The following is a 111,502-nucleotide window of genomic DNA, read 5'->3' on the forward strand; positions in this document are numbered from 1 at the left end:
CGCAATACTGGCGGCAATTCGCGCTGCTGATGGCGCAGAAGCTGCGCCTGAGCTTCCTGACCGTCGAGTCGATGAGCGTGATGCCGGCCGCGCAGCGGCTCGCCGCCCGCCTGCTGATGATCGCCGACGGCTACGGCGGGATCAGCGCCGGCCGCACCCGCATCCGGCTGTCGCAGGAAAAGCTCGCGGCGATGCTGTCGCTGACGCGGCAGACCACCAACCAGCTGCTGAAGGCGCTGCAGGCCGACGGCGTCGTGCGGCTGCACGTCGGAGAAATCGAGCTCGTCGACGTCGACGCGCTGCGGCGCGCCAGCGGGCTGCCGGGCTGAGAATCCACCGTCGCGGCGCGCCCGTCACGACCGCCCCGCCTCCCTTCTCAACGCGACGCCGTCGCCGCGCGACGCATCCCGACGCCGGCCCGCCCTCATCAACAGCACCGCGCCGACACAACCGAACAGCGCGAGCGTCAGCATGCCGGCCTGCGGATGCCCGGCGACGCGCTCCGCGACGCTCTTCAGGTTCGGCGCGACGAAGCCGCCGAGATTGCCGACCGAATTGATGAACGCGATCCCGCCCGCCGCGGCCGCGCCGCCCAGGTAGCCGGTCGGCAAGGTCCAGAACAGCGGCTGCACCGCGACGAACCCGGTCGCGGCCACGCAGAACGCCACCAGCACGACCGGCAGCGACGTGCCGAGCGCCGACGCGGCGATGCCCGCCGCCGCGAGCGCCAGCATCGCGGCCGCCCACGCACGGTGGCGGCCCGAGCGGTCCGCGCGCCGCGTGACGACGAACGTGCCGGCGATCGCCGCGCACCACGGGATCGCGGTCAGGAAACCCACCGCCGTGCCGACGTGGCCGCCCGTCAGCCCGGCGATGCGCGTCGGCAGGTAGAACACGACGCCGTACACGCTGACCTGGATCGCGAAATAGATTGCGCTGAAGAACAGCACGCGCGTGTCGCGCAGCGCCGCCGCCACCGACGCCGGGCCGTGCGCGCGCTTGTGCGCGTCCTCGTCGCCGAGCGTCGCCGCGAGCGCCGCGCGCTCGTCGGCCGACAGCCAGCGTGCGTCGGCGGGCCGGTCGGTCAGGTAGAAGAACGCGATCGCGCCGACCATCGATGCCGCGAGCCCCTCGACCGCGAACATGCCCTGCCACGGATGCAGGCCGAACGGCAGCGGCAGGTCGAGCAGCCAGCCGGACACCGGGCTGCCGAGCACGAGCGCGAGCGGCAGCCCGAAGTAGAACAGGCCCATCGCCTGCGCGCGGATCCGCGCCGGAAACCAGTTCGACAGGAACAGGATGATGCCGGGAAAGAAGCCCGCTTCCGCGATGCCGAGCAGTACGCGCAGCAGGTAGAAGCTCGCCGCGTCGTGCACGAACGCCGTGCATGCGGACACGAGGCCCCAGGTGAGCATGATGCGGCTCATCCACACGCGCGCGCCGAAGCGATGCATCAGCAGGTTGCTCGGGACTTCGAACAATGCGTAGCCGACGAAGAAGATGCCGGCGCCGAACGCGAACGCCGCGTCGCTCAGGCCGGTGTCGGCCTGCAGCACGCTCTTCGCGAACCCGACGTTCGCGCGATCGACGAACGCGAGCACGTACATCAGCACGAGGAACGGCAGCAGGCGGGCGCGGGCCTTGCGGGTGGCGGCATCCAATTCCGGCGATGCGTTGACGGTCGGCAGGTTCATCGATGTCGTCTCCCCGTTCAGTGTCCTGACGGACCGGCCATCTCGAAAGCCGCATCGTCCGCGTGCGCATGTGCATCGTCGCGCAGCGGCAGGTCGGGCCGCATGAAGAAGGTCATCACGATGCCGAGCCCGAGCAGCGCGATCGAGCCGGCGAACGGCAGCGTCCAGCTGCCGGTGCGGTCGACGACGAAGCCGAACACGATCGGCGTGAAGATGCCCGCGATCGCCGAGCCCGCGTTCACGAGGCCGCTCGCGACGCCGACGTGCCGCGGCGTGATGTCCATCGGCACCGCCCAGATCGGCCCGATCGTCATCTCGAGGAAGAAGAACGACAGGCTCATCGACGCGGCCGTCACGGTCAGCGACTTCGCGAACATCACCGGCGCGAGGAACACGAGCGCGCCGGCGAACGCGACGATGATCACGTTGCGGCGCGCGGCGACGACGTCGCCGGTGCGCTTGAGCACGCGATCGCTGAGCACGCCGCCCGCCGTGTTGCCGACCACGCCCGACAGGAACACGCCGGCCGAGAACAGCGCGGATTGCTTCAGGTCGAGGCCGCGCCCGTGCATGAAGAAGGTCGGCAGCCACGTGAAGAACAGCCAGCCGGTCCAGCCGTAGCAGAAATAGACGACCATCGTCGGCGCGATGCGGGCGAGCAGCCGCCGCCACGGCGTGCGTGCATGCGCCTGCGAGTCGGCCGCAGCGCGGGCCGGCGGCAGGTCGGCCGCTTCGGCGGCGCACATGTGGCGGTGCCGGCGCGGATCGTCGGCGAAGTACCACGCGTAGACGATCACCCACGCGGCGGTGAGCGCACCCGCCGCGACGAACGACGCGCGCCACGATGCGATCGCGACGACGAACGCGACGAGCGGCGGCGTCACCGCGTTGCCGAGCCGCGAGAAGGAATGCGTGAGTCCCTGCACGAAACCGCGCCGGCTGGCGGGAAACCAGTTGGTCAGCGCGCGGGCCTGCGCGGGCAGCGCCGCGCCCTCGCCGAGGCCGAGCAGCATGCGCGCGCAGAACAGCGACACGAGGCCGCCGGCGAGCCCGGTGGCGACGGTCGCGACGATCCAGATCGTCGCGCAGGCGATCAGCGTGCGCTTCGCGCCGTAGCGGTCGCTCGCCCAGCCGCCGAGCACCTGGCAGATCGCATACGTGTACGCGAATGCCGCGAACACGAGGCCGATGCCTGTATTGGACAGATGCAGGTCGTCGCGGATCACGCCGGCGGACGCCGACAGGTTCACGCGATCGAGGTACATGACGAACGACATCGCGCACATCAGCGCGAGGACCGACCGACTGACGCGGGGGCGTCGAAACATGGTGTCTCCTCCAGGAGCGGCGCGCAGCCCCGTGGCCGAGGTCTCGATGCGCGCGGTCATTCGTGTCACGAATTGCTGGAGAACGAGTGTCGGAGCCGGGCCGTCGAGCGTCTATTGAATTTATGGCATCGACTGATTGCCTCCGGTTATAAGGCCCGGCCGGCCTTGGGCCATGCGGCGGCCGAAAAGCAAAAAGCCCTCGTCCGTGAACGAGGGCTTTTTGCGGGGTGCCGCGCGCCCGGTGCGGGGGCGCGGCGAAGGTGTCGGTGACTTACGCGAAGTTCTTCGCTGCGAAGTCCCAGTTCACGATGTTCCAGAACGCTTCGACGAACTTCGGACGTGCGTTGCGGTAGTCGATGTAGTACGCGTGTTCCCACACGTCGATCGTCAGCAGCGCCTTGTCGGCCGTCGTCAGCGGAGTCGCTGCGTTGCTCGTCGACACGATGTCGAGCGAACCGTCAGCCTTCTTCACGAGCCATGCCCAGCCCGAACCGAACGTGCCGACCGCGGCCTTCGTGAACGCTTCCTTGAATGCGTCGTACGAACCCCACTTCGCGTTGATCGCGTCGCCCAGTGCGCCCGTCGGTGCGCCGCCGCCGTTCGGCGACAGGCTGTTCCAGAAGAACGTGTGGTTCCAGATTTGCGCGGCGTTGTTGAAGATGCCGCCCGACGACTTCTTCACGATCTCTTCCAGCGACAGGTTTTCGAATTCCGTGCCCGGGATCAGATTGTTCAGGTTCGTCACATAAGCCTGATGGTGCTTGCCGTAGTGGTACTGGATCGTCTCGAGCGAGATGGTCGGCGCGAGTGCGTCTTCAGCGTACGGGAGCGGCGGGAGCGTATGAGCCATGGCGATTCCTTCGTTGAGTATGTAGGGAGGCTGTGTTGAATGCTGCCGAGCGTCCGATTGTAGGCGAGACCGAATAACCCCGCAAACTCACGGGCCATTTATCCGCGGTATGCGGAAAAGCGATGTTCGCGCAGCACGTCGACGCAGCGAGCAGGTTGCGTTCCCGATGCCGGACGCCGCGTCAGAACGTATCCGACAGCCGCGGCTGCACGTCGGCGAGCGACACGTCGGCCGAGCCTTCGGCGAGATGCACGGTCAGGCGGCGCTGCGGCTTCAATGCGTTCGGCGTACGCACCGCGCGGCCCGTCTGCGCATCGATCAGCGCCGCATAGCCGCGCTCGAGCGTGCGCTGCGGGCTCAACACCTCGAGCCTTGCCGCACAGGCTGACACGCGAGCCGTGTCGCGTTCGTGACGGCGCTGCAATGCGAGCGCAAGACGTTGCGACAGCCCCGCGAGCGCCTGGCGCGCCTGCGACGGATCGGGGCGCGCGCGCTGCCAGCGCAATTGCGCGAGCGCGAACCGCGCACGCGCGTCGCGCACCGGCCGCGACGCCGCCGACGCCAGCCGCACGGCGAGCTGCTCGACGTGCGTGCGCTGCCGCTGCAGCCGCTCGGCCGGGCTCACCAGCCGGCGCGCGAGCCAGTCGAGCTGCTGCGCGCGCTGCTCCAGCCGACGCGCCATGCCGCGTGCGAGCGCGCGCTGGCGCTCGCCGACCTCGCGCAGCAGCAGCGCGCGCTGCGGGCTCGCGAGCTCGGCGGCGCCGGTGGGCGTCGGCGCGCGCAGGTCGGCCGCGAAGTCCGCGATCGTGAAATCGGTTTCGTGCCCGACGCCGCTCACGACCGGCAGCTCGCTCGCCGCGATCGCGCGCGCCAGCGCCTCGTCGTTGAACGACCACAGATCCTCGATCGAGCCGCCGCCGCGACAGACCAGCAGCACGTCGACCTCGCGGCGCGCATTCGCGGTCTCGACGGCCGCAACGAGCTTTTCCGCCGAACCGGCACCCTGCACAGGCGCCGGATAGACGATCACCGGAATGTGCGGCGCGCGACGCGCGAGCGTGGTCAGCACGTCGCGCAGTGCGGCCGCCTGCAGCGACGTGACGATGCCGATCGCGCGCGGGTGGGCCGGCAGCGGCCGCTTGCGCTCGGGCGCGAAGAGCCCCTCGCCCTCGAGCTGCGCCTTCAGTCGCAGGAATGCCTCGTACAGGCGCCCCTGCCCGGTGCGCCGCACGGCCTCGACGTTGAGCTGCACTTCGCCGCGCGGCTCGTACATCGTGACGACCGCGCGTACCTCGATCCGGTCGCCTTCGCGCGGCGTGAACTCCGCGTATTGCGCGCGGCCGCGGAACATCACGCAGCGCATCTGCGCCTGCTGGTCCTTGATCGAGAAATACCAGTGGCCGCTCGCGGCGCGCGTGAAATTCGACACTTCGCCCGAAATCCACAGCAGCGGAAACGAGCGCTCGAGCATCGTCGAAATCGCGCGGTTGAGCGCCGAAACGGGTATCACTTCGTCGCCGCCGCGGGTGGCGCCCGGCGCGGCAAATGGGGAGTCGGAAGGCATGGACGGTCGGATGAATGCTGGCGGCGACACGATAGTCCGACATCCGCCCGGCGTCTAGCGGCGCTGAGTGCATTGCACAAAGTGGAAAGTGTCCACACCTCGGCAATCGACTGCAAAAAACCCCGCAAAACTCCCCAAAACCCCTGACAATTTGTGGCAACACGTTGATTTTTATATATTTTTAAACCTTTCGAAACGATTCTCATCCGATTCGAAGTCCGCCGGACGGGCATGTGCGGCGATCGCCCGCCGGGTTCTTCACAGAGTTATCCACAGACACGGGCGATCCGGCCCCGCCTGCGTCGTGACGGCGCGGCGCTTGCCGGGCCGGCGCGGCGCGCGCTAGAGTGCCGCCTTCCGCAGACCCCGCGGCATGCGCCGCCCAACGGAGAATCCGCCTTGACGAATCCGTCCCACGCCACGCGGCGCCACACGCCGCGCGCTGACCGATGAGCGCGCCCGACGGCCCGCTCGCCCGGCTCGAAGCGCGCCTGACGCGCGAATGGCAGCGCCGCGGCGCGCTCGCGTGGGCACTCACGCCGTTCGCGTGCGTGTTCGGCCTGTGCGCGGCGCTGCGGCGCACCGCCTACGCGCAGGGCTGGAAGCAGCCGGTCGACGTCGGCGTGCCCGTCGTCGTGGTCGGCAACGTGACCGTCGGCGGCACCGGCAAGACGCCGACCGTGATCGCGCTCGTCGACGCGTTGCGGGCGGCCGGCTTCACGCCCGGCATCGTGTCGCGCGGCTACGGCGCGAACGTGCGCACGCCGACCGCGGTGACGCCGGGCTCGCGCGCGAGCGAGGCCGGCGACGAGCCGCTCCTGATCGCACGCCGCACCGGCGCGCCCGTCTGGGTCTGCCCGGATCGCGTCGCGGCCGCGCAGGCGCTGCGCGCCGCGCATCCGGACGTCGACGTGATCGTCAGCGACGACGGCCTGCAGCACTACCGTCTCGCGCGCACGGTCGAGCTCGTCGTGTTCGACCATCGGCTCGGCGGCAACGGCTTCCTGCTGCCGGCCGGGCCGTTGCGCGAGCCGCTGTCGCGGCACCGCGACGCGACGCTCGTCAACGATCCGTACAGCGGCGCGCTGCCGCCGTGGCCCGACACCTATTCGCTCGCGCTCACGCCGGGCGCCGCGTGGCACCTCGACCAGCCGGCGCTGCGCCGCCCGCTGTCGCAATTCGCGAACGAGCGCGTCCTCGCCGCGGCCGGCATCGGCGCGCCGGAACGCTTCTTCGCGACGCTGCGCGCGGCCGGTCTCGCGCCCGCGACGCGCGCGCTGCCCGACCACTATGCGTTCGCCGACAATCCGTTCGTCGACGACGCCGTCGACGCGATCCTGATCACCGAGAAGGATGCAGTAAAATTGGGCGCTTCCTGGCGCGACGCTCGACTGTGGGTCGTCCCCGTCGAAGCCGCGCTCGACCCTCGCCTCATTGCCCTCGTTGTGGAGAAACTCCGTGGACGCTCGCCTGCTTGAAATCATTGTGTGCCCTATCTGCAAAGGCCCGCTCCACTACGACCGTGCCGCGCAGGAGCTGATCTGCAACGCGGACAAGCTCGCCTACCCGATCCGCGACGGCATCCCCGTCATGCTGGTCGACGAAGCGCGCCAGACCGTCGAAGGCACGCCGGTCGACCCGGCCGGCCGCTGAATCCAGCCGCTGAACCCGGCCGCTCATCCCGGCCCCGGCGCGCTTTGCCGCTCCGCGGGCGCCGCGCACGCGCCGCCCGCCGCTTCCGTCACCCGCTTCCGATCCGTCCGATGACCCACCCGCAACCCTTCATCGCCGTCATTCCCGCCCGGCTCGCGTCGACGCGGCTCCCGAACAAGCCGCTCGCCGATCTCGGCGGCAAGCCGATGGTCGTGCGTGTCGCCGAGCGTGCGCGTGAAGCGGGCGCGCAGCAGGTGCTGGTCGCGTCCGATGCGCAGAGCGTGCTCGATGCCGCGCGCGATCACGGCTTCGAAGCAGTGCTGACGCGCGCCGACCATCCGTCCGGCACCGACCGGCTCGCGGAAGTCGCGGCGACGTTCGGATGGAGCGACGACACCGTCGTCGTCAACGTTCAGGGCGACGAGCCGCTGATCGACCCCGTTCTCGTGCGCGACGTAGCGTCGCACCTCGCCGCGCATCCGGCCTGCGCGATCGCGACGGCCGCGCACCCGATCCACGACGCGGCCGACGTGTTCAACCCGAACGTCGTGAAGGTCGCGCTCGATGCGCAGAGCGTCGCGCTGTACTTCTCGCGCGCGCCGATTCCCTGGAGCCGGGACGCGTACCAACCGCACTGGCCCGACGTCGCAGCCATGCCTGCGCCTGCTTTCCCGGTCTACCGGCACATCGGCCTCTATGCGTATCGCGCGCGTTTCCTGCGCACGTATCCGACGCTTGCGCAGGCGCCGATCGAACAGGCCGAGCAGCTCGAACAGCTGCGCGCGCTCTGGCACGGCGAGCGCATCGCAGTGCTGATCACCGAGTCCGCACCCGAAGCCGGCATCGACACGCCGGCCGATCTCGCACGCGTGCAGGCCCTTTTTCAGCCGGGATCAAAATAACCCGTGGCATAATCAGGCGATTGTGCGAGCCGTCCGCGACCAGCGCGTCCTCGCTTGACCCCGCCCGCGGCCCTGCCGGCAGCCGCGCGTCGCCCCAACCCGACGCGCCGCATCAGACCGGCCCGCCGCGCGCCAGGCAAGCGCCGCGCACACCGTCGCCGGCGCTTTTTTGCGTCTCGCCATACGAATCTACATACTGGAGATATCACCATGCGTTTGATCCTGTTGGGCGCGCCCGGCGCGGGAAAGGGCACCCAGGCAAACTTCATCAAGGAAAAATTCGGCATCCCGCAAATCTCGACGGGCGACATGCTGCGCGCGGCCGTGAAGGCCGGCACGCCGCTCGGCGTCGAGGCGAAGGGCTACATGGACGCCGGCAAGCTCGTGCCGGACGCGCTGATCATCGGCCTCGTCAAGGAGCGCCTGAAGGAATCCGACTGCGCGAACGGTTATCTGTTCGACGGTTTTCCGCGCACGATCGCGCAGGCTGACGCCATGAAGGAAGCGGGCGTCGCGATCGACTACGTGCTCGAGATCGACGTGCCGTTCTCGGAAATCATCGAGCGCATGAGCGGCCGCCGCACGCACCCGGCATCGGGTCGCACGTACCACGTCAAGTTCAACCCGCCGAAGGTCGAAGGCCACGACGACGTGACGGGCGAGCCGCTGATCCAGCGCGACGACGACAAGGAAGAAACCGTCAAGAAGCGTCTCGAAGTGTACGAAGCGCAGACCAAGCCGCTGATCACGTACTACGGCGACTGGGCGCAGCGCGGCGAGGAAAACGGGCTGAAGGCGCCGCAGTATCGCAAGATCTCGGGCCTGGGCGCCGTCGAGGAAATCCGCGAGCGCGCGTTTGACGCACTGAAGTAAGCACCGCGTCCCGCATCTCGAAGCCGCCTGACCCAGGCGGCTTTTTTTCGCGCCGGCGTTACCCGCACGATCGTGCGCTTTTCTCCGGCCGACGGCGGCGCCTCGTACAATCGACCGGATCGATCGTATCCGGCCGCCCGCATGCAGGCGGGCCGGCCGGCGCTTACACCAGCAAGGAGACAGTCATGGAAATTCGCGGCAACGTATTTCTGATCACGGGCGGCGCATCCGGCCTCGGCGCCGGCACCGCGCGGATGCTCGCGCAGGCGGGCGGCACGGTCGTACTCGCCGACCTCAACCAGGACGCGGGCGAGGCACTCGCGCAGGAGCTGGGCGGCGTGTTCGTCCGGTGCGACGTGTCGAGCGAGACCGACGCGCAGGCGGCCGTCGACGCGGCGACGCGCGCGGGCACGCTGCGCGGCCTCGTGAACTGCGCCGGCATCGCGCCCGCCGCGAAGACCGTCGGCAAGGACGGCGCGCATCCGCTCGACGTGTTCGCGAAGACGATCAACGTGAACCTCGTCGGCACGTTCAACATGATCCGGCTCGCGGCCGCCGCGATGGCCGCCACCGCGCCGACCGCGGAAGGCGAGCGCGGCGTGATCGTCAGCACCGCGTCGGTCGCCGCATTCGACGGGCAGATCGGCCAGGCCGCGTACGCGGCGTCGAAAGCCGGCGTCGCGGGCATGACGCTGCCGATCGCGCGCGACCTGTCGCGCAACGGCATCCGCGTGATGACGATCGCGCCCGGCCTGTTCGAGACGCCGATGCTGCTCGGCATGCCGCAGGACGTCCAGGACGCGCTCGGCGCGATGGTGCCGTTCCCGCCACGGCTCGGCAAACCGGCCGAATACGCGCTGCTGGTGCGCCAGATCGTCGAGAATCCGATGCTCAACGGCGAAGTGATCCGCCTCGACGGCGCGATCCGGATGCAGCCGAAATAAGCACGAAAAAAACGCCCGCGATGCGGACGTCTTGTCGTTCACGGTTCCGGCAGGCAGCGCGGCGGCGGCTCAGTCCTCGCCGTCGCGCTGCATCCGCTGCCGCAATTCGGTCACCTGCGATTCGACGACGGTCGCGTCGTCCGCGTCCGGCCGCTCGCCGAGATACTGCTCGAGATCCTCGAGCGCGGGGCGCAGGTAGTCGAGCCGCGCATACGCGAAACCGCGGTCGCGAACTTCGTCGAGATGCTCGGGCAACAGGATCACGAGCCGCTGCTGCACCGCGAGCAGCCGCTGCCAGCGCTCCGTCTGAAGATAGATCGTCTTCAGGTTGCGCAGCATCCGCGCGATGATCTCGCGGCTCGTCGCCGGCTGCAGCAGCGCGCGCAACGCGCTGTCGACCGCACCGGCCGCACGCGCGACGTACGGCTCGAGCATCTCGACCATCTCGGCTTCGGACAGCGAATGGCCGTTGGCCGGGTCGATGATCAGGTCGCCGTCCGGCAGCGTGACACGCAGCAGGAAATGACCGGGGAACGATACGCCGCGCGCCGGCACGCCGACCTGCTCGGCTAGCTCCAGGTACAGCACCGACAGCGAGATCGGAATCCCGCGCCGCCGCTTCAGCACGGCGTTCAGGTGGCTGTTATCGGGGTCGTAGTAATCGTTGTGATTGCACGCGAAGCCGAGCTCGCGGAAGAAGAAGTCGTTCAGCGCGGCGACGCGGCCCTTCAGGTCCGTGTCGTCGGCGAGCCGCCGGCGCAGCCGCGCCGCCAGCATGTCGAGTTCGGCCAGCGTGCCCTGCAGGTCGAGGTCGGGATAGGCGTCCTGTGCCAGCGACAGCGCCGCTTCCGTGACGGGCAGGCTGTCGTCGTCTGCCACGAGCGTGCTGAAGTAGTCGAGGACGCGGGTCATTGCGGTCGTCACTTGGCGCGCCTTCTGAAATAAGCGTATTTGAAGCCCATCACCCACAACATACCGAAATATAGTGCAGCGAACAGCACGAGGCACGCGGCCATCAGCGCGATGCGATCGAGCGGCTGCGTACGCATCCCGGTCCAGTCGAAGCTGATCGACAGCCAGTGCATCAGGCCCGCGAGCACGAGCGCCGCGCCGATCAGCTGCACGAAGAAGCGCAGCCAGCCCGGCGACGGCTGGTAGATGCCGCGCTTGCGCAGCCCGAGGAACAGCAGCAGCGAATTCAGGCACGCGCCGACGCCGATGCTCAGCGTCAGACCCGCGTGACCGATCAGCGGCACGAACACGTAGTTCGAGATCTGCGTGACGACCAGCACGCCGATCGCGATCTTCACGGGCGTCTTGATGTCCTGCTTCGCATAGAAGCCCGGCGCGAGGATCTTGATCAGGATGATGCCGACGAGGCCGATCCCGTAGGTCGCGAGCGCACGCGCGACCATCGTGACCGTGTGCGCGTCGAACTTGCCGTAATTGAATAGGGTCGCCGTGAGCGGCGTCGCGAAGAAGAACAGCGCGAGCGCGCTCGGTGCCGCGAGCAGGAACGTGACGCGCAGCCCCCAGTCGAGCAGCGCGGAATACTCGTGCGAATCGGCGTCGACGTGCGCCTTCGACAGGCTCGGCAGCAGGATCGTGCCGAGCGCGACGCCGAGCAGCGCCGTCGGGAATTCCATCAGGCGGTCGGCGTAGTTGATCCACGACACGGCGCCCTGCCCGAGCCGCGACGCGATGTTGGTGTTGATGATCAGCGACAGTTGCGCGACCGACACCGCGAACGTCGCAGGCACCATCTTCGCGAGCACGCGCTTCACGCCCGGGTGGCGCAGCGCGCGCAGCGGGTTGAGGCCGATCAGCGGCACCATGTCGATCTTCTTCAGGCCCGGCAGCTGCACGAGGAACTGCAGCACGCCGCCGACGATGACGGCCCATGCCAGCGCGAACACCGGTACCTTCAGATGCGGCGCGACGAACACGGCCGCGGCGATGAACGCGACGTTGAGCAGCACGGGCGCGAACGCGGGCAGCGAGAAGCTCTTGTACGTGTTCAGCACGCCGGATGCGAGCGTCGTCAGCGAGATGAACACGATGTACGGGAACATGATCCGCGTCATCGTGACCGCGAGCGGGAACGCCTGCCCGTCGGTGTGCAGGCCGGATGCGACCGCGAACACGACCCACGATGCGCCGGCGATCCCGAAGACCGACAGCACGGCAAGCGCCCACGCCAGCACCGTCGACATCGCGTCGACGAGCGCTTTCGTCGCATCGTGCCCCTGCTGGTTCTTGAACTCGGCGAGGATCGGCACGAACGCCTGCGAGAACGCGCCTTCGGCGGACAGGCGGCGCAGCAGGTTCGGGATACGGAAGGCGACGTAGAACGCGTCGGTGTATTGACTGGCGCCGAACGCACGGGCGATCAGCGTCTCGCGGGCCAGTCCGGTCACGCGCGACAGCAGCGTGAAGCCGCTGACCGTCAGCAGGGCTCGGAATAGATTCATGGGGCGCTTATTATACGGACGTTGCGTGGCCCGGCGACGGCGCAGGCCGAAAAGGACATCCGTTGCGCCCCCGCCCCGCGGCAACCGACGCCAAACTTGCCACTCGCTTGATTTTGTTGCTATAATCCGCCGTTTCTGAGCCTGTTGCATGCACGGCAACTGCCGTTTTCATGTCCCGGCCTCGGTTAAAATCACCGTTTTTTTATGCGCCCCTGGGCAATCGTTCTCAGGGGACGGATCGAAAAGCAGCGCTTGGCCGTCAGGCTCCAAGCTCTGGAAACAGGACAGGATAAGGAACCGTCATGGCTAACTCCGCACAAGCACGCAAGCGCGCCCGCCAGGCCGCGAAGGCAAACTCGCACAACTCGGCGCTGCGCTCGAAATTCCGTACCGCGATCAAGTCGGTTCGCAAGGCTGTCGAAGCCGGCGACCAGGCAAAGGCTGCCGAGCTGTTCAAGGCTGCCGTGAAGACGATCGACACGATCGCCGACAAGAAGATCGTTCACAAGAACAAGGCCGCTCGCAGCAAGAGCCGCCTCGCCGCGGCCGTCAAGGGTCTGCAGGCAGCAGCGTAATTCCGGCGCGGCCGGCAAAGGTGTGCCCGCCTCGCGCGGGCGCTCCTGTTTCCTGCGATCACGAAAAAGCCCGCCTAGGCGGGCTTTTTTGTTTGGTTCGACCCACCGATGCGCGACGCGCGCGGAGGGTCACACGACCGGCCGGGCGCAGCATGCGCCCGCGCGCGGTACTTACTTCTTCTCGCTGTAGTCAGGCAACTCGCACGCCTCGGTGACGACAAGGTTGTTGTCCTTCGCGAAATTCAGCACGAAATCGAACGCCATCGGCTCGACGTCGCGCAGCCGGGAATCGAGGATCACGCATTTGAGGTCGCCGAGCATCGTCGGACGCACGTAGAGCGAATACTTGAGACGCGCGTTCGGCCCGCTTGCACCGGGTCCGAAACATGCCATCACGCCAGCGAGGCGCTCCGACCAGTCGCTCGGGCGAAACTTTTTCCCGTCTTTCGTGATGCCCTGGATGAAGAATTCGGTCGGAGGGGTTTCAGCCATGTGGTTACCCAAGTGACGGCCCGGTGATGCGCAGGCGACGGCCTGGACACGCAAACACGAAGCAGGAAAAAGCCGGGATGCCCGCGCCGCATGCCCGAAGACAGGCCGTCGACGCGATCCGCCCGGCACGCCGCACCGGATTTGTGCAGCGCACGGCTTGTGTCCGGCAGAGCGCGAAGAGGCTTGCCTGCCGGGCTGGAGAAAACTTTCGGATTATACCGCAGCGCGCCATCGCGCGTCGTTTCGTGCACCCTCAGCGGCACCCCGATACGGTGAGCAACCATCGCGCCCCGGTTTTCGGCGCGGCTCGTCAAAGCACAGAAAATCCTTTATGCTGCTTTGAGTTATCCACACCCGACGGCGGCGCCGTCCGGCCCTTGCTGCCGGATGCAACCCGCCGTATCTCGCTTCATGACCGCCAAAACCATTCGTCACTACCTGCAGTTCAAGGATTTTTCGCTGGAAGACTACGAGTACGTGCTCGAACGCACGGGTATCCTGAAGCGCAAGTTCAAGAACTACGAGACCTATCACCCGCTGCACGACCGCACGCTCGCGATGATCTTCGAGAAGAACTCGACGCGCACGCGCCTGTCGTTCGAGGCCGGGATCTTCCAGCTCGGCGGCCACGCCGTCTTCATGAGCACGCGCGACACGCAGCTCGGTCGCGGCGAACCCGTCGAGGATTCCGCGCAGGTGATCTCGCGGATGGTCGACATCATCATGATCCGCACGTTCGAGCAGGAGATCATCCAGCGCTTCGCGGACAACTCCCGCGTGCCGGTGATCAACGGCCTGACGAACGAATACCACCCGTGCCAGGTGCTCGCCGACATCTTCACGTACTACGAGCACCGCGGCCCGATCGCGGGCAAGACCGTCGCGTGGGTCGGCGACGCGAACAACATGCTCTACACGTGGATCGAAGCCGCGCAGATCCTCGGCTTCAAGCTGCGCCTGTCCACGCCGCCCGGCTACGCGCTCGACATGAAGCTCGTGTCGCCCGACAGCGCACCGTTCTACGAGGTGTTCGACGATCCGAACGAAGCGTGCAAGGGCGCCGATCTCGTCACCACCGACGTGTGGACGAGCATGGGCTTCGAGGCCGAGAACGAGGCCCGCAAGCAGGCATTCGCCGACTGGTGCGTCGACGAGGAAATGATGGGCCACGCGAACCCGGACGCCCTCTTCATGCACTGCCTGCCCGCGCACCGCGGCGAGGAAGTGACGGCCGGCGTGATCGACGGCCCGCAGAGCGTCGTATGGGATGAAGCGGAAAACCGCCTGCACGTGCAGAAGGCACTGATGGAGTTCCTGCTGCTCGGCCGCCTCAAGCACTGACCACGCGCACCGCCTGACGAAGAGAAGCGCCGATCGACGATCGGCGCTTTTTCATTTGCCCGCCGGCTTCGGCACGACGATCGTGCGCACGAACCTGCCGCTCGCGTCGCACGGCCTTGCTTCAGCCCATCGCGGGCTGCGTGGCGGCGAAGCTCGGCCGCGCCCGCATCGCCGCCTGCGCGCGCTCGATGTTCCGATACTTCTTCAACAGCTCGGCGCCCTCGGGGAACATGCCGACGTAAGCGAGAATCGGCGCGAGGAACAGGTCCGCCATCGAAAGCTCCGTACCGACCAGATAGTCGCGAGCGCCGTACGCCGCATCGAGCACCTGCAGATGCTTGTCGATGTCGGGCAGCGCCGCGTCGATCACCGCGTGATCGGGCTGGCCGTTCTCACCCTTCGGGAATATGTACTGCAGCACGTAGCGGCGCACCATCGCGTCGTACGCATGGCAGTTGATCAGGCTGATCCACTGCTCGCCGCGCGCATGCGCGGTCACGCCCCATTGCGGCAGCAGGCTCGGGCCGTCGAACGCTTCGTCGATGTAGCCGAGGATCGCCCGGGTTTCGTAGAATTCGATCGGACCGTCGCTGAATGCCGGGATGCGGCCGAACGGGTTGTGTGCGAGCACTTCCGGCGAATGCGGCGGCAGCGATTCGAGCGTGTATGCGACGCCCTTCTCCGCGAGCGCCATCCGCACCGTGCGGACATACGTGCTGCGCGGATCGCCGAATACATGCACCGTTCCCGCGCTGCCTTCCGGGTCCAGCAGGTCGCTGAGCCGGTTGAACACCGACTGCCAGCCGCCCATGTGCGAATCGCGCGTCCGCTCGTTCGGAAAACCGCTGTGACGCATGTGCAGGTGCGTGCCGCCATCCTGGTCGGTGAACGTGACCTCGATCAGCGTCTTGAGCTCGGGCGGTATCTCGCCCGCCTCCCACGCCCACGTGTAAGCGAGAAAATCGACGCGGTCGACTTTCTGGTATTCGCCACCCGCGATGTGCTGCGAGCCGTCGCGCCCGCCCATCACGATCCGGTACTTGCCGCCGACCCGCGCATCGGCGCTCGCTTCGACCACGCTCATCCCGCGCGGGCAATGCCAGGCCGCCAGCGCGGTTTCGCTGGTGAACGCGTCGAACACGCGTTCGCGCGGCGCGCGGATGAAGCGGTCCATTTCCAGGTGAAACGTCGCTGCTTGACTCATGGCTTCTCCTCCGGGGGCGGAGCGGGTGGGCAGGCGTCGCCGGCGTCGCGCTCCGCGCTCGACTGTTCGACGAACACCTTCAGACGATCGAGGCTGTCTTCCCAGAACTGGCGATAGGTTTCGAGCCAGCCGTGCGCATCGCGCATCCCGTCGGCGCGCAGCCGGCAGATCCGCCAGCGCGCGTCGACTTCCCGTTCGATCAGCCCCGCGTCGGACAGCACGCGCAGGTGCTTCGACACCGCCGGCGCGGAGATGTCGAACGGCCGGGCCAGCTCGCTGACCGGCGCCGCGCCCTCGGCCAGCCGCAACAGGATCGCGCGGCGGGTCGGGTCGGCCAGTGCGGCGAACACCGCGGACAGGGAATCGGATGGGGAACGCATGATCTCATTTAACTCTAAGGTTAAATGAGAGTCAAGGAAAGGACGCGCAGGGTGAACGCGATGACATGGATGGGGACGGACTGGCGGCGCAACGGTGCGACATCCGCACGCCGCCGCTACACGGGCGTGGCTGCCCGCCTTACAGGCAGACGGGCTCGGGCTCGAGCTCGACGCCGAAGTGCGCGCGCACGTCGGCCTGGATCGCCCGCGCCAGCGCGAGCACGTCGGCGCCCGTCGCGCCGCCGCGATTGACGAGCACGAGCGCCTGGCGGTCGTGCACGGCCGCCGTGCCCAGCGCGCGCCCCTTCCAGCCGCAGCGGTCGATCAGCCAGCCGGCCGCGAGCTTGACCTGCCCATCCGGCTGCGGATACGACACGATCTCGGGCGCGCGGGCGCGCAGCGCATCGAATTGCGCGGCATCGATCACCGGATTCTTGAAGAAACTGCCCGCGTTGCCGAGGACGAGCGGATCGGGCAGCTTCGCGCGGCGGATCGCGACGACGGCGTCGAACACGTCACGCGGCGCGGCCGCATCGGGTGCGACGCCACGGGCGTCGAGTTCGCGCGTGACGTCCGCGTAGCCGAGCCGCGGCGCCCATTGCTTCGGCAGCCGGAACGTCACCGACACGATCGCGAACCGGCCGGCCCCTTCCCGCTTGAAGAAGCTGTCGCGATAGCCGAACGCGCAGCGCGCGGCGTCGAAGCGCTCGCTGCGCCCGGTCGCCAGCTCGACCGCGACCAGCGAGTCGAAATACCCCTTCATCTCGAGGCCGTATGCGCCGATGTTCTGGATCGGCGCGGCGCCGACCGTACCCGGAATCAGCGCGAGGTTCTCGAGGCCGGGCATCCCGTGCTCGAGCGTCCATGCGACGAATGCGTGCCAGTTCTCGCCGCCGCCGGCCTCCACGTACCAGGCATCGTCGTCCTCGCGCACGACGCGGCGGCCCTTGATTTCGTCGAACAGCACGATGCCGTCGAAATCGCGCGTGAACACGACGTTGCTGCCGCCGCCGAGCACGAGCCGCCGCAGGTTCGCGACGCGCGGGTCGCGATGGAGCACCTCGAATTGCGACGCATGCGTGACGCGCGCGGCAACGCGCGCGGTCGCGGCAATGCCGAACGTGTTGTGCGCGGCGAGCGGATGGTCGGGAAGCAGCGACAGGGCGGAATCGTCAGGAGGCATCGGCATTCGCGGTCACGTCCGCCCGGGCGGCGCACGGCCGGCCTTGGGCAAACGGAGGGGCATCGGTAAAATGGCAAACAGTCCGCAATTATAGCGAGTGCCCGCGCGCGAGCCGGGTGTCCGCATCTCAAGGGAGGAATGCCATGCCATCGTTCGACGTCGTTTCCGAAGCGAACATGATCGAAGTGAAGAACGCCATCGAGCAGTCGAACAAGGAAATTTCGACGCGCTTCGACTTCAAGGGCTCCGACGCGCGCGTCGAGCAGAAGGAGCGCGAGCTGACGCTGTTCGCCGATGACGATTTCAAGCTCGGCCAAGTCAAGGACGTGCTGATCGGCAAGCTGGCCAAGCGCAACGTCGACGTGCGCTTCCTCGACTACGGCAAGGTCGAGAAGATCGGCGGCGACAAGGTCAAGCAGATCGTCACCGTGAAGAAGGGCGTGACCGGCGATCTCGCGAAGAAGATCGTGCGGCTCGTGAAGGACAGCAAGATCAAGGTGCAGGCGAGCATCCAGGGCGACGCGGTGCGCGTGTCGGGCACGAAGCGCGACGACCTGCAGAGCACGATCGCGATGCTGCGCAAGGACGTGACCGACACGCCGCTCGACTTCAACAACTTCCGCGACTGACCGGTCTCGTCATGCCGCCCATGCCGCCGGGCCGCGCAATGCGCCCGGCGCGCGCCTCCGGCCGGCCGTCTCAGGCCTTGCCGCCGTCCTGTGCGCCGCCGTCCGCGGCCGCCTTCTTCTTGTCACCGATCCGGCTCTCCTGCCCCGCCAGCAGCTTCGAAATGTTGCCGCGGTGACGCCACACGAGCAGCACGCTCATCGCGAGCACGGCCCATGCGACCGGGTTGTGGCCCGTGCCGAACAGGAACACGTCGAACACCGGCGCGAACACGGCCGCCACCAGCGCCGCGAGCGACGAATAGCGGAAGAAGAACGCGACGATCAGCCAGGTCAGCGCGGTCGCGAGCCCGAGCACCGGGTGCACGGCGAGCAGCACGCCGGCCGCGGTCGCGACGCCCTTGCCGCCCTGGAAGCGGAAGAACACCGGATACAGATGACCGAGGAACACGGCGATCGCGACCCAGGCGACCGCGACGTCGGGCAGGCCGAAGTGGCGGGCGAGCCAGACGGCGATCCAGCCCTTGAACGCGTCGCCGACGAGCGTCAGGATCGCGGCCTTCTTGTTGCCGCTGCGCAGCACGTTGGTCGCGCCGGGATTCTTCGACCCGTACGAACGCGGGTCGGCCAGGCCCATCGCGCCGCTGACGACGACGGCGAACGACACCGAACCGATCAGGTAGGCAGCGAGGGCGGCGAGCAGGATCTGCATGCGGAGGACTCTTCTTTCAACGTATCGGTAAAGGGACGGCTGCGCGGCAAGCCCGCAAGCCGAAAAGGCGCCCATTCTACCGAACGGGCGCGGCCTGCCACGAAGGTGAAACCCTCAGTCGACACTGGCGCACTGCACGGGCTGCGCGCCGAGCAGCGACGTGAGCACGGCCGGCGCGAGGCTGACGAGGTAGCCGCGGCGGCCGCCGTTCAGGTAGATCGTCGGCAGTTCGAGGATCGTCGCCTCGACGTAGACGGGCATCGTCTTGCGCGTGCCGAACGGCGACGTGCCGCCGACGAGATAGCCCGAATGGCGGTTCGCGACCTCGGGCTTGCACGGTTCGACGCGCTTCGCACCGATCTGCCGTGCGAGGTTCTTCGTCGATACCGTGCGGTCGCCGTGCATCAGCACGATCAGCGGCTTCGCCTGCTCGTCTTCCATCACGAGCGTCTTCACGACGCTGTGCTCGTCGACGCCGAGCTGGCGCGCCGACTCGCCGGTGCCGCCGTGCTCGACGTAGTCGTACGGATGCTCGCCGAACGCAATGCCGTGGCGGCGCAACAGCTGGGTGGCAGGGGTTTCGGACACGTGTCTGGATTTGCTCATGGCGGCATTTTAAAGGGGAACGGCGGCCGGGGCGCGCCGCGCTTCTCGTCGGCGGCACCGTCGGCGGTATACTCGCGGCCCGCTTTTCCGTCACCCGGGTGGCAGCGGCGAACTCGACGCGACACCGTCCATCATCATTGCGGACATCGCGAAGCGCTATTGCCCGAATGGCCGATTGTGGCGCACGCACCGTCATGGCACGATCGTTCGCGACCCTCGCCTGCCACGCCCGCCCCCTATTCATATAGACGCCATGATCTCGTCCATCCCCCCGTCCGCGCCGCTCGACGTCGATGCACTGCTCGCCGCGCTGCCCCGCCGCATCGCCGACGTGCCCGCACGCCGGGCCGCCCATGCGCCCGATCGCCCGGCGCTGATCGAGGACGCGCGCAGGCTGTCGTACGGCGACCTGTCGCAAGCCGTCGATGCGGCGGCCGCGCAGCTCGCCGCGTGCGGCGTGCGCGGCGGCGACCGCGTGATGATCGTCGCCGAAAACTGCGTCGCGCAGATCGTGCTGCTGTTCGCGGTCGCCCGCCTCGACGCGTGGGCGCTCGTGTCGAACGCGCGATTGTCGGCCGGCGAACTCGACGCGATCGCCGCGCACGCGCGCCCGAAGCTGATCGCGTTCACCACCGACGTATCGCCCGACGCGCGCGCGCATGCCGCGCGGCACGGCGCAACACCTGCCGGCGCACTGCCGGTCGACATCGGCGCGTGGTCGTATCGCGTCGACGCGAGCGCGCCGGGCGAACCGGTGGCCGCCGACGGCGCTGCGCAATGCGCGGCCCTGATCTATACGACCGGCACGACCGGCGCGCCGAAAGGCGTGATGCTGTCGCATCGCAACCTGCTGTTCATCGCGGCCACGTCGAGCGCGCTGCGCCGCGTGTCGCCCGGCGACGTCGTCTACACGGTGCTGCCCGTGTCGCACGTGTACGGGCTCGCGTCGGTCTGCCTCGGCAGCCTATACGCGGGCGCGACGCTGCGGCTTGCGCCGCGCTTCTCGCCGGAAACCGTGCGCGTCGCGCTCGCCGACGAAGGCGTCACGATCTTCCAGGGCGTGCCCGCGATGCACGCGAAGCTGCTCGAACACCTGCACACGCACGGCCACGCGTGGCACGCGCCGCGCCTGCGCTTCGCGTATTCGGGCGGCTCGCCGCTCGACGCGAACCTGAAGGCGCGCGTCGAGTGCCAGTACGGCGTGCCGCTGCACAACGGCTACGGAATGACCGAAAGCAGCCCGACGATCACGCAGACACCGCTCGACGCGCCACGCACCGACAGCTCGGTCGGCGTGCCGATTCCCGGTGTGGAGTTGCGGATCGTCGCGCCGGACGGCACCGACGTGCCGCCCGGCGAAGTCGGCGAGATCCGCGTCCGCGGGCCGAACGTGATGCTCGGCTACTACCGCGACGCGGACGCCACGCGCGCGGCCGTATCGCCGGACGGCTGGCTGAGCACCGGCGATCTCGCACGGCAGGAGGCGGACGGCGCGGTGACGATCGCGGGCCGCAGCAAGGAGCTGATCATCCGCTCGGGCTTCAACGTCTATCCGGTCGAAGTCGAGCAGGTGCTGAACGCGCATCCGGACGTCGTGCAGGCGGCCGTCATCGGCCGCGCGGTCGAGGGCAACGAGGAAGTGCTCGCGTTCGTCGAACGGGTGCCCGGCGCGACAGCCGACGAAGCGGCGCTGCACGCATGGTGCGCGGAGCGGCTCGCGCCTTACAAGCGCCCCGCGCATATCCGCGTTCTCGACGCGCTGCCGGCCGCATCGACAGGCAAGGTGCTGAAGCACAAGCTGCGCGAGCTGGTCTGACGCAGGCAGGCCGGTGCGCGCACCGGAGCCTGCGCAGCGAAACGTGCGCTAACCGCGCGGATGGTGTTGCGCATGCAGCGTCTTCAACCGCTCGCGCGCGACGTGCGTATAGATCTGCGTGGTCGAGATGTCGCTGTGACCGAGCAGCAATTGCACGACGCGCAGGTCGGCGCCGTGGTTCAGCAAGTGCGTCGCAAACGCGTGCCGCAGCGTGTGCGGCGACAGGTGTGCGCGCACGTCCGCGTGCTGCGCGTGACGCTTGATGATGTTCCAGAACTGCTGGCGCGTCATTCCGTCGCCGCGTGCGGTCACGAACAGCGCGTCGGCCGCGCGCGCGCCGAGCAGCGCCGGCCGCGCATCGCGCAGATAGCGCTCGATCCAGCCATGCGCGACTTCGCCGAACGGCACGAGCCGCTCCTTCGAGCCCTTGCCCATCACGCGCACGACGCCCTCGTTGAGCCCGACCTCGACGGTCTTCAACGTCACGAGCTCGCTCACGCGCAATCCGCTCGCGTACATCAGCTCGAGCATCGTGCGATCGCGCAGGCCGAGCGGCGTGCCGATGTCGGGCGCGCCGAGCAGCGCCTCGACCTGCGCCTCCGACAACGTCGACGGAAACCGAGCCGCCTGTTTCGCGGACGAGATCCGCAGCGTCGGGTCGGCGCTCGCGCGATGCTCGCGCACGGCCCAGCCGTAATAGCGCCGGAACACGGACAGCCGCCGGTTCGACGACGTCGCCTTGCCGTCGCTGCGCGCGGCGATGTAGCCCGTCACCATCGATTCGTCGACCGAATCGAGCGACGTGTCGTGAGTCGCGGCGAGCCATTGGGAAAACAGCACCAGATCGCGCCGGTAAGCATCGAGCGTGTTGCGTGCGAGCCCGTGCTCGAGCCACAGCGCGTCGCAAAACACGTCGATCGATGCGCGGCTCGCGAGCAGCGCGGGGGACGCCGCGGCGGCATCGCCGTCGGCTTCGGGAGAAATCAGCGATTCACTCATCAGTACGGCACGCCCTCGTGCGCCAGCAGCCAGCGCTTCACTTTCTGGTAATACCCGTTGTCGTCGTGATTCGCGAAGCCGCCGAGGCCGCCCGCCGCGACGACGCGATGGCACGGGATCACGAGCGGGAAGTAGTTCGCGCCGCACGCCTGGCCGACCGCGCGCGGCGCGCTGCCGATCCGCTTCGCGACCTGGCCGTAGGTCAGCACCGTGCCGGGCGGGATATCGCTGATCACGTCCCACACGCGGTGCTGGAACACGCTGCCGACCTCGGCAAGCGGCAGGTCGAAGCGCGCCGACGCGCGCTCGAGATAACGTTCGATCTGCTTGACCGCGCGCTCCGCGAGCGGCGAATCCGGATCGACCGACTTCACCGATTCGGGCAGATAGACGATCTCGCGCACCACCGCGGCATCCGTGCGGATGCCGACCTTGCCGAACGGTGCGTCGATGACTGCATTGAACATGACCCTCTCCTGACCGATGAATGCGCACGGAAGCGCCGCGCGCCGACGACACTTTACGCCGCCTTCACGCGGCACGCAGTGCCCATTCGACATGCTCGCGCACGACCGGCGACGGATCGTCGGCCCGCGCGCGCAACGCGGCGACGATCGCGTCGCGCGCCTGCGGCGCGAGCCGGCCTTCGCCCGCGCGCAGTGCATTGCCGAGCCCGACCGCGAGATTGCGCAGCCAGCTTTCGTAGCCGATGCGCCGGATCGCACTGCCCTGCATCCGCGCATCGAACGTGTCCGCATCCCACGCGAACAGCTCGACGAGCGTCGCGCGGTCGAGGCCGTGCCGCACGTCGAAATCGGCGACGGGCGCGGCCTGCGCGAACTTGTTCCACGGGCACACGAGCTGGCAATCGTCGCAGCCGTACACGCGATTGCCGATCATCGGCCGCAGCGGCTCGGGGATGCTGCCTTTCAGTTCGATCGTCAGGTACGAGATGCAGCGGCGCGCATCGACGCGGTACGGCTCGACGATCGCGCCGGTCGGGCATGCGTCGATGCAGCGCGTGCAGCTGCCGCAGTGCGCGCCGGGCGTCTCGGGCGCAGTATCGGGCGACGTGTGCGCGTCGGTCGGCAGCGGAACGTCGACGTAGATCTCGCCGAGAAAGAACAGCGAACCCGCATCGCGCTGCAGCAGCAGCGTGTGCTTGCCGCGCCAGCCGACACCGGCCTTCTGCGCGAGCTCGACCTCGAGCACGGGCGCCGAATCGGTGAACACGCGGTAGCCGAACGCGCCGATCGCCTGCTCGATGCGCTCGGCGAGCGTCTGCAGCCGGTTGCGCAGCACCTTGTGATAGTCGCGGCCGCGCGCATAGATCGACACGACGGCCGCCCGCGGATCGTCGAGCCGGGCCCGTTCGCGCGCGCGCCAGTCGTGCGGCGCAAGCGCGCCAGGCTCGTCGCCGGGCGCACCGGCGGCGAGCGTTTGGGCTGGCAGATAGGCGAGCCGCGCGGAAATCACACGTCGCGTACCGGCCACAAGTTCGGCCGGACGCGCGCGTTTCATCCCATGTTTCGCCATATAATCCATTTCGCCGTGGTATCCGGCTTCCAGCCAGGCGGCGAGGCCTGCTTCGGCATCCGAGAGATCGGTATCGCTGATGCCGATCGCCCCGAAACCCAATTCGCGCCCCCACGCCCTGATGCGCGCGGCGAGCGCAGTCAACGCCGCATCGTCGAGCGCGCACGGCGCCGCGCCTTCGGCACGAGTCGAAGGCCTGTCGGATGCGGCGAGTTCCGGTAATCGGTTCATCGCACTATTTTACGAGAATGCCAGCCACGCCCCATACGCCTCATGCCGACCCGCTGCCCGCCCCGCTCACGGAGCGCGTGATCGCACTCGCCGACGAAGCGGCGACCGAGGCTTTCGGCACCCGCTTCGCGCACGCGCTCGACGCGGCACGCACCGAACTCGCCCGCGCGCATGCGTTCGACGGGCTGCAGATCCAGCTGGTCGGCGACCTCGGCGCGGGCAAGACGTCCCTCGTGCGCGCGATCCTGCGCGGCCTCGGCCACACGGGGCGTGTGCGCAGCCCGACCTATACGCTCGTCGAGCCGTACGCGCTCGAACGCGACGATGGGGAACTCGAGGTCTATCACTTCGATCTGTATCGTTTCAACGATCCGGCCGAATGGTCCGACGCAGGCTTTCGCGAATATTTCAATTCCAGTGCGATCTGCCTCGTCGAATGGCCACAACAGGCGGGCACGCTGCTCGGCGTACCCGATCTGGTTTTCTCGCTCGACGTGGATGGCGACGGCCGCGCCCTCACCGTCCGGGCGTACAGCGCTTCAGGAAACGCATGTCTCGAAAGATGTTGATCAAACCGTTCCGCTCGATCGAATCGGCGGCCACCGCGACGCACAACTGGCGGCGTCGCCAGATCCTGTGCGCGGGCGCGTCGACGCTGGTGCTCGGTCTCGTCGCGCCGCGGCTCGCGCACGCGTCGTCGGTGCTCGGCGTGCGCGTGTGGCCCGCACGCGATTACACGCGCGTCACGATCGAATCCGACCAGCCGCTGCAGAATACCCAACAGCTGCTGCAGGGCCCCGACCGCCTCGTCGTCGACCTGAGCGGCCTCGATCTCGACCAGGCGCTGCGCGACCTCGTGTCGAAGATCGCGCCGAACGATCCGCAGATCCAGTCGGTGCGCGTCGGTCAGTATCAGCCGCACGTCGTGCGGATGGTGTTCGACCTGAAAGGTTCGGTGAAGCCGCAGGTGTTCACGCTGCCGCCGGTCGGCGCTTACAAGTACCGGCTCGTGTTCGACCTGTATCCGGCCGTCGCGCCCGATCCGCTGTCCGACCTGATCGCGCAGACGGAACGCAAGGAACAGGCGCTCAACGACGCCGCGCGCGCGCAGCAGATGCAGCCGCCGTCCACGTTGGCCGGCCCGGGCACCCCGCCGCCCGCCGCGGGCGACAACAGCGATGCGTTCTTCCAGCGCTTCGCGCAGAATACGCCGGCCACGCCGCACACGCCGCCCGCGGCCGGCACGCCCTCGACGCCCTCGACGCCCGCGAAGCCGGCCGTCAAGCCGCCGCCGGTCATCGCGCGCCGCGACGACAGCGACGACGACGGCGACACCTACAAGTTCACCGCACCGAAATCCGGCAAGGGCGGCACCGTGCGCCTGCTGACGGTGGCGATCGATCCGGGCCACGGCGGCGAGGATCCGGGCGCGATCGGCGGCGGCGGCACGTACGAGAAGCACATCGCGCTCGACATCGCGAAGAAGCTGCGCGCGAAGATCGACGCCGCGCCGAACATGCGCGCGATGATGACGCGCGACGCCGACTTCTTCGTGCCGCTGAACGTGCGCGTGCAGAAGGCGCGCCGCGTGGGCGCGGATCTCTTCGTGTCGATCCATGCGGACGCGTTCACGACGCCGTCCGCGCGCGGCTCGTCGGTGTTCGCGTTGTCCGATCACGGCGCGACGAGCGCCGCGGCGCGCTGGATGGCGAACAAGGAAAATTCGTCCGACCTGATCGGCGGCATCAACATCAAGACGGCGGATGCGGCCGTGAACCGCGCGCTGTTCGACATGTCGACGACCGCGCAGATCCGCGACTCGCTGCGCTACGGCAACTACGTGCTGAAGGAAGTCGGCGGCATCAACAAGCTGCACAAGGGCTCGGTCGAACAGGCCGGGTTCGCGGTGCTGAAGGCCCCCGACATTCCGTCGATCCTCGTCGAGACCGCGTTCATCAGCAACCCGGAAGAGGAAAGCCGGCTGAACGACGACAGCTATCGCGACCAGATGGCCGACGCGATCTTCCGCGGTATCAAGCGCTATTTCGCCGCGAATCCTCCGCTCGCGAAGAGCCGGATGGCCTGACGCTCCCCTCCCGCGCTCTTCCCACTCGCCGCCGGCCGCACGCACTGCGTGCCGGCGCGCGCTTCAAGACGTCACGACGCCGCGAGCCGGCGCACCAGCTTCCCGCCGAACACGTTCACCGCGAGCCCGCCCATCACGAGCGCCGTGCCGATCAGCTGCATGCGTGTCAGATCCTCGTCGAGCAGCAGCGCCGACGAAGCCAGGCCGACGATCGGCACCAGCAGCGAGAACTGCGCGACCTGCGCGGCCGGATAGCGCGACAGCAGGCGGCTCCACAGCCCGTAGCCGAGCAGCGTCGCGACGAACGCGAGATAGACGACCGCGAAGATCGACGCCCCGTTCAGCCCGGCGAGCGCGGTCGCGATCCGCTGCGGCCCTTCGAACCACAGCGACAGCAGGAAGAACGGCACGGGCGGCACGAGGCTCGCCCACACGACGAGCGACACGAGGTTCGCCCGGCCGACCTTCTTCGTGACGATGTTGCCGAACGCCCACATCGCGGCCGAACAGATCGTCAGCAGAAAGCCCGCGAGCGTCATCGCGCGGCCGCCCTGCGCCGCGATCACGACGAGCCCGCCCGCGGCGATCGCGAGCCCGAGCAGGTTCTGCATGCGCAGCCGCTCGCCGAGGAACAGCATCGCGAACACGAGCGTGAAGAATGCCTGCGACTGCAGCACGAGCGACGCGAGGCCGGCCGGCATGCCCACGTACATGCCGGTGAACAGGAACACGAACTGGCCGAGCTGGATCGTCGCGCCGTACAGCACCAGCAGGCGCCAAGGGATCTGCGGCCGGCGCACGAAGAACACCGCGGGCACGGCCGCGAGCGTGAAGCGCAGCGCGCCGAGCAGCATCGGCGGCATGCCGTGCAGGCCGACCTTGATCACGACGAAGTTCACGCCCCACGCCAGGATCACGACCAGCGCAAGCAGCAAGTCCTTCGGGGCCATCATCCGGGTCTCCTTGATTTGTCGTATGGAAGGCCGCCAGTTTACCGGCAATCGGGAGCCGCCCGGAATCCCGCACGCACATTGTGGATAACGCGCCGACGCCGTGCGGCGAGCACCCTGCCCGCGAGCAGGAACCGTACCCCGCCGCGCGGCCCGCGACGCGTCACGCGCGTGCTGCCGGGCGCCAGTACAATGACCCGCATCCCCGCAGTCGACAGGACCCGCCATGCCCGATTCCATCCAAGCCCTGCTGAAGCCGCACGTGCGCGACATCGGCAACCTGCAGGTGCGTCGCACGCTGCCCGCACTCGCCGCACGCCTCGTCGGCCCGTTCATCTTCTTCGATCACATGGGGCCCGCCACGCTGCCGCCCGGCACGGGGCTCGACGTGCGCCCACACCCGCATATCGGCCTCGCCACCGTCACCTACCTGTTCGACGGCGCGATCCTGCACCGCGACAGCCTCGGATCGCTGCAGGAGATCGTGCCGGGCGACGTGAACTGGATGACGGCCGGCCGCGGGATCGTCCACTCCGAACGCACGCCCGATGCGCAGCGCGAAAACGGCCACACCGTGCACGGGATCCAGACCTGGGTCGCGCTGCCGCGCGCGCACGAGACGACCGAGCCGTCGTTCGAGCACCATGCGGCCGACACGCTGCCGAAGCGCGACGAAGACGGCGTGTCGCTGACGGTGATCGCCGGCGATGCGTTCGGGCTGCGCTCGCCGGTCACGACGTTCTCGCGCACGCTGTATGTTGCGGCCGAATTCGCGGCCGGCGGCCGCCTCGAACTCGACGCGTCGCACGAGGAACGCGCGGTCTATGTGGTCGACGGCGAGCTCGCGATCGACGGCACGCCGCTCGACCCCGCACAGATGGCCGTGCTCGCGCCCGGTGCCGCGGTCACGCTGACGAGCGGCGGCGGCGCGCGCGCGATGCTGCTCGGCGGCGACAGGATCGACGGCGAGCGCTTCATCGAATGGAATTTCGTCGCCAGCAGCCGCGAAGCGATCGAACGCGCGAAAGAAGCATGGACGCGCCAGGAAATGGGCAAGGTGCCGGGCGAGACCGAGTGGATTCCGCTGCCCGAGTCGAAGCCGCGTTGAAAAAGGGGCGCGCCGCCCCCATCCTGACGACATTCGAACGGAAGAGAACGACATGGACACCACGCTTGCCACATTCGAGAAAGACGTCATCGAGGCGTCGCTGGATGCCCCCGTGCTGGTCGACTTCTGGGCGCCGTGGTGCGGCCCGTGCAAGACGCTCGGCCCGCTGCTGGAAAAACTCGAAGGCGACTACGAAGGCCGCTGGAAGCTCGTGAAGGTCAACGTCGACGAGAACCAGGAACTCGCCGCGCACTTCCAGACCCGCAGCATCCCGCACGTGATCGCGTTCGCCGACGGGCGCCCCGTCGACCAGTTCGTCGGCGTGCTGCCCGAAGGCCAGCTGCGCGCCTTTCTCGACCGGCTGCTGCCGGCCCCCGAGGAAGCCGAGCGGCGTGCCGCGCAAGACGCGATGGCCGAAGCGCGCTACGACGACGCGCTCACGCACCTCGAGGCGGCGCTCGCGCTGAACCCCGGCTTCGACGACGCACGCCTCGACCTGATCGAACTGCTGCTCGCGAACAACCAGGTCGACGCCGCGCGCGCCGAGACGGAGCGCCTTTCGCCGCAGACCGTGCAGAACGGCGACCCGCGCTACCAGGCGATCAAGACCCGTTTCGACGCACTCGAAGCCACGGCCGACCTGCCGCCGACCGACGCACTCGAAGCACGCATCGCGGCCAATCCGGCCGATCTCGACGCGCGTTTCGATCTCGCGCAGAGCCTGATCGCGCGGCGTGCGTATGAAGGCGCGCTGGAGCAGTTGCTGGAAATCGTCACGCGCGACCGCGCGTACGGCGACGATCTCGGCCGCCGCACGATGATCTCGGTGTTCGAGCTGGCCGGCGACCGCCCGGACCTCGTCGCCGGGTGGCGGCGCAAGCTGAGCATGGCGCTCAACTGAACCGGCGCGGCGGGCGGCAGGCGCGCCCGCCGCCTCCCCCTCCATTCAGGCCGCGACGGCCTGCGCCGCGATCGCGCGCAGCGCATGCGCGGCGGCCGCGAAGCCGAAACTCGCGGTCACGCACACGCTCGAACCGAATCCCGCGCAATTGAGCCCCGCGACGTGCGCGGCCGTGGACGGCTCGGCGCCGTCCTCGAGATCGCAGGCAGCCGCTTCCGGATAGATCAGCGGCTCGTCCGAATACACGGCGCTGACCTTGAAACGCGCCTTCGGCCCGCGCGGAAAGCCGTGCTGCTTGCGCAACTGCGCGCGCACCTTCGACAGCAGCGGATCCTGGATCGTCAGCGCGAGATCGTCGATCCGGATGCGCGTCGGGTCGAGCTGGCCGCCCGCGCCGCCGACCACGACGAGCGGCTGACGCTTCGCGACGCACCACGCGATCAGCGCGACCTTCGTGCGCACGCTGTCGATCGCATCGATCACGTAGTCGAAACCGCCGCCGAGCAGCGCGTCGAAGTTGTCGGGCTCGACGAAATCCTCGATCCGGTTCACGCGGCACGCGGGGTCGATCAGCGCGATCCGCTCGGCCATCGCGTCGACCTTCGGCTTGCCGTAATTGCCGTCGAGCGCGTGGACCTGCCGGTTCGTATTGCTTTCCGCGACGTTGTCGAGATCGATCAGCGTGAGCGCGCCGACCGCGTTGCGTGCGAGCGCCTCGGCCACCCACGACCCGACGCCGCCGATCCCGATCACCGCGACGTGCGCGCGCTCGAACGCGGCGGCGGCCGGCGCGCCGTACAGCCGCGCGACGCCGCCGAAACGCCGCGCGCGATCCACGTCAAGCTGGATTTCCGGGGTCGGGGTAAGATCAGAGGAACTGGGCGGGGCGGTGTCGGCGGTGGACATGGCAGCAAGGAAAACGTAAGTCGTGCACCCTCTATTTTGCCTGAACTCCCCGCTCGCACGCGCCACTGTGCACGCACGTTTCTTGCGCGTTGGCTACAATGGTTCCAGATTGAAGCGTTTGCATAACATGACGACTCTCGCCGATCTCCGCATCAATTATTCGCGTGCTTCGCTCGACGAAGCCGATGTCGCCCACGACCCCTTCGCCCAGTTCGACCGCTGGTTCAAGGAGGCGCTTGCCGCCAAGCTGCCCGAGCCGAACACGATGACGCTCGCGACCGTCGGCGCCGACGGCCGGCCGTCGGCACGCATCGTGCTCATCAAGGGCGTCGACGAACGCGGGTTCGTCTTCTTCACCAATTACGAAAGCCGCAAGGGCCACGACCTCGCCGTGCATCCGCAGGCAGCGCTGCTGTTCTACTGGATCGAGCTCGAGCGCCAGGTACGCATCGAAGGCCGGATCGAGAAAACCAGCGCCGAGGAAAGCGACCGCTATTTCGCGTCGCGCCCGCTCGGCTCGCGCATCGGCGCCTGGGCGTCCGAGCAGAGCGCGGTGATCGACAGCCGCGCGACGCTCGAAGCGCAGGAAAAAGCCGTCAGCGAACGCTACGGCGACAACCCGCCGCGCCCGCCCCACTGGGGCGGCTACCGCCTCGTGCCCGACTCGATCGAGTTCTGGCAGGGCCGCCCGTCGCGGCTGCACGACCGTCTGCTCTATACGCGCGACGCCGACACGTCGTCGGGCTGGTCGATCTCGCGCCTGTCGCCGTAAGCGGCGCCGGCGCACGCCGGTCGTGTCTCGTGTTGCATCCGGGCGCCCGCCGCGCAAGCGGCGGGCGCCGGTCAAGATACTTGGCTGTATTCGATTCAACGAACAAAACGGAGAATCCAAATGTTCTGGGAAAAGAAGCTGGCACAGTGGGCGGACGAAGTACGGGCGAAAGCGAACATACCGGCGCGCCTCGTGCTGTGGAACGGCGATCAACTCGATTTCGGCACCTTCAGCGCGCCGCAGGTCACGTTGAAGGTGAACAGCGCGTCGGCGTTGCCGCTCCTGCTCGAACCGAGCCTCGACAATCTCGGCGAAGCCTACGTGAAGGGCAAGATCGACATCGAAGGCAAGCTGTCGGACATCATCAACATCGGCTACTCGCTCGCGCGCAGCACGGTGACGAGCGCGAGCAAGCTCGCGCGCGTGAAGCGCTACTTCAATCACACGAAGAGCACCGACAAGAAGGCGATCCAGTATCACTACGACGTCTCGAACGAGTTCTACCAGCTGTGGCTCGACGAGAACATGGTGTATTCGTGCGCCTACTTCGAGAACGGCGACGAGGATCTCGCCACCGCGCAGATCAAGAAAATCGACCATATCCTGACGAAGATCCGGCTCGAGCCCGGCCAGCGCCTGCTCGACATCGGCTGCGGCTGGGGTGCGCTCGTGCTGCGCGCCGCGCAGAAGTTCGGCGCGCGGTGCCTCGGCGTCACGCTGTCGCAGAACCAGTTCGACCTCGCGACCGCGCGCGTGAAGGCGGCCGGGCTGGAGGACAGGATCGAGATCCGGCTGCAGGACTACCGCGAGATCGACGGCCAGTTCGACCGCATCACGAGTGTCGGGATGTTCGAGCACGTCGGGCGCAAGAACCTGCCGCTCTATTTCACGCGGATTCATGACCTGCTCGTCGACGACGGCATCGCGATGAACCACGGGATCACGTCGACCGACGCGGAAAGCGGCGAGACGGCGCTCGGCGGCGGCGAGTTCATCGACCGCTACGTGTTCCCGGACGGCGAGCTGCCGCACATCAGCCTCGCACTGGAAGCCGCGCAGCGCGGCGGGCTCGAAGCGATTGACGTCGAAAGCCTGCGACGGCACTATGCGCGCACGCTCGACATCTGGACGGAAAATTTCGAGGCGAAGGCAGAAGCCGCGCGACAGCTCGTCGACGACGAAAAATTCCGCATCTGGCGCGTATATCTCGCCGGCTGCGCGTATGCGTTCGAGCACGACGACGTGTCGATCTTCCAGATCGTGTGCCGCAAGGCCGGACGCAGCGCGAAAACGCTGCCGTGGTCGCGGCGCTATATGTACGAACACGCGCTGCCGCGCTAGGCGGCGCTTCACGCTGGGCATGCATGGGTGACGGCAGGACGCGGCGCAAGGTGCCGCCGGGAAGGCGGCAACACGACGATTCGGACGGGACGCCCGCCGACGGGCAATTCGACCTGTTCGGCGCGGCGCCCGATGACGCACGCGCCGCGCCCGCCGCGGACGACGGCACCCGTGCGAACGCCGGCGATGACGTCGATGACGTCGATGCGACGCCGCCGGACGACGGCGGCAGCGTGCCGCCATCGCCCCGCCGCGCACCCGACGAAGTAGCCCCTTGTATCTTTAAGTCTGCGGTTTCGGACCGGCTCACGTAGCCCGTTCCTCCTCTGGGAAACCAAGCCCGCGAGTGAGCACTGGGCGCGTGAGTCGGACCGTTCTTCCGTAAGCCCGAACGGTTGTCGGAATAAAGTTCGCATAAACAAGGATGGGAGTGGAAGAACATGCCCGAAGCAGTGTTCATCGGTATCGATGTTTCGCGCGACACGCTGGAAATTGGCAGCAGCACGGCGAGTTCGACCTGGCAATACGCCAACAATAGTGACGGCATTGAAGCGATGACGGCCGAACTGGCGAAGCTGGCTCCAGCACTCGTCGTACTCGAAGCCACGGGCGGCTACGAATTCGAGGCGGCGTGTGCCTTGCAGGCTGCGGGACTGTCGGTGGCCGTGGTCAATCCCCGTCAGGCGCGCGACTTTGCTCGTGCCATGGGCACGTTGGCGAAGACGGACAGCCTCGACGCGCGGATGTTGGCCGCGTTTGCCCGCGTGTTGCACCAGCATCCGCAGCGCGAGCGCTTTATCAAGCAGTTGCCCGACGCGCAATTGCAGCGCTTGCAGGCGCTCGTGTTGCGTCGCAGGCAGCTGGTTACGATGCTGACGGCTGAGCGGAGACGCCTGACGTTGGCGCATGCCAGTGCGCGTCCAAGCATCGAGCAAACCATCAAGTTCCTCAAATCGCAGATCGACGATGTCGAACACGACTGCGCCGATCATGTGCGCACCCACCACGCCGAATTGGCCCAGGCGCTGTCCAGCGTCAAAGGCATTGGTCCTGCGACTGTCGCTACGCTGCTGGCCGAATTGCCTGAACTGGGTTCGTTGTGTCGTCGGCGCATCGCCGCACTGGTCGGCGTGGCTCCCCTGAACCGGGATTCGGGCCAAATGCGCGGCCAACGCACGATCTGGGGTGGCCGCGCCGAGGTCCGACGAGCGTTGTACATGGCTACGCTCGTCGCAGTGCGACACAACATGGTCTTCAAAAGCTTTTATGCGCGCTTGACGGCCCTGGGCAAGCCCAAAAAGGTTGCCCTTGTTGCCGCGATGCGCAAGCTCTTGACCATCCTGAATGCCATGGCCAAATCGGGCTCGCATTGGAATGACTCGCTTCATTTGGCTTGACATGAAAGACGGTTGCTCCCTCCACCGGCCTGCTGTGGGACGAGCCCGCGCCGCCGCCCGCGCCGAAGAAAGGCAAGCGCCGACGCGGCGTGCTGCCCGCGCCGATCTCCCCCGAGGTGGCCGACGCAGCGGCCGGCCTGCCGCCGAACGTTCGGCTCGGCACGTCGTCGTGGTACTTCCCGGGCTGGGACGGCATCGTCTACGACGGCGATTTCGCGCAGACCAAGCTGTCGCGCGAAGGGCTCGAAGCGTACGGCGCGCATCCGCTGCTGAAGAGCGTGAGCCTCGACCGGTCGTTCTACGGCCCGCTGTCGGTCGCCGATTACCTGCGCTACGCGCAGCAGGTGCCCGACGATTTCCGCTTCGTCGTGAAGGCGCCGGCCTCCGTGACCGACGCGGTCGTCCGCGGCCGGCGCGGCGAGCCGTCGGGGCCGAACCCGACCTTCCTCGACGCGCAGCTCGCCACCCGCGAATTCGTGCAGCCGTGCCTCGAAGGGCTCGGCCGGAAAGCCGGCGTGCTCGTGTTCCAGTTCTCGCCGCTGCCCGACTCGCTGCTCGCGCAGCCGGCCGCGCTGATCGACCGGCTCGCCGCGTTCTTCGCGGCACTGCCGCCGCTGCCGCCGGAAGCCGACGGCACCCGCTATGCGATCGAGATTCGCGACGCGAGCCTGCTCACGCCGCGTTTCATTCGCGCGCTCGCCGCGCTCGGTGTGCGCTACTGCGTCGGCCTGCACGCGCGGATGCCCGACCCGCTGCGCCAGGCGGCCGCGCTCGCACTGCTCGACGGCGACGCGCCGGGCCCGCTGATCGTGCGCTGGAGCCTGCATGGCGGATTCAGGTACGAACAGGCGAAAGCGAAATACGAGCCGTTCGACAAGCTCGTCGACGAGGATCCCGCCACGCGCTCCGCGCTCGCCGAACTGGCCGCGCGCTATGCGCTGGCCGGGCAGCCGGTGATCATCACGATCAACAACAAGGCGGAAGGATCCGCGCCGCTGTCGTGCATCGCGCTCGCGCGCGAGATCGCCGCCGCGTGCGCGCAGTGGCGCAACGAGGCGGCCTAGGTCTTATGGAAAGGCCCGTTCACGCGCCGCGCAGCGACTTCAGCCGGTGCGAGAACTTCTGCCGGAATTTCGCGAGCTTCGGCCCGATCACGACCGAGCAGTAGCCCTGCCCCGGGTTACGCGCGTAATAGTTCTGGTGATAATCCTCGGCCGGCCAGTAGTTGCCGTCGAGCGGCACGACCTGCGTGACGATCGGCTGCCCGAACACCTGCTCGCGCTCCAGCTCGCGGATCACGTCGAGCGCCGTGTCGCGTTGCGCGTCCGAATGCGTGAACACGACCGAACGGTACTGCGTGCCGACGTCGTTGCCCTGCCGGTTCAACTGGGTCGGATCGTGCGTCGCGAAGAAGATCTCGAGGATCTCGCGATAGCCGATGCGCGCCGGATCGAACGTCACGTTGACGACTTCCGCGTGGCCCGTGTCGCCTTCGCAGATGTCGCGATAGCCGGGATTGCGCGTATGGCCGCCCGCGTAGCCCGACTGCACGGCCGTCACGCCGTCGACGTCGAGAAACACCGCCTCCGTGCACCAGAAACACCCGCCTCCCAATGTCGCGGTTTCAAGCATTCCGTTCCCCCTGAAATCAAATGGCCGTCGAGAACGAGCAGTATCGCATCCGAACCCATCGCGCTGCACGATGACGGAATGCGCAATGCCCGGCCGCCCGCGCATCGCGGCAAACACGTCGTCGCCGATTCTCGACTACACTAGGGCCGGCAAGGCACGTTCGCAAGCCCGTTATTAGCGTGAACAGGCCCTGGCCCACACCCGGCCGTGAAGACAGATCATCCCTTCCGCCGTGATCGCCCCATGCTCCACCCTGATGCATCATCGTCCGTTGCAGCAGCGTTCCGGATGCTTCAGCGAACACCCCTCGCATCACCGGCTCGATCGAGCCCCGGCCGGTCGGCGGCAACGTTGCGCCGCAACCGGCCAAGCGTCGACGCTTCACCCGATACACGTCATCTGTTTTCGCTTCTGGATGGAAGGCGCCGCCCGTCGTCGCGGCTGCCGGCAGCTCCGTTCGGCCGCGGCGGCAATCCCGTCCGGCCGTTTCGCATGACCACCGCGTCCGACGCCGGCCATCCCGCGCCGGGCGCTCCAATACGATAACGAGGGCACTACCATGAGCATGCGACCTGACCCGACGTTTCACGCTTCGCCCGAACTCGCGATGCGCGCGCCGGCCGAATCCTTCGCGTACACCCTGCTGCTCAGCCCCGACTTTTCCCAGCCCGACGCGCTCGCCGTGATCGACGTGAAGCCCGGCTCGCCGAGCTACGGAAAAATCGTGCATACGGTGACGATGCCGAACACCGGCGACGAGTTTCACCACTTCGGCTGGAATGCCTGTTCGTCGTCGCTGTCGCCGCTGACCGGCCATGCGTTCCTCGAACGCCGTTTCCTGATCATCCCCGGCCTGCGCTCGTCGCGCATCTACGTGATCGACACGAAGCCGCATCCGACGCAGGCGCGCATCCACAAGATCGTCGAGCCCGACGAAGTGTTCAGCAAGACCGGCTATTCGCGGCCGCACACCGTTCACTGCGGGCCCGAGGGCATCTACGTGAGCACGCTCGGCGGCGCGGGCAAGGACGGCACCGACGGCGCGCCCGGCATCTTCATCATGGATTGCGAAACCTTCGACGTCCTCGGCCGCTGGGAGATCGACCGCGGCCCGCAGGACAAGCATTACGACTTCTGGTGGAACCTGCCGCGCGACTACATGGTGTCGAGCGAATGGGCGCTGCCGCCGCAATTCGAGAACGGCATCGTGCCCGAGGACCTGCTCGCGAACAAATACGGGCACCGGCTGCATTTCTGGGACCTGCGCGCGCGGCGCAACGTGCAGACGATCGATCTCGGCGCGCAGCACCAGATGGCGCTCGAAGTGCGGCCCGCGCACGACCCGGTGCGCGAATACGGATTCGTCGGCGTCGTGGTCGACACGACGAATCTCGAAGGCTCGATCTGGACCTGGTGGCGCGAAGGCGGCAAGTTCCATGTGAAGAAGACCGCGACCATCCCGGCCGAGCCCGCGCCCGCGGACCAGCTGCCGCCGCTGCTGAAATCGTTCGGCGCGGTGCCGCCGCTCGTGACCGACATCGACCTGTCGCTCGACGACCGCTTCCTGTACGTGTCGTGCTGGGGCACCGGCGAGATGCGCCAGTACGACGTGACGGATCCGCACAACCCGGTGCTCGCGGGGTCGGTCCGCATCGGCGGCATCGTGCGGCGCACGCCGCATCCGAACGGCAAGACGTTCGCGGGTGGCCCGCAGATGGTCGAGATCAGCCGCGACGGCCGGCGCGTGTACTGGACCAACTCGCTCTATTCGACGTGGGACGACCAGTTTTATCCGGACGGCGTGCCCGGCGCGCAAGTGATGGCGCACGCCGGCCCCGACGGGGGCCTGACGCTCGCCGACGATTACTGGGTCGAGTTCCCCGACGGCTATCGCGCGCACCAGATCCGGCTCGAAGGCGGCGACTGCTCGACCGACTCGTTCTGCTATCCGTCGGTCCGATCTTGAGCGGCCACGTCACGGCCCAGGTCGGTCTCTGGTCCGCGGTGCTGGCAAGCGGCCTCTATCACGGGCTCAACCCCGCGATGGGCTGGCCGCTCGCGGTGTCGAACGCGCTGATGACGCGCCGCGGCGGCGCGCTCGTCGCGGCGCTCGGCTATCTCGCGCTCGGCCATGCGCTCGCGGTCTTCGCGGTGATGCTGCCGTTCGGGCTGCTCGCCGCGCTCGTCGCGTGGCAGGCGCCGATCCGGATCGGCGCGAGCGCGCTCGTGATCGCCTGCGGGGCCTTCCTGCTGCTGCGGCCGCGCCACCCGCGGATCCTCGCGCGGATCCCGCCCGCGCGGCTCGGCCTGTGGTCGTTCGCGGTCGCGATCGCCCATGGCGCGGGGCTGATGCTGGTGCCGATCTACCTCGGGCTCTGCGGGCTCGACCGGGACGCCGGCCACCGGGCGGCGGCCACGCTCGTCGATGCGCATCTCGGGATGGCGCTCGTCGTCGCGGCCGTGCATGCCGTCGCGATGATCGGCGCCGGTGGCGGGCTCGCGTGGCTCGTGTACCGCTATCTCGGGCTGAAGTTCGTGTCGCGGAGCTGGTTCAATCTCGATGCGGTGTGGGCGTCGAGCCTGATCGTGACGGGCGCGCTGTCGCTCGGGCTCGGCGCGGCGGGCTGAAGCCCGTTCACGCCGATGACGGGCTTGCGCCACCGGCCGCCGCGCGTCGCGCCATCCTTCGCCGGCAAGTTCGTTGCGCCGCCATACCGACCGGATGCGCGGGGCGCCGCGTCCCGCCACGGTCGATTCCGCTAAAATCGGGCCATGCGTCCCATTTCCAGACTGACCGCCTTGTCGCCTTTCGCCCGCTTCACCCGCCGCGCGCCGTGCGCGCGCGCCCCGTTCCGGATGGCTGCCCGATGAGCCGCGCTACGCCGCCGAATTTCGACGCCGCCGCTTTCCGGCAAGCGCTCGGCCAGTTCGCAACGGGCGTGACGGTGATCACGACGCGCGCGCCGTCCGGGCAGCTGATCGGCATCACCGCCAGCTCGTTCAACTCGGTATCGCTCGATCCGCCGCTCGTGCTGTGGAGCCTCGCGCACAAATCGGCGTCGACGCCCGTGTTCCGCGGCAACAGCCACTATGTGGTGAACGTGCTGGCGGCCTCGCAGCTCGACCTGTGCAAGCGCTTCTCGACCTACAAGGGCGACCGCTTCGAAGGAATCGCGCATGCGGCCGGCAACTCGGGGATGCCCGTGCTCGACGGCGCGCTCGCCTGGTTCGAATGCCACAACCGCAGCCGCTACGATGAAGGCGACCACGTGATCTTCGTCGGCGAAGTCGAGCGCTGCGGCGTGAATCCGGATGCCGGCGCCACCGCGCCGCTCGTGTTCCACGGCGGCGGCTTCCACGGCCTTACACCGCTTTGATCGCCCCCGTGCGCGCCAGCCCGACCGGCGCGCCGGCTTCGTCCTTCAGCGTCTGCAGCACGATGTTCGAACGGATGTCCATCACGCCCGGCGCCTTGTAGAGCCGGTTCAGCACGAAATCCGAATAGTGCTTGAGGTTGTGCGCGAGCACGCGCAGCAGATAGTGGCTCTCGCCCGTCACGACGAACGCGCCGACCACCTCCGGCCATTCGCGCAGCGCTTCCGCGAAGCGCTCGTGCCATTGATTTTCTTCGTTGCGCATCGATACCTGCACGAACGCCTCGAGCTCGAAGCCGAGCTTCTCGCGGCTCAGGCACGCGCGATAGTGCTCGATCACGCCCTGCTCCTCGAGCAGGCGCATGCGGCGCAGGCAGGCCGACGGCGAAAGCGAAATGCGTTCCGCCAGGTCGAGATTGCTGATTCTGCCCTCTTCCTGCAGGACCGCCAGAATCCGGCAGTCGGTGGCATCGAGCGTGATCGCGTGCATTTTTGGTCCCCGTTTTCCCTCTGAGTCGAATTATCTGCCAATCCGGCGGTTTGTCCATGTTTATTTCGCAAGCACTTTCTGCGAGCGTCCACCTATCATTCGAAGCATCGACTCACCGAATCGTCATGCCATGGACACCCTCTGGGACATCTCGCCGCCTGTCGGCCCCGCCACCCCCGTGTGGCCGGGCGATACGCCGGTTTCCGTCGAACGCGTGTGGCGGATGGAGGCCGGCTCGCCGGTCAACGTCGCTCGCCTGACGCTGTCGCCGCACACGGGCGCGCACTGCGACGCGCCGCTGCATTACGACGCCGACGGCGCGCCGATCGGCGCCGTGCCGCTCGACACCTATCTCGGCCCGTGCCGCGTGATCCATTGCATCGGCGCATCGCCGGTCGTGCAGCCGGCCGATGTCGCGGCCGCGCTCGACGGCGTGCCGCCGCGCGTGCTGCTGCGCACGTATGCACGCGCCAGCGTCGAACGGTGGGACAGCGACTTCTGCGCGGTCGCGCCCGAGACCGTCGACCTGCTCGCCGCGCACGGCGTGAAGCTGATCGGCATCGATACGCCGTCGCTCGACCCGCAGGAATCGAAGACGATGGATGCGCATCACCGCGTGCGCGCGCACCGGATGGCGATCCTCGAAGGCATCGTGCTCGACGACGTGCCGCCCGGCGACTACGAACTGATCGCACTGCCGCTGAAATTCGCGACGCTCGACGCGAGCCCCGTGCGCGCGGTGCTGCGCGCGCTGCCCGCGCGTGCCGCCTGATTACCCCGACTGACAACCTCACATCATGATCAAGACCCGTGAAGACGCACTCGCGCTCGACCGCGACGATCCGCTCGCGCCGCTGCGCGACCAGTTCTCCCTGCCCGACGGCGTGATCTATCTCGACGGCAACTCGCTCGGCGCGCAGCCGCGCGCATCGGCCGCCCGCGCGCAGCAGGTGATCGGCGCCGAATGGGGCGAAGGCCTGATCCGCAGCTGGAACACGGCCGGCTGGTTCGCGCTGCCGCGCCGTCTCGGCGACAAGCTCGCGACGCTGATCGGCGGCGCACCGGGCGAAACGGTCGTCACCGATACAATCTCGATCAACCTGTTCAAGCTGCTGTCGGCGATGCTGCGCCATCAGGCCGAGCGCGCGCCCGGGCGCCGCGTGATCGTGTCGGAGCGCTCGAATTTCCCGACCGACCTGTATATCGCGCAGGGGCTGATCGAGCAGCTCGGCGGCAACTATGAACTGCGCCTGATCGACGACCCGGCCGACCTGCCGGCCGCGCTCGGCGCGGACACGGCCGTCGCGATGATCACGCACGTGAATTACCGCACCGGCTACATGCACGACATGCCGGCCGTCACGCAGCTCGTGCACGACGCAGGCGCGCTGATGCTGTGGGACCTCGCGCACTCGGCCGGCGCGGTACCGGTCGACCTGAACGGCGCACGCGCGGACGGCGCGGTCGGCTGCACGTACAAGTACCTGAACGGCGGCCCCGGTTCGCCCGCCTTCGTGTGGGTGCCGCAGCGTCATCACGCGCACTTCTCGCAGCCGCTGTCCGGCTGGTGGGGCCACCGCGCACCGTTCGCGATGCAGCCGGGCTTCGCGCCCGATCCGGGCATTGCGCGCTTCCTGTGCGGCACGCAGCCGATCGTGTCGATGTCGATGGTCGAATGCGGGCTCGACGTGTTCCTGCAAACCGACATGCAGGCGATCCGCCGCAAGTCGCTCGCGCTGACCGATGCCTTCATCGCGCTCGTCGAAGCACGCTGCGCGGGCCTGTCGCTGAAGCTCGTCACGCCGCGCTCGCATCACCAGCGCGGCTCGCAGGCGAGCTTCGAGCATCCGCACGGCTACGAGGTGATGCAGGCGCTGATCGCGCGCGGCGTGATCGGCGACTACCGCGAGCCGTACGTGCTGCGCTTCGGCTTCACGCCGCTCTACGTGCGCTTCGTCGACGTGTGGGATGCCGTCGAGACGCTGCGCGACATCCTCGCTACCGACGCCTGGAAGGCGCCCGAGTTCGCCGAACGCGGCGCGGTGACCTGACCGGCCTTGCCCGGCGCGCACTGCGGTCACGCGGACTGCGCGCCGCGCCCCGTCATTCAAATCTGGAGAGAGTCGTGAATTCTGGTCATATGCAGCCACCCGGCGACGACGCGCCGGCGAGTTGCCCATTCTCGGGCGCGCGCGCCGCGCAGTCGGCACAAGCGGCACAAGCGGCACACGAAGCGCCGCACGTGCCGGGCGATGCGTCGGGCGGAAGCCGGCTGGCACAACGCGCAGCTCGATTTCTCGAAGTCGATGAGCTACGGCGACTACCTGTCGCTGAATTCGATCCTCGACGCGCAGCATCCGCTGTCGCCCGATCACAACGAGATGCTGTTCATCATCCAGCATCAGACGAGCGAGCTGTGGATGAAGCTCGCGCTGTTCGAGCTGCGCGGCGCACTCGACGCGGTGCGCACCGACGCGCTGCCGCCCGCGTTCAAGATGCTCGCGCGCGTGTCGCGCATCCTCGAGCAACTGGTGCAGGCGTGGAACGTGCTGTCGACGATGACGCCGTCCGAATATTCGGCGATGCGGCCGTATCTCGGGCAGTCGTCGGGCTTCCAGTCGTATCAGTATCGCCAGCTCGAATTCCTGCTCGGCAACAAGAACGTGCAGATGCTGCAGCCGCATGCGCACCGGCCCGACATCCTCGAACAGGTGCGCACGACGCTCGAAGCGCCGTCGTTCTACGACGAAGTCGTCCGCCTGCTCGCGCGGCGCGGTTTCCCGATCGCGCACGCGCGGCTCGAGCGCGACTGGACGCAGCCGACCCAGCACGACGAAACGGTCGAAGCCGCGTGGCTCGAGGTGTACCGCCACCCGCAGCAGCACTGGGAGCTCTACGAGATGGCCGAGGAACTCGTCGATCTCGAGGATGCGTTTCGCCAGTGGCGCTTCCGTCACGTCACGACCGTCGAGCGCATCATCGGCTTCAAGCAGGGTACGGGCGGCACCAGCGGCGCGCCATACCTGCGCAAGATGCTCGACGTCGTGCTGTTCCCCGAGCTCTGGCACGTGCGCACCACGCTGTAACGCACCGCTCGCCCGCCGTCACGACGACGTGCGGGCCAGCTCCTCCCCTTCGCGCGGCTGCGCCGCCGCACGTGACAGCCGCGGGATATGCCGCCGCACGACGAGCAGCGCGACGCAGACGATGCCCATCGCGATCGCCAGCATCGTCAGATAGGCCGTGGCGCCGCCCGCGGTGATCACGATCGCGCCCGCGAACGCACTGAGGATCGCGCCGAGCCGGCCGAACGCGAGCGCGCTTGCGGTGCCCGTCGCGCGCACGGCGGTCGGGTAGATGTACGCACAGAGCGCATACATCGTCGACTGCACCGCGTTGACGAACAGCCCGTGCAGGCCGAGCCCGACGATCAGCCAGCCCGTGTGGCGGCCTGGATCGACCCCCATCAGCCACACCGCACTCGCCGCGCCGCCGATGCTGCACAGCACGAGCGGCCAGCGCGACCCGGCATGCGCGATCGTCCACGCGCACAGCAGCGCGCCGATCACGCCGCCGAGGTTGTACGCGGTGAGCCCCGTCCCCGCGACCGACACGCTCAGCCCGCTCGCGGCCAGCATCGTCGGCAGCCAGCTGAACGCCGCATACACGGCAAGCAAGCACATGAAGAACGCGCACCACAGCGCGATCGTGTCGCGCGCCTGACCGCTCGCGAACAGCGCGCCGAAGCCGCCGCGGCCGCCCGCCGCGCGTGCATCCTTCAGGTCGGTAAATGCGGTGCCCGGCGCAACGGGTCGCCCCATCCGCGCGAGCAGCGCGCCGAGTTCCGGCCAGCGCGCGGGGCGCCGCGCGAGATAGCGCGGCGATTCGGGCAGCGCACGCACGAGCACGAAACCGAGCACGAGCGGCAACGCGCCGCCCGCGAAGAACAGCCCGCGCCAGCCGTAGCGCGGCAGCACCTCGTGCGCGAACAGGCCGGCCAGCATCCCGCCGAGCGGCACGCAGACGATCGTCGCGGTCACCATCATCGTGCGGCGCCGCGCGGGCGTGTATTCGGCCGTCATCGTCGTGGCCGTCGGCAGCGCGCCGCCGATCCCGAGCCCCGCACAGAAACGCAGCGCCGCGATCGCCGTGACGTCCGGCGCGAAGCCGATCGCGCAGGTCGCGATGCCGAACAGGAACACGCTGCCGATCACGGCCTGGCGGCGGCCGAAGCGGTCCGCGACGATCCCCGCGCACGCGCTGCCGATGCCCATGCCGATCAGTCCGGCAGCCACCGCCGGCGCGAATGCGCCGCGCGTGATCCCCCATTCGCGGATCAGTACCGGAATCGCGAAGCCGATCAACTGGCCGTCGAAACCGTCGAGCACGATCGCGAGCGCGGCGAGCAGCACCACCCCGCGCTGCATCGCCGTGAACGGCCCGTCGTCGAGCGCGGCGCCGACGTCGAACGGCTGCGGGCGGATGGCGTCGCGCGGGTTCATGCGCGCCTCCGTGCGTCACCGGGCGAATGCATGCAATGCGTGCGATGCGCGGCGGGACTGCGGCGAACGGTTGCTGTCATGGCGTCTCCTGATGGATGAGGCGACCCGGCGCCGTGGCAACGCCCGGCGCTCTCGTGTCGCGGTGCGGCTCGAGCCCGCCGCGGGCATGCTTCACGCGTGGCGCGCGTCGATCAGCCGGACGAGCGCGAGCAGCGTCTCGGCATGCGGCACCGCGACGCCGGCTTCCCGCGCGGCCGCGACGACCTTGCCGCTGATCGCGTCGATTTCCGTGCGACGGCCCGCGAGCACGTCCTGCAGCATCGACGGGCGATGGCCGCGATGCTCGCGGATCGCATGCTCGACGTTGCGCGCGATGCGTTCGCCATCGACCGCGATGCCCTTCGCGCGGGCGACGGCGGCCACCTCGGCCACGATCGCGAGCGCGAGCCGAGGGCCTTCGTGGCACGCGCCGAGCTGGTCTACCGTGCAGCCCGTCGCCGCGCAGAGCGTGTTGAGCGCCGCGTTGAACGCGACCTTCTCCCAGATCGCGGCCCACACCTGCGTGTCCAGCGTGCACGCGAGCCCGGCGCGCGACAGCGTATCGGCCACGGCCGCCGCGAACGGGCGTGCCGCGCCGTCGGCCGTCATCATGCGGATCGTGCCCGCGCCGTGCGAGCGCACGTGTCCGGGCCCCGCGGCGTCGGCCGGCCACGTCGTCACGCCCGCCAGGATGCGTTCGAGCGGCACGACCGCATTCAGCGTCTCGACGTTGCCGAGCCCGTTCTGCAGCGTCAGCACGTGCGTGTGCGGCGTCAGCAGCGCGCGCACGCCGTCGAGCGCGGTGCGCGTATGCAGCGATTTCGTGAAGACGATCAGCAGGTCGAACGGTTCGCCGCGCGCGGGCTGCACCGCGTCGGGCCGCACCGCACGCAGCGTCGTGATGCGGCGCTCGCCGCGATCGTCGTCGATGCACAGCCCGTCGCGGCGAATCGCATCGAGATGCGCGTCGTTCACGTCGATCAGCGTGACGGACTCGCCGCTTTCCGCCAGCCGCGCGCCGAACAGCGAGCCCATCGCGCCCGCGCCCAGAATTGCAATCCTCATCTTCGGCGGGCGGCCTCGTCAGAACGGATAGTGGCGCGGTGCGGTCTGCACCGTGATCCAGCGCAGGTCGGTGAATGCCGCGATGCCGGCCTTGCCGCCGAAGTGGCCGAAGCCGCTGTCCTTCACGCCGCCGAACGGCATCTGCGCTTCGTCGTGCACGGTCGGGCCGTTCACGTGGCAGATGCCCGATTCGATGCGCGCCGCGACGCGCATCGCGCGCGCGACGTCGCGGCTGAACACGGCCGACGACAGCCCGAACGCGTTGTCGTTCGCGCAACGGATCGCGGCGTCCTCGCCGTCGACGCGCACGATGCCCTTCACCGGGCCGAACGATTCTTCCGCGTAGATGCGCATCGCAGGCGTCACGTGGTCGAGCAGCGTGGCCGGAAACAGCGTGCTGTCGGCCCGGCCGCCGCACACGAGCGTGGCGCCGTGCGCGAGCGCATCGTCGATCAGCGCGTTGCAGCGCTCGACGGCCTTCATGTCGATCAGCGAACCGAGCACGACGGGCCCGTTGCGCGCGCCCGAAGGAAGTCCCCGTGGGAGGTCGCCGAGCGGCAGCGATGCGGCCTTGTCGGCGAGCTTCGCGACGAACGCATCGGCGATCGATGGCGTCGACGACGATGCGTTCGGTCGACATGCAGATCTGCCCGGAATTCGCGAACGCGCCGAACGCGGCCGCCGCGACCGCCGCATCGAGATCGGCATCGTCGAGCACGACGAAAGGCGCCTTGCCGCCGAGTTCCAGCACCGACGGCTTCAGGTGGCGCGCGCATGCTTCGGCGACGATCCTGCCCACGCGCGTCGAGCCCGTGAAATTCACGCGGCGCACGGCCGGATGCGCGATCAACGCATCGACGACGGCACCCGCATCCTCGGGCGCGTTCGTCACGAAATTGACGACGCCCGGCGGCAGGCCGGCTTCCTGCAGCGCCTCGACGATCAACCCGTGCGTGACGGGACACAGCTCCGAGCCCTTCAGCACGACCGTGTTGCCGCACGCGAGCGGCAGCGCGAGCGCCCGCGTCGCGAGGATCACCGGCGCGTTCCACGGCGCGATGCCGAGCACGACACCGGCCGGCTGACGTACGCCCATCGCGAGCGAACCGGGCACGTCGGACGGGATCAGCTCGCCGCCGACCTGCGTGGTCAGCGACGCGGCCTCGACGAGCCCGCTCGCGGCAAGATGCACGTTGAAGCCGGCCCACAGCGCGGATGCGCCCGTCTCGGCCGCCATCGCGGCGACGAACTGGTCGTGCTTCGTCTCGAGCGCGGCGGCCGCCTTCAGCAGCAGCGCGCGGCGCGCGCCGGGACCGAGCGCGGCCCAGTCGGGGAACGCGCGGGCGGCCGCGTCGGCCGCCGCACGCGCATCGTCGACGGTGCACGCGGGCGCGGCCGACGCGACTGCGCCGTCGAGCGGGTTGCGGCGCACGAAGGTCGCGCCGCTGGACGAATGGCGGCGTTCGCCGCCGATCAGCATCGATACGGTTTGCATGGAATCTCGGGAAGACGCGCAGCGCGCGTCACGCAATCTCGACTTCGACGACGACCGGCGTCGCGGCGCGCAGCGCCTCGGTCAGGGTGTCGCGCAGGTGCTCGGCATCGGTCACGCGCACACCGCGGCAACCCATCCCCTGCGCGAGCGCGACGAAATCCAGGTCAGGCAGATCGGTGCCCTGCACGGCGTCGCCGGGACCGAAGCCGAACACGGGCGCGAAATCCTGCAGCGCCGCGTAGCGCCGGTTGTTCAGGATCACGAACGTGATCGGCAGCTTCAGCTGCGCGGCGCTCCACAGTGCCTGGATCGAATACAGGCTCGAACCGTCGCCGATCAGCCCGATCACGCGCCGGCCCGGCTGCGCGAGCGCGACGCCGACGGCGGCCGGCATCCCGTAGCCGAGCCCGCCGCTGTCCATCGTGTAGAACGTGCCGCCATGCGTGAACGGCAGGTGTTCCTGCATCACGGGGCGTGCGCTCGGCGCTTCCTCGACGACGATGTCGTGCGCATCGCGCACGTCGGCGAGCGTCTGCAGCGCGAACGCGGCCGACATGCGCTCGCCGGCGGCGGGTGCCTCGACGCGCCGGCGCGGCGGCCGCGGCGCGGGCATCGGCCGCCCGGGTGGCGCCGGGCGCGCCAGCAGGTCGCGCGCGGCGAGCCGCAGGTTGCCGACGACCGCGTCGCCCGACGGTGTCCACGCGGCGACACCCGGATCGTCGACGAGTTGCACGAGCGCGGCGCCCGGCGGCACGTGCGGACCGAACCCCTCGACGTGATACGTGAATGCGGGCGCGCCGAGCGCGAACACGAGGTCGTGCCCGTCGAGCCGCGCGACGATCTTCTCGCGGATCGCGGGCAGGAAGCCGGCAAACAGCGGATGGTCCTCGGGGAAACTGCAACGCCCGGACATCGGTGCGACGTACACGCGCGCACGGTGACGCTCGGCGAGCTGCACGGCCTGCTGCCACGCGCCCGCGCGATCGACGGCCGCGCCGACGACGAACGCGGGACGCCGCGCGGCGTCGAGCGACTCGCCGAGCCGCGCGAGCGCGTCGGGATCGGGCCGCACGATGCTGCTGACGTCGCGCCGCGGCAGCAGTTCGGCCGGTTGGTCCCAGTCGTCGACCGGGATCGACACGAACACGGGGCCGCGCGGCTCCTGCATCGCGATGCGGTACGCACGCGCGATCGCGGCCGGCACGTCCTGCGCGCGCGCAGGCTCGATGCTCCACTTCACGTAAGGCTTCGGCAGCTCGGCGGCCTGCGTCGCGCCGAGGAACGGGTCGAACGGCAGGATCGCGCGCGCCTGCTGGCCCGCGGTGACGATCAGCGGCGTACGGTTCTTGAAGGCGGTGAAGAGATTGCCCATCGCGTTGCCGACGCCCGCCGCCGAATGCAGGTTGACGACCGCCGCGTTGCCGGTGGCCTGCGCATGGCCGTCGGCCATCCCGACCACGACGGCCTCCTGCAGACCGAGCACGTAGCGGAAATCGTCGGGGAAATCGCGGAACATCGGCAGCTCGGTCGAACCGGGATTGCCGAACACGCGGTCGATGCCGAACTGGCGGAACAGGTCGATGACGGCATCACGAACGGTAACCGGTGCGGCGGAAGGGGGCGGATGGCCGGACATGCTCGGGTGTCTCCTCGTTGGCTTGGCGGTTTCCACAGTATCGAAGCGCAAGCCATTCTCTGATACTGTATTTTTTGCAAAAAGCCATTCCATTTCGACATGACTTTCGATCTCCGACAATTGCGCGCCTTCACGACGATCGTCGCGTGCGGCAGCCTCGGCCGCGCCGCCGACGCGCTGCACGTGACGCAGCCGGCGCTGAGCCGGATCCTGAAGCGGCTCGAGGACCAGGTCGGTGCGCCCTTGTTCGAGCGCCACTCGAAGGGCGTGCAGCTCACCGCGTTCGGCGACGCGCTGCTGCCGCACGCGACGCTGCTGCAGCACGAGGCCGAGCACGCGCGCGAGGAGCTCGACGCGATGCGCGGGCTGGCGAAGGGCACGATCAAGGTCGGCGCGGTGGGCAGCATCGCGAGCCTCGTGCTGCCGGTCGCGGTGGGCCGCGTGCTCGACCGCTGGCCGAATCTGCGCGTCGAGATCATCGAAGGCGTGTGGGACCGGCTCGCGGAAGGCCTCCACAAGCACGAGATCGATCTCGCGCTGTCCGCGCACGGGCTCGACACCGACGAAATCGTCGCGATTCCCGAGTGCCGCTGGGAAGATCGCAGCCATATCGTTGCGGCGCCGCACCATCCGCTGCGCGCGCTCGGCCGCGCGCCGACGCTCGCCGATACGCGGCACGCGCGCTGGGCGATTCCGCCGCGCGGCACCGCGCCGTTCGACCACATGCGCGCGACCTTCGACGCGCACGGGCTCGCGCTGCCCGACATCGCGGTCGAGACGCGCTCGGTCACGACGCTGAAGAGCCTCGTCGCGCATGCCGGCTTCCTGAGCTGGATGGCCGAGCCGATGTACGGCGCCGAGCAGCGCGCCGGCACGATCGACACGCTGCCCGTGCGCGAAGTCGTCGCGGTGCGCACGCTCACCGCGTTCCGGCGCCGCCACGGCATCCTGCCGGGGCCGGCCGGCAAGCTGCTCGAGGAACTCGTCGCGCTCACGCGTGAAGGGCGCTGACGCCCTTTTCCCTTCCGCCTCCACGCCCGCGCTGCCCGTACGACCGCCGCAGCGCACCATCGAAATGCCGTTTCCCCGCCTTGACTTTCGTTCATCCGAATACGATCATTCGCTCACACAAAGAGCAAATGATCGTATTCGTCGTATTCGTATTCGGCAGAAAAAATCTGGCACGAACAGGAGACACCGGATGAGCGCATCGCCCTCCGCCCGCACGCCCGTGCTGCTGCACATCGGCGCGGGCTCGTTTCACCGCGCGCACCAGGCGTGGTATCTGCATCGCGTGAACGCGGCCGTGCCGCCCGACGAGCGCTGGTCGCTGACCGTCGGCAACATCCGCGACGACATGCGCGCGACGATGGACGCGCTCGCCGCGCAGCACGGCGAATACACGCTCGAAACCGTCACGCCGCAAGGCGAGCGCGCCTACGAGACGATCCGCGCGATCACGCGTGTGCTGCCGTGGTCGATCGATCTCGCCGCGCTGATCGACGCCGGCGCCGATCCGGCCTGCCGGATCGTGTCGTTCACCGTTACCGAGGGCGGCTACTACCTCGACGAACACAACCGGCTCGACGTCGCGAATGCCGATCTCGCGGCCGACCTGCAGGGCGCGCGCACGACGCTGTACGGCGCGCTTGCAGCGCTGCTCGCCGAACGCGTGAAGCGCGGCGCGGGCCCGCTCACGCTGCAGAGCTGCGACAACCTGCGCAACAACGGCGCACGCTTTCGCGCGGGGATGCGCGAATTCCTCGAGCGGCGCGGGCAGGCCGACCTGCTCGCGTGGTTCGACGCGAACGTCGCGACACCGAGCGCGATGGTCGACCGCATCACGCCGCGCCCGACCGCCGACGTGCGCGAACGCGTGCTGGCCGCCACCGGCATCGACGACGCATGCCCGGTGATGGGCGAATCGTTCATCCAGTGGGTGATCGAGGACCGCTTCGCGGCCGGCCGGCCGCGCTGGGAGCTGGCCGGCGCCGAACTCGTCGACGACGTGCACCCGTACGAGGAAGCGAAGATCCGCATCCTCAACGCGACGCACAGCTGCATCGCGTGGGCCGGCACGCTCGCGGGCCACACGTATATCCACGAAGGCACGCACGACGCGGCGATCCGCCGCTTCGCGCACGACTACGTGACGCAGGACGTGATTCCGTGCCTCACGCCGAGCCCGCTCGATCTCGCGCGCTACCGCGACGTCGTGCTCGAACGCTTCGGCAACCCGTACGTGCTCGACACGAACCAGCGCGTCGCGGCCGACGGCTTCTCGAAGATCCCCGGCTTCATCGCGCCGACGCTCGTCGAATCGTTCGCACGCGGCGCGGCGCCGGTCGCCACCGCCGTGCTGCCCGCACTGTTCCTGCGCTTTCTCGAACGCTGGGCGCGCGGCACCTTGCCGTACGCGTACCAGGACGGCGTGATGGACGAAAGCGCCGCGCGTGCGATCGTCGGGGCCGGCCATCCGGGGGCCGGCCGTCCGGGGTCCGACGATCCGGTCGCCGCGCTGTGCGCAAGCCGCGCGCTGTGGGGCTCGCTCGCCGGCAACGCGGCGCTGTTCGAGGCGCTGCGCGCCGGGCTCGCGCGGGTCGATGCATGGCTCGCGGCGCGCTGACGCGCATTGGGGCGAACCTGCCTTGGCACGTGCACGGCCGCGCGGCTAAAGTAGCGACTCCCCACTGACGGAACGGATCGCTCATGTATCTCGGCATCGACCTCGGCACCTCGGAAGTGAAGGTGCTGCTGCTCGCCCCGGACGGCACGGTCGTCGGCACCGCCGGCTCGCCGTTCACCGTGTCGCGGCCGCATCCGCGCTGGGCCGAACAGCATCCGGACGACTGGTGGCAAGGCACGCTCGCCGCGCTCGCCTCATTGCGCGCACGACATCCGCAAGCGTTCGCGGCCGTGCGCGGCATCGGCCTGTCGGGCCAGATGCACGGCGCCGTGCTGCTCGGCCGCGACGACCGCGTGCTGCGTCCCGCGATCCTGTGGAATGACATGCGCAGCGCCGACGAGTGCGCGCTGCTCACCGAAAGCGCGCCCGACCTCCACGCACTGGCCGGCAATCTCGCGATGCCGGGCTTCACCGCGCCGAAACTGCTGTGGGTTGCGAAGCACGAACCCGATGTGTTCGCGGCCACCGCCTGCGTGCTGATGCCGAAGGACTACCTGCGGTTCCGGCTCACCGGCACGAAGGTGTCCGACCCGTCGGACGCAGCCGGCACGCTGTGGCTCGACGTCGCGCGCCGCGACTGGTCCGACGCACTGCTCGCCGCGTGCGGAATGACGCGTGACCAGATGCCGCGCATCGTCGAAGGCAATGCGCCGTCCGGCACGCTGCGCGCGGACATCGCGCGCGAACTCGGGCTGTCGGAGGCGGTCGTGGTAGCCGGCGGCGGCGGCGACAACGCAACGAGCGCGCTCGGCATCGGTGCGATCCACGCGGGCGACGGCTTCGTGTCGCTCGGCACGTCCGGCGTGCTGAGCGTGGTCGGCGATCGCTTCATGCCGAACCCCGCATCGGCCGTGCATGCGTTCTGCCACGCGATTCCCGATCGCTGGCAATTGATGAGCGTCGTGCTGTCGGCCGCGAGCTGCCTGCGCTGGGTCTGCAAGCTCACCGGCACCGACGAGCCCGCACTGCTCGCCGAAGTCGAGGCGCTCGACGCCGACGCGCTCGCGACGGCCCCGCTGTTCCTGCCCTACCTGTCCGGCGAGCGCACGCCGCACAACGATCCGTACGCACAAGGCGCGTTCTTCGGGATGACGCATGCGACCGAACGCGCGCATCTCGGCTACGCGGTGCTCGAAGGCGTGACGCTCGGCCTCGCCGACGGTCTCGACGCGCTGCATGCGGCTGGCGTCGAAACCGCCCAGCTGTCGCTGATCGGCGGCGGCGCGCGCAGCGCGTTCTGGGCACAACTGATCGCCGATGCGCTGAACGTGCGCACGCGCCAGCATGGCGGCGGCGAAACGGGCGCGGCGCTCGGCGCGGCGCGACTCGGCTGGCTGGCCGTCGGCGGCGATCCGCATGCGGTGCTGGCCAAGCCGCCGGTGCGGGCCGAATACGCGCCGGATGCCGCCCGCCATGCACTGCTGCGCGAACGCCTCGATGCGTTTCGCTCGCTGTACCGCCACGTGCGGCCGCTGTACGAACCGTCGCGCGCACGGCTCGCCTGACTGACCGACGCGCGGGCCGGCCGCGGCGGCGAGTGCGGTACAGTGCGTACCCATGCGCCGCCGGCCGGCCCGCCAGGATCCGAATTCAATCGCTATCGTGTCCAAGTCCTCAGAAAAACTCGATCTCGCCACGCGTGCCGCGTGGCTTTACTACGTCGCGGGCGACACGCAGAACGAAATCGCGGAAAAGCTGCAGGTGTCGCGCCCGGTCGCGCAGCGACTGGTCGCGTTCGCGGTCGAGAAGAACCTGATCCGCGTGCGCGTCGACCACCAGCTCGCCGACTGTCTCGATCTCGGCGCGCAGCTGTCGAAGCGCTACGGCCTCGCGATGTGCGAAGTCGTGCCCGTCGATGCCGACGCGCCCGACGCGATCGACCGCAAGCTCGCGGTCGCCGGCGCGCAGGTGATGGAGCGCTACCTGAACGAAACGCGACCGATGGTGATCGCGGTCAGCAGCGGCCGGACGCTGAAGGCCGCGGTCGCACAGATCGCGCAGATCGACCGGCCGCAGCACCGCCTCGTGTCGATGGTCGGTGCGATCGCGGCCGACGGTTCGTCGAACCGCTACGACGTCGCGCAGTACATCTCCGAGAAAACCGGCAGCAAGCATTTCCTGCTGCCCGCGCCGCTGTTCGCCGACAGCGCCGCCGAGCGCGCGCAGTGGTGCAATCACCGGCTGTACCGGATCGTCGAGGCGCTGTCGGGCCAGGCCGACGTCGCGTTCGTCGGGATCGGCAACATCGGCCCGCACTGCCCGCTCTACGAAGACGGCTTCATCACCGAACAGGAGCGCGACGAGATGACCGCGCTCGGCGCGGTGGCCGAACTGCTCGGCGTGCCGATCGACGCGCAGGGCCGCCGGATCGCCGCGTCGACGAGCGCGCGCGTGACAAGCGTGTCGCTCGCCACGCCGCCGAAGCGCCCGACGATCGCGTTCGCGGGCGGCCCGAAGAAACGCGATGCGGTGATCGCCGCATTGCGCGGCGGCTGGATGTCGGGGCTCGTCACCGACGAGACGTGCGCGAGGGCGGCACTGGAAGCCCCGGCGTCCTGACACCGCGGCGCGGCCCCGCGCCGAACCCACCGCCAAACCTAAGCCGGCCGCACCGCCGGAAAACCGTGGCGACGCGCGCGCCATGCGCCGACCCACGCGGCCGCCAGCAGCGCGACGAGCACCCACGGAATCGCGCCCGCCCCGGTTGCGCCGAGCAGCATCCCGCCGGCGATGCCGCCACCCGCGATCGCGAGGTTCCACACCGTCACGAGCATCGATTGCGCGACGTCCGCCGCCTCTCCCGCGGCGTTCGCGGCGGCCGTCTGGAACAGCGTCGGCGCGCCGCCGAACGCGAGCCCCCACAGCGCGACGCCCGCGTAGACGAGCGGGTGAGCGCCGCTCGCGCCGAGCATCAGCGCCGCCAGCGCGAACAGCGCGACACTCGCGAGCGTCAGGCGCCGCAGCGCATGGACGATCCACGCGCCCGTCAGCGCGATGCCGACCAGCGATGCGATACCGAACACGAGCAGCACCGCATCGACCTGCGCGCCCATCCGCACGCCCGCGAGAAACGGCGCGACGTACGTGTACAGCATGTTGTGCGCCAGCACATACGCGAACATCACGGTCAGCACCGGCCGCACGCCGGGCAGCGTCATCACGCCGAGCACCGGCTCGCGCGCGCCGGCCTGCTGCCCCGGATAATCGGGCAGCCGCGCGCGCACCCACGCCACCAGTGCGAGCGCCGCGAGCGTGATGCCCGCGAACGCGACGCGCCAGCCGAACAGGGACCCGAGCGCGGTGCCGGCCGGGATGCCGATCGACATCGCAACCGGCGCGCCGAGCATCGCGACCGCGATCGCCCGGCCACGCAGCGACGCATCGACCATCCGGCTCGCGTAGCCGGCGAGCAGCGCCCACAGCAGCCCGGCCGCCATCCCCGCGACGAAGCGCGCGGCGAGCGTCAGCGCGTAGTACGGCGACACGGCCGTCAGCGCATTCGAGACGACGAAGCCGGCCAGCGCCGCGAGCAGCAGCGTGCGCCGGCGCATCGCACGCGTCGCGGCGACGAGCGGAATCGCCGCGACGATCGAACCGAGCGCATACACGGTCACGAGCTGGCCGATCAGCGCCTCGGGCACGCGCAGGTCGGCGCTCATCAGCGGCAGCAGGCCGGCCGGCAACGCCTCGGTGAGAATCGTGATGAACGCGGCCGTCGCGAGCGCGAGCAGGTTCGCAACCGGCAGGTGCTCGCCCGCATGCGCGAGCCGGGCCGGCATGGACGTCGTGTCGCTCATGCCGTCCCCCGTTCGCCGACGCCGTAGACCGCATCGCGCACCGCGGTCACGAAGCGTCCGTGCATCCCTTCGTACAGCGTGTTGGTCAGCGCGACGGCCGTCAGCCCCGCCGCGCGATCGACGAACCACGTATGCCCGTACGCGCCGCCCCCGCGCCAGGTGCCGACCGACTCCGGCGACCGCGCGGCCACCGGATCGCGCAGCACCGAGAAGCCGAGCCCGAAGCCGAATCCCGGCGCGGCGGGCAAGTCGTGCGCGCCCGGCTGCACGCGCCCCATCTCGTCGGTCCACACGGCCTCCAGCCAGCCCGGGCGGCCGGTGCGCAACGCGTCGAGCAGCGCGAGACAGTCGCGTGCGGTGCCGACCATCCCCGCGCCGCCCGATGCAAAGGCCTGGGCATCGAACACGCGCGCCGGCTCGAAGCGGATGCCGACCGTGCCCTCGTATACCGGCGCGATATCGAACGCCGCCATCCTGCGTGGCGCGCCATCCGTGCTCACGTAAGGCGTCGCGAAGCGTGCGGCGTCGTGCGCGACGAACGCGGTGTCGGTCATGCCGAGCGGTGTCGTGACGAGCGCGGCGACCGCTTCCGCGAGCGGCCGCCCGTCGACCGCCTCGATCAGCGCGCCGACCACGTCCATCGAAAGCGAATAGCCCCACGACGTGCCCGGCGCGAACTGCAGCGGCACGCTGGCGATGCGCCGCAGGTTCTCGCCGAGCGAGAGACCCGAGCGATCCATTCCGTCGGACACGCCGGCGCGTGCATACGGGCCGTCGCCGTCCGCTTCGAGGAAGCGGTAGCCGAGGCCGGCCGTATGCGACAGCAGATGACGCAACGTGATGCGCGCGGGCCGGCCGTCGGGCAGTGCCGGCGCGAATTCCGGCAGCCAGCGCGTGACCGGTTCGTCGAGCCCGATGCGCCCCGCCGCGACCAGCCGCATCGCGGCGGCCGCCACGACCGGCTTCGTGACCGACGACAGGCGGAACAGCGCGTCGTCCCGCATCGGCGTGCCGGCTTCGCGATCGGCAAGGCCGGCGGCGCGCGCGTAGCGCGGCTCGCCGTCCTGCGCGACCAGCACGACCGCGCCGACGATGCGCTCGTCGGCGAGCGCGCGATCGAGCGCCTCGTCGAGCCGTGCGCGCAGCGCGACGGCCGGTTCGTGTTCGTGCACGACGGCAGGCAGGGATGACATGGCTTGACCTCTCAACAATGAACGAGCGCTCATCGTAGGGAGCCGACGCAAGAAGAAAAACCGGGGTAGAGTTCCGGACAATCCGGACGCCGGCGTCCGCAATCGGAAACTCGCATGGAAAACCTCGGCGGCTTCGTCGTGTTCGTTCAGGTCGCGGAAACGCGCAGTTTCGTCGCGGCCGGCCGCGCGCTCGGGCTATCGGCGTCGGCGATCGGCAAGCGCATCGCGCGGCTCGAGGCGCGCCTTAACGTGCGGCTCTTTCACCGCAGCACGCGCAGCATCACGTTGACCGCAGAAGGCACGCGCTTTCTCGAACGGTGCCGGCGCGTGATCGCCGAGCTCGACGCGGCCGAGCAGGAACTGACGCAGAGTGCCGAAGCGCCACGCGGCCGGCTGCGGGTCAGCATGCCGCTGCTCAGCTCGCTGCTGCTGCCGGTGCTCGCCGATTTCATGGCCGCGTATCCGGAGATCGAGCTCGACATCGATTTCAGCGACCGGCTCGTCGACGTCGTCGACGAAGGGTTCGACGCGGTGCTGCGCACCGGCCAGCCGTCGGATTCCCGGCTGTCGTCGCGGCTGCTCGGCCACTTCCGCCAGCACCTCGTCGCGTCCCCGGGCTATCTCGACCGGCACGGCACGCCGCGCACGCCGGCCGATCTCGCGCAGCACCGCTGCCTGCATTACCGTTTCCCGACCAGCGGCAAGCTCGAGACCTGGCCGCTGCGCGTGCCGCGCGCGGGCACGCCGCCCGAGGTGCCGGTCGCGATGGTCAGCAACAGCGCGGAAGCGCGCCTGTGCTTCGCGCTGCGCGGGCTCGGCATCGCATGCCTGCCCATCTTCTTCGTGCGCGAGGCGCTCGAGGACGGCACGCTGCGCGCGGTGCTCGACGACCACGTCGAATGCCGCATCGCGTTCTACGTGCTGTGGCCGTCGGGCCGCCACCCGACGCCGAAGCTGCGCGCGTTCGTCGATCACGTTGTCGCGCGGCTGCGCCTCTGATCGAACCAGGCCGCTTCAGGCCGCTTCAGGCCGCATCAGACAGACCATCAAGCGGCCTTCGCGTGCGGGCTCAGGCGCCGGAATGCGCGCCCCTCGCCGTCGAACAGGTGGCAGTGCTCGGCCTGCGCGTTCACGTGGAGCGCCTCGCCGGTGCGGTACGTGTCGAGCGGCGGAATCCGCGCGATCAGCCCGTCCGGCGCGACGGCCGACTCCGCATACAGGTACGCGGCATCGCCGAGCGATTCCACGGCCATCGTCCGCGCGGCCACGCCGGCGGCCGCCGCTTCGACCTTCAGGTGCTCGGGCCGCACGCCGACCGTCACCGCCGCGCCGCGCTGCAGCCCCGCCGCTTCGACCGCGACGCGCTGCGTCTCGCCGCTGTCGAAGCGCACGAGCACGCCGCCGGCATCGACCGAGTCGACCGTGCCCTTCAGGAAGTTCATCTTCGGCGAACCGATGAAGCCCGCGACGAACTGGTTCGACGGCGCGTGATAGAGCGCGTTGGGCGTGCCGACCTGCTGCACCGCGCCGCCCGACAGCACGACGATCTTGTCCGCAAGCGTCATCGCCTCGACCTGGTCGTGCGTCACGTAGATCATCGTCGTCTTCAGCTCGTCGTGCAGCCGCGCGAACTCCAGCCGCATCTTCACGCGCAGCGCCGCGTCGAGGTTCGACAGCGGTTCGTCGAACAGGAACACCTTCGGCTTGCGCGTGATCGCGCGGCCGATCGCGACGCGCTGCCGCTGGCCGCCCGACAGCTGCTTCGGCTTGCGGTCGAGCAGGTGATCGATGTGCAGGATCTTCGCGGCCTGCTTCACGGCCTGGTCGATCTCGGGCTTCTTCGCGCCCGCGAGCTTCAGGCCGAACGCCATGTTGTCGTACAGCGTCATGTGCGGATACAGCGCATACGACTGGAACACCATTGCGATGCCGCGCTTCGCGCTCGGCACGTCGTTGACCTTCGCGCCGTCGATCAGCAGGTCGCCGCTCGAGATGTCCTCGAGGCCCGCGATCATCCGCATCAGCGTGGATTTTCCGCAGCCGCTCGGGCCGACGAACACGACGAATTCGCCGTCGGCGATGTCGAGGTTCACGTTGCGCAGCACTTCGGTGTCGTCGTAGCGCTTCGCGATGTTGCGCAGGAGCACGCTTGCCATGATCTGTCTCCGTTCGAGGTTCGATTTCTGATGCGCCGCCCGCGGGCGGCGCGTTGCTCAATGCGGCAGCACCGCGCCGGTCGCCTGCCAGCGCGCGACGTAGCCGGGCAGCTCGTGCATGTCGTCGAATACGTGGCGCGCGCCGATCCCGCGCAGCGCGTCGATCTGCGCGGCCGACGCATGCCCGCCGCCGACGAAGCCGAGCACGGTCATGCCGGCCGCGGCGGCCGCGGTGATGCCGGTCGCGCTGTCCTCGACCACGAGGCACTGGGCGGGCGCGACACCGAGCGTGCGCGCGGCTGCGAGATACACGTCCGGCGCGGGCTTCGGCCGCGCGACGGCATCCGCGCAGAACAGCCGGTCGCCGAAGAAGCGCGCGAGGCCCGTGCGCGCCAGCGCGGCCTCGACGTACGCGCGGTAGCTGTTGCTCGCGCACGCGATCGGCAGCGTGATCGCGTCGAGGGCAGCCGCGATGCCGTCGACGGCCGGCGCGTTCACCGCGGCGGCTTCGACCGCGCGCCGGATCGCGCCGACGTCCGCATCGCCCAGCGTGCGCCCGACGGCGTCGCCCGCGCCGGCCAGCACGCGCTCGATGCGCAGCCCGAGCAACGGCATCACGGCCGGCCGCGCATCGACGCCCGGCCAGCGCGCGTCGAGCTCGCGCACGATCACGTCGGCCGCCACGGCCTCGCTGTCGATCAGCACCCCGTCGCAATCGCAGATCAGGACGTTCGCGGTCATTTGACGGCTCCGAACGTGAGCCCGCGCACGAGCTGCTTCTGCGACAGCCAGCCGACGATCAGGATCGGCGCGACCGCCAGCAGGGAGGCTGCGGACAGCTTCGCCCAGAACAACCCTTCGGGGCTCGAGTACGACGCGATGAACACGGTGAGCGGCGCGGCGTTCGAGCTCGACAGGTTGATGCTCCAGAACGCCTCGTTCCACGACAGGATCACGAGCAGCAGCGCGGTGGATGCGAGCCCCGGCAGCGCCATCGGCATCAGCAGGTAGACGATCTCCTGCCACGTCGACGCGCCGTCGATGCGCCCGGCTTCGAGGATGTCCTTCGGGATCTCGTTGAAGTACGTGAAGGTCATCCACACCGCGATCGGCAGGTTGATCAGCGTGTAGACGATCACGAGGCCCGACACGGTGTCGAGCAGCCCCGCGTTCTTCCACAGCAGGTAGATCGGCACGAGCACGCCGACCGACGGCATCATCTTCGTCGACAGCATCCACAGCAGCACCTTCTGCGTGCGGTGGTTCGGGAAGAACGCCATCGCGTACGCGGCCGGCACCGCGAACAGCAGCGAGATCACCGTGACGCCGGCCGAGATCAGCACCGAATTCCATGCGAACGAAAAGTAGTTGCTGCGTGCGAATACCTCGCGGAAGCTGTCGAGCGTCGGCATGAAGAACAGCGTCGACGCATACGCCTGCTGCTCGGTCTTGAACGCGGTGATCGCCATCCAGAAGATCGGGAAGAACAGCAGGAGCGCGATCAGCCACGCGAGCGTGCCGGGCAGCACGCGCCGCACGAGGTCGAACGCGGCCGGCGCGCGCCGGCCCGAGAAGGTCAGGTCGCTCATTTCTCGTATTCCCCTTTCAGGTTGCGCGCGAGCATCCGCACCAGGAAGAACGACACGACGTTCGCGACCACCACGGCGATGATGCCGCCCGCGGACGCGAGGCCGACGTCGAACTGCTGCAGGCCGAGCGCGTAGATCAGGTACGACAGGTTGGTCGTCGCGTCGCCGGGGCCGCCGCCGGTCGTCGTGTAGATCTCCGCGAAGATCGACAGCAGGAAGATCGTCTCCATCATCACGACCACGGCGATCGCGCGCTTCAGGTGCGGCAGCGTGATGTAGAAGAACATCGCGATCGGGCCCGCGCCGTCGATGCGCGCGGCTTCCTTCTGCTCCTGGTCGAGCGACTGGATCGCGGTGAACAGGATCAGGAACGCGAACGGCAGCCACTGCCACGCGACGATGATGATCACCGCCGTGAGCGGGTAATCGGCGAACCAGTCGATCGGCGTCATCCCGAGCGCACGCATCGCGTTCGCGACGAGCCCGTACACCGGGTGCAGGATCATGTTCTTCCAGATCAGCGCGGACACCGTCGGCATCACGAAGAACGGCGCGATCGCGAGCAGGCGTGCCACGCCCTGCCCGTAGAACTTGCGGTCGAACAGCACGGACATCAGCACGCCGCCGATCACCGTGATCGCGAGCACCGCACCGATCAGCACGAGCGTGTGCCAGATCGCGGGCAGGAACGACGGATCGGTCGCGAGGAAGCGGTAGTTGTCGAGGCCCGCAAAACCCTTCACGTCCGGGTTCAGCAGGTTGTAGCGCGAGAACGAATACCAGATCGTCATCGCGAGCGGGATCGACATCCACAGCAGCAGCACCGCGACGGACGGCGAGACGAGCCAGCTCGCGCCGCGCCGCGGCCGGTCCGGCGCGGGCGGCCGCGGCGCGGCGTCGAGCGGGTGCGCGTGGGTCAAGGGAAGACGTAAATGACGCATGATCGGGACCACCTCCGATTGAGACGCGGGCGCGCAGCGCTCGCCCGCCTTGCCGCTTCACGACGGCCGTGCGTGCGCAGACGCACGGCGCGCCGCGTGACTTCTCCGTGTTACTTCTGGTAGCCGGCCTGCCGCACCGCGCGGTCCGCGGCGGCCTGCCCGGCGGCGAGCGCCTGGTCGACCGTCATCTGGCCCGCGACCGCACCGGCGATCGACTGGCCGACCACCGTGCCGAACGACTGGAATTCAGGAATCCCGACGTACTGCACGCCCGTGTACGGCACCTTCTTCAGCGACGGATCGTTCGGGTCGGCCGTCTCGATCGCCTTCAGCACGAAGTCCGAGAACGGCGCCGCAGCCTTGTACTCGGGGCGCTGATACGTCGACGTGCGCGTGCCCGGCGGCACCGACGCCCAGCCTTCGTCCTTGCCGACCATCTCGATGTACTGCTTCGACGTCGCCCACGCGATGAACTTGCGCGCGGCATCCTGCTGCTTCGACGTCTTCGGCACGGCCAGCGCCCACGCCCACAGCCAGTGCGAGCCCTTCGGCGTGGCGGCGACCGGCGCGGCCGCGAAGCCGATCCTGTCGGCCACCTGCGACTGCTGCTTGTTGTAGAGCATCCCGGCGGCGACCGTCGCGTCGATCCACATCGCGCACTTGCCCGATGCGGTCAGCGTCAGGTTCTCGTTGAAGCCGTTCGAGCTCGCTCCCGGCGGGCCGTTCTTCTTCAGCAGGTTCACGTAGAAATTGATCGCCTTCTTCCATTCCGGCGACGTCAGCTGCGCGTTCCAGTTCTCGTCGAACCAGCGCCCGCCGAACGTGTTCACGACCGTCGACACGTACGCCATGTTCTCGCCCCAACCGGCCTTGCCGCGCAGGCAGATCCCGTAGGTACCCTTCGCCTTGTCGGTGAGCTTGTCCGCGAACTCGGCGATCTGGTCGTAGGTCGGCTGGTCGGGCATCTTCAGCCCCTTCGCCGCGAACAGGTCCTTGCGGTAGAACGTCATCGAGCTTTCGACGTAGAACGGCAGCGCGTACAGCTGGCCGTTGTACGACAGGCTGTCGCGCGCGGTCTTCACGATGTCGTTCAGGTCGTAGTCGGCGGGCAGGCCCGTGATCGGCGCGAGCCAGCCGCGCTTGCCCCACTGCGGCGTCTCGTAGGTGCCGATCGCCATCACGTCGAACTGGCCGCTGCCGGTCGTGATGTCGGTGGTCGCGCGCTGGCGCAGCACGTTTTCCTCGAGGATCACCCAGTTCAGCTTGATGTCCGGGTTCGCCTTCTCGAATGCCGGCGACAGCTTCTTCAGCTCGATCATGTCGGGATTGTTCAGCGTCGCGATCGTCAGCGTGCCGGCGGACGCGGCGCAGGCCGCCGTCGCAAGCGCGGCTCCGGCGAGCACGCGGGCGGCAAGCGTCTTTCGTTGCATGGCATGTCTCCAGTGTCTTCTGTGTCGTGTGTTGTCGATGTCGATGAAACGGCGCGCAACCGGCCGGTCAGGCCGCCGCGCGCAGGTCGGGCCGCGTCGGCCCATCCCGCGTCAGCTCATCCAGTTGCCGCCGTCGACGTTCAGCGTCTGGGCGGTGATGTAATCGGCGTCGGACGACGCGAGGAACAGCGCGGCGCCGGTCAGGTCGCCCGGCACGCCCATGCGGCCGAGCGGCACGGCTTCGCCGACGAGCCGCTTCTTCTCGCCGAGCGGCCGGTTCTCGTAGCGCGCGAACAGCGCATCGACCTGCTCCCACATCGGCGTGTCGACGACGCCAGGCGCGATGCCGTTCACGTTGATCCGGTGCGGCGCGAGCGCGAGCGCGGCCGACTGCGTGTAGCTGATCACCGCGGCCTTGGTCGCGCAGTAGTGCGAAACGAGCGCCTCGCCGCGACGCCCGGCCTGCGACGACATGTTGACGATCTTGCCGCCGCGCCCCTGCTCGACCATCCGCTGCGCGACGGCCTGCATCAGGAAGAACAGCCCTTTCACGTTGACCGCGAACAGCCGGTCGAACACGTCCCACGATTCGTCGAGGATCGGGCGCATGTCGAACAGCGCCGCGTTGTTGAACAGGATGTCGACGCCGCCGAAGCGCTCGACGGCGGTCGCGACGATGCGCTCGATGTCGTCGCGGCGCGTGACGTCCGCGGTGACGGCCACCGCGCGGCCGGGGTTCGCCTCGATGAGCCGCGCGAGCGAACCGCCGGCAGGCTTCAGGTCGACGAGTACGCAGCGCGCGCCCTCGTCCAGATAACGTTGCGCGACCGCCTCGCCGATGCCGCTCGCGGCGCCCGTCAGGATCGCGACCTTGTCTTCCAGTCTCACTGGCTGTCTCCGGTTCGTTCTGCTTGTGCGATGGGCCACGAGATGAGCAAACGCTCGCGGCACGAATAATTGCTCTGATTGCGATCAAATGATCGGATACGGAACCGGGGCTGTCAAGGCGGATCGGGCCGTTTTCGATGATGCGGTGCGGCAGAACGGCGCCGCGCCGACGGCCTCGGGCGCAGGCGGGACAACGGCGAGCGGGACAGGTTGCGGCGCGGGCGGACGCGCCGCAGGGCGGGCGACGGGGCCGGCTGCGGCGCGGGCGGGAAGAAACGGGACGGATGGCCGCATGCGCGGGAAGGCGATACGTTATATCATCGCGATATTCCCGTTCCATTGCCCGCATTGCGCCATGGCTACTTCATCGTCAACGGCGTCCATCGCCGACCGGCTGTCCCGGGCCGACGCATTCGCCGCCGAGCACGGGCTCGCGTGGACGCCGCTGCGCCGTCAGGTCTACGAACGCGTGCTGTCCGCGCAGCGCCCGATCGGCGCATACGACCTGCTCGCCGAACTCGAGCCGCAGCGCGGCCGCGTGCCGCCCACGACCGTCTACCGCGCGCTGGATTTCCTCGTCGAGCACGGCTTCATCCACCGGATCGAATCGAAGAACGCGTTCTTCGCGTGCTGCGAGATCGGCGTCCCGCACGAAGGCCAGTTCCTGATCTGCGATTCGTGCGGCGACACCGTCGAGATTCCCGGCGGCGACCTCGCGAAGCAGTTGTCCGCGAGCGAGCCCGCGCACGGTTTCGAAGTCCACCATCAGGTCGTCGAGCTGAGCGGCCTGTGCGGGCACTGCAAGCGCAAGCCCGCGCAGCGCTGACGCGTACCGGGTGGCGCACGCGCCGCCCCTTCCAACGAGGAGTTCCATGTCCATTGCCCTGAAGCGCGCGCCGCGGCGCGCCTTGTCGCCTGCCCGCCGGCTCGCCGCCGCGCTCTCCACTGCCGCCGCCCTGTCGCTTGCGGCGCCCGCGTTCGCGCAGGCCGCGACCGTCAACGTCGTCGCCGCCGAGAATTTCTACGGCGACGTCGCGTCGCAGATCGGCGGCAGCCATGTCGCGGTGACGAGCATCCTCAGCAATCCCGACCAGGATCCGCACCTGTTCGAAGCGAGCCCGAAGACGGCCCGCGCGCTCCAGCACGCGCAGGTCGTGATCTACAACGGCGCCAACTACGATCCGTGGATGGGCAAGCTGCTGGGCGCGTCGAAGCAGGCGAAGCGCGCGACGATCGTCGTCGCCGACCTGGTCGGCAAGAAAGCCGGCGACAACCCGCACCTGTGGTACGACCCGGCGACGATGCCGGCCGCCGCACGCGCGATCGCGGCCGAACTCGGCCGCGCCGACCCGGCGAACAAGGCCGAATACGATGCGAACCTGCAGAAGTTCGTCGCGTCGCTGAAGCCCGTCGACGACAAGATCGCCGCGCTGCGCGCGCAGTACAAGGGCGTGCCCGTGACGGCCACCGAGCCGGTATTCGGCTACCTGTCGGACGCGATCGGCCTCGACATGCGCAACCAGCGCTTCCAGCTCGCGACGATGAACGACACCGAAGCCAGCGCGCAGGACGTCGCCGCGTTCGAGAACGACCTGCGCAAGAAGCAGGTGCGCGCGCTGATCTACAACAGCCAGGCCGAAGAACCGATGACCAAGCGCATGCTGAAGATCGCACGCGACGGCGGCGTGCCGACCGTCAGCGTCACCGAGACGCAGCCGGCCGGCAAGACTTTCCAGCAATGGATGGCCGGCCAGCTCGACGCGCTCTCGGCCGCGCTCGCCGCCGGCAAGAAATAAACAACCGTAACGTCATGACCGCCACTCCCCACGCACTCGCCGTCGATCGCGTCACGCTCGAACTGGGCGGGCGCGCGATCCTGCGCGACGTCAGCTTCTCGATCGAACCCGGCGAATTCGTCGGCGTACTCGGGCCGAACGGCGCGGGCAAGACGACGCTGATGCGCGCGGTGCTCGGCCTCGTGCCCGTGTCGGCCGGCACGCTGTCCGTCGGCGGCGTGCCGGTCGTACGCGGCAACGCGTCGATCGGCTACATGCCGCAGATTCGCAGCGGCCTTGCGAACCGCCGGATGCGCGGCTACGACTTCGTCGCGATGGCCGCCGACGGCCACCGCTGGGGGCTGCCGCACACGAACGCGGCGACGCGCCGCGACGTCGACCGCGTGCTCGATCTCGTCGGCGGGCCGACGCTTGCCCGCCGGCCGCTGTCGGAACTGTCCGGCGGCGAGCGGCAGCGCCTGCTGCTCGCGCAATGCCTGCTCGGCAGCCCGAAGCTGCTGCTGCTCGACGAGCCGCTGATCAGCCTCGACCCGAACCACCAGCGCGGCGTCGTCGAACTCGTGCGCAACGTGCAGCGCGAGCTCGGCATCACCGTGCTGTTCTCCGCGCACGAACTGAATCCGCTGTTGAACGCGCTCGACCGTGTGCTGTATCTCGGCAACGGCGTCGCGGCGCTCGGCACCGTCGACGAGGTGATCACGAAGCCGGTGCTGTCGCGGCTCTACGGCTCGCCGATCGACGTGATGCGCGTGAACGGCAAGATCTTCGTGATGTCGGGCGACGTCGAGATCGAGAAGCACGACCACGAACACGAGGACGACGACGGTCACGCGCACGGCGGTGGCGGCGGCCACGGCCATCATCACCACGGACACGCCCATCCCGGGCATTCGCACGATGTTTGAATACGACTTCATGATCAACGCCTTCGCGGCGTCGGGGATCGTCGCGGTGCTCGCGGGCATCGTCGGCTACTTCCTGGTGCTGCGCGGGCAGACCTTCGCCGGCCATGCGCTGTCGCACGTCGGCTTCACCGGCGCGACGGGCGCCGTGCTGCTCGGCATCTCGCCGATCTGGGGGATGGTCGGTTTCACGCTCGCGGCCGGGATCGGGATGGGCGCGCTCGGCGAAAAACTCGCGGGCCGCGACGTCGCGATCGGCGTGATCCTGTCGGGTGCGCTCGGTTTCGGCCTGCTGTTCCTGCATTTCTACACGTCGTTCGCGACGCAGGTCACCGCGCTGCTGTTCGGCAACGTGCTCGCGGTGAGCCACGACACGCTCGCGGTGCTCGCCGGCATCGGCGCCGTGAGCCTGCTCGCGCTCGCGCTGATCGCGCGGCCGCTGCTGTTCGCGTCGCTGCAGCCCGAGCTGGCCGAAGCCAAGGGCGTGTCGCTGCGCACGGTGTCGACGCTGTTCCTCGCGGTGTGCGCGCTCGCCGTGGCCGCGGCCACGCAGATCGTCGGCGTGCTGCTGGTGTTCACGCTGCTGGTCGGGCCGGCTGCCGCCGCGCAGAACGTGACGACACGGCTGTCGACCGGCGTGCTGCTCGCCGCGTTGTTCGCGTTGTTCGAAGCATGGCTCGGCATCGTGCTCGCGTATCACACCGACTGGCCGACGAGCTTCTGGATCACCGCGCTGTCGGCGCTCGTGTACGGCGCGAGCCTGTTGCGGCGGCACGCGTGACGCACGCGGCGGCGTGACTGCACGCATCATGCAAAACGCCGGCGTGCCTTCGAAGGCACGCCGGCGTTCTTGATTGCGCGACCCGCGCGACGCCGGTCACACGGTCATCGCCCGAGCACGCGCGCGTGATGCGCGATGTGATCGGCGACGAACGTCGAGATGAAGTAGTAGCCGTGGTCGTAGCCCGGATGGCGGCGCAGCGTCAGCGGCTGGCCGGCCTTCGCGCACGCGGCCTCGAACACGTCGGGGTTCAGCTGGTTCGCGAGGAATTGATCGGCCAGCCCCTGGTCGACGAGGATGCCGTCCGCGAACTTCGGCGCATCGGCACGCGCGACGAGTTCGCTCGCATCGTGCGCCTTCCATGCGTCGCGATCGTCGCCGAGGTAACCCGAGAACGCCTTCTCGCCCCACGGGCAGCGTGTCGGCGCCGCGATCGGCGCGAACGCCGATACCGACCGGTACAGCCCGGGATGACGCAGCGCAAGCGTCAGCGCGCCGTGGCCGCCCATCGAGTGGCCGAAGATCCCGAGCCGCCCGCCGTCGATCGGCAGTTCGGCCGTGACGAGTTCGCGCAGCTCACCCGTCACGTACGACTCCATCCGGTAATGCGTGGACCACGGCGCTTCGGTCGCGTCGACATAGAAGCCCGCGCCGACGCCGAAGTCCCACGCGTCGGTCTCGCCCGGCACGCCCGCGCCGCGCGGGCTCGTGTCCGGCATCACGAGCGCGATGCCGTGCCGCGCCGCGTATTGCTGCGCGCCGGCCTTGATCGCGAACGTCTCGTCGGTGCACGTGAGCCCCGCGAGATAGAACAGCGCCGGCACGCGGCCGTGCGCGGCCTGCGGCGGCAGGTACACCGAGAACTTCATCGGCAGGCCGATGGCCGCCGAATCGTGACGGTAGAAACGCTGCTCGCCGCCGTGGCACGCATGCGAGGAAACGAGTTCGAGCATCGCGGTGCGCTCCCGGTCAGTACAGCACGACCGAACGGATCGACTCGCCGGCCTTCATCAGGTCGAAGCCTTCGTTGATCCGCTCGAGCGGCAGCGTATGCGTGATCAGGTCGTCGATGTTGATCTTGCCTTCCATGTACCAGTCGACGATCTTCGGCACGTCGGTGCGGCCGCGCGCGCCGCCGAACGCCGAGCCCTTCCACTCGCGGCCCGTCACCAGCTGGAACGGACGCGTGCTGATTTCCTCGCCCGCTGCCGCCACGCCGATGATGAACGACTGGCCCCAGCCCTTGTGCGTGCACTCGAGCGCCTGGCGCATCAGCTTCACGTTGCCCACGCATTCGAACGAGTAGTCCGCACCGCCGTCGGTCAGCTGCACGATGTGGTCGACGACGTTCTCGACTTCGTTCGGGTTGATGAAGTGCGTCATCCCGAACTTCTTCGCGAGCTCGACGCGCTTCGGGTTGATGTCGACGCCGATGATCTTGTCCGCGCCGACCATCTTCGCGCCCTGGATCACGTTCAGGCCGATGCCGCCGAGGCCGAACACGACGACGTTCGCGCCGGCCTCGACCTTCGCCGAGTACACGACCGCGCCGACGCCCGTCGTCACGCCGCAGCCGATGTAGCAGATCTTGTCGAACGGCGCGTCCTCGCGCACCTTCGCGACCGCGATTTCCGGCACGACGATGTAGTTCGAGAACGTCGACGTGCCCATGTAGTGGAACAGCGGCTTGCCGTCGAGCGAGAAACGCGACGTCGCGTCGGGCATCAGGCCCTTGCCCTGCGTCGCGCGGATCTTCTGGCACAGGTTGGTCTTGCGCGACAGGCAGAACTTGCACTCGCGGCATTCGGGCGTGTAGAGCGGAATCACGTGGTCGCCCTTCCTCACGGTGCCGACGCCGGGGCCGACGTCGACCACGACGCCCGCGCCTTCATGGCCGAGGATCGCCGGGAAGATCCCTTCCGGATCGGCGCCCGACAGCGTGTAGTAATCGGTGTGGCAGATGCCCGTCGCCTTCACCTCGATCAGCACTTCGCCTGCGCGCGGCCCTTCGAGATCGACTTCCTCGATCGTCAGCGGTGCGCCCGCCTTCCATGCAATCGCGGCTTTCGTCTTCATCGTGTGACTCCTATCGGTAGACGTGGACATGCCGCGCGGCGTCGCGCGGCATGTCGAGTGAAATCGTGCTCCCCATGATGGCCGATCGACGCACGCGCCGCGTGCGGGAAACAGCCGTCGTATTGCCCGAATGCGTCATCGCTGACGCAAAAGAACAAGTGCCCGATTTTAAGCGCCCGTCGTGAACCATGCATCCGCCCGGGCATACAGGTCGATGAAGCGCGCGTGCCGCGTCGCGAGCGCGCGGTCGCCGCACGGCGCCGCCACCGGCGACGCGGCCGGCGCCAACGCGTGCAGCGCGTCTTCCCGCCAGTGCCCGATCGCGACTCCCGCCAGCAGCGCGGCGCCGCGTGTCGCGGCGTTCGGGCAGTCGATCGCGTGAAGCGACGCGCCCAGTGAGTCGGCAAGCAGTTGGCGCCAGCGCGGATCGACCGAGCCGCCGCCGGCCAGGCGCAGCGATGCGACCGCGCGGCCCTCCGCGCCCTCCGCACGAATGGCATCGAGCCCGGCGCGCAACGCGAACGCGACGCCTTCGAACGCGGCGCGCATCATCGCGCCGCGCGTGTCGCCGAGCCCGAGGCCGAGCCAGCCGCCGCGCGCGTCGGGGTTCATCCACGGCGAACGCTCGCCCGTCAGGTACGGCAGGAAGCACAGACGTTCCGACGCAGCCTGCGCGAACGCATCGTCGTAGGCGGCCGGCCAGCTCGCGTAGCCGAGCCAGCCGCGCACGGCTTCGAGCGCGAGCCCGACGTTCTGCATCGCGGCCATCGTGTAGTAGCCGCCGCCGGCCGCCGCGCGATAGCGATGCAACCCTCGCCGCGCGGGCGGCAGCACATCCGCGAGCACGACGATCTGGCCGCCGCTGCCCGTCGTCAGCAGCGCATCGCCGGCGGCGGCGAGCCCGCTGCCGAGGGCCGCGCATGCGGTGTCGGCCGCGCCCGTCGCCAGCGGCACGCCGGCCGGCAGGCCGAGTGCCGCGGCCGCCTGCGCGGCGAGCCCGCCGCACGGCGCCGTCGACGCGCGCACCGGCGCAAACAGCGCGCGCGGCAGGCCGAGCGCGTCGAGCAGCGCGGCATCCCATGCGCCGTCGGGCGTCGCGAGCGCGGTCGCGCACGCGTCGCTCGGGTCGGCCGCGACGTCGCCGCCCAGTGCGACGCGCAACCAGTCCTTCGGCTGCACGGCCCAGCGCGCGGCGCGTAGCGCCGCCGGCTCGCTTGCGGCCGCCCAGCGCAGCAGCGGGCCGGCCATCCCCGGCGCGACCGGGTTCGGCGCGTCCGGCCAGTCCGCCGCGGCGGCGAGGCGCGCGGCGCGCGTGTCGGGCCACAGCAGCGCGGGCCGCACCGGCTGCCCGGCCGCGTCGATCAGCACGACGCCGTGCATCTGCCCCGAGAACCCGATCGCCGCCACCTGCGCGCGCTCGCCGGCCGGCAACCGCGCGGCCGCGCGCACGAGCGCCTGCCACCACGTGTCGGGCGCGATCTCGGCCCAGCCGGGCTGCGGCGACGACAGCGCATAGGGTTCGCTCGCGACCGCACGCTCGACGCCGTCGGCATCGAGCGTGACGAGTTTGACGGAGCCGGTGCCGAGGTCGATTCCGAGCAGGCGCATGACGAAGCGACGATTTGAATGGACAAGCATCGATGATAGCGGGATCGCAATATGCGCCCCATTTTTTCGCGATCGTGAATTGCGAATGCGATCGAACTCGCCACGTGCTTTAAAACACCCGTTCGCGGGTTAACCCGGTGTCTTATTTCACACCCTGAAATGACCACTATTCCCGAATTGCGATACACACCATAAAGCGGCCGATATTTGACACGGGGGCCAGCGCTATTTTGAAGGGCTATAAAACCGGGAACCCTCACTCCTGCGGCAGTTTCCCGATGATCGACACCCTGTTTCATGCCCAAATGGCATATCGAACCAGCAAAGAACGGAATAGTACCCAGCGCTCTTGTTGCGTGGATCCATTCCGCATAACTTCGTATCACCCCGAAAACAAGATCATGGAGTGAGACAGATGCAATCGAACACGGTCCATCCGTGCGATGAGGTGCTGCCGACCGGCAAGCTGGTAACGCTTGGCCTGCAACACGTCCTCGTCATGTACGCCGGCGCTGTCGCCGTGCCACTTATCGTTGGCGCCGCGCTCAAGCTGCCGAAAGACCAGATCGCGTTCCTGATCAGCGCCGATCTGTTTTCGTGCGGCATCGCCACGCTGATCCAGACGCTGGGCCTGTGGATCTTCGGCATCCGCCTGCCCGTCATCATGGGCTGCACGTTCGCGGCAGTCGGCCCGATGATCGCGATCGGCACGAACCCCGGCCTCGGCATTCTCGACATCTTCGGCTCGACGATCGCGGCCGGCATCATCGGCATCGTGCTCGCACCGATGATCGGCAAGCTGCTGCGGTTCTTCCCGCCGGTGGTGGTCGGCACCGTGATCGCGGTGATCGGGCTGTCGCTGATGGAAGTCGGCATCAACTGGGCGGCCGGCGGCGTCGGCAACCCCGAGTACGGCAGCCCCGTCTATCTCGGCCTGTCGCTGCTCGTGCTGACGCTGATCCTGCTGATCAACAAGTTCGGCCGCGGCTTCATCGCGAACATCTCGGTGCTGCTCGGCATCGTCGCAGGCTTCGCGATCGCGTTCGCGATCGGCCGCGTGAATACCGACGGCGTCGCGCACGCACCTTGGGTCGGCATCGTGATGCCGTTCCACTTCGGCATGCCGCACTTCGACCCGCTGTCGATCGTGACGATGGTCACGGTGATGTTCGTCACGTTCATCGAGTCGACCGGCATGTTCCTCGCGGTCGGCGACATGGTCGATCGTCCGGTCAACCAGGAGCGCCTCGTGCGCGGCCTGCGCGTCGACGGCCTCGGCACGCTGATCGGCGGCATCTTCAACTCGTTCCCGCATACGTCGTTCTCGCAGAACGTCGGCCTGATCGGCGTGACGGGCGTGAAGAGCCGGTTCGTGTGTGCGACGGGCGGCGTGATCCTCGTGCTGCTCGGGCTGTTCCCGAAGATGGCGCAGGTCGTCGCATCGGTGCCGCCGTTCGTGCTCGGCGGTGCGGGCATCGTGATGTTCGGGATGGTGGCCGCGAACGGCATCAAGGTGCTGTCGAAGGTCGACTTCGTGAACAACTCGCACAACCTGTTCATCGTCGCGGTGAGCGTCGGCATGGGCCTCGTGCCGGTCGTGTCGCCGCACTTCTTCTCGAAGCTGCCGCCCGCGCTCGCCCCGATCCTGCACAGCGGCATCCTGCTGGCGTCGGCATCGGCCGTGATCCTGAACATCGTGTTCAACGGCGTGAAAGGCGAGAAGGAAGCGAAATGCGACATCCGCCGCGCCGGTCATGATTTCGACGGGCGGCCGGCCGACCTGCACTGACCGCCCGATCGCGCCGCGATGCGGCGCTGCGTCCGGACCGGAACACGCCACGGCATTGTCGTGGCGTTTTTGTTTGCGTCCGGCACGCGCGCCAACTTTGCACGTGCAAAGCCCCCGCCCAAAAAACAACGCCACGGATTTTCATCCGTGGCGTCGTCATGTGCGGGGCGTTGCGTGCGTATCCCGGGTTGCGTTACCCACGCAACGCCCGCCGGCTCGACGCTGGCGGTTGCCCGCCATGCATCGCGATGACCGGCGGCGCTCAGCCCTTCGCCGCAGCGGCCGACGCCGGTGCAGGCGCAGCCGCCTTGCCGTAGTCGACCGGCTGGTCGGCCGGACGCGGCGTCTCGCCGGCCCGCTGGATCCAGCCGCCGCCCAATGCGCGGTACAGCGTGACGAGGTTCGTCCAGCGCGCCAGACGGGCGTTGATCAGCGTCTGCTGTGCCGAGTACAGATCGGTCTGCGCGGTCAGCACCGACAGGTAGCTGTCGACGCCGTTCTTGTAGCGCAGGTCCGACAGGTCGAAACGTCGCTGCTGCGCGTGCTCGTTGCGCTCGAGCGCCGCGATCTGCTGATCGTACGTGCCGCGTGCGGCCAGACCGTCCGCCACTTCGCGGAATGCCGACTGGATCGCCTTCTCGTAGTTCGCGATCTCGATGCGTTTCTGCACGTTCGCGAGGTTCAGGTTCGCGATGTTCTGCCCGCCCTCGAAGATCGGCATCGTGATCTGCGGCGCGAACGACCACGCCGCCGTGCCGGCCTTGAACAGGCCGCCCAGCGTCGGGCTGCCGGTGCCGAACGCGCCCGTCAGCGAGATGCGCGGGAAGAACGCCGCGCGTGCCGCGCCGATGTTCGCATTCGCGGCCAGCAGCGCCTGCTCGGCCTGCATCACGTCCGGACGACGCGTCAGCAGATCCGACGGCAACCCGGCCGGCACGTCCGTCAGCAGGTTCTGCGCGTCGAGCGGCATGCCTGCCGGCAGGTCGTCCGGCAGCGGCTCGCCGATCAGTAGCACCAGCGCGTTCACCGCCTGCGCGCGGGCGCGCGCCTGCGCCTGCTGGTTCGACAGCGCCTGCTCGACCACCGTCTGCGCCTGGCGCAGCTCGAGTTCGGAGCCCGTGCCGTTGTCGAACTGCAGCTTCGTCAGGTCGTATTGCGCCTGAGCGGACTTCAGCGTGTTCTCCGTGACTTTCAGCAGGTCGTCGGTCGACAACAGCGTCAGGTACTGGTCCGCGACCTGCGCGACCAGCGCGATCTCCGACGCCTTGCGGGCCTGCGCGGTCGCGAGGTATTTCGCGAGCGCCTGGTCCTTCAGGCTCTGCACGCGGCCGAACAGATCGAGCTCCCACGACGCGGACAGCCCGACGTTGTAGGTCGTCGTGATGTTGCGCCCCGGGATCGCCGTCAGCGCGTTCGGCAGCCGCTGGCGATTGCCGGTGCCCACCGCGTCGAGCGTCGGGAACAGCTCCGCGCGCGTGATCTGGTACTGCGCGCGCGCCGCCTCGATGTTCAGCACCGACACGCGCAGGTCGCGGTTGTTTTTCAGCGCGATCTCGATCAGCCGCTGCAGGCGCGGATCGACGAAGAATTCGCGCCAGCCGATGGCGGTCGCCGCCTGGCCGTTCGCGCTGCGCGCGCCGGCCGCACCCGGCTGCGTCGCGTAGACGCCGCCGGCCGGGTACGCCTGCGCGACGGGCGCGTCGGGCCGCTTGTAATGCGGCGCCATCGTGCAGCCCGTGGCAAAGAGCGCGACCGCGATTGCAGTCAAAGCGTGTTTTTGCATCATCACTGCCCCTTCTTCTCGTCGTCGCCGTGGTCGCCCTTCTCCGCCTGGTGCATGTGATCCTGCGCGAGACGCAGCGCCTCGTCGACGTCTTCCTTCTCGCCGCTGAAGATCGCACGGATCTTCACGAAGAACATCGGGATCATGAAGATCGCGAGGAACGTCGCCGTGATCATCCCGCCGATCACGCCCGTGCCGATCGCGTGCTGGCTGGCCGAACCCGCGCCGTTGCTGATCGCGAGCGGCAAAACGCCGAGAATGAACGCGAGCGACGTCATCAGGATCGGACGCAGCCGCAGGCGCGCCGCTTCCAGCGCGGCCTCGATCGGCCCCATCTTCTCCGTCTGCTGCAGTTCGCGCGCGAACTCGACGATCAGGATCGCGTTCTTCGCGGACAAGCCCACGGTAGTCAGCAGGCCGACCTGGAAGAACACGTCGTTTTCCAGACCACGCATCGTCGCCGCAAGCAGTGCCCCGATCACGCCGAGCGGCACCACCATGATCACCGAGAACGGGATCGACCAGCTTTCATACAGTGCCGCCAGACACAGGAACACGACGAGGATCGAGATCGCGTACAGGATCGGCGCCTGCGAGCCGGACTGGATTTCCTGGAACGACAGGCCCGTCCACGAGTAGCCGATACCTTCCGGCAGCTTGCTCGCGAGCGCTTCCATCGCGGCCATCGCCTGGCCGGTCGACTTGCCCTCCGCTGCCTGCCCCTGGATCTCGATCGACGATACGCCGTTATAGCGTTCCAGCTTCGGCGACCCGTAGCTCCAGTGGCCGGTCGAGAACGCGCTGAACGGCACCATGCCACCGGCACTGTTGCGCACGTACCAGATGTTCAGGTCTTCCGGCGTCATCCGGAACGGCGCGTCCGCCTGCACGTACACCTTCTTGATCCGGCCGTCGGTATCCAGGAAGTTGTTCACGTACTGCGACGCCCATGCGATCGAGAACGTCTGGTCGATCGCCGCAGCCGTCACGCCGAGCGCGTTCGCCTTCTCGCGGTCGATGTCGACCTTGTACTGCGGCGTATCGTTCAGGCCGTTCGGGCGCACGCCCTGCAGCGTCGGATCCTTCGAGGCCATCCCGAGCAGCTGGTTACGCGCGGCCATCAGCGCATCGTGGCCGAGACCGGCATTGTCCGTCAGCTCGAAGTCGAAGCCGGCGGCCGTACCGAGTTCGGGAATCGACGGCGGGTTGAACGGGATCACCATCGCGTCCTTGTACTGCGAGTAGCGCCCGAACATCCGGCCGATCAGCGCCTGCACCTTCTGGTTCGCATGCTGGCGCTGCGAGTAGTCCTTCAGGCGCACGAACACGAGACCGGAGTTCTGGCCGCGGCCCGCGAAGCTGAAGCCGTTGACCGTGAACGCCGATTCGACGATTTCCTTCTCGTCCTTCAGCAGGTAGTCGGAAATGTTCGCGAGCGTCTTCGCGGTCGTTTCCTGCGTCGAACCCGACGGCGTCTGCACGATCACGAACATCAGGCCCTGGTCTTCATCGGGCAGGAACGACTTCGGCAGGCGCACGAACAGCAGCCCGACCGCGACGATCACGACCAGATAGATGATGAGCCAGCGACCCGAACGCTTGATCACGTGGTGCACGCCGACGTGGTACTTGTCGCGGCTGTTGTTGAACGTGCGGTTGAACCAGCCGAAGAAGCCCTTCTTCTCTTCGTGATGCCCTTGCGGGATCGGCTTGAGGATCGTCGCGCACAGTGCCGGCGTCAGGATCAACGCGACGAGCACCGACAGCACCATCGCCGACACGATCGTCAGCGAGAACTGGCGATAGATTGCGCCGACCGAGCCGCCCGAGAACGCCACCGGCACGAACACCGCCGACAGCACCAGCGCCACGCCGACCAGTGCGCCGGTGATCTGGCCCATCGCCTTGCGGGTCGCCTCCTTCGGTGACAACCCCTCCTCCGCCATCACGCGCTCGACGTTCTCCACCACCACGATCGCATCGTCGACCAGCAGGCCGATCGCGAGCACGAGGCCGAACATCGACAGCGTGTTGATCGAGAAGCCCACCATCGACATGATCGCGAACGTGCCGAGCAGCACGACCGGCACCGCGATCGTCGGGATGATCGTCGCCCGCAGGTTCTGCAGGAACAGATACATCACGAGGAACACGAGCACGATGCCTTCGAGCAGCGTCTTGACCACTTCCTCGATCGACAGCTTCACGAACGGCGTCGTGTCGTACGGATACGACACCGACAGGCCATGCGGGAAGTACTTCGACAGCGTGTCCACCTGCTGGCGCACGGCCTTCGCGGTCGCGAGCGCGTTCGCGTTGGTCGCGAGCTGGATACCGAGTGCCGCGGTCGGCTGACCGTTGTACTTCGTGTCGAAGTTGTAGTTTTCGCCGCCGAGGCCGATCTGCCCGACGTCCTTCAGGCGAACCTGCGAGCCGTCCTGGTTGACCTTCAGCAGGATGTTGCCGAACTGCTCGGGCGTCTGCAGCAGCGTCGATTCGGTGATCGTCGCCTGCAGCATCGTGCCCGGCGTGGCCGGCGTGCCGCCGATCTGGCCGCCCGCGATCTGCACGTTCTGCGCGGTGATCGCGGAGCTGACGTCGACCGGCGTGAGGCCGTAGTTGGTGAGACGGTTCGGGTCGAGCCAGATCCGCATCGCGTACTGCGAGCCGAACAGCGTGACGGTACCGACGCCGTTCAACCGGCTGATCGGATCCTTCACGTGCGACGCCACGAAGTTCGCGAGGTCGTACTTGTTCATGCTGCCGTCTTCGGAGTTGAAGGCGAGCACCAGCAGGAAGCTGCTGCTCGACTTCGTCACCGAAAGGCCGAGCTGCTGCACGACCTGCGGCAGGATCGGCGTCGCGAGCGACAGCTTGTTCTGCACCTGGACCTGCGCGATGTCGGCGTTGGTGCCCGGCGCGAAGGTCAGCGTGATCGTCGCGTTGCCCGAGTCGTCACTGGTCGACGACATGTACAGGAAGTTGTCGAGACCGCTCATCTGCTGCTCGATCACCTGCGTCACCGTGTCTTCCACCGTCTTCGCGGAAGCGCCCGGGTAGTTCGCGGTGATCTGGATCGATGGCGGCGCGATCGTCGGATACTGCGAGATCGGCAGCGTGAAGATCGCCGCAACCCCGGCCAGCATCAGGATGATGGCGATCACCCACGCGAAGATCGGGCGATCGATAAAAAACTTTGCCATGAAACAGGCTCCCTGTTATTGCGCGCTCGAAGCAGCGGCAGCACTCGCCGGCGCAGCGCCCGACGCTGCAGCCGACGAGGCGGCAGGCGACGCCGCGGCGGGCGACGAACCCGACGACGGCGCGGCGGCCGGCGCTGCAGCCCCTGCGGCGGCGCCCTGCGCCTGCGCGAGTTGGGCCGCAACCGTCTTCACGGTCGCACCCGGGCGCACCTTGTCGACGCCCTGCACGATCACGTGATCGCCCGCCTGCAGCCCCCCTTCGACGACCCAGTTCGGGCCCTGCATGCCCGTCGTCTTCAGCGGACGCGGCTCGACCTTGTTGCTGGCGTTCACCACCATCGCGATCGCCTGGCCCTTCTGGTCGTGCGTGACGCCGATCTGCGGCACCAGGAACGCGTTCTCGTTCACGCCTTCCTCGATCCGTGCGCGCACGAACATGCCCGGCAGCAGCACCTTGCCCGGGTTCGGGAAGACCGCGCGGATCGTCACCGAGCCCGTGGTCTGGTCGACCGTCACGTCCGAGAACTGCAGCTTGCCCGCCTCCGAATAGGTCTTGCCGTCTTCCAGGATCAGCGACACCTTCGCCGCGCCCGGGCCGGACGTCTTCAGGCGGCCGCTCTGCACGTCCTGGCGCAGCTTCAGCCCTTCGAGGCTCGACTGCGTGAGGTCCACATACACCGGATCGAGCTGCTGCACCGTCGACATCAGCGTCGCCTGGCTCGCCTGCACGTACGCGCCCGGCGTCACCTGCGAGATGCCGACGCGGCCGGTGATCGGCGAAACCACATCGGTATAGCCGAGGTTGATCTGCGCGGTATCGACCGCCGCCTTGCCGGCCGCGACGTCCGCCGCGGCCTGGCCTTGCGTGGCCACCGCGTTGTCGTAGTCCTGCTTGCTGACCGCGTTCGCGGCCACCAGCACCTTGTAGCGTGCGACCAGCGCGTTCTGCGTGACCAGGTTCGCCTGCGCCTTCGCGAGCGTTGCCTTGGCGCTGTTCAGCTGCGCGATGTAAGGCGCCGGGTCGATCTTGTAGAGGCGCTGACCGGCCTTGACGTCGGTGCCTTCGGTGAATTCACGGCGCAGCACGATGCCGTCGACCCGCGCGCGGACCTGCGCGACGAGGAACGCGCTGGTGCGGCCCGGCAGGTCGGTGAAGACCGGTACGGCTTGCGGCTGGACGGTGACGACGCCGACTTCCGGCGTTTGCGGCGGCGGTGCCGATTCTTTTTTCCCGCACGCGGCCAGGAAAACGGCGGCCGTCGCGACAGTGATTAAGCGGTATGGAACCCGTTCGACGCGCATGGAGCGACCTCTGTGTATAACCAATGGAATAAGTGCCGCACCCGACCGGAGCGAGCGCAACACGGATGCGCCTCACGGCGCAGATCGAACACCTGAATTACTGGACTGCTAGATACAGCAAGCGGCACGAAACCTCCGTGCCGACAGGTTGCCCCGCAACTGCGGACTGGTACTTTGGCGGGAATCAGCAGAGTGGGATATTAACTGATTGCCACTTGGGTCATTCGATCGTAGGGTGGTATTGTATATACATTCATGAATGTATGTAAAAAGACCCTGCGCCGCCGCGACCGCTGGTATTACGAAACGTTACGAGCCGCTAGGATAGCCCGTTTGCACGGGTACGGCGAGGGATGCGAACCTTATTGTTTCGCCCACCGATCGATCTCCCCCAGGCCTGCACATGGTCAGACGTACCAAGGAGGAGGCGCTCGAGACGCGCAATCGCATTCTCGACGCCGCCGAGCACGTGTTCTTCGAGAAAGGCGTGTCGCATACGTCGCTCGCGGACATCGCGCAACATGCCGGCGTGACGCGCGGCGCAATCTACTGGCATTTCGCGAACAAGAGCGAACTGTTCGACGCGATGTTCGACCGCGTGTTTCTGCCGATCGACGAACTGAAGAAGCTGCCGGCCGACGCGCCGGGCGGCAATCCGCTCGACAAGATCCGCCAGATCCTGATCTGGTGCCTGCTCGGCGTGCAGCGCGACGCGCAGTTGCGCCGCGTGTTCAGCATCCTGTTCATGAAGTGCGAATACGTCGCGGACCTGGAGCCGCTGCTGCAGCGCAACCGCGCCGGGATGAGCGAGGCGCTGCACGCGATCGACGCCGATCTCGCAGGGGCCGTGCGGCTCAAGCTGCTGCCCGAGCGGCTCGATACGTGGCGCGCGACGCTGATGCTGCACACGCTCGTCAGCGGTTTCGTGCGCGACATGCTGATGCTGCCCGACGAGATCGACGCCGAGCAGCATGCGGAAAAGCTCGTCGACGGCTGTTTCGACATGCTGCGCTACAGCCCGGCGATGCTGAAGGACGACTGACGCGCCGCGCGCGCCGGCGCACGCGGCGGCACCGTCAGGCCGCCTTCGCGCGCCGCGCGCGGGCCCGCCGGTTCGACGCGGACACCGACTCGCGCGCCGGCATCGCGCCGTCCGCCAGCCCCGCGATCCACGCATCGGTGGACATTACGGCCGCGAAATTCGACTGGAACACCACCGCGTACGCGCGGTGAATCTCCTCGGCGCTCGCCGCGCCTGCTTCGTTCTCGTACGGCAGCGCGCCCGTCGCGTCGTTCAGGTATTCGACATTCAGCCCCGCATGCGCCGCGTGATAGACCGTCGACGCATTGCAGTTGTGCGTCATGTAGCCGGCCACCGCGAGCGTGTCGATCCCGTGCGCATCGAGCCATGCGGCAAGGTCGGTTCCGGCAAACGAGCTTGCGCGCGTCTTCTCGATCAGGTGCGCGTACGGCCGGCCGGCGACGCAACCACCGGATGCAGTTCGACGCCGTCGGTGCCGGGCGCGAAGATCGGCGCGCCGGCCGGCGCCACGTGCTGGACGACGATCACGGGCACGCCGGCCGCATGCGCGGCATCGATCGCGCGGCCGATGTTCGCGAGCGACACGTCGAGCGGCGGATATTCGATCGGCAGGTTGCCCGTCACGTACTCGTTCTGGACGTCGATCACGATCAGTGCGCGGCGGCCGATGGGCTTTGAAGCGGGCTTCGACATGTTGTTCTCCTGGTTCGGACGCGCCGCCCCGCCCCGCAACGGGCGCAGTCGGCAGCGCGATGCGATGCATTGTCGAGCCGCGGCGCCGGCCCCGACAGTGGCCCGATAGCCATTCTTCGATAGAATCGGGCCATCACCCATCCGGAGCCCGCCATGCCCGCCGTCTCTTCTCCCACCGTCGTTGCCGTGATCGCGTACGACGGCATCAGCCCGTTCCACCTGTCGGTGCCGTCTGTCGTGTTCGGCAAGGAACGCGACGCGGCCGCGTCGCCCGCGTTCGAGTTCCGCGTCTGCTCGGCCGAGCGCGGCCCGCTGTCGACGACGGGCGGTTTCACGATCTCGGCCCCGCTCGGGCTCGATGCGCTCGACGACGCGGACATCGTCATCGTGCCGGCGTGGCGCGACCCGGACGAAGCGCCGCCCGACGTGCTGCTCGACGCCGTCCGCGCGGTCGCCGCGCGCGGCGCGCAGCTCGTCGGGCTGTGCCTCGGCGCGTACGTGCTCGCCGCGGCCGGCTTGCTCGACGGTCGCCCGGCCACCACGCACTGGGCATGGGCCGACGACTTCGCGCAACGCTTCCCGCGCGTGAAGCTCGACCCGGACGTGCTGTACGTGGACGACGGCAACCTGATGACGTCCGCCGGCACGGCCGCGGGGCTCGACTGCTGCCTGCACGTCGTGCGGCGGCGCTTCGGCTCGGACGCCGCGAACCAGATCGCGCGCCGCCTCGTGATCCCGCCGCACCGTCAGGGCGGGCAGGCGCAATACGTGCCGCAGCCGGTCGCCGCGCACCCGCGCGATGCGCGGCTCGCGGGCCTGCTCGACTGGGTGCGCGCGCACCTCGACGCCGCGCACAGCGTCGATTCGCTTGCCGAGCGCGTGCTGATGAGCCGGCGCACGTTCACGCGCCACTTCCGCCAGGCGACCGGCACGACCGTCACCGCGTGGCTGCAGGCCGAACGGCTGGCGCGCGCGCAGCATCTGCTGGAAACCACCGGGCAGTCGATCGACGCGATCGCGCAGGCGGCCGGCTACGGGTCGAGCGTGTCGCTGCGCCAGCATTTCGCGGGCGCGCTCGGCACGTCGCCATCGGCGTATCGAAGGGAATTTCGGGGAACGGCGGCGGACGCGCCGAGGTGACGGCCGCCGCATGCGCGGCGGCCTGCGGGACGCGGCCTGCGGGAGTTGCGCTCAGCCGTTGATCCAGCGCGCCGCGTAGAGCAGCAGCGCGACGAAGACGATCATCGCGGCCCACGCCCACACGGGCACCGGAGAGGATTCGCGTTGATGGACCGCGCTGGCCGCCCGGCCGGTCAGCGCGCCGCCGAGGTGCTGCAGCGGCGGACGTTTCGCGGTCCCCGCGAGCGACGCCGGCCGCAGGAACACGTGCTGGCGCCGCGGCGCGGCCGAGCGCGCGCGATTCGGTGCGAGACCGTGCTTCGCCTGGACGACTGCGCAGAATTCACGGAAGAAATCGTCGGTCCATTCGCGCAGCGCATTTTCGATCTGCCGCCCCGGCAGCTCGGTGAGCGGGCCGCTCGCCGTCGCCCAGACCACGTACTCGATGCGCGTGGCGTTCGCGTCGTCTCCGGCATCAGCACGAGTTCGACCTGGCCGCGCAGCGCGCCGAGCCCGTCGGCCCGCGCCTTGAAGTTCAGGGTCCGGCGCGGCCGCCCCTCCGCATCGCCCTGCTCGCTCGCGACATGCGCCCGCACGTCGTAGCGGGCGCGCAGCGGGCCGAGCGGCACCGTGATCGTCAGCGCGAACTCGCCGTCCGCAAGCTTCACGAACGATTCGCAATGATCGAAGCTCGCGCGCAGCAGCGCGAGATCCTCGAATGCCGCCCGCACGACGGGCGGCGCGAGCGGTATGCGCAATGTGTCGTTCAGTTCCATGACGCCTCCCCGATGAACGCGCGCCGCATCAGGACGTCTCGACGAGACTGTCGATCCGTGCGGCGTCGAAGGCGACGTAGCGCGCGAGCGCCGACGCCGCCTCCTTCGGTTCCTCGTAACTCCATGCGGCGTTCTCGATCACGCCGTCTTCCGTCTGCAAGTCGAAATAGATCGCTTGCCCCTTCAGCCCGCAGACGGTCGTCAGGCGCGACCGCACGAGCCGGCGCATGTTGACGTCGCGGCGCGGCAGGTAGTGGGTGTCCGGCAGGCCCGTTTCGCGCACGGTCAGCGCGCCGTGCGAATCGGCGTAGGTGATGCCGCGATGGATCACGCGCACGCGATGACGGTTCGGCACGATTTCGAGACGAGGATCGGCTGCAGCGGTCATCGATCTCCTCCTACGGACGGCCCGGCAGGCGGGCCGGGGTGCGCACCAAGAAGCACAAAAGCCACGGCACGGGTGCCGTGGCTTTCATTATGGGCGAAAGTCGCACGAATTGCGCGACTGTCGCCACCAACCGGACATTGCCGGCTCATTGCCGTCTCTCATTGCCGTCTATTTTGCGGACCAGGTGAACGCCTGCCTGGCGCTGCCCTTCGCGGTCACCGTGACGCTGCGCGTCTCGTCCTTGCCCTGGTACGACGCATGCACCGTATAGCGGCCCGGCGGCACCTTCACGAGCATGTACGGCCCGCGCGCGTCGGTCTTCAGCACCTCGTCGCCCTTGCCGTCGACGATCCGCACATGAACGTCGGCCAGGAACTCGCCGCCCTTGCCGGTAAAGCGCAGTGCCAGCGGCCATTGCGCCTCGTTGCGCTGGAACGCCGTCGATTCGTCCTGCCCGACGCCGCCGGACACGAAGGTGACGTCGCCCTGCTGGCGCGCGGCGGGCAAGCCGTCCGACTGCGCGTACGCGCCGGCCGCGAGGCCGGCGGCCAGCGCCGCGGCGACGGCAAATCGGGACACGTTGCGTAGATATTGCATGGCTCTCTCCTCTGGATCGGAACGGAGGCCCGTTCGCGCCGCCGGCGGCGGGCCGGCGGCGCGTGCCGGTCAGCTCAGGTCGACCGGCACGAAGATCTGTGCATTATCGCGCTGGATCAGCAGAGCAAGACTGTTGCCCGCGCCCTTGACCGCGTCGCGCAACTGCTCGGGGCTCGTGACCGGGCGGCCGTTGACCGCGAGGATCACGTCACCGGGCTGGATGCCCGCGTTGGCGGCCGGCCCGCCGGCCTGCTGCACGATCAGGCCGTGCGACAGCTGCGTCGCGCTGCGCTCCTGCGGCGACAGCGGACGCACCGCGACGCCCAGGCGCCCCTGCTCGACCGGTCCGCCGTCGTTCGACGCGAGCTTCGCATCGGCCATCGCGCCGAGCGTCACGCTGATCGACTTCTTCGACTTGTCGCGCCAGATCTGCAGGTCGGCCTTCGAACCCGGCTTCAGGTTCGCGATCTGCGCGGGCAGCGACGTCGAATCGGCAACCGGCGCGCCGTTGACCGACAGGATCACGTCACCCGGCTGCAGGCCGGCCTTCGCGGCCGGGCCGTTCGGATCGACCGAACTGACGAGCGCGCCGTCCGGCTTCTGCAGTCCGAACGAGCTCGCGAGCGTCTGGTTCAGCCCCTGCACGGCGACGCCGAGACGGCCGCGGCTTACATGGCCCGTCTTCACGAGTTCGTCCTTCACCTTGATCGCCTCGTTGATCGGGATCGCGAACGACAGGCCCTGGAAGCCGCCCGTCTGCGAATAGATCATCGAGTTGATGCCGATCACCTCGCCCTGCAGGTTGAACAGCGGGCCGCCCGAGTTGCCGGGGTTCACCGGCACGTCGGTCTGGATGAACGGCGTGTAGTTCTCGTCCGGCAGCGCGCGCGACTTCGCGCTGATGATGCCCGACGTGACCGTGTTGTCGAAGCCGTACGGCGAGCCGATCGCGACGACCCACTGGCCGACCTTGCTCTGCGCCGGATCGCCGATCTTCACGGTCGGCAGGCCGCTCGCATCGATCTTCAGCACCGCGACGTCGGACTGCTTGTCCGAGCCGACGACCTTCGCCTTGTATTCGCGCTTGTCGGTCAGCTTGACCGTGACGACGTTCGCGCCGTCGATCACGTGCGCATTGGTGAGGATGTACCCGTCGGAGCTGATGACGAACCCGGAACCGAGGCTCGCGCTCGGCTGGTCGTCCGGTTGCGCGTCGCCGCCCATGCCCGGCACCTGGCCATAGAAGTGCTTGAAGAACTGGTAGAACGGATCGCTCGGATCAATCGGCAGCTGCGGCTGCGGCACACGCCGCGACACCTGCTTCACGACATGCTTCGCGCTGATGTTCACCACCGCCGGGCCGTAAGTCTCGACGAGCCCGGAGAAATCGGGAATGCCGGTCTTGGCGGCCGCTTCGGCCGGCATCAGCGCGGCAGCCTGCGCGGGCGTGATGATCTGCGGATCGGCGCGGCGGGTGCCGGCGACATAACCGGCGGACAGGGCGGCCGCCACGGCGACCGCGACGGCGCCGCGCGCAAGGAATCGGGTGTTCATCGTAGGACCTCCTCTTGTTAGGACGCAGCGTAACGACCCTGACTTAAAGGAGGCTTAATCAGCCTTAAGCGGGGCTTAAGCGGCTGCCGGCGCCCGTCCGGCGGCACACGTCACGCGGATTCGGAAGGCTGCGGCGCCTCGGCCGGCATCTCGGCGTCGCGGAACACGACGCTGACGAGCAGGCCGCCCGCGGCCGCGTCGCCGAGCGACACCGTCGCGCCCTGCTGTGCCGCCACGCGCTTGACGATCGCGAGCCCGAGCCCGCTGCCCGACACATCGGTGCGCGCCCGTGCGGAGCTGTCGCGGTAGAAACGGTCGAACACGCGCTCGCGCTCGTCGGCCGGGATGCCGGGCCCGCTGTCGCCGATCTGCACGCACGCGCGGCCGGCCGCGTCGCGGGTGAGCGACACGTCGATGCGGCCGCCGTCCGGCGTGTACTTCACCGCGTTGTCGAGCAGGTTGCCGAACATCACGCGCAGCGCGCCGACGTCCGCGACGACGCTCGCCGCGTGCGTCTCCTCGAAGCCGAGATCGATGTCGCGCCGCTGCGCGAGCGGCGCAAGCGCGGCCACGCATTCGGCGAGCAGCGCCTGCAGGTCGACCGGTTCGCGCATCGTCCCGCCGTCCGGTTCCGAGCGGGCGAGCGCGAGCAGTTGCTCCGTGAGACGCGTCGCGCGCGACACGCCATCCTGGAGATCCGCGACCGCCTCGCGGCGCGATGCGTCGTCCTTCGCGCGGGCGACGAGTTGCGCCTGGATCTGCACGGCCGCGAGCGGCGTGCGCAGTTCGTGCGCGGCGTCGGCGACGAACGCCTTCTGCGTGTCGAGCGCCGCCGACAGCCGCGCGAGCAGCCCGTTCAGCGCCCGCACGAGCGGCTGCACCTCGAGCGGCAGGCGCGCATCGGGCAGCGGATCGAGCGCTTCCGGCCGGCGCGCCTCGACTGCGCGCGTCACACGGCCGAGCGGCGCGAGCCCGCGCCCGACGATCACCCACACGGCCGCGCCGAGGAACGGCAGCAGCACGATCAGCGGCCACAGCGTGCGCAGCGCGACGTTCGCCGCGAGCCGGTTGCGCACCGACAGCGGCTGCGCGAGCTGCACGACGTTGTCGCCGACGATCGCCCCGTACACGCGCCATTCGCCGCGATCGGTGCGCTCGGTCGAGAAACCGAGCTCCGCGCGCGGCGCGATCGGCGCACGCGGATGCGAGAAGTACATCAGCACGCCGTTGCGGTTCCAGATCTGGATCACGATGCCTTCGTCGCCGTTGGTACGCGAGCCGAACACCTGCGAGAACGGCTCCGACGGCAGCGCCGCGGCAATTTCCTGCAACTGGTAGTCGAACAGTTCGTTCGCCTCGGCGAGCGCCTGCCGGTAGATCAGCCAGCCCGCGATGCCCACGCCCGCGACGACGATCGCGAGCAGCCAGATCAGCAGTTGATGACGAATCGACCTCACGCGTCAGCTTTCCTTCACGACCATGTAGCCGAGCCCGCGCACGTTGCGGATCAGGTCGGAGCCGAGCTTCTTGCGCAGCGCGTGAATGTAGACCTCGACCGTGTTGCTGCCGATCTCCTCGCCCCAGCCGTACATCTTCTCCTCGAGCTGGCTCTTCGACAGCACCGCGCCGGGCCGCGCGAGCAGCGCCTCGAGCAGCGCGAACTCGCGCGCGGACAGCGCGACGGGCGCGCCGTCGAGCGTCACCTGGTGCGACGCGGGATCGAGCGTCAGCGCGCCGTGGCGGATCAGCGATTCGCTGCGCCCCGCCTGGCGGCGGATCAGCGCGCGCATTCGCGCGCCGAGCTCGTCGAGGTCGAACGGCTTGACGAGGTAGTCGTCGGCGCCCGCGTCGAGGCCCTTCACGCGATCGGCCACCGCGTCGCGCGCGGTGACGATCAGCACCGGCAGCGCCAGCCCGCGCGCGCGCAGCGTGCGCAGCACGTCGATGCCGTCGCGCTTCGGCAGCCCGAGATCGAGCAGCAGCAGATCGTACGTCTCGCCGCCGAGCGCCGTGAGCGCGGCGTCGCCGTCCTGCACCCAGTCGACCGCAAAGCCGTCCGAGCGCAACGCCTTGCGCACGCCTTCGGCAATCATTCGATCATCTTCGACAAGCAGAATCCGCATCTGGGTCGGCATCCGTGGGACGAGTGAATCATGCCGAGCATTGTAGCGCCGCGGATTGCGTGCGCGGCATCGTGCACCACACCCCGGCGGTTTCATCGGATCCGACCCAACTTGTCTCTACAATGTGCGCTTTGGCGCCGCGCGCGCCTCGCTCACGCACCCGCTTTCCCGTATTCGTCCATGCCGATTTCCGTCCTCGCCGCCCGGTTCGCCCCCCGCGCCCGCGTCTGCCTGCGGGCGGCCGCCATCGTCGCCACCTGCACGGCCCTCGCCTTCGCGCCTGCCGCGCAGGCCCGCAAGAAGCCGCACAAGCCGCCCGTCGTGTCCGCCGCCGCGCGCGCGGCCGGCCTGCCGGCGTCGGTGCTCGTCGCGCTGCAGCGCGCGAAGGTGCCGGCGTCGGCGATGAGCGTCGTCGTCGAGCGCGTCGGCGATCCTGAACCGCTGATCGCGTGGAATGCGAGCCGGCCGATGCTGCCCGCCTCGACGATGAAGCTCGTGACGACCTTCTCCGGCCTGTCGATCCTCGGCCCCGACTACCGCTGGCGCACGACCGCCTACACGGACGGCACGGTCGACCCCGACGGCACGCTGCAGGGCAACCTGTACATCAAGGGCACCGGCGATCCGAAGCTCGTGCCCGAAGAGCTGATCGACCTCGTCGACAAACTCCGCAAGGCCGGCGTCAAGCGCGTGGCCGGCGGCCTCGTGCTCGACAAGAGCTACTTCGCGGCGTCGACGCGCGATCTCCCTTCGTTCGACGACGATGCGAGCGCGCCGTACAACGTCGGCCCCGATCCGCTGCTGTACGCGTTCAAGGCCGTGTCGTTCACCGTCACGCCGGGCGACGACGGCAAGGTGGCCGTCGACGTGCTGCCGCCGCTCGCGGACCTGTCGATCGACAACCAGCTGGTCGAAGGCTCGGGCTCGTGCAGCGCGGCCGCCGCGGCCGCGCGGCCGACGCTGACGGCCGGCAGCGGGATCATGACCGCTTCGTTCGCCGGCGACTACCCGCTGCGCTGCGGCGCGCACACGACCAACCTCGCGATCCTCGATCACACGACGTTCTTCGCCCGCGGCTTCCTCGCGCTGTGGCAGCAGGACGGCGGTACGATCGCGGGGCCCGTGAGCGAAGGCAGGGTGCCGACCACCGCGCGGCCGCTCGCCGTGCATCACAGCCCGGTGCTCGGCAGCATCGTCTACGACATCAACAAGTTCAGCAACAACGTGATGGCGCGCAACCTGTTCCTGACGATCGGCGCGGTCGGCGGCAAGCCGCCCGCGACGCCCGAACAGTCGAGCCGCGTGATCCAGGCGTTCCTGCAGAAGAGCGGCATCGCGATGCCCGACCTCGTGCTCGAAAACGGCTCGGGCCTGTCGCGCGAAGAGCATGTGAGCGCGCTGTCGCTCGCCGCGCTGCTGCAGGCCGCGAACGCGAGCCCCGTCGCGCAGGCCTTCATCGATTCGCTGCCGATCGCGGGCATCGACGGCACGATGAAGAATCGCCTCACCAACGCCGGCGTGCTCGGCAACGCGCACATCAAGACCGGCACGCTGCGCGACGTGCGCGCGATCGCCGGCTACGTTGCCGGCGCCGACGGCCAGAGCTACATCGTCGTCAGTTTCATCAACAACGATCACGCGGAAGCCGCGCGCGCCGCGCACGACACGCTGCTCGAATGGATCTACGCCGGCGCGCGCTGACGGCCGCGCCGGCAAAACGGGGCCGCACCGCGCAGCCCCGCACGGCGCGGCTTCCGTAGAAACCCTGTCCTCAGAGGGAACCCTCTACGCTGCCCCCTCGCCTAGCGCGTGGCGATTGCGTAGGCTGTCGCCTGATCCATATTCACAATCGGGCGACTGCCCGGCCACGAGGCTTGCAGGGGAAAGAAGGAGACACGCCCATGCGATTCGACGTCGAATTGCTTCTGCTCGCGCTGGCGCCCGTCTTCCTGCTCTGCATCGCGTGGGAGGCCTGGCACCTCGCCCGCACTCGTGCGCAGGACCCTGTCTATGCGTGGCGCGACACGCTGTGCAATGCGGCGCTCGCGCTGATGCACCAGGGCGCCGACAAGATCGCGTGGCTGTTCGTGATCCCCGTCTACGCGTATTGCTACCGGCACTACCGCCTGTTCACGTGGCACGACGGCTGGCTGTCGTTCGCGGTGCTGTTCGTCGCGCAGGATTTCCTCTACTACGTGTTCCATCGCGCGAGCCATCGCGTGCGCTGGCTGTGGGCCGCGCACGTCGTGCATCACTCGTCCGAGCGGATGAATTTCTCGACCGCGTTCCGCCAGAGCCTGATGTACCCCGTCGCGGGCATGTGGGTGTTCTGGCTGCCGCTCGCGTTCGCCGGCTTTCCGCCTCAGCAGGTCGTCGGCATCGTGCTGATCAACCTCGCGTTCCAGTTCTTCGTGCACACGCAGGCGATCGGCAAGCTCGGCTGGCTCGAATACGTGCTGAACACGCCGTCGATCCACCGTGCGCACCACGCGCGCAATCCACGCTACATCGACCGCAATTACGCAGGTGTCCTGGTGATCTGGGATCGCCTGTTCGGCAGCTATGTCGAGGAAACGCCAGACGATCCGCCGTGGTACGGGATCGTCGAGCGGCTCGGCTCGAACAACCCGCTCGTCGCGACGTTCCACGAGTGGATATCGATGGCCGGCGACGCATTGCGCGTCGACGGCTGGCGCAACAAGCTGCGCGCGATTTTCGGCCCGCCCGAATGGGCGAGCGCTTATCATGCGCAGATTGCCGAGGCCGCGAACCCCGATCCGCGCACCGTGCCGCTTGCGGCTGCGCGCGACCAATAAACCGTTTCAGCCAACGGCCGCCGCGCAGCCCGGAACCGAGCAGGCGCGCGGCAGATGAGAAACACATCAGGCCATATCTACGAGGAGATCGAACGATGCAGACACAACAACACGCACCTTCCCGCACCCGGCAGCGCATGCTGCGCACCGCGCAGGTCGCGATCGCCGGCGCCGCGCTCGCGCTGCTCGCCGCATGCGGCGGCGGTGACGACAATAACAACAACAGCGCGTCGAACACGCCGCCGTCGGGCGTGAAGATGCAGGTCGTGTCGTTCGGCGACAGCCTGTCCGACGCGGGCACCTACTCGCAGATCAAGCTCGGCTTCGGCGGCGGCCGCTTCACGACCAACCCGGGCCAGGTATGGACGCAGAACGTCGCGCAGTACTACGGCGACACGCTGCAGCCCGCGAACCAGGGCGGCTTCGGCATTCCGCTGCAGGCCACCGGCGGTCTCGGCTACGCACAGGGCGGTTCGCGCGTGACGCTGCAGCCGGGCATCGGCCACGCGGACGCGAGCGTGCCGAACGCCGACTATGCGCAGGCCACCACGACGCCGATCGCCGACCAGGTCAAGCAGTACCTGTCGCAGCACGGCAGCTTCAACGCCGGCCAGATCGTGCTGGTCAACGGCGGCGCGAACGACATCTTCTACCAGGCGCAGGTCGCGCAGGCGCAAGGCAACACGCCGGCCGCGCAGCTCGCGGCGGCGCAGGCGATCGGCCTGGCCGCGCAGCAGCTCGGCGGCATCGTCCAGCAGATCGTCGCGGCGGGCGCGACGCACGTGTACGTGTCGAACGTGCCGGACATCGGCGGCACGCCGCTCGCGCTGCAGGGCGGCGCGCAGACGCAGGCCGCGTTCACGCAACTGTCCGGGCTGTTCAACCAGACGCTGGCCGGCACGCTGGCCGCGCTGAAGGTCGACACGACGAAGGTCGCGCTGCTCGATACGTTCACGTGGCAGGACGGCATCGCGGCGAACTACAAGGCGAACGGCTTCAGCGTGTCGAACACCGATACCGCCTGCAACCTGAAGGCGATGGTCCAGGCCGCCACGCAGTACGGCGTCGCGAACGCAACCGCATTCGGCTCGTCGCTGTTCTGCTCGCCGCAGACCTACACGGTCGCGAACGCAGACCAAACCTACATGTTCGCCGACACGGTCCACCCGACGACGCACCTGCACGCGCTGTTCGCGCAGTTCGTCGAACAGCAGATCGCGAAGTCCGGCGTCGGCAAGTAAGCCGCCGGCCACGCGCCCGAACGAAAACGCCCGACCGGTTCGCCGGTCGGGCGTTTTTTCATTCCTGAATCAACCGCCGATCGTGTCAGTCGCGCGCTTCGAACGCGGCCGCCGCACGGCCGAGACGATCGTTGACCGCGATCCATTCGACGGTCTCGGGCAGCTTCTCGACGAGAATCCGCGCGACCTGCGCGCGGTCGAGCGCGCGCAACATCCCGTACAGATCGCGTGCATACGCCTGCGGATCTTCCGGTGCCGCGACGAAATGCACGCCGTCGGCCCGCGCCCAGTGTCCCGCGCGCGACGCACGCGCGACGAGCGCGACGCGTTCGCCGTCGGCTTGCGCGACCGCGAGCAGCGGCTCGAGCGCGTCGAACGGCAGCAGCGCGAGCGGCGTGCGCGGCGCGTAATGCGCTTTCAGCGTGCCCGATGCGCGCGGCGCGGTCGCGTCGCTGCCGTCCGGCAGCGTAGGCGCGCGGCCGAGCACGTCGGCGATCTGCTGCGGCGTCACGTGGCCCGGGCGCAGCAGCGCCGGGAAACCGCGCGACAGATCGAGAATCGTCGATTCGATGCCGACTTCGGACGCGCCGCCGTCGAGCACGTGCACGGTGTCGCCGAATTCGTCGCGCACGTGCTGCGCGGTGGTCGGGCTCACATGGCCGAACCGGTTCGCGGACGGCGCGGCCACGCCGCCATGCCCGCCGCGCCGCGCGCTGAACGCGGCCAACAGCGCCTGCGCGACCGGATGCGACGGGCAGCGCAGCCCGACCGAATCCTGGCCGCCACTCACGGCGTCCGGAATGCGCGCATGACGCTTCAGGATCAGCGTCAGCGGGCCCGGCCAGAATGCATCGATCAACGCCTGCGCCTCGGCCGGCAGATCGTCGGCCCAGTAACCGGGATCGCCGCCCGGCGGCAGGTGCACGATCACCGGATGATTCGCGGGCCGCCCCTTCGCCGCGTAGATGCGCGCGACGGCCTCGGGATTCGCGGCGTCGCCGCCGAGTCCGTAGACGGTTTCGGTCGGAAAGGCGACGAGCTGGCCCGCGTCGAGCAACGCGGCGGCCGCGTCGATCTGCGCGGCCGTCACGGTGTTCGGGAGATCGATGGACATCGGCCGGCGCCTCAGTCGAGCGGCACGCGCAGCAGCTGCGCGCACGCGGTGGCCGCGGCGACGGCTTCGTCGCGCGTTTCGGCCGTGAAGTTCACGTGGCCCATCTTGCGGCCGACGCGCGCGTCTTCCTTGCCGTACAGGTGCAGGTGCGCGGCCGGCATCGCGGCGACCGTGTCCCACGGGGGCGTGACGGCATCGGCCGCCGCACCTGCGCCGGCCGCACCGTTCGGGAACCACACGTCGCCGAGGATGTTCAGCATCGCGGCCGGCGAATGCTGGCGCGGGTTGCCGAGCGGCATGCGCGTCATCGCACGCACCTGCTGCTCGAACTGGCTCGTTGCGCACGCATCGACCGTGTAGTGGCCGGAGTTGTGCGGGCGCGGCGCCATCTCGTTCGCGACGAACGAACCGTCTTCCAGCACGAAGAATTCGACACACAGCACGCCGACGTAGCCGAGCGTATCGGCGATCCGCACGGCGGCCTGCTGCGCCTCTTCGACGCGCGCGGCATCGGCGGCCGGCGCGGGCACGACCGTCAGCGCGAGGATGCCGTTGTGGTGCACGTTCTGCGCGAGCGGGAACGCGGCCGAGCGGCCGTCCGCGCCGCGCGCGATCAGCGCCGACACTTCGTATTTCAGCGGCAGGCGCTTCTCGAGCACGCACGGCACGCCGTTCAGCGCCGCATGCGCGTCGCGCGCTTCCTGCGCGGTGCTCACGCGCACCTGGCCCTTGCCGTCGTAGCCGAGGCGCGCCGTCTTCAGGATGCCCGGCAGCACCGCGTCGAGCGCGGCATCGTCGAGCGCGGCGAGTGCCGCCGACGATTCGATCACGACGTGCGGCGCGACGGGCACACCCGACGCCTCGATGAAGCGCTTCTCCGCGATCCGGTCCTGTGCGACCGCGACGCAGCGGCCGGCCGGCGCGACGAACGTCGTGCGCGCGAGGAAATCGAGGCTTGCGGCCGGCACGTTCTCGAACTCCGTCGACACCGCGTCGCACAGGTCGGCCAGTTCGGCGAGCGCGGCTTCGTCGTCATAGGCCGCGCGCAGGTGGCGGTCGGCGACCGCGCCGGCAGGGCTCGTCGGATCGGGATCGAGCACGGCGACGCGATAGCCCATCGACTGGGCGGCAAAGCAGAACATGCGGCCGAGCTGGCCACCGCCGACCATGCCCAGCCACGCGCCGGGCAGGATCGGGGAAACGGAATCAGGAGTTGCGGTCATGTCAGTGGTCGGTCGCGGCGGGCGCTGCCCGCCGCAGTAGGGAGGATCCGGCAGCCGCTGGAATGGCAGTGCGGCCGCCCGTGCGCCGTCATTCCAGCGGCGGCAGCACCATCGCGTGCGCGGCTTCGTTCTGGCGCACGCGGAACGCGGCGAGCCGGTTCGCGTAGTCGGTCGACGTGCCGGACAGGATCGACACCGCGAACAGCGCGGCATTCGCGGCGCCGGCCTCGCCGATCGCGAACGTCGCGACGGGCACGCCCTTCGGCATCTGCACGATCGAGTGCAGCGAATCGACGCCCTTCAGGTACTTGCTCGCGACCGGCACGCCGAGCACCGGCACCGTGGTTTTCGCGGCCAGCATGCCGGGCAGGTGCGCTGCGCCGCCGGCGCCCGCGATGATCGCGCGCAGCCCGCGCTCGCGCGCCTTCTCCGCATAGTCGAACATCTCGTCGGGCATCCGGTGCGCGGACACGACCTTCGCTTCGTACGGCACGCCGAATTCCTGCAGGATGGCGACCGCGTGCTTCATCACGTCCCAGTCGGAACTCGAACCCATCAGCACGCCGACGAGCGGCGCGCTGTGCGTGTGGGCAGTCTGGACTTCACTCATTTCATCCGTCCTTGCTCAGGCGAGCGACTGGCCCGTGATGCGCTCGAGCGCTTCCTGGTACTTCGCGGCCGTCTTCTCGACGACGTCGGCCGGCAGCGCCGGCGCCGGCGCCGTCTTGCCCCACGGCTGCGCCTCGAGCCAGTCGCGCACGAACTGCTTGTCGAACGACGGCGGGTTGGTGCCGACTTCGTACTGGTCGGCCGGCCAGAAGCGCGACGAATCGGCGGTCAGCACTTCGTCCATCAGGTACAGCTTGCCGTGGTTGTCGAGGCCGAATTCGAACTTCGTGTCGGCGATGATGATGCCGCGCGTCGCCGCGTAATCGGCCGCTTCCTTGTACAGCTTGATCGAGATGTCGCGAATGGTTGCGGCCAGCTCGGTGCCGATGCGGCGCTCGGTTTCCTCGAACGTGATGTTCTCGTCGTGCTCGCCCATCTCGGCCTTCGCGGCCGGCGTGAAGATCGGCTCGGGCAGCTTCTGCGCGTTCTGCAGGCCTTCCGGCAGCTTGACGCCGCACACGGCGCCCGACGCCTGGTATTCCTTCCAGCCGCTGCCGGCCAGGTAGCCGCGCACGACCGCTTCGATCATGATCGGCTCGAGGCGCTTGACGACCACGCCGCGGCCCGTCACCTGCTCGACCTCGTCGGCCGCGACGACCGCTTCCGGCGCGTCGCCCGTCAGGTGGTTCGGCACGATGTGCGCGAGCTTGTCGAACCAGAAGTTCGCCATCTGGTTCAGCACGCGGCCCTTGTTCGGAATCGGCTCGCCCATCACCACGTCGAATGCCGACAGGCGGTCGGTCGTGACGATCAGGAGCTTGTCGTTGCCGACCGCGTAGTTATCGCGGACCTTGCCGCGACCGAGGAGCGGCAGCGAGCGGAGCGTGGATTCGTAAAGGGTAGACATCGTCTTTTCGCAGATAAGGAGCCAAACAAAAAGGGAAACGCCGTTCCCCGCGGCAGGCGGGAACGGCGGTCTTGCAATACGTCGGCGTGCGGCCGGGCGGCAAGGCCCGGGCGGCGCCGGCCGGCCCTTTTTCGGCCGGCGGGACGGTCACGGCCGGCGGATGTCCGCCGGCCGGCAGCCCCGGATCGTACTACAGTCTCAGCGCACGACCTGCGCGAGCGCGCCGGACTTGTACTGCTCGGCGATCTTGTCGAGCGACAGCGGCTTGATCTTGCCGGCCTGGCCTTCGCAGCCGAACGCGAGGTAACGGTCGACGCACACCTGCTTCGCCGCTTCGCGTGCGGGCTTCAGGTAGTCGCGCGGATCGAACTTGCCCGGGTTCTCGAACAGGTAGCGGCGGATCGCGCCGGTGATCGCGAGGCGCAGGTCGGTGTCGATGTTGATCTTGCGCACACCGTGCTTGATGCCTTCCTGGATTTCCTCGACCGGCACGCCGTAGGTTTCCTTCATGTCGCCGCCGAATTCGCGGATCTCGGCCAGCAGTTCCTGCGGCACCGACGACGAACCGTGCATCACGAGGTGGGTGTTCGGAATGCGCGCGTGGATTTCCTTGATGCGCTGGATCGACAGGATGTCGCCCGTCGGCTTCTTCGAGAACTTGTACGCGCCGTGCGACGTGCCGATCGCGATCGCGAGCGCATCGCACTGGGTGAGCTTCACGAAGTCGGCGGCCTGCTCCGGATCGGTCAGCAGCTGCTCGCGGGTCATCGTGCCTTCCGCGCCGTGGCCGTCTTCCTTGTCGCCCTTCATCGTCTCGAGCGAGCCGAGCACGCCGAGTTCGGCTTCGACCGTCACGCCGATCGAGTGCGCCATCTCGACGACCTTGCGCGACACGTCGACGTTGTATTCGTACGAGGCAACCGTCTTGCCGTCGGCTTCGAGCGAGCCGTCCATCATCACGCTGGTGAAGCCGCTGCGGATCGCGGCCGTGCAGACTGCCGGCGACTGGCCGTGATCCTGGTGCATCACGACCGGGATGTGCGGGTACGATTCGACCGCCGCTTCGATCAGGTGGCGCAGGAACGGCTCGCCCGCATACTTACGCGCGCCGGCCGATGCCTGCATGATCACGGGCGCGCCGACCTGGTCCGCCGCCGCCATGATCGCCTGGACCTGCTCCAGGTTGTTCACGTTGAAGGCCGGCAGGCCGTAACCGTGCTCTGCCGCGTGGTCCAGCAATTGACGCATTGATACGAGAGGCATTGTGGAACTCCTTGGAATGAAAACCGGTGCGCCCTGACGCCGGCGCGGCCTGGCCGGGGTGGCCCCGGGCGGACGGGCGCGGCTGAGCGTCGAATAGCCGCATTTTATCGCGAAGCGCCTCCGATTCCGACCGCCCGGTGGCGCCGACTCGCAATTTGTTACGTTCGCACGGCACAATGCGGGCAAAAAAGAGAAAAAAAGCCGCGTGGGGTTCCGGACCCCACGCGGCTTTCGCGTATAAAACGGTGCCGGATCGAATCGGGCCGCCGGGTCAGTAATGCTCGCCGACCCGCACGATCTTCAGCGTGTTGGTGCCGCCCGCCTGCCCCATCGGCTCGCCGACGGTCAGCACGACCATGTCGCCGAGCGCGACGAGCCCGCGCTGGACGATCAGCTCGATCGCCTGCTGGAGCGCCGAGTCGCGGTCGCTGTTGAAGTCGACGTGCAGCGGCGTCACGTTGCGGTACAGCGCCATCGTGCGCTCGCTGCCGACGCGCGGCGTCAGCGCGAAGATCGGCACGTGCGTGTAGTGGCGCGACATCCACAGCGCGGTCGCGCCCGATTCGGTCAGCGCGATGATCGCCTTCGCGCCGAGGTGGTATGCGGTGAACAGCGCGCCCATCGCGATCGACTGGTCGATCCGCGTGAACGTGCGGTCGAGGAAATCCTTGTCGAGTTCGACGTGTTCCGACTTTTCCGCCTCGACGCACACGGCCGCCATCGTCTCGATCGTGACGACCGGGTACTTGCCGGCAGCCGTCTCGGCCGACAGCATCACCGCGTCGGTGCCGTCGAGCACCGCGTTCGCGACGTCCGACACTTCCGCGCGGGTCGGCACGGGCGCATGGATCATCGACTCCATCATCTGCGTCGCGGTGATCACGAGCTTGTTCGACTCGCGTGCCATCCGGATCATCCGCTTCTGCAGCGCCGGCACGGCCGCGTTGCCCACTTCCACCGCGAGGTCGCCGCGCGCGACCATGATGCCGTCGGACGCGTCGAGAATGCTCTGCAGCGCCGGAATCGCTTCCGCGCGCTCGATCTTCGCGATCATCTTCGGCTTGATGCCGTACGGCGCGCCCGCGATGTTCGCGAGCTGGCGCGCCATTTCCATGTCGGTCGCGTTCTTCGGGAACGACACCGCGACCAGGTCCGCGCCGAGCGACATCGCGGTGCGGATGTCTTCCATGTCCTTCGCGGTCAGCGCGGGAGCCGACAGGCCGCCGCCCTGGCGGTTGATGCCCTTGTTGTTCGACAGCTCGCCGCCCACCTTGACGATCGTGTGGATCTCGTCGCCGAGCACGCGCTCGACGGTCAGCACGATCAGGCCGTCGTTCAGCAGCAGCAGGTCGCCCGGCTTCAGGTCGCGCGGCAGCTCCTTGTAGTCGAGGCCGACGCGCTCGTCGTTGCCGAGCTCGCAACCGGCGTCGAGGATGAAGGGCTGCCCCGGCGTCAGCGTCGTCTTGCCGTTCTCGAACTTGCCGACGCGGATCTTCGGGCCCTGGAGGTCGGCCATGATCGCGATCTCGCGGCCGACCTTGCGGGCGGCCTCGCGCACCATCTCGGCGCGCTGGCGGTGATCGTCGGCCGTGCCGTGCGAAAAATTGAGCCGCACGACGTCGAGGCCCGCCTGCATCATCTGCAGCAGAATCTCCGGCGAACTGGAAGCCGGGCCGATCGTGGCGACTATCTTGGTGGCGCGCTGCATGAAACTCCTCATCTGGATCAAGGTGGATGCGCTGGGTGAAACGCTGCGAGAGCCGGAAGCGGCGGGCCCAGCGGCGGCCGTTCCGGGGGGCGTGCCGGTGCTTGCGCCCGGCATCGCTTTGTTCTGAATCTCGTGGTGCTGCTCGGCCGCGTCGCCGGCGGCCGCCGGTGCGCGCGGGGCGGTGTTCGCCCGCGCGGGCGCGCGTTTGCGCTTGCCCGCGCCGGCCGGCTGCTCCGCTTTCGCGGAGCGCGCGGCCTTCGTCACCCCTGCGCGCGCCGCCACGCTCAGGCCGCCCGCGTTTCGAGCACTTCCACCGCCGGCAGCTTCTTCCCCTCGAGGAACTCGAGGAAGGCGCCGCCGCCCGTCGAGATGTAGCTGACCTGGTCGTGGATGCCGTACTTCGCGATGGCCGCGAGCGTGTCGCCGCCGCCCGCGATCGAGAACGCGGACGATTTGGCGATCGCTTCCGCGAGTGCCTTGGTGCCGTTGCCGAACTGGTCGAACTCGAACACGCCGACCGGGCCGTTCCACACGATCGTGCCGGCCTTCTCGAGCTGGCTCGCGAGCGCCTTCGCCGTATCGGGGCCGATGTCGAGGATCATGTCGTCCGCTTCGATGTCGGCGACCTGCTTCACCGTGGCCACGGCCGTCGGCGAGAATTCCTTGGCGGTCACGACGTCGGTGGGGATCGGCACCGACGCGCCGCGCTCGCGCGCTTCGTCGATGATCGCCTTCGCCTCGCTGACGAGGTCGGCTTCCGCGAGCGACTTCCCGATCGACAGGCCGGCCGCGAGCATGAACGTGTTCGCGATGCCGCCGCCGACGATCAGCTGGTCGACCTTGCCGGCCAGCGACTTCAGGATGGTGAGCTTGGTCGACACCTTCGAGCCGGCGACGATCGCCACCAGCGGGCGGGCCGGATTGCCGAGCGCCTTGCCGAGTGCGTCGAGTTCGGCGGCCAGCAGCGGGCCCGCGCACGCGACCGGCGCGTACTTCGCGATCCCGTGCGTGGTCGCTTCCGCGCGGTGCGCGGTGCCGAACGCGTCGTTCACGTACACGTCGCAGAGCTTCGCCATCTTCTGCGCGAGCTCGTCCGAATTCTTCTTCTCGCCCTTGTTCACGCGGCAGTTCTCGAGCAGCACGACCTGCCCCGGCGCGACGTTCACGCCGTTCTCGACCCAGTTCGAGACGAGCGGCACGTCACGGCCGAGCAGCTCGGCGAGGCGCTTCGCGACCGGCGCGAGCGAATCTTCCGGCTTGAATTCGCCTTCGGTCGGGCGGCCCAGGTGCGACGTGACCATCACGGCCGCGCCGGCGTCGAGCGCGGCCTGGATGGCCGGCACGGACGCGCGCACGCGCGTGTCCTCGGTGATGTTGCCCTGGTCGTCCTGCGGGACGTTCAGGTCGGCGCGAATGAATACCCGCTTGCCGGCGAGCTGGCCGGCGGCGATCAGGTCGGTAAGACGCTTGACTTGGCTCATGTTGAACAGATTGAAGTAGTGGATGGGGAAAAAGGGGGTTCACGCTGGACGTGCGCGGGCTGCCGCGAAAGGGCGCCGGATGCGGCCGTGGCTGGCGGTTCGCATGACGCGCACGGGTAAAAAATCTCGAACGGGCATTCTAGCCGATCCGTTCGGACGGCTGCCCGCATGGCGTCGAATTCCGCCTATTTGGGACAACGCGCAATGCTGCGATGCGGCCAGGCCGATGCGCGCGCATCAGGCGACCAGGCGCAGCGCGGTGAAGACGAGCATCCCGACGACGATCGTGCCGAGCATGCTGCGCCGCCACAAAAACCAGCCGAGGCCGGCGAGCGCCGCGTAGAACGGATGGTTGGACAGCGCGAACGACAGCCCGGCCGGCGTTTCGAGCACGTCGGGCAGCACGACGGCGACGAGCGCGGCGGCCGGCGCATAGCGCAGCGCGCGCTGCGCGCGTTCCGGCAGCACGGTGCGCTCGCCGCCGATCAGGAACAGTGCGCGCGTGACCGCCGTGACGATCGTCATCCCGATGATGACGATCCAGATCTCCGTCGCGCTCATTCGATCTCCTTCTCGTGCACGGTTTCGGTGCGGATGCGCCGCCAGTCGGCCCGCTCGACGAAGAAGTCGGCCGTGCAGCCGGCCGCGAGCGCGGCGAGCACCGCGAGCGGCAGCGCGAGCCGGTACGGCAGGTCGAACGCGACGAGCGACACGATGCCCGCGACCGCGACGGCCGCGAGCGTCGACCGGTTCGCGACGGCCGACACCATGATCGGGATCAGCGCGAGCGTGCCGGCCAGCTCCAGCCCCCAGCTCGCGGGAAAGAAACTCGCGAGCAGGATGCCGGCGAGCGACGACACCTGCCACGACAGCCAGCTCGCGAGCGCCATCCCCCAGAAATACGCCTCCTTGCCGGGCACGTGGCCGTACGCGAAGCCCTGTTTCTGGAACAGCAGGTAGATCACGTCACCGTTGAAATAGCCGATCGCGAGGCGCCGCCACAGCGGCAGGTAGGAGAAATGGGGCGCAAGCCCGGCACTGAAGATCACGAAGCGCGTGTTGACCATCGCGGCCGTGAGCAGGATGGTCCAGATCGGCAGCTTCGCGGCGAGCAGCGGCAGCACCGCGAGCTGCGACGAACCCGCGTAGACCAGCAGCGACATCGCGCTCGCCTGCCCGAGCGTCATCACCGACTTGCTCATCGCGATGCCGGTGACGAGCCCCCACGAGAAAATCGCCATCAGCGTCGGGGAATAGTCGCGCGCGCCCTGGATCAGCGCGAAGCGGTCGGTGGCGGACAATCGAGCGAGCATGGGAAGCGGGCCGCGGCGGGCGGTTCGTCGGGGCGCCGGCGCCTCCTGCCGGTACGACCCGTCGTTATTGGAATCGGTACCGGGCGATTATAGCGCCGGCCCTGCGCCGACCGACCGGATCGCCGGCAAATGACGCTAAAATAAGCGTCTTTCCGGCTCAACGCTGCATACAACCCGCTGTACAACTGCTTCCCAGGAGAATCCTATGTCAATGGCCGACCGCGACGGCAAGATCTGGATGGACGGCAAGCTGATCGACTGGCGCGACGCCAAGATCCACGTCCTGACCCACACGCTGCATTACGGCATGGGTGTCTTCGAGGGCGTGCGCGCGTACAAGTCGGCTGACGGCAGCACCGCGATCTTCCGCCTGTACGAGCACACGAAACGTCTGCTGAATTCGGCGAAGATCTTCCAGATGGACGTGCCGTTCGACCGGGAAACGCTCGAAGCCGCGCAGCTCGAAGTCGTGCGCGAGAACAAGCTCGAGTCGTGCTACCTGCGCCCGATCATCTGGGTCGGCTCGGAAAAGCTCGGCGTGGCCGCGAAGGGCAACACGATCCACGTCGCGATCGCCGCATGGCCGTGGGGCGCGTACCTCGGCGAGGAAGGCCTCGCGAAGGGCATCCGCGTGAAGACGTCGTCGTTCACGCGCCACCACGTGAACGTGTCGATGGTCCGCGCGAAGGCGTCGGGCTGGTACGTGAACTCGATCCTGGCGAACCAGGAAGCAACGGCCGACGGCTACGACGAGGCGCTGCTGCTCGACGTCGACGGCTACGTGTCGGAAGGCTCCGGCGAGAACTTCTTCCTGGTGAACAACGGCAAGCTGTACACGCCCGACCTGTCGTCGTGCCTCGACGGCATCACGCGCGACACGGTCATCACGCTCGCGAAGGACGCCGGCATCGAGGTCATCGAGAAGCGCATCACGCGCGACGAGGTCTACACGGCCGATGAAGCGTTCTTCACCGGCACGGCCGCTGAAGTCACGCCGATCCGCGAGCTCGACAACCGCACGATCGGCAGCGGCGCGCGCGGCCCCGTCACGGAAAAGCTCCAGGCGGCGTTTTTCGATATCGTGTCGGGCAAGAACGCGAAGTACGCGCACTGGCTGACGAAGGTCTGAGCGCGCCGCGCCACCGACCGCCCCACAAAAGAGTGATAAGAGAAAGTCTCATGAGTGAAATCAAGGAAATGCCGCTGGTCGAGCTGACGGCCAAGGATCTTCCCGCGTACTGCCCGAACCCCGCCATGGCACGCTGGAGCGCGCACCCGCGCGTCTTCATCGACGTCTCGCACGGCGAAGCACGCTGCCCGTACTGCGGCACGCGCTACAAGCTGCGCGACGGCGAGGTCGTCAAGGGCCACTGAGCCCCGGCGGCCGGGCCTGCAGGTTTGCAGGCCCGCCGACCCAAGGCGGCGCAGCCGGGCCCCCGGCGCGCCGCCGTTCTCCATTCTGGCAACCCGAACGCGGCGCCTGGGCGCCGCGCTTCATCAAGACATCGGAAGTCGACCTGATGCGTCGAGCGCTGGTTATCGCACCGAACTGGATCGGTGACGCATTGATGGCGCAGCCGCTTTTTGCGCTGCTGAAGAAACTCCATCCCCGCATCGCGATCGATGCCGTCGCGCCCTCGTGGGTCGCGCCCGTGCTCGAGCGGATGCCCGAGATCCACGATGTCTACGCGACCGATCTCGCGCACGGCAAGCTGCAGCTGCTGCGCCGCTGGCAGCTCGCGAGCGACCTGCGCGACGTCGGCTACGACGCGGCGTACGTGCTGCCGAATTCGCTGAAATCCGCGGTGATCCCGTGGCTCGCGAACATCCCGCTGCGGATCGGCTACACGGGCGAGCACCGCTACGGGCTGCTGAACGTGCGGCACGCGAATCCGGCTAGGTCGGGCGAGCGGCCGCCGATGACGACCCACTACGCGGCGCTCGCGTACGCACCGGGCGCGAAGCTGCCGGAGTCGATGAAGACGCTGCCCGCGCCGCGCCTCGACGCCGACCTGAACGAGACGGCGCGCGTGTCCGCGCGCTTCAATCTCGATACGCGCAAGCCGCTCGTCGTGTTCTGCCCCGGCGCGGAATACGGCCCGGCCAAGCGCTGGCCGCCCGAACACTTCGCGTCGCTCGCCACCATCGTCCACCAGTCGTTCCCGTACACGCAGATCGTCGCGCTCGGTTCGCAGAAGGACGCCGCGGCCGCGCAGGCGATCGCCGACCACGCGCCGAACGTGCGCAACCTGTGCGGGCAGACGTCGCTGTCGGAGGCCTGCGCGCTGATCGCGCGCGCGAACGCGGTGGTCACCAACGATTCGGGGCTGATGCACGTCGCCGCCGCGCTGCGCCGGCCGCTCGTCGCGCTGTACGGCTCGACGGATCCGCGCCACACCCCTCCGCTGTCGGACCTGGCGAAGGTACAATGGCTTCATCTCGAATGCAGTCCCTGCTTCGAACGCGAGTGCCCGCTCGGCCATCTGAAATGCCTGCGCGAACTCGGTCCCGAGCAGGTATTCGGCGATTTGCGCGGCATGCTCGTCGGGCAGCGCTGACCCTGACCGGCAGCGTCGCACACGACGCGCCGGGCAATCCGATTCACCGGTGTACGGCGGCTCCACCCGGGCCGTCGTGCTGAATACGGCGCGCGACGCGCGCGAGAGATAACCCCGATGCCACGTTTTGCCCGCCTCTTCGAAGCCGCCGCCGATACGCTGAACGCCTACTACCAGGCCGTCGCCGATGCCAATCTCGACGCGCTGCTGGGATTGTGGATCGACGAGGATTTCGCCAGCTGCGTATGGGCGGACGGCGAGCATCTGCACGGCCTCGACCAGATCCGCAGCGGGCTCGCCAACCGGCTCGCCACACGCCCCGTGACGATCGAGCCGCTCGACATCCGGGTGTACGACAGCCTCGGCACGGTCGTCTACACGATCGCCGAAGCGCATCAGCAGGCCGACCTGACGGCCGAACCCGACATGGTTTTCGCCACGTACGTGATGATTCACGAGCGCGGCGAGTGGCGCATCGCGCATATTCACGCGAGCCCGATTCCCGAACAGGCGGCCGGACAATTCGCCGCGAAGATCCGTCACGGGCAGGGTCCGCTGCACTGACGAAGAACGAAGCAACGCATTAGCGGGGCGATCATGAGTACGGCTTCTCCGCCCACCTCGCCGCTGACCGGGGCTCCGGCCCCCGACGACGATTCATTGCGCTATCGCGCACCGCGCTGGCTGCCGAACAGCCATGCCCAGACCATCGTGCCCGCGCTGTTCGCACGGCGCCCGGCCGTCGCTTACCGACGAGAGCGATGGGAAACCCCCGACCACGATTTCATCGATCTCGACTGGGTCGCGCATCTCGACAGCGCGGCGCCGCCGCCCGATGCGCCGCTGTTCGTGCTGTTCCACGGCCTCGAAGGCAGCTCGGGCTCGCACTACGCGCTCGCGATGATGGCCGCCGCGCGCGCGAAGGGCTGGCATGCGGTCGTCCCGCACTTTCGCAGTTGCAGCGGCGAGATCAACCGCCAGCCGCGCTTCTATCATCTCGCCGACAGCGCCGAAGTCGACTGGATCCTGCGCCGGCTCGCCACGCAGCATCGCGGGCCGCTGGTTGCGGCCGGCGTGTCGCTCGGCGGCAACGTGCTGCTGCGCTGGCTCGGCGAGCATCGCAGCGACACGTCGATCCTGCGCGCGGCCGCCGCGATCTCGACGCCGATCGACGTGCACGCGGGCGGGCGCGCGCTGTCGCAAGGCTTCGCGATGGTCTACACGCGCAGCTTCCTGAAGACGCTCAAGCGCAAGGCGATCGCGAAGCTCGACCAGTATCCGGGGTTGTTCGACCGTGAAGCGATGCTGCAGGCCGTGACGATGCGCGACTTCGACGAGGTCGTGACCGCCCCGCTGCACGGTTTCGCGAACGCGGACGACTACTGGACGAAGGCGACGACCCGGCCGCTGCTGCCCGCGATCGACGTGCCGACGCTGATCCTCAACGCCCGCAACGACCCGTTCCTGCCCGAGTCCGCGCTGCCGGGCCCGGCCGACGTATCGCCGGCCGTCGAGCTCGACCAGCCCGCGGACGGCGGACACGCGGGATTCATGACCGGGCCGTTCCCCGGCCGTCTCGACTGGCTGTCGGCGCGGGTGTTCGGCTATTGCTCCAAATTCGTCGACCATGGATGACATCGTCAGGCAGGCGCTCGCCAAATGGCCGAACGTGCCGCACTGTACCGGCTGGCTGCTGCTCGACCGGCGCGGCGAATGGCGGCTGCGCGACGACGCGGCCCAGGCGGCCGGCGAGCTCGGCTCGCCGATCCGGCATGCGGCGCTGAACGCGTTCATCGGCCGCAACTACGAATGCGACGCGCAGGGCCAGTGGTTCTTCCAGAACGGCCCGCAGCGCGTGTACGTCGAGCTTGCCTATACGCCGTGGGTCGTGCGGCTCGCCGAACAGGACGGCCGGCTGACGCTCGCCGATCAGGCCGGCCGGCCGTTCGAGCCGCGGGAAGCATGGCTCGACGACGCGGGCGGCGTGCTGTTTCGCTCGGCCGGCACGGCGCCGCGCATCGCGGCGCTGCACGATCACGATCTCGGGCTGTTCGCCGATCACGCGGATTTCGACGCCGCACCGCCGGTACTGCGCTGGCGCGACGGCCGCACGCTGCCGCTCGGCGAGATCGCGCGCGCCGACGTGCCGGCGCACTTCGGCTTCGTCGCAAGTCCCGCCGAACGGGCGCGTGCCGCGCCGGCCTAGCTCCTGCCGTTCTTCTCGTCTTCGCGCTCTTCCTTGTAGCGCGCCTCGAATTCCAGCAGCCGCGCGCCGATCATCGACTGCTCGTAGAACGAGACGTCCTTCGCGTCGCGCGCTTCCTTCAGCTGGCGAATCGCCGACGGCCACGCGCCGTCGAGCGCGAGCTTCTCCGCGAGCGCGCGGCGCCGCGCCAGCACGTCGCCCTTGCCGTCGCTCGCCTTCGCGAGATAGTCCCACCAGTCCGGCTGCTCGGGGTCGGCCTTCGCCTGCGCGCGCGCCTGCGCCTGCGCGTCGGCGAAACGGCGCGCGGCCAGGAGCGCCTGAAGATGCCCGACGATCGCCGCATGCGACGCCGGCCAGCGCCGCTGCGCGAGCGCCGCGAGCCGCACCGCATCGTCGGCGTGCCCCGCACGGCGCGCGATGTCGGCGGCCAGCACGTCGAGGCTCGGCGAACTCGTCGCCGGATCGTCCTCGCGCCGCTCGCGCGCGTCGAACGCGGTGCGTGCCGACGCAAGCGCCTTGCCGGCCGCGTCGTACTCGCCGAGCTGCGCGTTCGCGAGCGCGATGCCGTACCAGTTCGCCGCCACGTTCGGCGCGGTGCGATCGTCGATCTCGGACTGCATCCGGCGCGCTTCGGCCGCGATGTCGGTCGGCGCACGGTTCTGCAGGACCCGCAGCCGTGCGCGCACGAACCCGTATTCGGGCGACTGGCGCGGCTGCCGGTACGGCGCACGGCGCGCGCGATCTTCCATGTCGGCGATCCGCTCGCCGGTCAGCGGGTGCGTGCGCGCATACGCGGGCACGCCCGCATCGCCCATCGACGCGCGATCGAGCCGCTCGAAGAAACCCGGCATCCCGTACGGGTCGTAGCCCGCGCCCGCGAGCAACTGGAAGCCGACGCGATCGGCCTCCCGCTCGGCCGAACGCGAGAAGCGCAGCTGGTTGTCCACCGCGTACGCCTGCCCGCCCACCGCGATCGCGCTGCCGAGGTCGCCGCTTCTCGCGAGCACGCCGGCCAGCACGCCGAGCAGCATCGTCGCGAGCGCCGTATAGCCGGTCTTCTCGTTCGCGCCGATCATCCGCGCGATGTGCCGCTGCAGCACGTGCCCCATCTCGTGGCCGACCACCGACGCGAGCTCCGACTCCGTCTGCGTCGTGACGACAAGCCCGCTGTTGATCCCGATGAAGCCGCCCGGCATCGAGAACGCGTTGATCTGCGGATCGCGCACCGGGAACAGGTCGAAGTCCGGCGTGTAGCCGCCGATGAAACGCGCGGCCGCCGCGGCCGCGAGCCGCGCCGCCATCGCGTTCAGGTAGTCGCGTACGAGCCAGTCGTCGAGATAGTCGGGATCGCGCCGCACTTCGCGCATCACCCGCTCGCCGAGCCGGCGCTCGGCCTGCGGCGTCAGCGAACCGCCGGAGCCGTCGCCCAGGTCGGGCAGCTCGAGCGCGCGAAGCGGCGCGCGCAGGCCGGCGGCGGAATTCGACACGCCGGTGGCGCCGGAAAACCGGCTCTCCGCGCCGCCGTACGTACCGAACACGCCGGCCGCGATGCCGGACGGCACGGTCGAGATCGACGGGAGACCGGCGCCCGCCGCCTCGAGCGGCAAGGCGCCCGTGCGTTGCGCGAAGCCGTCGGGCGGCAGCGCCAGGGCCGCCGACAGCAACACGGCAAGCAACTGTTTGACACGCATGGCAGGATGAAAACGACGCCGTCCCGCGCGCCGGGCGCGCATCGCGGCGTTTGGTCTGAATATTCGGGTCATTGTACCGGCGCCGGCCCGGCTGTCCCGCACGGATCGTCCGCGGGTTGTGCGCCGGCGGCGCGGGCGCCCGCTGCTATGATAGGCGCCCTTCAAGCTATGCACGGGACCGAACCGGGCGTCGACGCGCCGGATTCGATCGACAGGAGCATGACATGTCAGGACTCACCCATTTCGACGCCGCCGGCCATGCGCACATGGTCGACGTCGGCGGCAAGCAGGAAACCCAACGCATCGCGATCGCGCGCGGCACGATCCGGATGCTGCCGGCCACGTTCGCCCTGATCCGCGACGGCAAGGCCAAGAAAGGCGACGTGCTCGGCGTCGCGCGCATCGCGGCGATCCAGGGCGCCAAGCGCACGGCCGACCTCATCCCGCTGTGCCACCCGCTCGCGCTGACGCGCGTGGCCGTCGATTTCGAGCTCGACGACACGCTGCCGGGTGTCCACTGCGTCGCGCAGGTCGAAACGTTCGGCCGGACCGGCGTCGAGATGGAAGCGCTGACCGCCGTGCAGGTCGGGCTGCTGACCGTCTACGACATGTGCAAGGCCGTCGATCGCGGAATGGTGATCACCGACGTGAGCGTGCGCGAGAAACGCGGCGGGAAGTCGGGAGACTGGAAGGCGGAAGCGTAAAGCCCTGGTTCGACGCTGAGAACGCTACATAACGGGTGGGCGTCCGCCGTGCGGTTGCACGGTGGCCCGCTCAGACATGCGCAAGGCTGCTGGATACGCCGCCACCATAAAAACAATTCATGAGAGATCTGCACCCCCGCCCCGGGCCATGGCGCCCGCTGCCGGCCGCGCTGATGACGCTCCTGCTGGCCGCAACCCTGCTGCATGCGTTGGCGGCCGCGCATGCGGAAGACACCCGCATCGCCGCGCCCGGGCTCCGCGCACTGCTGAATTGCTCGACGACCGCGCGCTGGCCGCTGCCGAAGGAACGCGCGGCGGGCCGGTTCGCATTCGGCTGCCGGATCTTCGGTTCGGAAGCGAGTCCCGTGAAAGGCCTGTAAAGCTGTCGCGGGTGCCGCCCGCCCTCTTTCGATCGCATTGCCCGGCCGAGTCCGCTACGGCGGCCGGTCGGCAGACACCCCTCGGAGTCCCGGATGAAAACAATTCAGAAAATCGCTGCCCTCGCGTTGTGCATTGCATCCGCCGGCCCGTCCGTCGCCCATGCCGCAAGCAGTAGTTGCCCCGCCGCCGACACCGCCGCGCGCGCGGCGATCGACGCACGGCATCGGCTGCAGCAGATCCCGAGCCAGCAAAGCGACTACGTCAGCGAAACCGTGTTGCCCGCTCAGCGCGACGCGCTGCGTGCGTACAAGCAGGCGCTCGCCGGCGCGATCGATGCGCGGCTCGCCTGCAGTGACGAACCGGTCGACCCGGCCGCGCTGAAACGCACGCTCGCCGCGACGCTCCGCGCGTCGGCAAAACCGGCCGGGGCCGACGGCCATTCGTCGTTCGGGGACAATCCCACGGTCCAGGTGGAGCGCGCGGCCACGCCCCGGCCGCTCGTCCTCGTGCGCGCCGGCTTCGACATCGCCTGCGGCGACGACAACCTGCTGACCGCCTACGCATGGGAAAACGGCGGCTGGCGGCGCGTGCTGCGCTGGCAGGCCGACGACTACAAGGACATCTCCGGCGCGTACGGCCGGGGCTTCGAATTCACGGCGCTGCCGGGCGGACAGGTGGTGGTCGTGCACGGCACGCCCTGGTGCACGTCGACGTGGACTCACTTCGTCGCTGACGTGATCGTCCCGGCGAACGGCGCGGCGCCGCAGCGCGCGGTGTTCCGGATGAGCAAGGACTATTGGTTCGAAGAAGACAACTTCCGGCTGAAGACGCGCCCCGACGGTTTCGAGCTGCGTGCGGCGGTCCACTCGATCGACTTAAACCTGCTGCTGGTGCGGCCGGGCATCTACCGCTATCGCGTCGACGGCGGCGCCGTGCAGCGCGTACAGCCCGTCGCGCTCAACGGCCGCGACTTCGTCGACGAATGGCTGAATGTGGACGATGCGCAGGCGCGCGAATGGAGCGAACCCGCGTCGGCCGCTGCCGCGTTGAAAGCGCGGCAGGCGCTCAACGAACAACGCAAGGCGCCCGACACGTCGTTCGGGTACGGTGCGGTGCGCGGCTGCTCGACCGCGAAGGATCGCTTCCAGGTCGAGATCGCGCTGACCGGCAAGTCAGGGCAAACCGTCGCGAAGCGCTACGGCCTGATCCGCCAGGAAGCCAACGGTTTCACGATGCTCGGATTGCAGGACGCGCCGGAACCGACGTGCCGCGGCGCGAACCTGATGCCGCGGCACTGATCCGTGCAGGCCGCCGCGGCGCACACGTCAACCGCCGCGCTGCGGCTCGAACACGAACGGCTGGGTCAGCAGGAACGGATTCGCCGCAGGCCCCGTCTGCGTGCAGGTCGCGCGCGACATCGCGTCGGCCGCGGCGCGGTCCGCGGCGGCATTGCGGCTGCTGGTCGTGATCGTCACGTTTTCCGCGACCCCGGACGTCGTCATCAGCGCACGCACGAGCACGGTCGCCGGGCGCGTGAGCGGCTTCGCGGTATCCGGATAGACGGCGCGCGGAATGTGACAGGTCAGCTTGCTGTCTTGCTGCGAGGACACCGCGCAGCCGGCGAGCAGCACGGCGACGACGGGCAGCGCAAGGTAGGTTGGGCAGGTAGCCATGTTCGAATCGGAATCTGTTGCGTTGCTTCGGGACGAGCCGGCCGCGCAGCCTGCGTTCCCCGAGGCTGCGATGACCGGATGCTGCAACCGACGATACCCGACCGGATCGGCGGGCATCGCGACACCAGCGCGCATTGTGCACGCGCCGCCCGGCGAGCGGCGGCGATTTGACAATGGTTGACGCGAATCCGCTGCAGACCGCCGGGAATGCGCGCGATCCGCAGCGTAATCGATGCGACGCCGAACGCGCCCGGAGCGGGCCAATCGGCGGGCTGGCTTACTCGGCGTCGTCGTCGTCCGACTCGTCGAGCGCGTCGGCCGGAACGTCACCGTATTTCGCGACGACCGCCGCCTTGAACGTCTTCAGCGCCGGCTGCTGGTCGCACAGCTTGTACAGCGCCGCCAGCTGTTGCGGCCAGTCCTTCAGTTCCTTCGCGAACACGTGCAGGCGCGCGACGGTGTCGAGCGCGTCGGCTTCGCGGCCGGCCAGTGCCTGCAGCGCCGCATAGCGGCGCAGCACCGTCTCGCCGGGCAGCAGCGCGATCGCGCGCTCGTGCGCAGCGAGCTTGGCCGGCAGGTCGTCCGCCGAAATCGGGAGCAGCGTGGCCGCGCCATATTCGCCCCAGGCGCCGAACAGCAACGACGGCGCGTCGCGATACTGCGCGGCCGGATCGCTGCCGTAATACAGCACCTCCGCACGCTGGTAGTCGCGCAGCACGGGCACCGCCGCCAGCACGCCGCCGACCGACAGCACCGCGAACAACCCGAAGGCTGCGCGCCCCGGCAGGATGCGCAGCGGCTTCACGTCGAGCAGCCCGATCACGAACATCGCAGGCAACAGGAAGAACATGTACTGCTGCGGATACTCGACCAGCGCATGCATCAGCAGGATGCCGATCAGCGCGAAGCCGAACACGCGCATGCTCGACTGCGGCGCGCGCACCGCTCGCACGAACCACGTCACGAGCGCGACGACGAGCACGCCCAGGCCGACAAGGCCGGACTTCGCGAGCAGGTCGATGAAGATGTCGTGCGAATTGTTCGCGATCTCGACGCCGCCGAGCGCGCGCACGAGCGCGAACTGGTGCGACGGGAACTCGCCCCAGCCGACGCCGAGCAGCGGGTGCTCGCGGAACATCGCGAGCCCGTACTTCCACAGTGCGAGGCGCGGCGCGATCTGCCCCGCGTCACGCATCCGGTCGGCCGCGGATTCCGCGAGGTTCAGGTGATAGTGCACGTTGGCCCAGCGCACCGCGACGTTCACCGCGACGAACACGGCGGCGAGCAGCACGGGCATCAGCCACGCGCGCGCGCGCACGTTGGCCGGCGCGCCCGGCTTGTCGCGCGATTCGGCCCGCGCCATCCAGAAGCCCGCGACGACCATCACCGCGACCTGCAGCCACGGCCCGCGCGACACCGTCAACGCAAGACCGACCGACAGCACGAGCGACAGCGCGAGCCACGCCCATACCGCGAGCCGGCGCGTCTGCACGAGATACAGCGCGCCCGCGAGCGCGAACGCGATGTAGCTGGCCAGATGGTTCGCCTGCGCCATGTTGCCGTACGGGCGGCGATCGACCGCGACGTTGTACATCACGACGAACGGCGACAGCGCCGACTCGAGGTGGAACAACTGCACGACCTGGCAGAACACGGCGAACACGCCGCCGATGAGCAAGGCGCCCGCCATGATCCGCGCCGCCGCTTCCGCGAGCTGCTCGCGCGCGAGCGCAAAGCCTGCCTGCATCGCGACCAGCGCGGCGGCGAGATAGCCGACCGCGAGCCAGTTCATCGACGGCACCTTGAGCGGAATCAGCGCGACCTGTGCGATGAGCACCACCGCGAACCCGAGCGGCGCAGCGAATGCAGCCGGCGCCGCAAACGGCGTGGCCGGCCGGCTCGTCCGCACGAGCAGGATCACGGACACGCCCACCAGCAGATACAGCACCAGCGCGGAAAATTCGGAATAGAAGGTCGGGATCGGATACGTGTGATTGGTGATCGCATACGGCACGATCAGGGCGACAGCCAGCGCAACGAGCGGCAACGAACGGGAAAAAGTAGAAGGCATGAGCGAACCGGATGTCAGCAACCGGCGCACTATACAAAACTTTCCCCCCTCTGTGCGGAGCCGTCACGCCGGATGCATGGCCGGCCGCATCGATCCGGCGATCACCGCCCTGCCCGCCCGCTATGCGCGACACTCCGCCGGCGCATATTTCGCAGGCAGCGTCGCGGCATCGCCCGGCAACGGCCCGGCTCCCGGCGCCGGCAGCGACGACGCACCCTTGCCGGCAGCGAAGCACTCCCACGCGATCGCGCCGGCCTGCATCGCGCCCTTTTTGAGCGGCACGCGTGCGGTGGGCGCGTCGGCCTTGTCGGGCGCGGACGGCACGAGCACCAGCGTATTGGCATCGCCTGCCGCGACGCGGGCGGTAAAGACGACCGTGATCTGGCCGGTCTCGCCGTCGATCGCGACGGATTCGACGTTGCGGGTCGCGGCCGGCGGGCTGTAGCCGCCGTCGAGGCCCGCGCCGCTCGCAGCGTTGTCGGCGACGGCCAGCCGCGCGGACGACGCAAGCGCGAGCCCCTCGCCGACGCGCGAACGCGCAAGGTAATCCTGGTACGCGGGAATCGCATAGGCGGCGATCACGCCGACGATCGCCAGCACGATCATCAGTTCGATCAGCGTGAAGCCGGCCGGCCGCCGGCGCGCCCGCCGCAGGTC

General features: G+C 68.7%; 102 protein-coding genes and 5 pseudogenes (2 of these 107 only partly in view). 50 read left to right on the forward strand and 57 right to left on the reverse strand.

Translation table 11 applies throughout. The annotated features are described in order from the left end of the window. On the forward strand, positions 1–329 hold the final stretch of the coding sequence (locus WT26_RS17115; RefSeq protein ID WP_069273796.1) for a Crp/Fnr family transcriptional regulator. Its footprint begins 400 nt before the window's first position; only the last 329 of its 729 coding nucleotides appear in the window; its start codon lies beyond the left edge, outside the window; it ends in the stop codon at positions 327–329. A 24-nt stretch (positions 330–353) separates the two neighbouring features. On the opposite strand, the gene WT26_RS17120 is transcribed toward WT26_RS17115, so the two are convergent. From WT26_RS17120 to xseA, 4 genes are all read right to left on the reverse strand, one after another. After that, the gene (locus WT26_RS17120) at positions 354–1,694 is read right to left on the reverse strand and encodes an MFS transporter (protein WP_069270484.1); all 1,341 of its coding nucleotides are present in this window, start codon (positions 1,692–1,694) and stop codon (positions 354–356) included. Positions 1,695–1,711: 17 nt separating this feature from the next. Continuing rightward, positions 1,712–3,022, reverse strand: a complete 1,311-nt coding sequence (locus WT26_RS17125; RefSeq protein WP_060138105.1) for an MFS transporter — start codon at positions 3,020–3,022, stop codon at positions 1,712–1,714. 271 nt (positions 3,023–3,293) lie between these two features. Further along, entirely contained in the window at positions 3,294–3,872 is a 579-nt protein-coding gene (sodB, locus tag WT26_RS17130; protein ID WP_011352986.1) for a superoxide dismutase [Fe], read from the reverse strand. Between the two features lie 181 nt (positions 3,873–4,053). Further along, positions 4,054–5,436, reverse strand: coding sequence for an exodeoxyribonuclease VII large subunit (gene xseA, locus WT26_RS17135; protein ID WP_069273345.1), 1,383 nt, complete (start codon positions 5,434–5,436; stop codon positions 4,054–4,056). A gap of 449 nt (positions 5,437–5,885) precedes the next feature. Here xseA and lpxK point away from each other — a divergent pair, with 449 nt between their 5' ends. The 5 genes from lpxK (at position 5,886) to WT26_RS17160 (ending at position 9,808) form a co-directional block, all read left to right on the forward strand. Further along, on the forward strand, positions 5,886–6,914 hold the full coding sequence (lpxK, locus tag WT26_RS17140) for a tetraacyldisaccharide 4'-kinase (RefSeq protein ID WP_069273346.1): 1,029 nt from the start codon (positions 5,886–5,888) through the stop codon (positions 6,912–6,914). Further along, on the forward strand, positions 6,895–7,089 hold the full coding sequence (locus WT26_RS17145) for a Trm112 family protein (RefSeq protein ID WP_006482216.1): 195 nt from the start codon (positions 6,895–6,897) through the stop codon (positions 7,087–7,089). Before lpxK ends, WT26_RS17145 begins: the two co-directional genes overlap by 20 nt. A 110-nt stretch (positions 7,090–7,199) precedes the next feature. After that, a complete protein-coding gene (gene kdsB, locus WT26_RS17150; RefSeq protein WP_059665170.1) occupies positions 7,200–7,991 on the forward strand; it encodes a 3-deoxy-manno-octulosonate cytidylyltransferase in 792 nt (263 codons plus the stop codon). A gap of 210 nt (positions 7,992–8,201) precedes the next feature. After that, positions 8,202–8,864 carry an adenylate kinase gene (gene adk, locus WT26_RS17155; protein WP_059233378.1) on the forward strand — a complete coding sequence of 221 codons (663 nt, stop codon included), beginning with the start codon at positions 8,202–8,204 and terminating at the stop codon, positions 8,862–8,864. 185 nt (positions 8,865–9,049) lie between these two features. Next, complete coding sequence (locus WT26_RS17160) at positions 9,050–9,808, forward strand: 3-hydroxyacyl-CoA dehydrogenase (RefSeq protein ID WP_069273347.1); 759 nt, start codon at positions 9,050–9,052, stop codon at positions 9,806–9,808. A 69-nt stretch (positions 9,809–9,877) separates the two neighbouring features. On the opposite strand, the gene WT26_RS17165 is transcribed toward WT26_RS17160, so the two are convergent. Next, positions 9,878–10,720 carry a SirB1 family protein gene (locus tag WT26_RS17165; protein ID WP_059531635.1) on the reverse strand — a complete coding sequence of 281 codons (843 nt, stop codon included), beginning with the start codon at positions 10,718–10,720 and terminating at the stop codon, positions 9,878–9,880. Positions 10,721–10,728: 8 nt separating this feature from the next. Beyond that, positions 10,729–12,279 carry a murein biosynthesis integral membrane protein MurJ gene (gene murJ / locus WT26_RS17170; RefSeq protein ID WP_059531632.1) on the reverse strand — a complete coding sequence of 517 codons (1,551 nt, stop codon included), beginning with the start codon at positions 12,277–12,279 and terminating at the stop codon, positions 10,729–10,731. A gap of 302 nt (positions 12,280–12,581) precedes the next feature. On the opposite strand from murJ, the gene rpsT reads away from it, so the two are divergent. Continuing rightward, positions 12,582–12,854 carry a 30S ribosomal protein S20 gene (rpsT, locus tag WT26_RS17175; RefSeq protein WP_006482211.1) on the forward strand — a complete coding sequence of 91 codons (273 nt, stop codon included), beginning with the start codon at positions 12,582–12,584 and terminating at the stop codon, positions 12,852–12,854. Positions 12,855–13,025: 171 nt separating this feature from the next. Here the strand turns inward: rpsT and WT26_RS17180 are convergent, their stop codons facing one another. After that, positions 13,026–13,346: a DUF3579 domain-containing protein gene (locus tag WT26_RS17180; protein WP_069273348.1), complete on the reverse strand. Its 321-nt coding sequence runs from the start codon at positions 13,344–13,346 to the stop codon at positions 13,026–13,028. A 411-nt stretch (positions 13,347–13,757) separates the two neighbouring features. Here WT26_RS17180 and argF point away from each other — a divergent pair, with 411 nt between their 5' ends. Beyond that, on the forward strand, positions 13,758–14,687 hold the full coding sequence (gene argF / locus WT26_RS17185; protein ID WP_027789281.1) for an ornithine carbamoyltransferase: 930 nt from the start codon (positions 13,758–13,760) through the stop codon (positions 14,685–14,687). A gap of 121 nt (positions 14,688–14,808) precedes the next feature. Here argF and WT26_RS17190 read toward each other — a convergent pair whose 3' ends face one another. The 3 genes from WT26_RS17190 to murB all read right to left on the reverse strand — a co-directional run bounded on the left by WT26_RS17190 (position 14,809) and on the right by murB (position 17,460). Next, positions 14,809–15,891 (reverse strand): SRPBCC domain-containing protein, encoded by a 1,083-nt coding sequence (locus tag WT26_RS17190; RefSeq protein ID WP_069270485.1) that lies wholly within the window; start codon positions 15,889–15,891, stop codon positions 14,809–14,811. Beyond that, the gene (locus WT26_RS17195; protein ID WP_059916902.1) at positions 15,888–16,271 is read right to left on the reverse strand and encodes an ArsR/SmtB family transcription factor; all 384 of its coding nucleotides are present in this window, start codon (positions 16,269–16,271) and stop codon (positions 15,888–15,890) included. Before WT26_RS17195 ends, WT26_RS17190 begins: the two co-directional genes overlap by 4 nt. Positions 16,272–16,410: 139 nt before the next feature. After that, a complete protein-coding gene (gene murB / locus WT26_RS17200) occupies positions 16,411–17,460 on the reverse strand; it encodes a UDP-N-acetylmuramate dehydrogenase (protein WP_069273349.1) in 1,050 nt (349 codons plus the stop codon). A gap of 137 nt (positions 17,461–17,597) precedes the next feature. Between murB and WT26_RS17205 the strand changes: the two genes are divergently transcribed. Further along, complete coding sequence (locus tag WT26_RS17205) at positions 17,598–18,083, forward strand: YajQ family cyclic di-GMP-binding protein (protein ID WP_021162564.1); 486 nt, start codon at positions 17,598–17,600, stop codon at positions 18,081–18,083. A 70-nt stretch (positions 18,084–18,153) separates the two neighbouring features. Here the strand turns inward: WT26_RS17205 and plsY are convergent, their stop codons facing one another. After that, positions 18,154–18,792: a glycerol-3-phosphate 1-O-acyltransferase PlsY gene (gene plsY / locus WT26_RS17210; RefSeq protein WP_059531623.1), complete on the reverse strand. Its 639-nt coding sequence runs from the start codon at positions 18,790–18,792 to the stop codon at positions 18,154–18,156. A gap of 114 nt (positions 18,793–18,906) precedes the next feature. Further along, complete coding sequence (gene ybaK / locus WT26_RS17215; RefSeq protein ID WP_059531620.1) at positions 18,907–19,398, reverse strand: Cys-tRNA(Pro) deacylase; 492 nt, start codon at positions 19,396–19,398, stop codon at positions 18,907–18,909. 253 nt (positions 19,399–19,651) lie between these two features. Here ybaK and WT26_RS17220 point away from each other — a divergent pair, with 253 nt between their 5' ends. Then, positions 19,652–21,214, forward strand: coding sequence for a class I adenylate-forming enzyme family protein (locus WT26_RS17220; RefSeq protein WP_069273350.1), 1,563 nt, complete (start codon positions 19,652–19,654; stop codon positions 21,212–21,214). Between the two features lie 48 nt (positions 21,215–21,262). Here the strand turns inward: WT26_RS17220 and xerD are convergent, their stop codons facing one another. From xerD to queG, 3 genes are all read right to left on the reverse strand, one after another. Continuing rightward, the gene (gene xerD, locus WT26_RS17225) at positions 21,263–22,213 is read right to left on the reverse strand and encodes a site-specific tyrosine recombinase XerD (protein ID WP_069273351.1); all 951 of its coding nucleotides are present in this window, start codon (positions 22,211–22,213) and stop codon (positions 21,263–21,265) included. Further along, positions 22,213–22,680, reverse strand: coding sequence for a methylated-DNA--[protein]-cysteine S-methyltransferase (locus WT26_RS17230; RefSeq protein ID WP_069273352.1), 468 nt, complete (start codon positions 22,678–22,680; stop codon positions 22,213–22,215). Before WT26_RS17230 ends, xerD begins: the two co-directional genes overlap by 1 nt. 64 nt (positions 22,681–22,744) lie before the next feature. Continuing rightward, entirely contained in the window at positions 22,745–23,980 is a 1,236-nt protein-coding gene (gene queG / locus WT26_RS17235; protein WP_059531611.1) for a tRNA epoxyqueuosine(34) reductase QueG, read from the reverse strand. Positions 23,981–23,997: 17 nt separating this feature from the next. Between queG and tsaE the strand changes: the two genes are divergently transcribed. Both tsaE and WT26_RS17245 read left to right on the forward strand, forming a co-directional pair. Beyond that, complete coding sequence (tsaE, locus tag WT26_RS17240) at positions 23,998–24,549, forward strand: tRNA (adenosine(37)-N6)-threonylcarbamoyltransferase complex ATPase subunit type 1 TsaE (protein ID WP_059531608.1); 552 nt, start codon at positions 23,998–24,000, stop codon at positions 24,547–24,549. Next, the gene (locus tag WT26_RS17245) at positions 24,531–26,066 is read left to right on the forward strand and encodes an N-acetylmuramoyl-L-alanine amidase (protein ID WP_069273353.1); all 1,536 of its coding nucleotides are present in this window, start codon (positions 24,531–24,533) and stop codon (positions 26,064–26,066) included. Before tsaE ends, WT26_RS17245 begins: the two co-directional genes overlap by 19 nt. A gap of 71 nt (positions 26,067–26,137) precedes the next feature. On the opposite strand, the gene WT26_RS17250 is transcribed toward WT26_RS17245, so the two are convergent. Next, positions 26,138–27,016 carry an EamA family transporter gene (locus tag WT26_RS17250; RefSeq protein WP_196774801.1) on the reverse strand — a complete coding sequence of 293 codons (879 nt, stop codon included), beginning with the start codon at positions 27,014–27,016 and terminating at the stop codon, positions 26,138–26,140. Between the two features lie 226 nt (positions 27,017–27,242). Between WT26_RS17250 and WT26_RS17255 the strand changes: the two genes are divergently transcribed. After that, positions 27,243–28,124 (forward strand): pirin family protein, encoded by an 882-nt coding sequence (locus WT26_RS17255; protein WP_069273355.1) that lies wholly within the window; start codon positions 27,243–27,245, stop codon positions 28,122–28,124. Positions 28,125–28,176: 52 nt separating this feature from the next. Next, the gene (trxA, locus tag WT26_RS17260; RefSeq protein WP_059531597.1) at positions 28,177–29,025 is read left to right on the forward strand and encodes a thioredoxin; all 849 of its coding nucleotides are present in this window, start codon (positions 28,177–28,179) and stop codon (positions 29,023–29,025) included. 45 nt (positions 29,026–29,070) lie between these two features. On the opposite strand, the gene tcdA is transcribed toward trxA, so the two are convergent. After that, positions 29,071–29,931: a tRNA cyclic N6-threonylcarbamoyladenosine(37) synthase TcdA gene (gene tcdA, locus WT26_RS17265; RefSeq protein ID WP_069273356.1), complete on the reverse strand. Its 861-nt coding sequence runs from the start codon at positions 29,929–29,931 to the stop codon at positions 29,071–29,073. A gap of 127 nt (positions 29,932–30,058) precedes the next feature. Here tcdA and pdxH point away from each other — a divergent pair, with 127 nt between their 5' ends. The 5 genes and pseudogenes from pdxH to WT26_RS17290 form a co-directional block, all read left to right on the forward strand. Then, positions 30,059–30,703 (forward strand): pyridoxamine 5'-phosphate oxidase, encoded by a 645-nt coding sequence (pdxH, locus tag WT26_RS17270; RefSeq protein WP_059531590.1) that lies wholly within the window; start codon positions 30,059–30,061, stop codon positions 30,701–30,703. Between the two features lie 120 nt (positions 30,704–30,823). Next, positions 30,824–32,044: an SAM-dependent methyltransferase gene (locus WT26_RS17275; RefSeq protein ID WP_059531587.1), complete on the forward strand. Its 1,221-nt coding sequence runs from the start codon at positions 30,824–30,826 to the stop codon at positions 32,042–32,044. A gap of 23 nt (positions 32,045–32,067) precedes the next feature. After that, positions 32,068–32,358, forward strand: a complete 291-nt coding sequence (locus tag WT26_RS39085; protein ID WP_069273357.1) for a hypothetical protein — start codon at positions 32,068–32,070, stop codon at positions 32,356–32,358. Between the two features lie 126 nt (positions 32,359–32,484). Next, entirely contained in the window at positions 32,485–33,441 is a 957-nt protein-coding gene (locus tag WT26_RS17285) for an IS110 family transposase (protein ID WP_059959184.1), read from the forward strand. Positions 33,442–33,458: 17 nt separating this feature from the next. Beyond that, positions 33,459–34,505 (forward strand): annotated as a pseudogene (locus WT26_RS17290) (DUF72 domain-containing protein); the annotation flags it as partial. 19 nt (positions 34,506–34,524) lie between these two features. On the opposite strand, the gene msrA reads toward WT26_RS17290, so the two are convergent. Beyond that, positions 34,525–35,073, reverse strand: coding sequence for a peptide-methionine (S)-S-oxide reductase MsrA (gene msrA, locus WT26_RS17295; protein ID WP_069273358.1), 549 nt, complete (start codon positions 35,071–35,073; stop codon positions 34,525–34,527). A gap of 559 nt (positions 35,074–35,632) precedes the next feature. On the opposite strand from msrA, the gene WT26_RS17300 reads away from it, so the two are divergent. From WT26_RS17300 to WT26_RS17310, 3 genes are all read left to right on the forward strand, one after another. Then, positions 35,633–37,039: a selenium-binding protein SBP56-related protein gene (locus WT26_RS17300; RefSeq protein WP_069273359.1), complete on the forward strand. Its 1,407-nt coding sequence runs from the start codon at positions 35,633–35,635 to the stop codon at positions 37,037–37,039. Continuing rightward, positions 37,036–37,701 carry a hypothetical protein gene (locus WT26_RS17305; protein ID WP_069273360.1) on the forward strand — a complete coding sequence of 222 codons (666 nt, stop codon included), beginning with the start codon at positions 37,036–37,038 and terminating at the stop codon, positions 37,699–37,701. The genes WT26_RS17300 and WT26_RS17305 overlap by 4 nt, the downstream gene beginning before the upstream one ends. A 239-nt stretch (positions 37,702–37,940) precedes the next feature. Then, on the forward strand, positions 37,941–38,450 hold the full coding sequence (locus WT26_RS17310; RefSeq protein ID WP_069273797.1) for a flavin reductase family protein: 510 nt from the start codon (positions 37,941–37,943) through the stop codon (positions 38,448–38,450). Here the strand turns inward: WT26_RS17310 and WT26_RS17315 are convergent. After that, the gene (locus WT26_RS17315) at positions 38,437–38,937 is read right to left on the reverse strand and encodes an Lrp/AsnC family transcriptional regulator (RefSeq protein ID WP_006477992.1); all 501 of its coding nucleotides are present in this window, start codon (positions 38,935–38,937) and stop codon (positions 38,437–38,439) included. The genes WT26_RS17310 and WT26_RS17315 overlap by 14 nt on opposite strands. A gap of 130 nt (positions 38,938–39,067) precedes the next feature. Here WT26_RS17315 and kynB point away from each other — a divergent pair, with 130 nt between their 5' ends. The 3 genes and pseudogenes from kynB to kynA all read left to right on the forward strand — a co-directional run bounded on the left by kynB (position 39,068) and on the right by kynA (position 42,023). Continuing rightward, positions 39,068–39,709 carry an arylformamidase gene (kynB, locus tag WT26_RS17320; protein ID WP_059531573.1) on the forward strand — a complete coding sequence of 214 codons (642 nt, stop codon included), beginning with the start codon at positions 39,068–39,070 and terminating at the stop codon, positions 39,707–39,709. 25 nt (positions 39,710–39,734) lie between these two features. Continuing rightward, positions 39,735–40,988 carry a kynureninase gene (gene kynU / locus WT26_RS17325; RefSeq protein WP_059665184.1) on the forward strand — a complete coding sequence of 418 codons (1,254 nt, stop codon included), beginning with the start codon at positions 39,735–39,737 and terminating at the stop codon, positions 40,986–40,988. A gap of 89 nt (positions 40,989–41,077) precedes the next feature. Further along, positions 41,078–42,023 (forward strand): annotated as a pseudogene (kynA, locus tag WT26_RS17330) (tryptophan 2,3-dioxygenase). Positions 42,024–42,041: 18 nt separating this feature from the next. On the opposite strand, the gene WT26_RS17335 reads toward kynA, so the two are convergent. The 4 genes and pseudogenes from WT26_RS17335 to mdlC all read right to left on the reverse strand — a co-directional run bounded on the left by WT26_RS17335 (position 42,042) and on the right by mdlC (position 47,674). Continuing rightward, the gene (locus WT26_RS17335; RefSeq protein ID WP_069273361.1) at positions 42,042–43,439 is read right to left on the reverse strand and encodes an MFS transporter; all 1,398 of its coding nucleotides are present in this window, start codon (positions 43,437–43,439) and stop codon (positions 42,042–42,044) included. A gap of 171 nt (positions 43,440–43,610) precedes the next feature. Beyond that, positions 43,611–44,543 (reverse strand): ketopantoate reductase family protein, encoded by a 933-nt coding sequence (locus tag WT26_RS17340; protein WP_069273362.1) that lies wholly within the window; start codon positions 44,541–44,543, stop codon positions 43,611–43,613. Between the two features lie 18 nt (positions 44,544–44,561). Then, positions 44,562–46,038, reverse strand: a pseudogene (locus WT26_RS17345) (aldehyde dehydrogenase). Between the two features lie 28 nt (positions 46,039–46,066). Continuing rightward, a complete protein-coding gene (mdlC, locus tag WT26_RS17350) occupies positions 46,067–47,674 on the reverse strand; it encodes a benzoylformate decarboxylase (protein ID WP_069273363.1) in 1,608 nt (535 codons plus the stop codon). Positions 47,675–47,773: 99 nt separating this feature from the next. Between mdlC and WT26_RS17355 the strand changes: the two genes are divergently transcribed. From WT26_RS17355 to WT26_RS17370, 4 genes are all read left to right on the forward strand, one after another. Further along, positions 47,774–48,685 (forward strand): LysR family transcriptional regulator, encoded by a 912-nt coding sequence (locus WT26_RS17355; RefSeq protein WP_069273364.1) that lies wholly within the window; start codon positions 47,774–47,776, stop codon positions 48,683–48,685. A 190-nt stretch (positions 48,686–48,875) separates the two neighbouring features. Then, on the forward strand, positions 48,876–50,300 hold the full coding sequence (gene dalD / locus WT26_RS17360; RefSeq protein ID WP_059665187.1) for a D-arabinitol 4-dehydrogenase: 1,425 nt from the start codon (positions 48,876–48,878) through the stop codon (positions 50,298–50,300). Between the two features lie 83 nt (positions 50,301–50,383). Beyond that, positions 50,384–51,865 (forward strand): xylulokinase, encoded by a 1,482-nt coding sequence (gene xylB, locus WT26_RS17365; protein WP_069273365.1) that lies wholly within the window; start codon positions 50,384–50,386, stop codon positions 51,863–51,865. Between the two features lie 52 nt (positions 51,866–51,917). Then, positions 51,918–52,919, forward strand: a complete 1,002-nt coding sequence (locus tag WT26_RS17370; protein WP_081333738.1) for a sugar-binding transcriptional regulator — start codon at positions 51,918–51,920, stop codon at positions 52,917–52,919. 38 nt (positions 52,920–52,957) lie between these two features. Here WT26_RS17370 and WT26_RS17375 read toward each other — a convergent pair whose 3' ends face one another. Together WT26_RS17375 and WT26_RS17380 are read right to left on the reverse strand one after the other, a co-directional pair. Continuing rightward, positions 52,958–54,157, reverse strand: coding sequence for an MFS transporter (locus WT26_RS17375; RefSeq protein ID WP_069273367.1), 1,200 nt, complete (start codon positions 54,155–54,157; stop codon positions 52,958–52,960). Beyond that, complete coding sequence (locus tag WT26_RS17380; RefSeq protein ID WP_069273368.1) at positions 54,154–55,350, reverse strand: serine hydrolase domain-containing protein; 1,197 nt, start codon at positions 55,348–55,350, stop codon at positions 54,154–54,156. Before WT26_RS17380 ends, WT26_RS17375 begins: the two co-directional genes overlap by 4 nt. 114 nt (positions 55,351–55,464) lie before the next feature. Here WT26_RS17380 and WT26_RS17385 point away from each other — a divergent pair, with 114 nt between their 5' ends. Continuing rightward, a complete protein-coding gene (locus WT26_RS17385; protein WP_069273369.1) occupies positions 55,465–56,349 on the forward strand; it encodes a LysR family transcriptional regulator in 885 nt (294 codons plus the stop codon). Between the two features lie 47 nt (positions 56,350–56,396). Here WT26_RS17385 and WT26_RS17390 read toward each other — a convergent pair whose 3' ends face one another. The 6 genes from WT26_RS17390 to WT26_RS17415 all read right to left on the reverse strand — a co-directional run bounded on the left by WT26_RS17390 (position 56,397) and on the right by WT26_RS17415 (position 62,354). After that, a complete protein-coding gene (locus WT26_RS17390) occupies positions 56,397–57,506 on the reverse strand; it encodes an ABC transporter ATP-binding protein (protein WP_069273370.1) in 1,110 nt (369 codons plus the stop codon). 57 nt (positions 57,507–57,563) lie between these two features. Next, complete coding sequence (locus tag WT26_RS17395; RefSeq protein ID WP_069273371.1) at positions 57,564–58,247, reverse strand: HAD family hydrolase; 684 nt, start codon at positions 58,245–58,247, stop codon at positions 57,564–57,566. After that, positions 58,244–59,095, reverse strand: a complete 852-nt coding sequence (locus WT26_RS17400) for a carbohydrate ABC transporter permease (protein WP_059531506.1) — start codon at positions 59,093–59,095, stop codon at positions 58,244–58,246. The genes WT26_RS17395 and WT26_RS17400 overlap by 4 nt, the downstream gene beginning before the upstream one ends. After that, entirely contained in the window at positions 59,092–60,036 is a 945-nt protein-coding gene (locus WT26_RS17405; protein ID WP_069273372.1) for a carbohydrate ABC transporter permease, read from the reverse strand. The genes WT26_RS17400 and WT26_RS17405 overlap by 4 nt, the downstream gene beginning before the upstream one ends. Positions 60,037–60,146: 110 nt before the next feature. Next, complete coding sequence (locus tag WT26_RS17410; protein WP_069273373.1) at positions 60,147–61,466, reverse strand: ABC transporter substrate-binding protein; 1,320 nt, start codon at positions 61,464–61,466, stop codon at positions 60,147–60,149. 111 nt (positions 61,467–61,577) lie between these two features. Then, positions 61,578–62,354 carry an L-iditol 2-dehydrogenase gene (locus tag WT26_RS17415; RefSeq protein WP_059531491.1) on the reverse strand — a complete coding sequence of 259 codons (777 nt, stop codon included), beginning with the start codon at positions 62,352–62,354 and terminating at the stop codon, positions 61,578–61,580. A gap of 355 nt (positions 62,355–62,709) precedes the next feature. On the opposite strand from WT26_RS17415, the gene WT26_RS17420 reads away from it, so the two are divergent. The 4 genes from WT26_RS17420 to WT26_RS17435 are packed head-to-tail and all read left to right on the forward strand — an operon-like array spanning position 62,710 to position 65,833. After that, a complete protein-coding gene (locus WT26_RS17420; protein WP_069273374.1) occupies positions 62,710–63,180 on the forward strand; it encodes a Fur family transcriptional regulator in 471 nt (156 codons plus the stop codon). Positions 63,181–63,226: 46 nt separating this feature from the next. Continuing rightward, entirely contained in the window at positions 63,227–64,150 is a 924-nt protein-coding gene (locus tag WT26_RS17425; protein WP_059531488.1) for a metal ABC transporter solute-binding protein, Zn/Mn family, read from the forward strand. 14 nt (positions 64,151–64,164) lie between these two features. Next, a complete protein-coding gene (locus WT26_RS17430; protein ID WP_059531485.1) occupies positions 64,165–65,055 on the forward strand; it encodes an ABC transporter ATP-binding protein in 891 nt (296 codons plus the stop codon). Next, entirely contained in the window at positions 65,048–65,833 is a 786-nt protein-coding gene (locus tag WT26_RS17435; RefSeq protein WP_069273375.1) for a metal ABC transporter permease, read from the forward strand. Before WT26_RS17430 ends, WT26_RS17435 begins: the two co-directional genes overlap by 8 nt. 104 nt (positions 65,834–65,937) lie before the next feature. On the opposite strand, the gene fghA is transcribed toward WT26_RS17435, so the two are convergent. The 3 genes from fghA to WT26_RS17450 all read right to left on the reverse strand — a co-directional run bounded on the left by fghA (position 65,938) and on the right by WT26_RS17450 (position 69,517). After that, positions 65,938–66,786 carry an S-formylglutathione hydrolase gene (gene fghA / locus WT26_RS17440; protein ID WP_069273376.1) on the reverse strand — a complete coding sequence of 283 codons (849 nt, stop codon included), beginning with the start codon at positions 66,784–66,786 and terminating at the stop codon, positions 65,938–65,940. A 16-nt stretch (positions 66,787–66,802) separates the two neighbouring features. Further along, the gene (locus tag WT26_RS17445; RefSeq protein WP_006483756.1) at positions 66,803–67,909 is read right to left on the reverse strand and encodes an S-(hydroxymethyl)glutathione dehydrogenase/class III alcohol dehydrogenase; all 1,107 of its coding nucleotides are present in this window, start codon (positions 67,907–67,909) and stop codon (positions 66,803–66,805) included. A 168-nt stretch (positions 67,910–68,077) separates the two neighbouring features. After that, positions 68,078–69,517: an FGGY family carbohydrate kinase gene (locus WT26_RS17450; protein WP_069273377.1), complete on the reverse strand. Its 1,440-nt coding sequence runs from the start codon at positions 69,515–69,517 to the stop codon at positions 68,078–68,080. A gap of 415 nt (positions 69,518–69,932) precedes the next feature. Between WT26_RS17450 and WT26_RS17455 the strand changes: the two genes are divergently transcribed. Beyond that, entirely contained in the window at positions 69,933–71,306 is a 1,374-nt protein-coding gene (locus WT26_RS17455; RefSeq protein WP_069273378.1) for a nucleobase:cation symporter-2 family protein, read from the forward strand. Positions 71,307–71,568: 262 nt separating this feature from the next. Here the strand turns inward: WT26_RS17455 and WT26_RS17460 are convergent, their stop codons facing one another. From WT26_RS17460 to WT26_RS17470, 3 genes are read right to left on the reverse strand one after another with little or no spacing between them, the layout of a single operon-like run. Next, the gene (locus WT26_RS17460; protein WP_069273379.1) at positions 71,569–73,092 is read right to left on the reverse strand and encodes an efflux transporter outer membrane subunit; all 1,524 of its coding nucleotides are present in this window, start codon (positions 73,090–73,092) and stop codon (positions 71,569–71,571) included. Further along, positions 73,092–76,292, reverse strand: coding sequence for an efflux RND transporter permease subunit (locus WT26_RS17465; protein ID WP_069273380.1), 3,201 nt, complete (start codon positions 76,290–76,292; stop codon positions 73,092–73,094). Before WT26_RS17465 ends, WT26_RS17460 begins: the two co-directional genes overlap by 1 nt. Before the next feature lie 15 nt (positions 76,293–76,307). After that, entirely contained in the window at positions 76,308–77,594 is a 1,287-nt protein-coding gene (locus WT26_RS17470; RefSeq protein ID WP_069273381.1) for an efflux RND transporter periplasmic adaptor subunit, read from the reverse strand. Positions 77,595–77,997: 403 nt separating this feature from the next. Here WT26_RS17470 and WT26_RS17475 point away from each other — a divergent pair, with 403 nt between their 5' ends. Next, positions 77,998–78,636 (forward strand): TetR family transcriptional regulator, encoded by a 639-nt coding sequence (locus tag WT26_RS17475; protein ID WP_069273382.1) that lies wholly within the window; start codon positions 77,998–78,000, stop codon positions 78,634–78,636. 34 nt (positions 78,637–78,670) lie between these two features. Here WT26_RS17475 and WT26_RS17480 read toward each other — a convergent pair. After that, a pseudogene (locus WT26_RS17480) lies at positions 78,671–79,399 on the reverse strand (cysteine hydrolase family protein). Between the two features lie 83 nt (positions 79,400–79,482). Between WT26_RS17480 and WT26_RS17485 the strand changes: the two are divergent. Then, the gene (locus WT26_RS17485) at positions 79,483–80,469 is read left to right on the forward strand and encodes a helix-turn-helix domain-containing protein (RefSeq protein ID WP_069273383.1); all 987 of its coding nucleotides are present in this window, start codon (positions 79,483–79,485) and stop codon (positions 80,467–80,469) included. A 51-nt stretch (positions 80,470–80,520) separates the two neighbouring features. Here the strand turns inward: WT26_RS17485 and WT26_RS17490 are convergent. From WT26_RS17490 to WT26_RS17515, 6 genes and pseudogenes are all read right to left on the reverse strand, one after another. Beyond that, positions 80,521–81,224: pseudogene (locus WT26_RS17490) on the reverse strand (CoxG family protein). Positions 81,225–81,252: 28 nt separating this feature from the next. After that, entirely contained in the window at positions 81,253–81,612 is a 360-nt protein-coding gene (locus WT26_RS17495; RefSeq protein ID WP_069273384.1) for a DUF427 domain-containing protein, read from the reverse strand. A gap of 168 nt (positions 81,613–81,780) precedes the next feature. Further along, on the reverse strand, positions 81,781–82,209 hold the full coding sequence (locus WT26_RS17500) for a carboxypeptidase-like regulatory domain-containing protein (RefSeq protein WP_069273385.1): 429 nt from the start codon (positions 82,207–82,209) through the stop codon (positions 81,781–81,783). A 69-nt stretch (positions 82,210–82,278) separates the two neighbouring features. After that, on the reverse strand, positions 82,279–83,763 hold the full coding sequence (locus tag WT26_RS17505; RefSeq protein WP_069273386.1) for a DegQ family serine endoprotease: 1,485 nt from the start codon (positions 83,761–83,763) through the stop codon (positions 82,279–82,281). A 110-nt stretch (positions 83,764–83,873) separates the two neighbouring features. Next, positions 83,874–85,220: an ATP-binding protein gene (locus WT26_RS17510; protein WP_069273387.1), complete on the reverse strand. Its 1,347-nt coding sequence runs from the start codon at positions 85,218–85,220 to the stop codon at positions 83,874–83,876. 3 nt (positions 85,221–85,223) lie between these two features. Then, the gene (locus tag WT26_RS17515) at positions 85,224–85,886 is read right to left on the reverse strand and encodes a response regulator (protein ID WP_021164091.1); all 663 of its coding nucleotides are present in this window, start codon (positions 85,884–85,886) and stop codon (positions 85,224–85,226) included. A 180-nt stretch (positions 85,887–86,066) separates the two neighbouring features. On the opposite strand from WT26_RS17515, the gene dacB reads away from it, so the two are divergent. The 3 genes from dacB (at position 86,067) to WT26_RS17530 (ending at position 89,943) form a co-directional block, all read left to right on the forward strand. Continuing rightward, complete coding sequence (dacB, locus tag WT26_RS17520; RefSeq protein WP_069273388.1) at positions 86,067–87,587, forward strand: D-alanyl-D-alanine carboxypeptidase/D-alanyl-D-alanine-endopeptidase; 1,521 nt, start codon at positions 86,067–86,069, stop codon at positions 87,585–87,587. Between the two features lie 200 nt (positions 87,588–87,787). Further along, positions 87,788–88,702: a sterol desaturase family protein gene (locus tag WT26_RS17525; RefSeq protein WP_069273389.1), complete on the forward strand. Its 915-nt coding sequence runs from the start codon at positions 87,788–87,790 to the stop codon at positions 88,700–88,702. 95 nt (positions 88,703–88,797) lie between these two features. Next, on the forward strand, positions 88,798–89,943 hold the full coding sequence (locus WT26_RS17530) for an SGNH/GDSL hydrolase family protein (protein WP_059523401.1): 1,146 nt from the start codon (positions 88,798–88,800) through the stop codon (positions 89,941–89,943). Between the two features lie 85 nt (positions 89,944–90,028). Here WT26_RS17530 and WT26_RS17535 read toward each other — a convergent pair whose 3' ends face one another. From WT26_RS17535 to pyk, 6 genes are all read right to left on the reverse strand, one after another. Then, positions 90,029–91,057, reverse strand: a complete 1,029-nt coding sequence (locus WT26_RS17535; RefSeq protein ID WP_059523403.1) for an L-threonylcarbamoyladenylate synthase — start codon at positions 91,055–91,057, stop codon at positions 90,029–90,031. An 11-nt stretch (positions 91,058–91,068) separates the two neighbouring features. Continuing rightward, positions 91,069–92,280 carry a 5-(carboxyamino)imidazole ribonucleotide synthase gene (locus WT26_RS17540; RefSeq protein WP_059523405.1) on the reverse strand — a complete coding sequence of 404 codons (1,212 nt, stop codon included), beginning with the start codon at positions 92,278–92,280 and terminating at the stop codon, positions 91,069–91,071. Between the two features lie 88 nt (positions 92,281–92,368). Then, positions 92,369–92,890 (reverse strand): 5-(carboxyamino)imidazole ribonucleotide mutase, encoded by a 522-nt coding sequence (gene purE / locus WT26_RS17545; RefSeq protein WP_059523407.1) that lies wholly within the window; start codon positions 92,888–92,890, stop codon positions 92,369–92,371. Between the two features lie 15 nt (positions 92,891–92,905). Next, entirely contained in the window at positions 92,906–93,796 is an 891-nt protein-coding gene (locus WT26_RS17550; RefSeq protein ID WP_059523409.1) for a phosphoribosylaminoimidazolesuccinocarboxamide synthase, read from the reverse strand. 198 nt (positions 93,797–93,994) lie between these two features. Further along, a complete protein-coding gene (fba, locus tag WT26_RS17555; protein WP_027789227.1) occupies positions 93,995–95,059 on the reverse strand; it encodes a class II fructose-bisphosphate aldolase in 1,065 nt (354 codons plus the stop codon). 271 nt (positions 95,060–95,330) lie between these two features. Beyond that, a complete protein-coding gene (gene pyk / locus WT26_RS17560) occupies positions 95,331–96,767 on the reverse strand; it encodes a pyruvate kinase (protein ID WP_069273798.1) in 1,437 nt (478 codons plus the stop codon). Between pyk and WT26_RS38820 the strand changes: the two genes are divergently transcribed. Further along, positions 96,766–96,894, forward strand: a complete 129-nt coding sequence (locus WT26_RS38820; RefSeq protein ID WP_021164118.1) for a hypothetical protein — start codon at positions 96,766–96,768, stop codon at positions 96,892–96,894. The two genes, pyk and WT26_RS38820, sit on opposite strands and share 2 nt — an antisense overlap. Positions 96,895–97,051: 157 nt before the next feature. Here WT26_RS38820 and WT26_RS17565 read toward each other — a convergent pair whose 3' ends face one another. The 3 genes from WT26_RS17565 to WT26_RS17575 all read right to left on the reverse strand — a co-directional run bounded on the left by WT26_RS17565 (position 97,052) and on the right by WT26_RS17575 (position 99,561). Next, a complete protein-coding gene (locus WT26_RS17565) occupies positions 97,052–98,248 on the reverse strand; it encodes a phosphoglycerate kinase (protein WP_069273390.1) in 1,197 nt (398 codons plus the stop codon). A gap of 237 nt (positions 98,249–98,485) precedes the next feature. Next, positions 98,486–98,809 carry an AzlD domain-containing protein gene (locus tag WT26_RS17570; protein WP_069273391.1) on the reverse strand — a complete coding sequence of 108 codons (324 nt, stop codon included), beginning with the start codon at positions 98,807–98,809 and terminating at the stop codon, positions 98,486–98,488. Beyond that, the gene (locus WT26_RS17575; RefSeq protein ID WP_059523417.1) at positions 98,806–99,561 is read right to left on the reverse strand and encodes an AzlC family ABC transporter permease; all 756 of its coding nucleotides are present in this window, start codon (positions 99,559–99,561) and stop codon (positions 98,806–98,808) included. The genes WT26_RS17570 and WT26_RS17575 overlap by 4 nt, the downstream gene beginning before the upstream one ends. A 205-nt stretch (positions 99,562–99,766) precedes the next feature. On the opposite strand from WT26_RS17575, the gene WT26_RS17580 reads away from it, so the two are divergent. The 6 genes from WT26_RS17580 (at position 99,767) to WT26_RS17605 (ending at position 104,325) form a co-directional block, all read left to right on the forward strand. Next, positions 99,767–100,690 (forward strand): branched-chain amino acid transaminase, encoded by a 924-nt coding sequence (locus tag WT26_RS17580; protein WP_059523419.1) that lies wholly within the window; start codon positions 99,767–99,769, stop codon positions 100,688–100,690. A 50-nt stretch (positions 100,691–100,740) separates the two neighbouring features. Beyond that, complete coding sequence (locus WT26_RS17585) at positions 100,741–100,935, forward strand: zinc-finger domain-containing protein (RefSeq protein ID WP_006749970.1); 195 nt, start codon at positions 100,741–100,743, stop codon at positions 100,933–100,935. 146 nt (positions 100,936–101,081) lie between these two features. Beyond that, a complete protein-coding gene (gene waaF / locus WT26_RS17590; RefSeq protein WP_059523421.1) occupies positions 101,082–102,119 on the forward strand; it encodes a lipopolysaccharide heptosyltransferase II in 1,038 nt (345 codons plus the stop codon). 117 nt (positions 102,120–102,236) lie between these two features. Then, positions 102,237–102,683, forward strand: a complete 447-nt coding sequence (locus tag WT26_RS17595) for a nuclear transport factor 2 family protein (RefSeq protein WP_006749968.1) — start codon at positions 102,237–102,239, stop codon at positions 102,681–102,683. Positions 102,684–102,716: 33 nt separating this feature from the next. After that, positions 102,717–103,754, forward strand: a complete 1,038-nt coding sequence (locus WT26_RS17600; protein WP_059523423.1) for a hydrolase — start codon at positions 102,717–102,719, stop codon at positions 103,752–103,754. Next, the gene (locus tag WT26_RS17605; protein ID WP_069273392.1) at positions 103,747–104,325 is read left to right on the forward strand and encodes a DUF2946 family protein; all 579 of its coding nucleotides are present in this window, start codon (positions 103,747–103,749) and stop codon (positions 104,323–104,325) included. Before WT26_RS17600 ends, WT26_RS17605 begins: the two co-directional genes overlap by 8 nt. Here WT26_RS17605 and WT26_RS17610 read toward each other — a convergent pair. Continuing rightward, entirely contained in the window at positions 104,322–106,016 is a 1,695-nt protein-coding gene (locus WT26_RS17610) for a M48 family metalloprotease (RefSeq protein ID WP_069273393.1), read from the reverse strand. The genes WT26_RS17605 and WT26_RS17610 overlap by 4 nt on opposite strands. A 224-nt stretch (positions 106,017–106,240) precedes the next feature. Here WT26_RS17610 and moaC point away from each other — a divergent pair, with 224 nt between their 5' ends. The 3 genes from moaC (at position 106,241) to WT26_RS17625 (ending at position 108,399) form a co-directional block, all read left to right on the forward strand. Beyond that, the gene (gene moaC / locus WT26_RS17615; protein WP_069273394.1) at positions 106,241–106,720 is read left to right on the forward strand and encodes a cyclic pyranopterin monophosphate synthase MoaC; all 480 of its coding nucleotides are present in this window, start codon (positions 106,241–106,243) and stop codon (positions 106,718–106,720) included. A gap of 119 nt (positions 106,721–106,839) precedes the next feature. Further along, positions 106,840–107,100: a hypothetical protein gene (locus WT26_RS17620; protein WP_155123124.1), complete on the forward strand. Its 261-nt coding sequence runs from the start codon at positions 106,840–106,842 to the stop codon at positions 107,098–107,100. 93 nt (positions 107,101–107,193) lie between these two features. Then, entirely contained in the window at positions 107,194–108,399 is a 1,206-nt protein-coding gene (locus WT26_RS17625; protein ID WP_069273395.1) for a hypothetical protein, read from the forward strand. Between the two features lie 27 nt (positions 108,400–108,426). Here WT26_RS17625 and WT26_RS17630 read toward each other — a convergent pair whose 3' ends face one another. The 3 genes from WT26_RS17630 to WT26_RS17640 all read right to left on the reverse strand — a co-directional run. Further along, positions 108,427–108,774 carry a TonB family protein gene (locus WT26_RS17630; protein WP_069273396.1) on the reverse strand — a complete coding sequence of 116 codons (348 nt, stop codon included), beginning with the start codon at positions 108,772–108,774 and terminating at the stop codon, positions 108,427–108,429. Positions 108,775–109,051: 277 nt separating this feature from the next. Continuing rightward, complete coding sequence (locus tag WT26_RS17635; protein WP_069273397.1) at positions 109,052–110,845, reverse strand: PglL family O-oligosaccharyltransferase; 1,794 nt, start codon at positions 110,843–110,845, stop codon at positions 109,052–109,054. 120 nt (positions 110,846–110,965) lie between these two features. Further along, positions 110,966–111,502, reverse strand: partial view of a pilin gene (locus tag WT26_RS17640; RefSeq protein ID WP_069273398.1) — the 3' portion only. Its footprint extends 45 nt past the window's final position; 537 of the gene's 582 nt are visible here — the last part of the coding sequence; the start codon falls outside the window, past its right edge — the gene reads right to left on this strand; it ends in the stop codon at positions 110,966–110,968.

It is taken from the genome of Burkholderia cepacia (genome assembly GCF_001718835.1).
Lineage (GTDB): Bacteria > Pseudomonadota > Gammaproteobacteria > Burkholderiales > Burkholderiaceae > Burkholderia > Burkholderia cepacia_F.

Bases quoted from the DNA above. Each gene is read 5' to 3' on its own strand.
- WT26_RS17120 (WP_069270484.1), bottom strand. From the start codon at position 1,694: ATGAACCTGCCGACCGTCAACGCATCGCCGGAATTGGATGCCGCCACC.
- WT26_RS17125 (WP_060138105.1), bottom strand. From the start codon at position 3,022: ATGTTTCGACGCCCCCGCGTCAGTCGGTCGGTCCTCGCGCTGATGTGC.
- sodB (WP_011352986.1), bottom strand. From the start codon at position 3,872: ATGGCTCATACGCTCCCGCCGCTCCCGTACGCTGAAGACGCACTCGCG.
- xseA (WP_069273345.1), bottom strand. From the start codon at position 5,436: ATGCCTTCCGACTCCCCATTTGCCGCGCCGGGCGCCACCCGCGGCGGC.
- lpxK (WP_069273346.1), top strand. From the start codon at position 5,886: ATGAGCGCGCCCGACGGCCCGCTCGCCCGGCTCGAAGCGCGCCTGACG.
- kdsB (WP_059665170.1), top strand. From the start codon at position 7,200: ATGACCCACCCGCAACCCTTCATCGCCGTCATTCCCGCCCGGCTCGCG.
- adk (WP_059233378.1), top strand. From the start codon at position 8,202: ATGCGTTTGATCCTGTTGGGCGCGCCCGGCGCGGGAAAGGGCACCCAG.
- WT26_RS17160 (WP_069273347.1), top strand. From the start codon at position 9,050: ATGGAAATTCGCGGCAACGTATTTCTGATCACGGGCGGCGCATCCGGC.
- WT26_RS17165 (WP_059531635.1), bottom strand. From the start codon at position 10,720: ATGACCCGCGTCCTCGACTACTTCAGCACGCTCGTGGCAGACGACGAC.
- murJ (WP_059531632.1), bottom strand. From the start codon at position 12,279: ATGAATCTATTCCGAGCCCTGCTGACGGTCAGCGGCTTCACGCTGCTG.
- rpsT (WP_006482211.1), top strand. From the start codon at position 12,582: ATGGCTAACTCCGCACAAGCACGCAAGCGCGCCCGCCAGGCCGCGAAG.
- WT26_RS17180 (WP_069273348.1), bottom strand. From the start codon at position 13,346: ATGGCTGAAACCCCTCCGACCGAATTCTTCATCCAGGGCATCACGAAA.
- argF (WP_027789281.1), top strand. From the start codon at position 13,758: ATGACCGCCAAAACCATTCGTCACTACCTGCAGTTCAAGGATTTTTCG.
- WT26_RS17190 (WP_069270485.1), bottom strand. From the start codon at position 15,891: ATGAGTCAAGCAGCGACGTTTCACCTGGAAATGGACCGCTTCATCCGC.
- WT26_RS17195 (WP_059916902.1), bottom strand. From the start codon at position 16,271: ATGCGTTCCCCATCCGATTCCCTGTCCGCGGTGTTCGCCGCACTGGCC.
- murB (WP_069273349.1), bottom strand. From the start codon at position 17,460: ATGCCGATGCCTCCTGACGATTCCGCCCTGTCGCTGCTTCCCGACCAT.
- WT26_RS17205 (WP_021162564.1), top strand. From the start codon at position 17,598: ATGCCATCGTTCGACGTCGTTTCCGAAGCGAACATGATCGAAGTGAAG.
- plsY (WP_059531623.1), bottom strand. From the start codon at position 18,792: ATGCAGATCCTGCTCGCCGCCCTCGCTGCCTACCTGATCGGTTCGGTG.
- ybaK (WP_059531620.1), bottom strand. From the start codon at position 19,398: ATGAGCAAATCCAGACACGTGTCCGAAACCCCTGCCACCCAGCTGTTG.
- WT26_RS17220 (WP_069273350.1), top strand. From the start codon at position 19,652: ATGATCTCGTCCATCCCCCCGTCCGCGCCGCTCGACGTCGATGCACTG.
- xerD (WP_069273351.1), bottom strand. From the start codon at position 22,213: ATGAGTGAATCGCTGATTTCTCCCGAAGCCGACGGCGATGCCGCCGCG.
- WT26_RS17230 (WP_069273352.1), bottom strand. From the start codon at position 22,680: ATGTTCAATGCAGTCATCGACGCACCGTTCGGCAAGGTCGGCATCCGC.
- queG (WP_059531611.1), bottom strand. From the start codon at position 23,980: ATGAACCGATTACCGGAACTCGCCGCATCCGACAGGCCTTCGACTCGT.
- tsaE (WP_059531608.1), top strand. From the start codon at position 23,998: ATGCCAGCCACGCCCCATACGCCTCATGCCGACCCGCTGCCCGCCCCG.
- WT26_RS17245 (WP_069273353.1), top strand. From the start codon at position 24,531: ATGTCTCGAAAGATGTTGATCAAACCGTTCCGCTCGATCGAATCGGCG.
- WT26_RS17250 (WP_196774801.1), bottom strand. From the start codon at position 27,016: ATGGCCCCGAAGGACTTGCTGCTTGCGCTGGTCGTGATCCTGGCGTGG.
- WT26_RS17255 (WP_069273355.1), top strand. From the start codon at position 27,243: ATGCCCGATTCCATCCAAGCCCTGCTGAAGCCGCACGTGCGCGACATC.
- trxA (WP_059531597.1), top strand. From the start codon at position 28,177: ATGGACACCACGCTTGCCACATTCGAGAAAGACGTCATCGAGGCGTCG.
- tcdA (WP_069273356.1), bottom strand. From the start codon at position 29,931: ATGTCCACCGCCGACACCGCCCCGCCCAGTTCCTCTGATCTTACCCCG.
- pdxH (WP_059531590.1), top strand. From the start codon at position 30,059: ATGACGACTCTCGCCGATCTCCGCATCAATTATTCGCGTGCTTCGCTC.
- WT26_RS17275 (WP_059531587.1), top strand. From the start codon at position 30,824: ATGTTCTGGGAAAAGAAGCTGGCACAGTGGGCGGACGAAGTACGGGCG.
- WT26_RS39085 (WP_069273357.1), top strand. From the start codon at position 32,068: ATGGGTGACGGCAGGACGCGGCGCAAGGTGCCGCCGGGAAGGCGGCAA.
- WT26_RS17285 (WP_059959184.1), top strand. From the start codon at position 32,485: ATGCCCGAAGCAGTGTTCATCGGTATCGATGTTTCGCGCGACACGCTG.
- msrA (WP_069273358.1), bottom strand. From the start codon at position 35,073: ATGCTTGAAACCGCGACATTGGGAGGCGGGTGTTTCTGGTGCACGGAG.
- WT26_RS17300 (WP_069273359.1), top strand. From the start codon at position 35,633: ATGAGCATGCGACCTGACCCGACGTTTCACGCTTCGCCCGAACTCGCG.
- WT26_RS17310 (WP_069273797.1), top strand. From the start codon at position 37,941: ATGAGCCGCGCTACGCCGCCGAATTTCGACGCCGCCGCTTTCCGGCAA.
- WT26_RS17315 (WP_006477992.1), bottom strand. From the start codon at position 38,937: ATGCACGCGATCACGCTCGATGCCACCGACTGCCGGATTCTGGCGGTC.
- kynB (WP_059531573.1), top strand. From the start codon at position 39,068: ATGGACACCCTCTGGGACATCTCGCCGCCTGTCGGCCCCGCCACCCCC.
- kynU (WP_059665184.1), top strand. From the start codon at position 39,735: ATGATCAAGACCCGTGAAGACGCACTCGCGCTCGACCGCGACGATCCG.
- WT26_RS17335 (WP_069273361.1), bottom strand. From the start codon at position 43,439: ATGAACCCGCGCGACGCCATCCGCCCGCAGCCGTTCGACGTCGGCGCC.
- WT26_RS17340 (WP_069273362.1), bottom strand. From the start codon at position 44,543: ATGAGGATTGCAATTCTGGGCGCGGGCGCGATGGGCTCGCTGTTCGGC.
- mdlC (WP_069273363.1), bottom strand. From the start codon at position 47,674: ATGTCCGGCCATCCGCCCCCTTCCGCCGCACCGGTTACCGTTCGTGAT.
- WT26_RS17355 (WP_069273364.1), top strand. From the start codon at position 47,774: ATGACTTTCGATCTCCGACAATTGCGCGCCTTCACGACGATCGTCGCG.
- dalD (WP_059665187.1), top strand. From the start codon at position 48,876: ATGAGCGCATCGCCCTCCGCCCGCACGCCCGTGCTGCTGCACATCGGC.
- xylB (WP_069273365.1), top strand. From the start codon at position 50,384: ATGTATCTCGGCATCGACCTCGGCACCTCGGAAGTGAAGGTGCTGCTG.
- WT26_RS17370 (WP_081333738.1), top strand. From the start codon at position 51,918: ATGCGCCGCCGGCCGGCCCGCCAGGATCCGAATTCAATCGCTATCGTG.
- WT26_RS17375 (WP_069273367.1), bottom strand. From the start codon at position 54,157: ATGAGCGACACGACGTCCATGCCGGCCCGGCTCGCGCATGCGGGCGAG.
- WT26_RS17380 (WP_069273368.1), bottom strand. From the start codon at position 55,350: ATGTCATCCCTGCCTGCCGTCGTGCACGAACACGAACCGGCCGTCGCG.
- WT26_RS17385 (WP_069273369.1), top strand. From the start codon at position 55,465: ATGGAAAACCTCGGCGGCTTCGTCGTGTTCGTTCAGGTCGCGGAAACG.
- WT26_RS17390 (WP_069273370.1), bottom strand. From the start codon at position 57,506: ATGGCAAGCGTGCTCCTGCGCAACATCGCGAAGCGCTACGACGACACC.
- WT26_RS17395 (WP_069273371.1), bottom strand. From the start codon at position 58,247: ATGACCGCGAACGTCCTGATCTGCGATTGCGACGGGGTGCTGATCGAC.
- WT26_RS17400 (WP_059531506.1), bottom strand. From the start codon at position 59,095: ATGAGCGACCTGACCTTCTCGGGCCGGCGCGCGCCGGCCGCGTTCGAC.
- WT26_RS17405 (WP_069273372.1), bottom strand. From the start codon at position 60,036: ATGCGTCATTTACGTCTTCCCTTGACCCACGCGCACCCGCTCGACGCC.
- WT26_RS17410 (WP_069273373.1), bottom strand. From the start codon at position 61,466: ATGCAACGAAAGACGCTTGCCGCCCGCGTGCTCGCCGGAGCCGCGCTT.
- WT26_RS17420 (WP_069273374.1), top strand. From the start codon at position 62,710: ATGGCTACTTCATCGTCAACGGCGTCCATCGCCGACCGGCTGTCCCGG.
- WT26_RS17425 (WP_059531488.1), top strand. From the start codon at position 63,227: ATGTCCATTGCCCTGAAGCGCGCGCCGCGGCGCGCCTTGTCGCCTGCC.
- WT26_RS17430 (WP_059531485.1), top strand. From the start codon at position 64,165: ATGACCGCCACTCCCCACGCACTCGCCGTCGATCGCGTCACGCTCGAA.
- WT26_RS17435 (WP_069273375.1), top strand. From the start codon at position 65,048: ATGTTTGAATACGACTTCATGATCAACGCCTTCGCGGCGTCGGGGATC.
- fghA (WP_069273376.1), bottom strand. From the start codon at position 66,786: ATGCTCGAACTCGTTTCCTCGCATGCGTGCCACGGCGGCGAGCAGCGT.
- WT26_RS17445 (WP_006483756.1), bottom strand. From the start codon at position 67,909: ATGAAGACGAAAGCCGCGATTGCATGGAAGGCGGGCGCACCGCTGACG.
- WT26_RS17450 (WP_069273377.1), bottom strand. From the start codon at position 69,517: ATGCGCCTGCTCGGAATCGACCTCGGCACCGGCTCCGTCAAACTCGTC.
- WT26_RS17455 (WP_069273378.1), top strand. From the start codon at position 69,933: ATGCAATCGAACACGGTCCATCCGTGCGATGAGGTGCTGCCGACCGGC.
- WT26_RS17460 (WP_069273379.1), bottom strand. From the start codon at position 73,092: ATGATGCAAAAACACGCTTTGACTGCAATCGCGGTCGCGCTCTTTGCC.
- WT26_RS17465 (WP_069273380.1), bottom strand. From the start codon at position 76,292: ATGGCAAAGTTTTTTATCGATCGCCCGATCTTCGCGTGGGTGATCGCC.
- WT26_RS17470 (WP_069273381.1), bottom strand. From the start codon at position 77,594: ATGCGCGTCGAACGGGTTCCATACCGCTTAATCACTGTCGCGACGGCC.
- WT26_RS17475 (WP_069273382.1), top strand. From the start codon at position 77,998: ATGGTCAGACGTACCAAGGAGGAGGCGCTCGAGACGCGCAATCGCATT.
- WT26_RS17485 (WP_069273383.1), top strand. From the start codon at position 79,483: ATGCCCGCCGTCTCTTCTCCCACCGTCGTTGCCGTGATCGCGTACGAC.
- WT26_RS17495 (WP_069273384.1), bottom strand. From the start codon at position 81,612: ATGACCGCTGCAGCCGATCCTCGTCTCGAAATCGTGCCGAACCGTCAT.
- WT26_RS17500 (WP_069273385.1), bottom strand. From the start codon at position 82,209: ATGCAATATCTACGCAACGTGTCCCGATTTGCCGTCGCCGCGGCGCTG.
- WT26_RS17505 (WP_069273386.1), bottom strand. From the start codon at position 83,763: ATGAACACCCGATTCCTTGCGCGCGGCGCCGTCGCGGTCGCCGTGGCG.
- WT26_RS17515 (WP_021164091.1), bottom strand. From the start codon at position 85,886: ATGCGGATTCTGCTTGTCGAAGATGATCGAATGATTGCCGAAGGCGTG.
- dacB (WP_069273388.1), top strand. From the start codon at position 86,067: ATGCCGATTTCCGTCCTCGCCGCCCGGTTCGCCCCCCGCGCCCGCGTC.
- WT26_RS17525 (WP_069273389.1), top strand. From the start codon at position 87,788: ATGCGATTCGACGTCGAATTGCTTCTGCTCGCGCTGGCGCCCGTCTTC.
- WT26_RS17530 (WP_059523401.1), top strand. From the start codon at position 88,798: ATGCAGACACAACAACACGCACCTTCCCGCACCCGGCAGCGCATGCTG.
- WT26_RS17535 (WP_059523403.1), bottom strand. From the start codon at position 91,057: ATGTCCATCGATCTCCCGAACACCGTGACGGCCGCGCAGATCGACGCG.
- WT26_RS17540 (WP_059523405.1), bottom strand. From the start codon at position 92,280: ATGACCGCAACTCCTGATTCCGTTTCCCCGATCCTGCCCGGCGCGTGG.
- purE (WP_059523407.1), bottom strand. From the start codon at position 92,890: ATGAGTGAAGTCCAGACTGCCCACACGCACAGCGCGCCGCTCGTCGGC.
- WT26_RS17550 (WP_059523409.1), bottom strand. From the start codon at position 93,796: ATGTCTACCCTTTACGAATCCACGCTCCGCTCGCTGCCGCTCCTCGGT.
- fba (WP_027789227.1), bottom strand. From the start codon at position 95,059: ATGCCTCTCGTATCAATGCGTCAATTGCTGGACCACGCGGCAGAGCAC.
- WT26_RS38820 (WP_021164118.1), top strand. From the start codon at position 96,766: ATGAAACTCCTCATCTGGATCAAGGTGGATGCGCTGGGTGAAACGCTG.
- pyk (WP_069273798.1), bottom strand. From the start codon at position 96,767: ATGCAGCGCGCCACCAAGATAGTCGCCACGATCGGCCCGGCTTCCAGT.
- WT26_RS17565 (WP_069273390.1), bottom strand. From the start codon at position 98,248: ATGAGCCAAGTCAAGCGTCTTACCGACCTGATCGCCGCCGGCCAGCTC.
- WT26_RS17570 (WP_069273391.1), bottom strand. From the start codon at position 98,809: ATGAGCGCGACGGAGATCTGGATCGTCATCATCGGGATGACGATCGTC.
- WT26_RS17575 (WP_059523417.1), bottom strand. From the start codon at position 99,561: ATGCTCGCTCGATTGTCCGCCACCGACCGCTTCGCGCTGATCCAGGGC.
- WT26_RS17580 (WP_059523419.1), top strand. From the start codon at position 99,767: ATGTCAATGGCCGACCGCGACGGCAAGATCTGGATGGACGGCAAGCTG.
- WT26_RS17585 (WP_006749970.1), top strand. From the start codon at position 100,741: ATGAGTGAAATCAAGGAAATGCCGCTGGTCGAGCTGACGGCCAAGGAT.
- waaF (WP_059523421.1), top strand. From the start codon at position 101,082: ATGCGTCGAGCGCTGGTTATCGCACCGAACTGGATCGGTGACGCATTG.
- WT26_RS17595 (WP_006749968.1), top strand. From the start codon at position 102,237: ATGCCACGTTTTGCCCGCCTCTTCGAAGCCGCCGCCGATACGCTGAAC.
- WT26_RS17600 (WP_059523423.1), top strand. From the start codon at position 102,717: ATGAGTACGGCTTCTCCGCCCACCTCGCCGCTGACCGGGGCTCCGGCC.
- WT26_RS17605 (WP_069273392.1), top strand. From the start codon at position 103,747: ATGGATGACATCGTCAGGCAGGCGCTCGCCAAATGGCCGAACGTGCCG.
- WT26_RS17610 (WP_069273393.1), bottom strand. From the start codon at position 106,016: ATGCGTGTCAAACAGTTGCTTGCCGTGTTGCTGTCGGCGGCCCTGGCG.
- moaC (WP_069273394.1), top strand. From the start codon at position 106,241: ATGTCAGGACTCACCCATTTCGACGCCGCCGGCCATGCGCACATGGTC.
- WT26_RS17620 (WP_155123124.1), top strand. From the start codon at position 106,840: ATGAGAGATCTGCACCCCCGCCCCGGGCCATGGCGCCCGCTGCCGGCC.
- WT26_RS17625 (WP_069273395.1), top strand. From the start codon at position 107,194: ATGAAAACAATTCAGAAAATCGCTGCCCTCGCGTTGTGCATTGCATCC.
- WT26_RS17630 (WP_069273396.1), bottom strand. From the start codon at position 108,774: ATGGCTACCTGCCCAACCTACCTTGCGCTGCCCGTCGTCGCCGTGCTG.
- WT26_RS17635 (WP_069273397.1), bottom strand. From the start codon at position 110,845: ATGCCTTCTACTTTTTCCCGTTCGTTGCCGCTCGTTGCGCTGGCTGTC.